This window comes from Streptomyces mexicanus (genome assembly GCF_902506575.1).
In the GTDB taxonomy this organism is placed as follows: domain Bacteria; phylum Actinomycetota; class Actinomycetes; order Streptomycetales; family Streptomycetaceae; genus Streptomyces; species Streptomyces mexicanus.
The window spans coordinates 5,861,650-5,968,415 of sequence record NZ_LR732544.1 but is presented as its reverse complement, the minus strand read 5'-3'; the positions used below and the strand labels follow the sequence as shown (position 1 = coordinate 5,968,415).

The 106,766-nt window shown below is 71.8% G+C and carries 92 protein-coding genes and 6 pseudogenes; 52 read left to right on the top strand and 46 right to left on the bottom strand.

The genetic code is table 11. From position 1 onward, the window contains the following. The coding region (locus GV126_RS26655; protein WP_159671567.1) for an ABATE domain-containing protein at window positions 1-677 on the bottom strand (677 nt) is incomplete at its 3' end. Between the two features lie 64 nt (window positions 678-741). Here GV126_RS26655 and GV126_RS26650 point away from each other — a divergent pair. The 3 genes from GV126_RS26650 (at window position 742) to GV126_RS26635 (ending at window position 2,316) form a co-directional block, all read left to right on the top strand. Continuing rightward, window positions 742-1,506 carry an AzlC family ABC transporter permease gene (locus tag GV126_RS26650; RefSeq protein ID WP_159671565.1) on the top strand — a complete coding sequence of 255 codons (765 nt, stop codon included), beginning with the start codon at window positions 742-744 and terminating at the stop codon, window positions 1,504-1,506. Continuing rightward, entirely contained in the window at window positions 1,503-1,811 is a 309-nt protein-coding gene (locus GV126_RS26645; RefSeq protein WP_159671563.1) for an AzlD domain-containing protein, read from the top strand. Before GV126_RS26650 ends, GV126_RS26645 begins: the two co-directional genes overlap by 4 nt. A gap of 133 nt (window positions 1,812-1,944) precedes the next feature. Beyond that, window positions 1,945-2,316, top strand: coding sequence for a VOC family protein (locus GV126_RS26635; RefSeq protein WP_159671561.1), 372 nt, complete (start codon window positions 1,945-1,947; stop codon window positions 2,314-2,316). A gap of 79 nt (window positions 2,317-2,395) precedes the next feature. Here the strand turns inward: GV126_RS26635 and folE are convergent, their stop codons facing one another. The 3 genes from folE to GV126_RS26620 form a co-directional block, all read right to left on the bottom strand. Continuing rightward, entirely contained in the window at window positions 2,396-3,076 is a 681-nt protein-coding gene (gene folE / locus GV126_RS26630) for a GTP cyclohydrolase I FolE (protein ID WP_159671559.1), read from the bottom strand. 1 nt (window position 3,077) lies between these two features. Then, window positions 3,078-3,533 carry a hypothetical protein gene (locus GV126_RS26625; RefSeq protein WP_159671557.1) on the bottom strand — a complete coding sequence of 152 codons (456 nt, stop codon included), beginning with the start codon at window positions 3,531-3,533 and terminating at the stop codon, window positions 3,078-3,080. Between the two features lie 70 nt (window positions 3,534-3,603). Then, on the bottom strand, window positions 3,604-4,149 hold the full coding sequence (locus tag GV126_RS26620) for a DUF2231 domain-containing protein (protein WP_159671555.1): 546 nt from the start codon (window positions 4,147-4,149) through the stop codon (window positions 3,604-3,606). Between the two features lie 119 nt (window positions 4,150-4,268). Here GV126_RS26620 and GV126_RS26615 point away from each other — a divergent pair, with 119 nt between their 5' ends. After that, a complete protein-coding gene (locus GV126_RS26615) occupies window positions 4,269-5,021 on the top strand; it encodes a helix-turn-helix transcriptional regulator (protein ID WP_159671553.1) in 753 nt (250 codons plus the stop codon). A 123-nt stretch (window positions 5,022-5,144) separates the two neighbouring features. On the opposite strand, the gene GV126_RS26610 is transcribed toward GV126_RS26615, so the two are convergent. Beyond that, window positions 5,145-5,906, bottom strand: coding sequence for a DeoR/GlpR family DNA-binding transcription regulator (locus GV126_RS26610; RefSeq protein WP_159671551.1), 762 nt, complete (start codon window positions 5,904-5,906; stop codon window positions 5,145-5,147). Window positions 5,907-6,164: 258 nt separating this feature from the next. On the opposite strand from GV126_RS26610, the gene GV126_RS26605 reads away from it, so the two are divergent. Further along, window positions 6,165-7,157 carry an LLM class flavin-dependent oxidoreductase gene (locus GV126_RS26605; protein WP_159671549.1) on the top strand — a complete coding sequence of 331 codons (993 nt, stop codon included), beginning with the start codon at window positions 6,165-6,167 and terminating at the stop codon, window positions 7,155-7,157. Between the two features lie 272 nt (window positions 7,158-7,429). Here GV126_RS26605 and GV126_RS26600 read toward each other — a convergent pair whose 3' ends face one another. Then, the gene (locus GV126_RS26600) at window positions 7,430-7,936 is read right to left on the bottom strand and encodes a GNAT family N-acetyltransferase (RefSeq protein ID WP_159671547.1); all 507 of its coding nucleotides are present in this window, start codon (window positions 7,934-7,936) and stop codon (window positions 7,430-7,432) included. Between GV126_RS26600 and GV126_RS37355 the strand changes: the two are divergent. Further along, window positions 7,931-8,797, top strand: a pseudogene (locus tag GV126_RS37355) (LuxR C-terminal-related transcriptional regulator); the annotation flags it as partial. The gene GV126_RS26600 and the pseudogene GV126_RS37355 sit on opposite strands and share 6 nt — an antisense overlap. Here GV126_RS37355 and GV126_RS37350 read toward each other — a convergent pair. The 4 genes from GV126_RS37350 to lanKC all read right to left on the bottom strand — a co-directional run bounded on the left by GV126_RS37350 (window position 8,720) and on the right by lanKC (window position 15,545). Beyond that, window positions 8,720-10,861 (bottom strand): ATP-binding cassette domain-containing protein, encoded by a 2,142-nt coding sequence (locus tag GV126_RS37350; RefSeq protein ID WP_328707350.1) that lies wholly within the window; start codon window positions 10,859-10,861, stop codon window positions 8,720-8,722. The pseudogene GV126_RS37355 and the gene GV126_RS37350 sit on opposite strands and share 78 nt — an antisense overlap. After that, window positions 10,756-12,486 carry an ABC transporter transmembrane domain-containing protein gene (locus tag GV126_RS26585; RefSeq protein ID WP_159671544.1) on the bottom strand — a complete coding sequence of 577 codons (1,731 nt, stop codon included), beginning with the start codon at window positions 12,484-12,486 and terminating at the stop codon, window positions 10,756-10,758. The genes GV126_RS37350 and GV126_RS26585 overlap by 106 nt, the downstream gene beginning before the upstream one ends. A gap of 313 nt (window positions 12,487-12,799) precedes the next feature. After that, complete coding sequence (locus tag GV126_RS26580) at window positions 12,800-12,916, bottom strand: SapB/AmfS family lanthipeptide (RefSeq protein ID WP_159671543.1); 117 nt, start codon at window positions 12,914-12,916, stop codon at window positions 12,800-12,802. Window positions 12,917-12,977: 61 nt separating this feature from the next. After that, entirely contained in the window at window positions 12,978-15,545 is a 2,568-nt protein-coding gene (gene lanKC / locus GV126_RS26575; RefSeq protein WP_159671541.1) for a class III lanthionine synthetase LanKC, read from the bottom strand. 289 nt (window positions 15,546-15,834) lie between these two features. On the opposite strand from lanKC, the gene GV126_RS26570 reads away from it, so the two are divergent. After that, complete coding sequence (locus GV126_RS26570) at window positions 15,835-16,089, top strand: hypothetical protein (protein WP_185947638.1); 255 nt, start codon at window positions 15,835-15,837, stop codon at window positions 16,087-16,089. A 422-nt stretch (window positions 16,090-16,511) separates the two neighbouring features. Here GV126_RS26570 and GV126_RS26565 read toward each other — a convergent pair whose 3' ends face one another. Together GV126_RS26565 and GV126_RS26560 are read right to left on the bottom strand one after the other, a co-directional pair. Next, entirely contained in the window at window positions 16,512-17,894 is a 1,383-nt protein-coding gene (locus GV126_RS26565; protein ID WP_159671540.1) for an APC family permease, read from the bottom strand. After that, window positions 17,891-18,826, bottom strand: a complete 936-nt coding sequence (locus GV126_RS26560) for a carbon-nitrogen hydrolase family protein (protein WP_159671538.1) — start codon at window positions 18,824-18,826, stop codon at window positions 17,891-17,893. Before GV126_RS26560 ends, GV126_RS26565 begins: the two co-directional genes overlap by 4 nt. A 121-nt stretch (window positions 18,827-18,947) precedes the next feature. On the opposite strand from GV126_RS26560, the gene GV126_RS26555 reads away from it, so the two are divergent. The 3 genes from GV126_RS26555 to GV126_RS26545 all read left to right on the top strand — a co-directional run bounded on the left by GV126_RS26555 (window position 18,948) and on the right by GV126_RS26545 (window position 22,746). Beyond that, window positions 18,948-19,559, top strand: a complete 612-nt coding sequence (locus GV126_RS26555; protein ID WP_159671537.1) for a TetR/AcrR family transcriptional regulator — start codon at window positions 18,948-18,950, stop codon at window positions 19,557-19,559. A gap of 1,122 nt (window positions 19,560-20,681) precedes the next feature. Then, complete coding sequence (locus tag GV126_RS26550) at window positions 20,682-21,245, top strand: TetR/AcrR family transcriptional regulator (protein ID WP_159671535.1); 564 nt, start codon at window positions 20,682-20,684, stop codon at window positions 21,243-21,245. 73 nt (window positions 21,246-21,318) lie between these two features. Next, window positions 21,319-22,746, top strand: a complete 1,428-nt coding sequence (locus GV126_RS26545; protein ID WP_159671534.1) for an MFS transporter — start codon at window positions 21,319-21,321, stop codon at window positions 22,744-22,746. Between the two features lie 97 nt (window positions 22,747-22,843). Here GV126_RS26545 and GV126_RS26540 read toward each other — a convergent pair whose 3' ends face one another. The 3 genes from GV126_RS26540 to GV126_RS26530 all read right to left on the bottom strand — a co-directional run bounded on the left by GV126_RS26540 (window position 22,844) and on the right by GV126_RS26530 (window position 26,758). Next, window positions 22,844-24,181 carry a DUF1254 domain-containing protein gene (locus GV126_RS26540; RefSeq protein WP_159671532.1) on the bottom strand — a complete coding sequence of 446 codons (1,338 nt, stop codon included), beginning with the start codon at window positions 24,179-24,181 and terminating at the stop codon, window positions 22,844-22,846. A gap of 107 nt (window positions 24,182-24,288) precedes the next feature. Continuing rightward, window positions 24,289-25,821 (bottom strand): carboxylesterase/lipase family protein, encoded by a 1,533-nt coding sequence (locus tag GV126_RS26535; protein WP_159671531.1) that lies wholly within the window; start codon window positions 25,819-25,821, stop codon window positions 24,289-24,291. Window positions 25,822-25,843: 22 nt separating this feature from the next. Then, window positions 25,844-26,758 carry an MBL fold metallo-hydrolase gene (locus GV126_RS26530; protein ID WP_159671529.1) on the bottom strand — a complete coding sequence of 305 codons (915 nt, stop codon included), beginning with the start codon at window positions 26,756-26,758 and terminating at the stop codon, window positions 25,844-25,846. 781 nt (window positions 26,759-27,539) lie between these two features. Between GV126_RS26530 and GV126_RS26525 the strand changes: the two genes are divergently transcribed. From GV126_RS26525 to GV126_RS26500, 6 genes and pseudogenes are all read left to right on the top strand, one after another. Beyond that, a complete protein-coding gene (locus GV126_RS26525; RefSeq protein WP_159671528.1) occupies window positions 27,540-27,935 on the top strand; it encodes a hypothetical protein in 396 nt (131 codons plus the stop codon). A gap of 42 nt (window positions 27,936-27,977) precedes the next feature. Then, entirely contained in the window at window positions 27,978-30,764 is a 2,787-nt protein-coding gene (locus GV126_RS26520) for a helix-turn-helix transcriptional regulator (RefSeq protein WP_185947633.1), read from the top strand. Between the two features lie 409 nt (window positions 30,765-31,173). Then, window positions 31,174-31,683, top strand: a pseudogene (locus tag GV126_RS26515) (zinc-binding dehydrogenase); the annotation flags it as partial. Then, complete coding sequence (locus tag GV126_RS26510; protein WP_159674123.1) at window positions 31,680-32,069, top strand: DUF5994 family protein; 390 nt, start codon at window positions 31,680-31,682, stop codon at window positions 32,067-32,069. The pseudogene GV126_RS26515 and the gene GV126_RS26510, both read left to right, overlap by 4 nt. A gap of 476 nt (window positions 32,070-32,545) precedes the next feature. Then, window positions 32,546-32,749, top strand: coding sequence for a cold-shock protein (locus GV126_RS26505; protein WP_159671524.1), 204 nt, complete (start codon window positions 32,546-32,548; stop codon window positions 32,747-32,749). 669 nt (window positions 32,750-33,418) lie between these two features. Then, on the top strand, window positions 33,419-33,760 hold the full coding sequence (locus tag GV126_RS26500) for an SCO5918 family protein (RefSeq protein ID WP_159671523.1): 342 nt from the start codon (window positions 33,419-33,421) through the stop codon (window positions 33,758-33,760). Window positions 33,761-34,098: 338 nt separating this feature from the next. Here GV126_RS26500 and GV126_RS26495 read toward each other — a convergent pair whose 3' ends face one another. Then, the gene (locus GV126_RS26495) at window positions 34,099-34,443 is read right to left on the bottom strand and encodes a MerR family transcriptional regulator (protein ID WP_159671522.1); all 345 of its coding nucleotides are present in this window, start codon (window positions 34,441-34,443) and stop codon (window positions 34,099-34,101) included. Window positions 34,444-35,400: 957 nt separating this feature from the next. On the opposite strand from GV126_RS26495, the gene GV126_RS26490 reads away from it, so the two are divergent. Further along, window positions 35,401-36,279 carry a methyltransferase domain-containing protein gene (locus GV126_RS26490; protein ID WP_185947646.1) on the top strand — a complete coding sequence of 293 codons (879 nt, stop codon included), beginning with the start codon at window positions 35,401-35,403 and terminating at the stop codon, window positions 36,277-36,279. Between the two features lie 118 nt (window positions 36,280-36,397). Here the strand turns inward: GV126_RS26490 and GV126_RS26485 are convergent, their stop codons facing one another. Further along, on the bottom strand, window positions 36,398-37,288 hold the full coding sequence (locus tag GV126_RS26485; protein ID WP_159671518.1) for a helix-turn-helix transcriptional regulator: 891 nt from the start codon (window positions 37,286-37,288) through the stop codon (window positions 36,398-36,400). Window positions 37,289-37,430: 142 nt separating this feature from the next. On the opposite strand from GV126_RS26485, the gene GV126_RS26480 reads away from it, so the two are divergent. After that, on the top strand, window positions 37,431-38,210 hold the full coding sequence (locus tag GV126_RS26480; protein WP_159671516.1) for an NAD(P)H-dependent oxidoreductase: 780 nt from the start codon (window positions 37,431-37,433) through the stop codon (window positions 38,208-38,210). Between the two features lie 381 nt (window positions 38,211-38,591). Here GV126_RS26480 and GV126_RS26475 read toward each other — a convergent pair whose 3' ends face one another. The 7 genes and pseudogenes from GV126_RS26475 to GV126_RS26445 form a co-directional block, all read right to left on the bottom strand. Further along, window positions 38,592-38,945: a cupin domain-containing protein gene (locus tag GV126_RS26475; protein ID WP_236570293.1), complete on the bottom strand. Its 354-nt coding sequence runs from the start codon at window positions 38,943-38,945 to the stop codon at window positions 38,592-38,594. Between the two features lie 222 nt (window positions 38,946-39,167). Next, window positions 39,168-39,735: pseudogene (locus GV126_RS26470) on the bottom strand (alcohol dehydrogenase catalytic domain-containing protein); the annotation flags it as partial. 585 nt (window positions 39,736-40,320) lie between these two features. Further along, window positions 40,321-40,803: an MmyB family transcriptional regulator gene (locus GV126_RS26465; protein WP_236570112.1), complete on the bottom strand. Its 483-nt coding sequence runs from the start codon at window positions 40,801-40,803 to the stop codon at window positions 40,321-40,323. 109 nt (window positions 40,804-40,912) lie between these two features. After that, on the bottom strand, window positions 40,913-41,845 hold the full coding sequence (locus tag GV126_RS26460; RefSeq protein WP_159671515.1) for an LLM class flavin-dependent oxidoreductase: 933 nt from the start codon (window positions 41,843-41,845) through the stop codon (window positions 40,913-40,915). A 391-nt stretch (window positions 41,846-42,236) separates the two neighbouring features. Continuing rightward, on the bottom strand, window positions 42,237-43,136 hold the full coding sequence (locus GV126_RS26455) for an AraC family transcriptional regulator (RefSeq protein ID WP_159671513.1): 900 nt from the start codon (window positions 43,134-43,136) through the stop codon (window positions 42,237-42,239). A gap of 187 nt (window positions 43,137-43,323) precedes the next feature. After that, a complete protein-coding gene (locus tag GV126_RS26450) occupies window positions 43,324-44,082 on the bottom strand; it encodes an SDR family NAD(P)-dependent oxidoreductase (RefSeq protein ID WP_159671512.1) in 759 nt (252 codons plus the stop codon). A 377-nt stretch (window positions 44,083-44,459) separates the two neighbouring features. Next, window positions 44,460-44,864, bottom strand: coding sequence for an STAS domain-containing protein (locus GV126_RS26445; RefSeq protein ID WP_159671510.1), 405 nt, complete (start codon window positions 44,862-44,864; stop codon window positions 44,460-44,462). A 475-nt stretch (window positions 44,865-45,339) separates the two neighbouring features. On the opposite strand from GV126_RS26445, the gene GV126_RS26440 reads away from it, so the two are divergent. Next, window positions 45,340-46,248: an alpha/beta fold hydrolase gene (locus GV126_RS26440; RefSeq protein ID WP_236570111.1), complete on the top strand. Its 909-nt coding sequence runs from the start codon at window positions 45,340-45,342 to the stop codon at window positions 46,246-46,248. A gap of 142 nt (window positions 46,249-46,390) precedes the next feature. Here GV126_RS26440 and GV126_RS26435 read toward each other — a convergent pair whose 3' ends face one another. Then, window positions 46,391-47,185 (bottom strand): SDR family oxidoreductase, encoded by a 795-nt coding sequence (locus tag GV126_RS26435; RefSeq protein ID WP_159671507.1) that lies wholly within the window; start codon window positions 47,183-47,185, stop codon window positions 46,391-46,393. An 80-nt stretch (window positions 47,186-47,265) separates the two neighbouring features. On the opposite strand from GV126_RS26435, the gene GV126_RS26430 reads away from it, so the two are divergent. The 5 genes from GV126_RS26430 (at window position 47,266) to fmdA (ending at window position 51,808) form a co-directional block, all read left to right on the top strand. Then, on the top strand, window positions 47,266-48,069 hold the full coding sequence (locus GV126_RS26430; RefSeq protein ID WP_159671505.1) for a MerR family transcriptional regulator: 804 nt from the start codon (window positions 47,266-47,268) through the stop codon (window positions 48,067-48,069). 611 nt (window positions 48,070-48,680) lie between these two features. After that, window positions 48,681-49,115, top strand: a complete 435-nt coding sequence (locus GV126_RS26425) for a hypothetical protein (protein WP_159671503.1) — start codon at window positions 48,681-48,683, stop codon at window positions 49,113-49,115. Between the two features lie 397 nt (window positions 49,116-49,512). After that, a complete protein-coding gene (locus GV126_RS37510; protein ID WP_159671501.1) occupies window positions 49,513-49,785 on the top strand; it encodes an FmdB family zinc ribbon protein in 273 nt (90 codons plus the stop codon). Between the two features lie 63 nt (window positions 49,786-49,848). Beyond that, complete coding sequence (locus GV126_RS26415; protein ID WP_159671499.1) at window positions 49,849-50,481, top strand: AmiS/UreI family transporter; 633 nt, start codon at window positions 49,849-49,851, stop codon at window positions 50,479-50,481. Between the two features lie 76 nt (window positions 50,482-50,557). Then, entirely contained in the window at window positions 50,558-51,808 is a 1,251-nt protein-coding gene (fmdA, locus tag GV126_RS26410; protein ID WP_159671497.1) for a formamidase, read from the top strand. A gap of 135 nt (window positions 51,809-51,943) precedes the next feature. Here the strand turns inward: fmdA and GV126_RS26405 are convergent. The 3 genes and pseudogenes from GV126_RS26405 to GV126_RS26395 form a co-directional block, all read right to left on the bottom strand. Further along, window positions 51,944-52,270 (bottom strand): annotated as a pseudogene (locus GV126_RS26405) (glycosyltransferase); the annotation flags it as partial. Between the two features lie 51 nt (window positions 52,271-52,321). After that, window positions 52,322-53,218 (bottom strand): SCO6745 family protein, encoded by an 897-nt coding sequence (locus GV126_RS26400; protein WP_159671495.1) that lies wholly within the window; start codon window positions 53,216-53,218, stop codon window positions 52,322-52,324. Window positions 53,219-53,250: 32 nt separating this feature from the next. Next, window positions 53,251-53,784, bottom strand: a complete 534-nt coding sequence (locus tag GV126_RS26395) for a YbhB/YbcL family Raf kinase inhibitor-like protein (protein ID WP_159671493.1) — start codon at window positions 53,782-53,784, stop codon at window positions 53,251-53,253. Between the two features lie 100 nt (window positions 53,785-53,884). Here GV126_RS26395 and GV126_RS26390 point away from each other — a divergent pair, with 100 nt between their 5' ends. Continuing rightward, a complete protein-coding gene (locus GV126_RS26390) occupies window positions 53,885-54,577 on the top strand; it encodes a GntR family transcriptional regulator (protein ID WP_159671491.1) in 693 nt (230 codons plus the stop codon). 462 nt (window positions 54,578-55,039) lie between these two features. Here GV126_RS26390 and GV126_RS26385 read toward each other — a convergent pair whose 3' ends face one another. Then, window positions 55,040-55,972, bottom strand: coding sequence for a helix-turn-helix domain-containing protein (locus tag GV126_RS26385; protein WP_159671489.1), 933 nt, complete (start codon window positions 55,970-55,972; stop codon window positions 55,040-55,042). 145 nt (window positions 55,973-56,117) lie between these two features. On the opposite strand from GV126_RS26385, the gene GV126_RS26380 reads away from it, so the two are divergent. Beyond that, complete coding sequence (locus GV126_RS26380) at window positions 56,118-57,059, top strand: alpha/beta hydrolase (RefSeq protein WP_202035833.1); 942 nt, start codon at window positions 56,118-56,120, stop codon at window positions 57,057-57,059. Window positions 57,060-57,195: 136 nt separating this feature from the next. Here GV126_RS26380 and GV126_RS26375 read toward each other — a convergent pair whose 3' ends face one another. Further along, entirely contained in the window at window positions 57,196-58,209 is a 1,014-nt protein-coding gene (locus tag GV126_RS26375) for an N-acetylglucosamine kinase (protein WP_185947653.1), read from the bottom strand. A 132-nt stretch (window positions 58,210-58,341) separates the two neighbouring features. Beyond that, a complete protein-coding gene (locus tag GV126_RS26370) occupies window positions 58,342-59,226 on the bottom strand; it encodes a MurR/RpiR family transcriptional regulator (protein ID WP_159671487.1) in 885 nt (294 codons plus the stop codon). Window positions 59,227-59,402: 176 nt separating this feature from the next. Between GV126_RS26370 and GV126_RS26365 the strand changes: the two genes are divergently transcribed. The 5 genes from GV126_RS26365 to GV126_RS26345 all read left to right on the top strand — a co-directional run bounded on the left by GV126_RS26365 (window position 59,403) and on the right by GV126_RS26345 (window position 66,325). Then, window positions 59,403-60,152, top strand: coding sequence for a sugar isomerase domain-containing protein (locus GV126_RS26365; RefSeq protein WP_159671485.1), 750 nt, complete (start codon window positions 59,403-59,405; stop codon window positions 60,150-60,152). Between the two features lie 84 nt (window positions 60,153-60,236). Continuing rightward, window positions 60,237-62,258, top strand: a complete 2,022-nt coding sequence (locus tag GV126_RS26360) for a glycoside hydrolase family 20 protein (protein WP_159671483.1) — start codon at window positions 60,237-60,239, stop codon at window positions 62,256-62,258. Beyond that, window positions 62,255-64,141 carry an alpha-L-fucosidase gene (locus GV126_RS26355; RefSeq protein ID WP_159671481.1) on the top strand — a complete coding sequence of 629 codons (1,887 nt, stop codon included), beginning with the start codon at window positions 62,255-62,257 and terminating at the stop codon, window positions 64,139-64,141. The genes GV126_RS26360 and GV126_RS26355 overlap by 4 nt, the downstream gene beginning before the upstream one ends. A gap of 373 nt (window positions 64,142-64,514) precedes the next feature. Further along, entirely contained in the window at window positions 64,515-65,786 is a 1,272-nt protein-coding gene (locus GV126_RS26350; protein ID WP_159671479.1) for an MFS transporter, read from the top strand. Between the two features lie 86 nt (window positions 65,787-65,872). Further along, a complete protein-coding gene (locus GV126_RS26345; protein ID WP_159671477.1) occupies window positions 65,873-66,325 on the top strand; it encodes a MerR family transcriptional regulator in 453 nt (150 codons plus the stop codon). 181 nt (window positions 66,326-66,506) lie between these two features. Here the strand turns inward: GV126_RS26345 and GV126_RS26340 are convergent, their stop codons facing one another. After that, on the bottom strand, window positions 66,507-67,697 hold the full coding sequence (locus tag GV126_RS26340) for a PP2C family protein-serine/threonine phosphatase (RefSeq protein WP_159671475.1): 1,191 nt from the start codon (window positions 67,695-67,697) through the stop codon (window positions 66,507-66,509). Window positions 67,698-68,033: 336 nt separating this feature from the next. Further along, window positions 68,034-68,987: a helix-turn-helix transcriptional regulator gene (locus GV126_RS26335; RefSeq protein WP_159671473.1), complete on the bottom strand. Its 954-nt coding sequence runs from the start codon at window positions 68,985-68,987 to the stop codon at window positions 68,034-68,036. A gap of 124 nt (window positions 68,988-69,111) precedes the next feature. Here GV126_RS26335 and GV126_RS26330 point away from each other — a divergent pair, with 124 nt between their 5' ends. Beyond that, window positions 69,112-71,343 (top strand): ATP-binding cassette domain-containing protein, encoded by a 2,232-nt coding sequence (locus GV126_RS26330; protein ID WP_159671471.1) that lies wholly within the window; start codon window positions 69,112-69,114, stop codon window positions 71,341-71,343. Window positions 71,344-71,450: 107 nt separating this feature from the next. Here the strand turns inward: GV126_RS26330 and GV126_RS26325 are convergent, their stop codons facing one another. Further along, window positions 71,451-72,332, bottom strand: a complete 882-nt coding sequence (locus GV126_RS26325) for a helix-turn-helix transcriptional regulator (RefSeq protein WP_159671469.1) — start codon at window positions 72,330-72,332, stop codon at window positions 71,451-71,453. Between the two features lie 258 nt (window positions 72,333-72,590). Between GV126_RS26325 and GV126_RS26320 the strand changes: the two genes are divergently transcribed. Next, on the top strand, window positions 72,591-73,349 hold the full coding sequence (locus GV126_RS26320; RefSeq protein ID WP_159671467.1) for an SDR family NAD(P)-dependent oxidoreductase: 759 nt from the start codon (window positions 72,591-72,593) through the stop codon (window positions 73,347-73,349). A gap of 169 nt (window positions 73,350-73,518) precedes the next feature. Next, window positions 73,519-74,295, top strand: a complete 777-nt coding sequence (locus tag GV126_RS26315; protein ID WP_159671465.1) for an SDR family NAD(P)-dependent oxidoreductase — start codon at window positions 73,519-73,521, stop codon at window positions 74,293-74,295. Here GV126_RS26315 and GV126_RS26310 read toward each other — a convergent pair. The 3 genes from GV126_RS26310 to GV126_RS26300 all read right to left on the bottom strand — a co-directional run bounded on the left by GV126_RS26310 (window position 74,292) and on the right by GV126_RS26300 (window position 76,471). Further along, window positions 74,292-74,504 (bottom strand): hypothetical protein, encoded by a 213-nt coding sequence (locus GV126_RS26310; protein ID WP_159671463.1) that lies wholly within the window; start codon window positions 74,502-74,504, stop codon window positions 74,292-74,294. The genes GV126_RS26315 and GV126_RS26310 overlap by 4 nt on opposite strands. 171 nt (window positions 74,505-74,675) lie before the next feature. Then, window positions 74,676-75,323 carry a dihydrofolate reductase family protein gene (locus GV126_RS26305; protein WP_159671461.1) on the bottom strand — a complete coding sequence of 216 codons (648 nt, stop codon included), beginning with the start codon at window positions 75,321-75,323 and terminating at the stop codon, window positions 74,676-74,678. A gap of 362 nt (window positions 75,324-75,685) precedes the next feature. Beyond that, a complete protein-coding gene (locus GV126_RS26300; protein ID WP_159671459.1) occupies window positions 75,686-76,471 on the bottom strand; it encodes a helix-turn-helix domain-containing protein in 786 nt (261 codons plus the stop codon). 63 nt (window positions 76,472-76,534) lie between these two features. Between GV126_RS26300 and GV126_RS26295 the strand changes: the two genes are divergently transcribed. Further along, window positions 76,535-77,341, top strand: a complete 807-nt coding sequence (locus GV126_RS26295; RefSeq protein ID WP_159671457.1) for an SDR family oxidoreductase — start codon at window positions 76,535-76,537, stop codon at window positions 77,339-77,341. Window positions 77,342-77,570: 229 nt separating this feature from the next. On the opposite strand, the gene GV126_RS26290 is transcribed toward GV126_RS26295, so the two are convergent. Then, a complete protein-coding gene (locus GV126_RS26290) occupies window positions 77,571-78,263 on the bottom strand; it encodes a restriction endonuclease (RefSeq protein WP_159674115.1) in 693 nt (230 codons plus the stop codon). A 933-nt stretch (window positions 78,264-79,196) separates the two neighbouring features. On the opposite strand from GV126_RS26290, the gene GV126_RS26285 reads away from it, so the two are divergent. Beyond that, complete coding sequence (locus tag GV126_RS26285) at window positions 79,197-80,846, top strand: SDR family oxidoreductase (protein ID WP_201299948.1); 1,650 nt, start codon at window positions 79,197-79,199, stop codon at window positions 80,844-80,846. A gap of 9 nt (window positions 80,847-80,855) precedes the next feature. Here the strand turns inward: GV126_RS26285 and GV126_RS26280 are convergent, their stop codons facing one another. After that, the gene (locus GV126_RS26280; RefSeq protein WP_159671453.1) at window positions 80,856-81,872 is read right to left on the bottom strand and encodes a LacI family DNA-binding transcriptional regulator; all 1,017 of its coding nucleotides are present in this window, start codon (window positions 81,870-81,872) and stop codon (window positions 80,856-80,858) included. Between the two features lie 125 nt (window positions 81,873-81,997). On the opposite strand from GV126_RS26280, the gene GV126_RS26275 reads away from it, so the two are divergent. Beyond that, on the top strand, window positions 81,998-82,849 hold the full coding sequence (locus tag GV126_RS26275) for a phytanoyl-CoA dioxygenase family protein (RefSeq protein ID WP_159671451.1): 852 nt from the start codon (window positions 81,998-82,000) through the stop codon (window positions 82,847-82,849). After that, the gene (locus tag GV126_RS26270; RefSeq protein WP_159671449.1) at window positions 82,842-84,254 is read left to right on the top strand and encodes a sugar porter family MFS transporter; all 1,413 of its coding nucleotides are present in this window, start codon (window positions 82,842-82,844) and stop codon (window positions 84,252-84,254) included. The genes GV126_RS26275 and GV126_RS26270 overlap by 8 nt, the downstream gene beginning before the upstream one ends. A gap of 331 nt (window positions 84,255-84,585) precedes the next feature. Here GV126_RS26270 and GV126_RS26265 read toward each other — a convergent pair whose 3' ends face one another. Beyond that, the gene (locus GV126_RS26265; RefSeq protein WP_236570110.1) at window positions 84,586-85,647 is read right to left on the bottom strand and encodes a pentapeptide repeat-containing protein; all 1,062 of its coding nucleotides are present in this window, start codon (window positions 85,645-85,647) and stop codon (window positions 84,586-84,588) included. Between the two features lie 445 nt (window positions 85,648-86,092). On the opposite strand from GV126_RS26265, the gene GV126_RS26260 reads away from it, so the two are divergent. From GV126_RS26260 to GV126_RS26250, 3 genes are all read left to right on the top strand, one after another. Continuing rightward, the gene (locus GV126_RS26260; RefSeq protein WP_159671447.1) at window positions 86,093-86,578 is read left to right on the top strand and encodes a MarR family winged helix-turn-helix transcriptional regulator; all 486 of its coding nucleotides are present in this window, start codon (window positions 86,093-86,095) and stop codon (window positions 86,576-86,578) included. 236 nt (window positions 86,579-86,814) lie between these two features. Then, complete coding sequence (locus GV126_RS26255; RefSeq protein WP_159671445.1) at window positions 86,815-87,795, top strand: quinone oxidoreductase family protein; 981 nt, start codon at window positions 86,815-86,817, stop codon at window positions 87,793-87,795. Between the two features lie 79 nt (window positions 87,796-87,874). Continuing rightward, on the top strand, window positions 87,875-88,783 hold the full coding sequence (locus GV126_RS26250) for an NmrA family NAD(P)-binding protein (protein WP_159671443.1): 909 nt from the start codon (window positions 87,875-87,877) through the stop codon (window positions 88,781-88,783). Between the two features lie 157 nt (window positions 88,784-88,940). On the opposite strand, the gene GV126_RS26245 is transcribed toward GV126_RS26250, so the two are convergent. Beyond that, complete coding sequence (locus GV126_RS26245; protein WP_438947865.1) at window positions 88,941-89,846, bottom strand: alpha/beta fold hydrolase; 906 nt, start codon at window positions 89,844-89,846, stop codon at window positions 88,941-88,943. 94 nt (window positions 89,847-89,940) lie between these two features. Between GV126_RS26245 and GV126_RS26240 the strand changes: the two genes are divergently transcribed. Next, the gene (locus GV126_RS26240; protein WP_159671439.1) at window positions 89,941-90,354 is read left to right on the top strand and encodes a winged helix-turn-helix transcriptional regulator; all 414 of its coding nucleotides are present in this window, start codon (window positions 89,941-89,943) and stop codon (window positions 90,352-90,354) included. Window positions 90,355-90,461: 107 nt separating this feature from the next. On the opposite strand, the pseudogene GV126_RS26235 reads toward GV126_RS26240, so the two are convergent. Beyond that, window positions 90,462-90,758 (bottom strand): annotated as a pseudogene (locus GV126_RS26235) (SDR family oxidoreductase); the annotation flags it as partial. A 200-nt stretch (window positions 90,759-90,958) separates the two neighbouring features. Between GV126_RS26235 and GV126_RS26230 the strand changes: the two are divergent. The 6 genes from GV126_RS26230 to GV126_RS26205 all read left to right on the top strand — a co-directional run bounded on the left by GV126_RS26230 (window position 90,959) and on the right by GV126_RS26205 (window position 95,243). Continuing rightward, complete coding sequence (locus GV126_RS26230; protein ID WP_159671437.1) at window positions 90,959-91,744, top strand: GNAT family N-acetyltransferase; 786 nt, start codon at window positions 90,959-90,961, stop codon at window positions 91,742-91,744. A 162-nt stretch (window positions 91,745-91,906) separates the two neighbouring features. Continuing rightward, window positions 91,907-92,293: a VOC family protein gene (locus tag GV126_RS26225; RefSeq protein ID WP_159671435.1), complete on the top strand. Its 387-nt coding sequence runs from the start codon at window positions 91,907-91,909 to the stop codon at window positions 92,291-92,293. A 300-nt stretch (window positions 92,294-92,593) separates the two neighbouring features. After that, the gene (locus GV126_RS26220) at window positions 92,594-92,731 is read left to right on the top strand and encodes a lasso RiPP family leader peptide-containing protein (RefSeq protein ID WP_202035837.1); all 138 of its coding nucleotides are present in this window, start codon (window positions 92,594-92,596) and stop codon (window positions 92,729-92,731) included. 1 nt (window position 92,732) lies between these two features. Continuing rightward, window positions 92,733-94,553, top strand: coding sequence for an asparagine synthase-related protein (locus GV126_RS26215; RefSeq protein ID WP_159671433.1), 1,821 nt, complete (start codon window positions 92,733-92,735; stop codon window positions 94,551-94,553). Then, complete coding sequence (locus GV126_RS26210) at window positions 94,537-94,818, top strand: lasso peptide biosynthesis PqqD family chaperone (protein ID WP_236570109.1); 282 nt, start codon at window positions 94,537-94,539, stop codon at window positions 94,816-94,818. The genes GV126_RS26215 and GV126_RS26210 overlap by 17 nt, the downstream gene beginning before the upstream one ends. Then, the gene (locus GV126_RS26205; protein WP_159671431.1) at window positions 94,815-95,243 is read left to right on the top strand and encodes a lasso peptide biosynthesis B2 protein; all 429 of its coding nucleotides are present in this window, start codon (window positions 94,815-94,817) and stop codon (window positions 95,241-95,243) included. The genes GV126_RS26210 and GV126_RS26205 overlap by 4 nt, the downstream gene beginning before the upstream one ends. Window positions 95,244-95,325: 82 nt before the next feature. Here GV126_RS26205 and GV126_RS26200 read toward each other — a convergent pair whose 3' ends face one another. Then, entirely contained in the window at window positions 95,326-95,904 is a 579-nt protein-coding gene (locus GV126_RS26200) for a TetR/AcrR family transcriptional regulator (RefSeq protein ID WP_159671429.1), read from the bottom strand. Between the two features lie 92 nt (window positions 95,905-95,996). On the opposite strand from GV126_RS26200, the gene GV126_RS26195 reads away from it, so the two are divergent. Next, entirely contained in the window at window positions 95,997-96,878 is an 882-nt protein-coding gene (locus tag GV126_RS26195; protein WP_159671427.1) for an SDR family oxidoreductase, read from the top strand. A 484-nt stretch (window positions 96,879-97,362) separates the two neighbouring features. Here GV126_RS26195 and GV126_RS26190 read toward each other — a convergent pair whose 3' ends face one another. Continuing rightward, window positions 97,363-98,016: a CatB-related O-acetyltransferase gene (locus tag GV126_RS26190; RefSeq protein WP_159674107.1), complete on the bottom strand. Its 654-nt coding sequence runs from the start codon at window positions 98,014-98,016 to the stop codon at window positions 97,363-97,365. Between the two features lie 99 nt (window positions 98,017-98,115). On the opposite strand from GV126_RS26190, the pseudogene GV126_RS36680 reads away from it, so the two are divergent. Then, window positions 98,116-98,480 (top strand): annotated as a pseudogene (locus GV126_RS36680) (TetR family transcriptional regulator C-terminal domain-containing protein). Window positions 98,481-98,706: 226 nt separating this feature from the next. Here GV126_RS36680 and GV126_RS26180 read toward each other — a convergent pair. Continuing rightward, window positions 98,707-99,300 (bottom strand): hypothetical protein, encoded by a 594-nt coding sequence (locus tag GV126_RS26180; RefSeq protein WP_159671423.1) that lies wholly within the window; start codon window positions 99,298-99,300, stop codon window positions 98,707-98,709. Between the two features lie 44 nt (window positions 99,301-99,344). Further along, complete coding sequence (locus GV126_RS26175; protein WP_159671421.1) at window positions 99,345-101,522, bottom strand: MMPL family transporter; 2,178 nt, start codon at window positions 101,520-101,522, stop codon at window positions 99,345-99,347. A gap of 559 nt (window positions 101,523-102,081) precedes the next feature. Between GV126_RS26175 and GV126_RS26170 the strand changes: the two genes are divergently transcribed. Further along, the gene (locus tag GV126_RS26170) at window positions 102,082-103,143 is read left to right on the top strand and encodes an SDR family oxidoreductase (RefSeq protein ID WP_159671419.1); all 1,062 of its coding nucleotides are present in this window, start codon (window positions 102,082-102,084) and stop codon (window positions 103,141-103,143) included. Window positions 103,144-103,211: 68 nt separating this feature from the next. After that, on the top strand, window positions 103,212-106,766 hold a 3,555-nt coding region (locus GV126_RS26165; protein WP_159671417.1), incomplete at its 3' end, for a type I polyketide synthase.

Genomic DNA, 106,766 nt, shown 5'->3' with positions numbered 1-106,766 from the left:
GGGCCGCGGGCCACGGGGCGGCACCGGGGGGGGGGCCCGCTGCGGCTGCGGTCCAGGAAGAACCATCCGCATCCCGGGCCCTCGCAGCGCCTGATCCGCTGCACGAGCGGACCGGCGAGGAGTTCGTCGGCCTGCAGCGCCAGGGCATGGGCGAGACCCTCGCACCCGGTCACCCGCACCTGCCAGCGCAGCGGCAACACCGGCGGCATCTCGGCCTCCTGCCGGGCCATCACGATCGACCGGCGCAGGATCTCCCACGGACCGGCCGGCAGCGGGCTGCGATCGGCCAACGCGTCCAGCACCTCCCAGAGGGCACTCCGCAAAGTCTCCAGCCCGGCGAGATCGCAGGAGGTGCGGGACGGATCATTCCGCTCCTCGCCGTCGGCCCGCTCGGCCCCCTCGGCCCGTTCGCTCTGCTCGCCGCTGCCGTTCCGCTCGTCCGGCACGGTGGGGTGCGGCAGCGCCGTGGCCTCCCCGGCGGACAACAGCCCGACGCGGCCGGCCCAGCGGATCCACGCCTCGACGCCCTCCACGCGGGCGACACGGCGGTGAGGGTCCGTGCGCCACGCGACGGGGTTGGCGAAGTCGAGGACGGGGTGTCCGCCGACAAGGGCCACCTCGGCATGCGTGGGACGCGCCGCGGGTTCCCTGCCGCTCGCGTCCTGGGCTCTGTTCACCTGCACCAGCCTAACCAACCCCTACCTAATGGCCATGGGCGCGTATGCCTGTTAGGTTGTGGCCATGTTCCAGCAAGTTTCCCCGCACAAAGGCGCGTTACCCCGACAAGGGCTGCGCGCGGGACTGCGCGTCGGGTTCACCCTCGGGACGGCTTCGTTCCTGCTGGCGGTGAGCTTCGGGGCGATCACGCGGTCCCAAGGGTGGGCCGCGGCCGGCGCCGTCCTCTGCTCGATGGCCGTCTTCTCCGCTTCGGCGCAGTTCGCGCTCGTTTCGACGCTCGGCGCGGGAGGCGGGGTGGCCTCGGCCGTCGTCGCCGCCGCCCTCGTCAACGCGCGTTTCCTGCCCATGGGTGTGGCGGCCTCCGGTTCCCTGCGGGGAGGGCGGTTGCGTCGGGCCGCGGAGGCCCCGGCGGTGGTGGACGGCTCGTGGGCCGCCGCGCCCCTGGGCGGCGGTCGCTTCGACCGGCGGGTGCTCTTCGCTGCCAGCGTCGTCCAATGGGGTCTGTGGGGCGCGGGCACGGCGCTAGGCGGGGGGCTGGCGCCCCGTCCTCATCTGCTGACCTCTCTCGGCCTGGGCGGGGGGGCGCCCGCCATGTTCCTGTTCCTCCTTCTCGACGCTCCCGGCGCCGGCCGTCTGTACTGGACGACCGCGATGCTGGGCGGAGTCATCGCCGCGGGACTGTCCTTCCTCCTCCCCGCCGGGCCGGCGCTGATCGGCGCTGCCTGCGCCTCCCTGCTGGCCTTGGCGCGCCCCCTGCCGAAGGAGGACCGGGACGGTCCGTGCCGGCCACAGGCGAACGATCAGCCCGGAACGGAGCCCATACAGTGACCCCCTGGCCGGCCATCGCAGCCGTCGCCGTGCTCAGCTTCGCCCTCAAGGCCGCCGGCCCGACGGCGCTCGGCGAGCGCGAACTGTCCCCTCGCACTCGGGCGGTGATCACACTCATGGCCCCCGCCCTGCTGGCAGGACTCGTCACGACCGGCGTCGCCGGCGACAGATGGCGCACGGTGGACCCCGCCCTCCTGGTGGCCCTGACGGCCGTCCCACTCCTCCGCCGATGCCGACTGCCCATGCCGGCCGTCCTTGTCGCCGTGGCCCTCCTGGCCACCGCCGTACGCGGACTGACAACCTGACCACTCGACAGGCCGACCACCCATCCGGCAAGGCCGACCGTAAGTAAGCGGTCGGCGCGATCACCGAGCCGCTGCGCGCACCGGGCCGAACCGTCACCCTGCCCGTACGCGACGCCCTCGCCCAGCTCCCGGTGTGCGCGGAGGACCGTACCGGCTGCGGCACTTCCTGGCCCGTGCGGACGAGATCCTCGGCTTCGTGAAGAAGCACGACATCCCGGTGGGGGAGAAGGACCGGTGGCTGACCGTCGTCCCGCCCGACGAGCCCGGCGGGACCGAACTCCTCCTGGAGCCCCTGGGCCACCCGGCCGCCAAGACCTACCGCGACGCACTCGTCAAGGACGGCATCCCGCTCGCCCAGTTCGCCGTCGACGACGTGCAGGCCGAGTACGAGCGTCTGCGCGGCCTCGTCCGTTTCACTCAGGAGCCCCTGGAGGGCTCCGTCACCACCGCCGTCTTCGACGACACCTGCGGCAACCCGATCCGGATCGCAGCACAGCCGCAGTAGGAGCTCGGCCGCGCGCGGGGGCTCGGCGACCTGATCCGGAACTAGCTGCCGTGTCAAGAGCGGCTGTGAGCCCTTACGGCTATGACGCCGCGCCGGTGAGGGCGAGGAATTCGCTGCGGGAGCGGGCGTCGGAGCGCAGCAGGCCGAGCAGGGTGGAGGTCATGGTGCTGGAGCCGGTGGCCTGGACGCCGCGCAGGGTCATGCAGGAGTGCTCGGCCTCGATGACCACGCCGACGCCTTTGGGTTCCAAATGGGTCTGCAGCCAGTCGGCGACCTGTTTGGTCAGGCGTTCTTGGACCTGTGGCCGACAGGCGAAGTGCTCCACGATGCGGGCCAGTTTGGACAGGCCCAGGATCCGGGCGCCGGGCAGGTAGCCGACGTGGGCGGTCCCGACGAACGGCAGCAGATGGTGTTCGCACACCGAGCGGACGGGGATGCGGCGGGCCAGGACCAGTTCGTCGTAGCCCTCGTCGTTGGGGAAGGTCGTCAGGTCGAAGGGGCGCGGGCTGAACAGTTCGGCATAAGCCCGGGCCATGCGGCCGGGTGTACCGCGCAGGCTTTCGGAGTCGGTGAAGATGCCGAGTGCGGTGAGGAACTGGCCGGCCGCGGCCTCCGCGGCGGCCAGGTCGATCGTGCCGGGCTCGTGGACGACCCGCAGGGCGGGCCGTGCGGGCACCCTTTCTCCTTCCTCTTGTTCTTCTGCCTCTTGCTCGTGGTGCAGGTCTATTCGTGCCGTGGTGCGGTGGAGGCGTTCGGTCATGTCAGCTGCCCCCGATGCCCAGGGCGGTGAGGAGGACCAGGAGCAGGGTGACCACCGCGAGCAGGCCGTGTGCCACGACCACCGCGATGGGGAAGTGCCGTTCGGCAGGGACGGTGCCGTGGGCTCCCGGGCCCGTGGCGGCCGATGCCGCCCCGGCCGTGGCACGGTCGCGGTAGACGGGGATCCAGCGGGCCAGCATCACAAAGCCCAGGAGGGCGACCGGCAGCAGCAGACCGAAGGAGGTCCAGGCCAGGGCGTCTTTGTCGGCCACGACGTAGATGATCCACACCACCAGTCCGATCGCGGCCAGGGCGAAGTGGCCGAAGACGGCGGGTGCGGGCAGGCGGCTGGTTCCGGTTTGCTGCTGGCGGATTCCGCCGCGTTGGATCCATGTGCCGAGCATGTAGAAGCCGCCCAGGGCGGTGATCACCCAGGTGATCAGTGCGGCGATGTCCATGGGGAACTCCCGAGTCGTGTGGTGCGAAGGCAGCCGGAGGGGACCGGCAGCCGGGGAGGTGGGGGGCCGGTCACACTGTGGAGCGGGTGTCCCGCGCTGCGTTGGTGGTGTATCCCTCGGCCTGGGTGTTCTCGTCGGCGACGCGGACGCCGTAGCGGTAGGCGAGCTTGCCGCCCAGGGACCCCGAGACGCCCAGGATCACCACGCTGACCGCGGACAGGATGAGCTTGCCGATGCCGACACCGGTGCCGCTGACGGCCTCGCCGTAGCGCCACAGGTAGTTGATGACGTAGGCGGCGGTGACCAGCAGGTTCAGCGTCATGTGGAGCAAGCCTGTGCGAAAGGCCGGGGTGCCGGGCGGAATCGCGAACAGGTCGAGGAATCCCACCGTGGCCGCCAGCAGGGCACCGATGACCCCGACCGCGATCAACCACTGCGAGGACTGGGTCAAGAAGCCCGGCCGGTCAACGACATGGGACGCGATGTCGAACACCAGGCTGGTCACCCAGGCGCCGATCGGCACCGTCACCAGGATCGGATGGAACGGATGCCCGTACGGGCCGGCGAGCGAGGCGCTGACCGGGCGCTTCGCCTGAAGCTGTGACTCACTGGCCATCGCGACCTCCCTAGTTTCACCAACAAATCTTGGTCTTATTGCGAGGGGGCGTCAAGACACCCAGGAGGGAGAGTCGGAAGAACGCTTGTGCCTATCTCGATGGGAGTTACCGTGGTCATGTGGCTTCTGATCCGACTGCACAGGCCGATGCGGCCGACAGCGCTATCGACTCCGTCGGCGTCCTGAGCGAGGACTCGCGGCGACGCATGTTCACCTTCATCCGGCGCGCCGGCCGAGCGGTCACCCGCGACGAGGCCGCGGCCAGCGTGGGCATCTCCCGCAAGCTCGCCGCATTCCACCTCGACAAGCTCGTCGAGGCCGGCCTGCTGCGCTCCCGGTACGAAACACCCGGCGGGATCCGCAAGGTCGGCCGGCGGCCGAAGGTGTACGAGCCCAGCGGCACGCAGATCACGGTGAACATCCCCGACCGGCGCCACGGACTCCTGGCAGACCTTCTCCTGGACGCCGTCCTGACCGAGGGCGCCGGCGAAAACGCCGCACAGGCAGCCGTGCGGACCGCCGAGCAGCGCGGCCGGCAGCTGGGCAAGGCAGCCCGGGAGGAAACCCGCCCAGGTCGCCTGGGCCCCGAGCGCGGGCTGACCGCCTGCGAGCACCTGCTGGACCGGTACGGCTACGAACCCGTCCGGGAGGCCCCCACCCGGCTCCGGCTGCGCAACTGCCCCTTCCATCCGCTGGCCGCCAAGGCCCCCGACCTCGTATGCGGCATGAACCAGGCCTTCATCTCCGGCTGCCTCGACGGCCTCCAGGTAAGCGGAGTCCAGGCTGTCCTGGCCCCCGAACCGGGGGAATGCTGCGTCCGTCTGGGCCCCAGCGAAGGCAACGGTGAGGACCGGACGGCGCCGGACAGCTGATCGGACGCTGCCCTGTCCTGGCAGCGATGCAGGCACGGGTGCGGGGTCGTCCGGCGCCACGGTTTCCATCAGCAGCTGGGCGCTTGCGGGACGGCCTGTCACTGAGGACCGCCACGGCCCCGCTCAGACGGTCTTGACGATGGTGCCGCCGCCTTCGAGGACGGCGACCTCGTCGGCGGGTGCGGTGGCGTCGGTCACGAGTGTGTGGATGAGGGTGGAGGGGCCGACGTAGGCGTGGGCGGTGCGGCCGAGTTTGCTGCCGTCCGTGGCGAGGACGACGCGGCGGGAGGAAGCGATGCTCGCCTTCTTCACCGCGGCGGCGTCGAGGGCGTAGGCCGTCCTGCCTTCTGCGGCGCTGAGGCCGCAACAGCCGACGATCGCGGGGTCGAAGCGCCGTGCCGCCAGGGGGGCGAGGGGGAGCGGCCCGGGGAGAGCCCCCTCGGCGGCGCGGGGCCGTCCGCCGGGGACCATCAGTGTGCTCGGTCCCGGGGGATCGCTGAGGACGTGGATGGCCTGCAGCGACAGGGGCATCACCGTGACCGGCCGCCGGCGCAGCAGGCGGGCGACTTCCACGCAGGTGGTGCCGCTGTCCAGCAGGACGGTCTCGCCGTCGGAGACGAGCGAGCACACCTCCGCTGCGATCCGGCGCTTGGCGTCGACGGCCTCGCGGGCGCGGAGCGCGAACGGCGGTTCCTCGCCCCGCAGGAGCAGGGTGCGCGCCCCGCCGCGGACGCGTTCGAGGACGCCTTGCGCGGCCAGTGCGTCGAGGTCGCGTCGGATGGTCATCTCGGAGGTGCCGGTCAGCTCGGCGAGTTCCTGGACCGTGAGGCTGCCAGACTCCCGGACGGCCTGCGCGATCAGCCCGTGACGGTCTGCGGTGCTCATACCGTGATTGAACACCACTCCGGAACAAACATTCAATCTGTTCATTCGGAGGTGTTTCGAACGCCTTGAATGTTCGTTACGGTGATCAGCATGGAACGCCCGGTCCGGTCCGTCCCGCCCGTGTGGCCGCCTTCGTGCACTGCTCCTCAGGGCGTGGCGGCTCCGCCCCTGCCGGCGTGCGGCACCGGCATTCCGTCCATGCCTACGCCCGTGGACACGCTCGGGCCGGAAGGGTCACCACCGACAGAAAGGGCCCCGATGCCCCACGCAGACCGCGCCCCCGACCGCAGCCAGGTCGGTGTCATGCTCCCCCGCGACCTGCCCGCGCGGGACGTGCTGTCCTACGCCCGGCGAGCCGAAGAGCTGGGCTTCGACCAGCTCTGGGTCGTGGAGGACCTCGGCTTCCGCGGCGGACTGGCGCAGGCCGGCCCCGTCCTCGCCAGCACCACCCGTATGAGCGTCGGCATCGGCATCCTGCCCGCCGGCGCCCGCAACGTGTGCTTCGCCGCCATGGAACTGGCCACCCTCGCCCAGCTCTACCCCGGCCGGCTGATGGCCGGCATCGGCCACGGCATGCCCGACTGGATGCGTCAGGCCGGCGCCTGGCCCTCCAGCCCGCTGACCTTGCTCAAGGAGTACACGACCGCGCTGCGCCTGCTCCTGCGCGGCGAGCCCGGTCCGGCAGACGGCCGGTACGTGCACTGCGAAGGTGTCGTCCTCACCGAGACCCCCGACATCGTCCCGCCCGTCATCCTCGGCGTGCGCGGCCCGAAATCGCAGGCAGCCGCGGGTGAAGTGGCCGACGGGCTTCTCCTGGCCGAGCCCGCGGCCCCCGCCTACATCACCTCCTCACTCCGGAATCTGGGCAGTGTCGCCGCCGCGAACGGCCCGGAAGTCGTCACCTACGACGTCGCCGCCGTGGACGACGACGAGGATGCCGCACTCGCCCGCGTCCGTGACGGCCTCACAGCGGTCGGCGAGCCCGGCTGGGCCGCGCACATCGACCCTCTGCCGTTCGCCACCGAGCTGCGCGAACATCGCGCCGCCTGCGCCGACGCCCGGCAGTTCGCCCAGACCATGCCCGCCGACTGGGTCCGTGATCTGAGCATTGCCGGCAGACCCGACCAGGCACGTGAAGCGATCAAGGCCCGCCACGCAGCAGGCGCGACCAGCGTCGTCCTCACCCCCGCAGGCCCCGATGCCCCGGCGGCTCTCGAATCCCTCGCCCGCGCCCTCGATCCCCGCCCCTGACCGAAACGGACCGGGAGGCGGAGGGACTACCTCACCATGTCCACCCACAGGCGCGCCGTGTTGTTCGACTTGTTCGATCTTCGGGGCGGCGGGCGCGCGCGGCCCCGGTCCGGGTGCTGTCCGACTGCAACAGCGGGAGTGTCACCAGCAGCGACGTAGTGCGCTCGCCGGGTTCTACGCACGAGCAACAGCGCACCGGCGCCGTGGCCACCGAGGACGTCGCCGCACTCAGGACGACGGGTGCTCCCCTCCCGATCGACGGCGCCGGCGTGTCACAGCTCCCGGCGCATGCAGGTCCGCGGCCACCGGTCCAGCCCGTGGGCCGCCTCGCGCTCGCGGATCTCGCGCAGACCGGGAGTGAGCCTGCTGTCGTCCATGAGCTGGAAACCGCAGCGGGCGTAGTAGGGAGCGTTCCACGGGACCTGGGTGAACGTGGTGAGGGTCAAGGCGGACGCGCCCTCGCTCGGGGCGTGGGCCGCCAGATGGTCCAGCAGCAGCCGGCCGAGGCCGCGCCGCGCGCTGCCCGGGTGCACCGAGACCTGCTCGACGTGGAGGTTGCCGTCGACGCGGTCGGCGATCAGGTAGGCCACCGGGGTGTCGGCGTCGTCCGCCACGACCCAGGCCAGCCCGGCGCGGTGGTAGCGGGCGAGTTCGCCGAGGGGGAGCGGCTCGTCCTCCGCGATCTCCGGCATGCCGATGTCTAGGAAGCGCTGCCCGGCGGCCCTCTCGATGTCCTGCAGGACGGGTAGTTCGTCCAGGCGCACGGCTCGTACATGCATGCACACATCCTCTCCGACCGCCGGACGGCGCCACCGATCGGGGGCCTGCCGCGGCGAGCGCGCGCCGCCGGCGGCGGGCTGCGGTTGCCGGGCCGGTGGTCGCTGGTCCTGCGGTGGACGTGGTGGACGTGGTGGACGTGGTGGACCGGTCCGGCTACCCCGCCTGGTGGTGGTCATGTTCAAGCAGTCGGAGCGCGAGGGGGCGCGCGGGGCGTGTGTGTGCGCCCCTGTGCCCCGTGTTGGCCGGTTCTGCGCCAGCGGGGGGCTGTCACCGACGCCAACAATGGGGCACGCGTTCACCGCCACGTTCTTGTCGCGCGAGTCGAAGGGGCAGTGTTGATCCGGGTGCTTTTGGTCCACGATGCGTCGTTGGTGCGGTCGGTCCTCGCTGACTGGCTGCGTCGGGAGGACGACCTGCGTGTCTATGACACTTCATGGCGGGCCGCGCCGGGCCGGGTCGCCTCGGTACGGCCTGATGTGTGTGCGGTGGACCTGGCCTCCTCCGGCACGCCCGGTGTCCCGTTGCTCGGAGAGCTGTGCCGGTGCACTACCGGCACAGGGCAACCGCGGTTGCTGGTGCTGGCGGACGCGCACCGGCCGGGGCTGCTGCGAAAAGCCCGGGAGGCGGGGGCGCCCGGTTACGTCGGCAAGGAGGGCGCGCCGGGGTGTCTGGTGGAGGGGATCCGCCGTGTCGCCGAGGGGGAACGTTTCGTCGACGCCTCTCTGGGGTCCGGTTTTCTGGAGGCTGCGGAGATGCCGCTGACCCGGCGGGAGCTGAGCGTGTTATCCCTGGCCGCCGGGGGCGCTTCCGTCGCGGAGATCGCCGGGAGCCTGCACCTGTCCCACGGGACGGTGCGCAACTACATGGCGGCCATCACCCGGAAGACCGGTGCCCGTAACCGCGTCGACGCCATCCGGATATCGCAGGGCCGGGGCTGGGTCTGAGGGCGTGGACCAGTGGCCCACCAGGTCGCGGTACAGCGGTGAGCGGGCCGGCAGCTCGTCGTGTGTGCCGTAGGCCGTGCGGGGGCCGTCGAGCACCAGCACATGACCGGCCCGGCGGGCCGAGCTGATGCGGTGGGCGACGACGATCAGGGTCCGGCCCGCCCGTTCGGCGAAGGCCTGTTCGGCCCGCTCCTCGGCCGCGGGATCCAGATGGCAGGTCGCCTCGTCCAGCAGGACGAGCGGTGCGCGGGACAGGTGGGCCCGGGCCAGTGCGATCAGCTGGCGTTCGCCCGCGGACAGCGCCGCTGGATCCACCGGCGCGTCCGGACCGCCGAGCCGTTCCAACAGCGGCGTGAGCCCGACCGCGTCGGCGGAGGCGAGCAGTTCGGGCTCGGGGACGGGATCCGGTCGCAGCAGGGCGAGGTTCTCGGCGAGGGTGGCGCTGGTGACGTACGCCTCCTGCGGGAGCAGTACGCGCAGGGCGGCCGCCCGCGCCGACGGCACGGGTTCGCCGTAGACCCGGATGACCCCGCGCCCGGGCTCCAGCAGGCCCGCGACGAGCGCGGTGAGCGTCGACTTCCCGGCACCGCTGGGGCCCACGACGGCCACGTGGGCACCGGACGGCAGCACGAGGTCGAGGTCGTCGATCACGGGGGCCGCCGCGGGGCCGTAGGAGAAGGTGACGCCCCACAGGCGCAGCGCCGGTGCGCCGGGCGCCGGGGTCGACCGGGGCGGCGGATCCGGGCGCGGGCCGGCGGTCTCGGGAGAGTCCGCCGGGGTCGGCGGGGTTGCTGGAACTGGTCGGAGACCGGCCGCTCGGGGCAGGCCCGCCGGGGTGGGCAAGGCTGCCGGATCCGGCCGGGGACCGGCCGCCTCGGGGGAACGGGGCGTGCGTGTCCCGGCGTTTCCCGCCGCGCCCGGCGGCGACCCCGCCTGGCTCTCCTCCGGCAGGAGCCTGCGCAGGACAACGGTCAGGCGTGCTCCGCTCGTGCCGAGGCCGTGGATGAGTGCGCGCAGTGCGGGGAGCAGTGACTGGGCGATGTAGGCGAGTGCGCCGAGCAGGGCGCCGGGGGTGACTCCCTGGGTGAGCAACCAGGGCGTTGTTGCGGCCAGCAGGACGGCCGGGAGGTGACCGCCGACCGCGAGGGCGGCGGTCCGCAGGACGGAGAAACGGGCCAGGGAGCGCGCTGCCCGCAGTTCCGCGTCGATGTCCTGCCCGACGTCCGCGGCGATCCGTTCCTCCGCGCCCGATGCGGTGATGTCCCGCAGTCCCGGGCACAGGGCGCCCAGGCGGGCGGCGAGTGCTTCGTCGGCGGTGAGGTAGGCCGCCTGGCGGCGGGCCAGTGGCCGCAGCGTCACCGCGAACAGGGCCACCCCGGCGGCCAGCGGCAGGCCGACGACGGGGAGCAGGGGCGGCGCGAGGGACAGCAGGCCGGCGAGCGCGCCGACGGCTGTGAACACGAACGACCGCGCCACCATCACCAGTCCGGCGAAGGTGTCCCGTGCGATCTCCACCTGCTGGGTCAGTCCGGACAGCGCGCCGTCGTCGGCCTCGCGCACCCCGCGCGTCACCACATGGGTCACCAGACGGTCCCGCAACGGCTCCACCAGTGCGGCGACGGCGCCGTACACCCGCCCGGTGCCGTAGGCGCCGGCCAGCACGCCGACTGCGGCCACCGCCAGCCAGGCCAGGCCGGTCCCCGCCCGGCCGGCCAGGAACCCGTCGTCCAGGGCGCGCGCGAGGGCGTACCCGAGGAGGAAGGTCTGTCCCGTCTCCAGCACCGACCAGGCGGCCAGCCGCAGCAGCACCGGCCACCGCCGGCGCAGGAACCGCAACCCCCGTACGTAGGGACCGGCGGCCGAGGGGAGAGCTGTCACTGCCGTGTCCCTTCCCCGTCGGCGAAGACCGCTCGGTGGCCGGGGTCCTGCCAGAGTTCGGCGTGGCGGCCCACCGCGCGGATGCGTCCGCCGTCCAGCCATGCGACGGCGTCGGCGCGGGCGGCCGTGGCGGCGCGGTGGGCGACCAGCAGGCGCGTGCCGTGCGCGCGCGGGGCGGTCAGAGCCTGGGTGACGCGGTGCTCGGTGACCGTGTCGAGGCTGGACAGCGCGTCGTCCAGGACGAGGAGGCGCCCGCCTTGGGCGAAGGCCCGGGCGAGGCCGAGGCGCTGCGCCTCGCCACCGGAGCGCGGGGCAGCGGCGCAGACGGTGGCGTACCCGGCGGGCAGGCGGCGTACGAAGTCGTCGGCGTGCGCGGCGCGGGCCGCGGCCCGGATCCGGTCGGGGCAGGGCCGCGGCAGGCCGAGGGCGAGGGCGTCCTGCACGGTGGTGCCCAGCAGGACCGGCCGGTCGAAGGCGCAGGCCACCGCTGCCCGCAGCTCCGTGCGGGACAACTCGCGCAGGGGCACCCCGTCCAGCAGGACCTCGCCGGTGTCCGGATCGGCGAGGTAGGCGGCGAGCGAGGCCAGCAGCGACTTGCCCGCTCCCGAGCGGGCGACGACGGCGAGCGTGGTCCCGCCCGGCACGACGAGATCCACCCCGTCCAGCCCCGTGCGCCCGCCGCGGCGCGCGCTCACCCCGCGCAGCTCCAGCCGGCCCGGGCCGCCTTCGGGCAGCCGGCGTGCGCCGTGCCGCGGCGCGGGCACGGCGTGCAGTTCGCCCAGCCGTACGGCCGCGGCCCGGGCCCGGGCGAGGGAGGTGAGCTGCCCGACGAGCGCGCCGATGCCGGTGGCGAGCACCGCGTACCGGGACGCCGCGAGCAGGTCGCCGGCCGTCAGCCGGTGCCGCGCCAGCAGCAGGCCCGCGACCGCCACCACCGCCAGCTGCAGCAGGGGAGCGATCGCGACCGCCTGCGCGGCGGCCCGGCCCTGCACCCGCCACATGCGGTGCCCGGCGCGGGACAACTCGGGCAGGGGCCGCAGGATGCGGGCGGTCTCCCGCTCCTGGAGCCCGGCCGCGCGGATGGTGCGCCGACCGGCGATCGCCTCGGTCAGCGCCGCCGCCATCCGCCCCTGCACCCGCTGGTAGTCGGTGACGCAGGCGGAGGTGTTCCGGGCCAGCGCGCGCAGCAGCAGCACGAGCGGGGGCGCCCCGGCGAGCAGGACGAGCGCCAGCCAGGGGTCGATCACGGCCAGCGCGACGACGGCCCCGAGCGGCCCGACGACCGCGGCGGGCAGCCCGGCTCGTGCGGCGGGGGCCGTGCCGGCCGCCGCGGCGTTGCCGACCAGCCGGGCGACCAGCTCGCCCGCCGGGAATCGGTCCTGCGCCCGGGGGCCGAGTGCGAGCACATGCCGGGTCGTACGGCGGCGCAGCCAGGCGGTGGCGCGGGCGTCGACCGTGCCGTGGAGCACGGTCTGGGCCGCGTCGAGCACGGCCGTCAGCACGACCAGCCCGGCGCAGGCCGACACCCAGCGCGTCGCCGGCTGGCGTGCTAGCAGCAGGTCCAGCGCGCGGCCCAGGGCGGCGGGCAGCAGCAGCCCGGTACCGGCCGCCGCGACGCCCGCCACCGCCAGGGCGGTGCGGCGCGCCGCGCTGTGCCGGCCGGCGGTGCGCAGCAGCACCCGGCTCTCGCCGGTCGCCGTGTCGCCTCGCTGGTGCGGATCTGCCATGGGTGCCTGCTCCCGGGGTGCGCCGAGGTGGGAAGCTCTGATGCCCGCAGCTGTGTTGTGGCATAGGGCTCTGGTGTTCCGGGGACGTCGACCCCTCATGGCTCGACGCCCCGCGGCTCCACTGTTCGTGGCTCCGCGTCTCCGTGGCGCTGCGCTAGGTGTGGCCCCACGGCTCCGGATCCCCACGGCTCCGGATCCCCGGATCCCCGGGACTCCGGGACCGTCTCCGGAACTCCGGAACTCCGGAGATGGGTGAGGCCCCGGGCGGCCCTTGTGGGAGCGGCCGCCCGAAGCCGTAGTCACGCCGCGTGCGTCACAGACAGAGCAGGACGCTCGCCGCGCTGATGCACGACAGCAGGCTCACCGTGCTGGCGCCGCCGCCGTCGTGCTGCTCCTCGGACTCCAGCGTCTGCAGGTCGAGCAGGGCCATGATCGTGTGCTTTCGTCATGGGGACAGGGGTGGTGCTACGGCCGCGGGAGGCGGCCGCGTCTCAGGGCCGCGTGAGCGGCGGAAGGAACGGCAGGTGGGCCGGGCCGGGGCCGTCGAGGGCCGCGCCGAGCGCCAGCAGACAGCCTGCCGTTCCGGTGGCGAGGTCCATGGAGAGCCGCATCATCTGATGGCCGGGGAAGGCGAGTTGGCCCTGGTAGGCCATCGCATACCAGCCGAGCCCGGCGATCTGGTCGGCCAGATGCTCCGTCGGCGCCCCGGTGCGGCTCAGGTGCAGGATCATTCCGGCGCGGCCCTGGAACAGTCCGGGCTGCGCGTAGAAGCGGGAGGTCGCGGCGGTCACCACGCCGGCCCGGACCGGGGCGAACTCCTCGGCGGTGTCAGGGACATGGGCGAGGTAGTCGTCCAGGACCATGCCGATCCCGGCGCTGCCGTCACCGACGTACGGCAGTGTCCGCCAGCCCTCGTCGACCTCCAGAGAGCCGCCGGGCCGTATCAGGCAGCGCTCCAGGTCCCGGCGCAGCGCCGCACCGGCCGCCTCGAGCAACTCCCGTTGCCCGGTGCGTTCGTACTGCCGCAGCAGGAACAGCGCCACTCCGCTCGCGCCCCGCAGCAGCCCGGCCCGGCGCTTGGCCGCGGGCGGTTCGCCGAGGCGGCTCACCAGGATCCGCGCGGCCTGTGCGGCCGCCTCGCCCAGTTCACTCTCGCCGGTGGCGTCCGCGAGCGCACCGAGGACCAGGCCGAGGCCGGCCAGGCCGCCGTGCAGGTCGGACGACAGGTGCTGCCAGCGCTCGCGCAGGATGCCGTCGACCAGGTCCAGGGCGCGCTGCCGGTGGCCCAGCAGCTCCAGCACATGGGCGACGCCCGCCAGACCGTCGTACAAGCCGAGCGGGGTGCCGGCCGGCGCCGGGTCGGTGTGGCGCAGCAGCCAGCGCTCGCCCTCGTCGTAGCGTTCGGCGCCGGACGCGGCCAGCGCGTAGAGCACGCCGGCCGCCCCGTGGGCCAGACCGAGACCGCCACCGTCGGAGAACTGTGCGATGTCGCCCGGAAAGAGCCGGTCGTCGCGTTCCGGGGTCGCCGAGGCGAGGATCGCCTTGACCATCGAGTCGCGGCTGTGGGGCCAGTCGGCGGGGTCCACGAGCGGGACGGACCGGGCCGGCCGGCCGGTGGTGCCCCGGGTGATCTCGGCGACCGCCTCCGCGAGGAACTCCCTGGGCACCGCCGGGAACTGCGCGGCTATCACCTCGGCAAGGTGGGCCGCCTTGCCCCGGTCCACCACGAAGAGCGTGGTCACCGGGAGGAAGAGGGCCAGCCGCAGACAGGCCAGCGCGTACCGGTCCACCTCGACGCCCCGCCGGTCCGGCGGCGCGAAGAAGCCGGGGTGGGCGACGACCTGGCGGCCGTGTTCCTCGGCCGGGGCGGCCGCCTCGAAGTCGATCAGGCACACCGACTCCTCGTCGGGCGCCACCATGATGTTGAACACGTGCAGGTCGTTGAAGACGATCCCGCGCGCGTGCACCTTCTCCACCGCCTCCTCCACGGCCCGGTGGATGCGTACGGCCCACGCCGTATAGGCGGCGACCTCGTCCGGGTCCGGGTCCGGCACGAGCAGCGGATGCCGTTCGGCGAAGAACGCGTTCAGCGGGCGCCCCTCGACGAAGTCCGTCACCAGGAACCGGTGGTCGCCCAGCGTGAACCAGTCCCGCACCTCCGGAACCACCCCGGTGCCGGACAGGCGCTCGAGCGCCTCCTTCTCCCGCTCCAGCCGCGCGATCGCGTCGGCCCCGTCGGAGGCCAGCCCCGCGTGCGGCCGCCCCTCCTTCAGGACCACCTTGCGACCGTCCCGGGTGTCGGTGCCCGCGTACACCCCGCCACCGTTGGAGAAGTGCAGCGCCTTGTCGATGCGGTACGGCAGCTCGCCCACCGTCGTGGTGTTGCGCGCCGCCAGATGCGGCTGGAGGAACTCCGGCAGCGTCACCCACTCGGGCACCTGGAAGGAGGGCGAGCGCCGGTCCGGCACCAGCCGGCCCTCCCCGTCGCGCACCGCCGGCACCAGCGCGCCGCGCTCGTCGACGACGTACGTGCGGGCGAAAGCGCCGTAGCGGACGTACAGCGGGCCCTCGCCCCAGCGCAGGTCGGTCAGGATGTACGGACCCTCGAACCCGTCCAGCAGGGCGCCCAGCTCCCGCAGCACCGTGTGCAGTTGCCCCTCGCCGTCCGGGTAGACGGTTACGAACTTGCCGCTGGTGTCGCGCCCGGCGTACTTGGCGTTGCGCAGGTGCAGCAGGTGCGGGCCGGGAACGAACTTGAAGGGGATGCGGCGCGGCACGCAGTAGTCCCACACGATCGCCGCGATCCTCTCGGCATTCGCCCGGGTGGCCGAGGCGTGGATCTTCCAGCCCTGGGCCGGCCCGGCGTGCGGCCGGCCGTCCGCGGCGAGCGGGGTCAGCGTCAGCCAGTCGCCGACACGCGCCGCGCTCCAGCCCGCGGGCACCTCCCGCCGCGCCGCCTCGAACAGTGGCGCGGCCTGTTCACCCCCGTCCGACAGCCGGTCCGGCGTGTCGTAGAAGTGACGGTCCGCCAGGGCGTACACCTCGTACCGCTTGTCCATGCGTCCCCCTGTCGCTCTCCGCCCCAGAGACTTCCAGCGAGCATGCGGCCACCGACAGTCACGCCTGTCATGAAGTCACCGTGCGGAACTCACGCGTCAACAGATGTTCGGCCCCCTTTTCGAACGCACTGGCCCGCGGCGGCCCGCAGCGGTCTGACGTGAGTCGGATGTGCGTGGGAACGGGGCGCCGCCTGCTGCCCCGGTCGGCCCGAGGCGGCTCAGCAGTCGTCTTCGGCGTCCGGTCCGTGACCACGAAAGGGCGTTCTTCGGCGACCCTGCGGCCGAGCTGGTGTCTCTGGAGCTCGGCGGCGCCGCGGGCGAGGGAAGCGAGGTGGTCACCGGCTACCGCGAAGCGGGCGGCGAGCTGGAATTCACCCCAGGCCGGGCCCACCGGCTCGCGCTCTACCGCGTCTACCTGGGCCTCATCCTGGTCATCGAGAGCGAACCCCGGGGCTTTCGGACGTCCGATCCCGAGCACTACGCATGGAGCCGTGCGCACCTGGCCACCCATCTGGATGCCCTACGGCAGCACTGCGCCGCGTGATCACACGGAACAACGCTGCCCGGACCAGCGGTGCGACATTTCTGTTGCTGCCCGGACCGAGCCCGGAGCCAGCGACACGGATGACCGCACGGCCGCGGGGACTCCATCAGCTCGACGTCCAGCTCCCACAGCCGGCACACCGAACACCGCCCGCCGCGGACCCCGCACGCGCTGGTCGCCCACAGCCGAGTGGCAGCAGTACCCGGGCAGGGCCGTCGCCGCGGACGTCAGGAGGAAGCGTCATCCTGCGGACGGCAGACTGCCGGATGCCCGGACGAACTCCGGCGCACCGAGGCACCCGGCGCCTGCGCCGGGCCGTTGCCGGGTGCCGGGTGCCGGGTGCCGGGTGCCCTTGGTGTGCCGGCGGCAGTACGCACCGAGGCTCCTGACCGCCCTCGGCGGCCAGGAGCCTCGGGCATGGGTCATGCCGTCGGAAGGAGGGGACCGGAGGATTCCGGCTCCGCAGGGCCATCGCTGTCGGACTGGAGTCGCAGTTCGGGTGCGGGGCGGCGGAAGCCCTTGGTGATCACTGCGAGCCAGACGATGCCGATGACCAGCCAGCCGAGGCCGAGTCTGACAGCGGTGCCGCCGAGTTGGGTGATCAGGTAGACGTCGACCGCGGCACCGGCGGCGGGTAGGAGAAGGTACCGCACGGGCGAGTGGCGGGTTCCGGAGCGCCACTGCCGCACGGCATAGGCGATCACGCAGACGTTGACGAGCGTGAAGCCGAGGAACGCGCCGAAGTTGATGAAGGAGGTGGCGTCGGCGAGGGAGAGAGTCATGGCCAGCAGGCCGACGGCGCCGATGATCAGCACATTGACGATCGGGGTGAGCAGCTTGCGGTGCAGGCGCCCGAAGATCTGCCGGGGCAGGGCGCCGTCGCGGCCCATGACGAACATCAAGCGGCTGGTGCTGGCCTGGATGGCGACGCAGGAGGCGAACCCGCCGAGCATACTGACGATGTTGGCGACGTCCGCGAAGGTCTTTCCGCCGACGGTGGTGGACAGGAGGTACCCGGCGGAGTCCTCGTCGGGGAAGGAGCCGCCCGGGTGGGCCCACTGCATCAGGAAGGAGATCACGATGAAGATGCCGCCGCCGGTCAGCACGGTCAGGATGATGCTGCGCGGGATGGTGCGCTGCGGGTCGCGCACCTCCTCGCTGAGGGTGCTCACCGCGTCGAAGCCGAGGAAGGCGTAGGCGGCGACGGCGGCGGCAGCGGTGACGGCGGAGATGCTGGTCGCGCTGTTCCAGAAGGCATGGCCGGCCGCGGGGGCGCCGCCGTGGCCGATGCCGTAGTGGACGCAGAGCGCCGCGAGCACGACGAGGACGGCGGTGACGCCGAGCAGCAGCACTCGGTTGATCCGGTCGGCGACCTTGAGGCCGACGACGTTGATGGCGGTGGCGAGAGCGACGTTGATGACCAACCAGGCCCACTCCGGGACGGCCGGGAACTGGGCGTGCAGGTAGATGGCCTGCAGCAGCCACGCGACCATCGGCAGGAAGAGGTAGTCGAGCAGCAGTGCCCAGCCGGCCAGGAAGCCGATGCGGGAGTCGAGCTCCTTGCGGGCGTAGGTGTACACGGACCCGGAGCTCGGGTGGACCTTGGCCATCTTGGCGTAGCTGAGGCCGGTCAGCAGCATGGCGCCGGTGGCGATCATGTAGGCGGTGGGCGCCGCTCCCTTGCTGGTGGCGGCGGTCACGCCGAAGATCGACGTGACGACGGCGGGGGCCATGTAGGCGACGCCGAAGGCGACCACGGAGAGGAGTCCGAGGTTTCCCCGCATGCGGGTGGGCTGATCTGTCACGAAACTCTCTCTTCCCCGAGTGCGCGGCGGGTCCCGGCGCGGTCGCCTGGGAAGGGGGCCGGGGCGGTGGCACCGGCCCATGTGGCAGGGTCGATCCGACCCTGGTAGAGCGGCAGGGCGAGGGGGCGGTCGTCGGGGCGGAACTGCCGCCAGGGCCGGTTGAGCGCTGCGGTGCCGAGGCGGCGGACGTTGGCGGCCTCGTCCAGGTCGATCACGTCGGTGAGGGTGGTGTCGCTGTCGGCCGCGGCCTCGGAGCGTACATTGCCCTGCGGGTCCACGAGCAGGCTGCGGCCGGTGCCGACGGGTGCGGCGCAGTTGACGCTGGCCACGAAGAGCTGGTTGACGATGGCGTTGGCGCGGGCCAGCACGAGTTCCTGGGCCCGGTCGCTGCCGGAGGTCTGCACGAAGTTCAGTACCAGCTCAGCGCCCATCCAGGCCAGATGACGAGTGGTCTCGGGGAACCATGCGTCGTAGCAGATCGACAGTCCCACGCGGCCGATGCCGTCGAGGTCGAAGACGGTGAACTCGGCGCCGGGGAAGACGGTCTCGTAGGGCCGCCACGGGAAGATCTTCCGGTAGGCCGCGACCCGTTCGCCGCGCGGGGAGTAGACGGGGGCGGTGTTGTAGACGCGTCCGTCGGCGTCACGCTCGTAGACGCTGCCCGGGGCGAGCCAGACCCCGAGGTCGCCGGCGAGTTCCGCGAGGGCGCGGTCACGGGGGCCGTCCAGGGGTTCGGCCAGGGCTTCGGGAAGCTGGGCGGGTGCGAGCGCGGCTCCGCCGACCGGGCCGCCCAGGTGCAGCTCGGGGTAGACGACCAGCGGTGCGGCGGGGAGCCCCGCCGTGCGCTTGCGTACGTCGGCGGCCAGGCCGTCCAGGTCGTCGGCGGCGCGCTGGGCCGCCTGGGCCAGCACTAGAGGGAGGGGACGGGACATGGGTCACCAGACCGGGCTCGGGGATTCGTTAAACGAAATTTAGTTAACGAACGGGGGTGGGTCAATGGATTGCCGCAGGTGAGATACGACCGGCATGCAACGGTGTGCGAGCATGTCGTCCATGGCCCGACCCAGAAACCAGGCGGAACGCCGCGCCCAGCTGATCGACGCGACCGCCAGGACCGTGGTGGAGCTCGGGGCCACAGCCACCAAGCTGCGGGACGTCGCCAGGGCCGCCGGCGTCACCCCCGCATCGGTGCTCTACTACTACAGCGACATCCAAGAGCTGTTCGCCGCCGTGTTCGAGCGCAGTGCCGCCACGTACTTCGTCAGCCGTGAGGAGGCCATCGCGGCAGCGGACGGTCCGGTGTCGCGGTTGCGCGCCTGTATCCGCTCCGGCGTGCCCTGGCCCGGAGAAGGCGAGGAGAGCACCCGGCTGCTCTTCGAGCTGTTCCCGGTGGCACTGCGCAACGAGGGGGCCGCCGACCGGCAGCGCGCCTTCGCGAACCAGCAGACCGAGCTCTACCGTCAGGTGCTCGAACTCGGGCAGAAGAGCGGCGATTTCACGCTGGCCGGCGACCCCTGGGCCCTGGGGCGCTCCTTCGTGGCACTGGAGGACGGCTACGCGATGGACCTGCTGGTCGGCAGTGCGACCGCCCAGGACATCGAGGACCGCCTGCTCGACCACGCCCGCATCGTCACGGGCAACCCGGCCTTCGGCTGCGGAGACTGACCGGCCGTCACATCGAGGGGTGCCCTGCGGACAGGCCGGTCCGCCGCCGTTCGGCACACCCCGCGCCCGGCCGGGCCACGGCACTCCACCGCGGTGAGCGGGCTCTGCCTGGCCGCGCGGTCGCGGTGCTCCACCGGGCCGACTGCCGTGGCCGGGACCGGTTCCCGGACCGCACGCCCCGCCGGGCCGGCGCATCAGCGAGTCTTCGGCCGCGGCTGTGTCGGAGAGGTCGGCGAGTATCAGGTGAGGTCCTGCACGGCCTAGTGGGTGGCGGCCAGGGCCTTGTCGAGTCTGTGCGCGGGCAGGTGGTGACCTCGTAGGGGTGGGCGCAGGAATTGCGGGCCCGGCGGGCTTCGTGGAGGCGCTGCTCGGAGACGCGGGTGTGCCGCGCCAGGTACTCGACCGCATACGCGGGGTCGGGCACTGCCGGACGAGCCAGTTTCACCGGTAGATCAGCTCGGTGGATCGTGGGACAAGACCGTGGGGCGGACCACTGGGGCGGGTCTGCGAGGTGCGGACAAGTTCGGGGGAGCGCCCTGGACAACCCGGGAAACGCCCACGCCGCCCGGGTCCGGCGGGGTGGAACGGTGATCCCGGCTTCCGGGCAGGTGGGCGAGCCGCCTCCGGGCCCGCTGCCGTGGGCGTTCTCGGCGACGGCGGCCGGGGCGCCCCGCCCGGCGGGGTGGGCCAGGACGAGCAGGGGCTCACCCCGCCGCTGATGCGTCTTCCTCGCGCTGGAAAGAGGAGGACCCGGCGGTGCGCGATGTGTGCCTCCCCGCGGGCCTGGACGGGTGAGTCGCGCGCCGTCGCCGTGGTGGTGTGGGCGGGCGCCTGGCCACCGAACTGCGTCGGCGCGCTCTGGCGCGGGCCGGTGAGACCCTCTGGCGGGCCACCGAGCCACCGGGCCACCGGGCCATCGGGCCACCGGGGCCACCGGCGTCGCCGAGGTCGGCCGCATCCCGTACAGCAGCGTCGGCAAGGTGTCACTGCCGACGTTGCGCAAGGAGCTGACCGGGTAACGCGACGCCGCCTGACGGACAGAGCGCGTCCTTTCGGAGCCCGCCGAAGGCTTGGCGGGAGCTCCGATTGATTCTGTACCAACTAGTAGGTACAGTCGAGTGTATGAAAACGAAGGACGCACTCGTCGAGGCCGCGGCCGAACTGCTGTGGGAGCGCGGTTACGCGGCGACCAGCCCGGCGATGATCCAGAAGCGCTCCCATGCTGGGCAGGGCAGCATGTACCACCATTTCTCCGGCAAGGCAGAGCTGGCCACCGCCGCCATGCGGCACTCCGCGCAGCAGCTGCAGACCGCAGTCGAGGCAGCGCTCGGCAGCGGCGGCTCGGCGGTGGAACGCATCAGCGCCGACTTGGACATGGAACGCAGCCCGCTCGCCGGCTGCCGCGTCGGCCGGCTCGTCCAGGATCCCGACGTGGTCGCCGACGACGAGCTGCGCGCCCCCGTCGCGGAGTCCTTCGAATGGCTCGAACGACGCATCGCCGACGTGCTCGCCGAGGGCGTGCGCAGCGGGGAACTGCGCCAGGACACCGACGTCGCGGCCACGGCCGCGCTCGTCATCGCCACCGTCCAAGGCGGCTACGTCCTCGCCCGCGCCCAGCAGGACGAGGAGGCATTCCGCCGTGCCGCCAAGGCCGCCAAGGCAGCCCTGGTCGGCCTCACCGTCTGAACGACCCCGCCAGGACCGCACCCCCTTTTGCTCGCCGGCCCCTCCGCACCGCGACCGAAAGAAGGTTCACGCCATGACCGCCGTCCCCGAAACGTCGACGAGCGCGGCGTACCGGAGCACAGGGGTGCCCGCACCCCCGGCCGCGCCGGTGCGCTCCCCGCGCCACACCGCCTTCGCCCTCGCAGCCGTCTGCCTGGGCTTCTTCATGATCCTTCTGGACGGCAGTGCGCTGAACATAGCCCTGCCCGCCATCGAGCGGGACGTCCACGGCTCTATGGCGGCCCTCCAGTGGGTCGTCACCATCTACACCATCCCGCTGGCCAGCGTCCTGCTGACCGCCGGCAGCATCAGCGACCGGTGGGGCGCCCGCCGCCTGTTCGTCTTCTCCCTCGCCGGCTTCACCGCGGCATCCCTGCTGTGCGCGGTCAGCCCGAACCTGAGCGTCCTGGTGGTGGCCCGCTTCCTCCAGGGCATCGCCGCCGGCGGCCTGCTGCCCACCACCCTGACGATCATCGCGCGCACCTACCCCGATCCCATCGAGCGCGCCAAGGCCATCACCGTATGGGGCGCCACCGGCGGGCTGGCCCTGGTCGCCGGCCCGATCGGCGGCGGTGTTCTGACCGAACTGCTGGGCTGGCGCTCGATCTTCCTCATCAACGTGCCCGTCGGCCTGATCACCCTCTACCTGGCCCAGCGCTACGCCGCCGAGACCCTGCGCCGGGCCTCCCGCCCCGACCTGCCCGGCCAGCTGACCGGCATTGCCGCGCTCTCCGCCATCGTCGCCTACCTCATCGAAGGCGGATCGCTGGGCTGGGCCTCGCCGCTCCCGCTCAGCCTGCTGGCCCTCGCGGCGGTCGCCGCAGCCGTGTTCCTCGTCGTCGAGGCCCGCACCTCGCACCCGATGCTGCCGCTGGCCGTCTTCCGCCGCGCCGCGTTTTCCGCGTCCATCATCAATGGCTTCGCCTTCCAGTTCGGTGGCTACGGCATGCAGTTCATGCTCGCCATCTACCTCCAGCAGCAGTGGGGGCTCAGCGCCGGGCGGACCGGCCTCTATTTCCTGCCCTTCTCCGTGGCCTGGGTTTTCGGCACCATCGTCCTCAACCGCCGGCTGGTCCACCGTGGACCACGGTTCCTGCTGTGGACCGGCGCGCTGTCCTCCTTCATCGGCGCCGTCCTGCTCCTGGGCGTCGACGACCAGGGCACCTGGCCGCTGTTCGTCCTCGGTACCGCGCTGGCCGGCCTGGGCTGCGGAGTGTTCTCCCCGAGCCTGAACGCCGCCGCCCTCCTGGCCATCGACCCCGCCTACGCCGGTCTCGGCTCCGGCGTCCTCAACACCGCCCGCCAGGTCGGCATGGCGATGGGCGTGGCATTGCTCGGCTCCCTGATCGGCATGCACGACACGCTGCTCGGCCTGCGGGTGAGTGTCGTGCTGGTGGCGCTGTGCTTCTTCGCCATCATCGGGCTCAGCGTGGCCTACGTACCGCGCAAGGAAACCGCCTGAGCCTTGCCCCCGGCAGCGGGAGCCGTGCGGGCAAGGACGTCCCCGGCCCGGTGCGCCGGCGGGGTGCCCGGCCCGGCGGCGCACCGGGCCGGGAGCGTCAGCTGGTGCGCCTGAGGGGTGGCGGGGTCCAGGCGCGGGTGAGTGCGGCCTGTTCGGGCCAGTACAGGCGCAGGAAGACGTTGAAGCTGCCTTCGGGTGCGGGCAGCCAGTTGCTCTCGCGGTCGGGCCCGGGGCTCCGGTGCTGGAGGTAGATGTCCAGGGAGCCGTCGGGGTTGGTGGCCATGCCGCTGCGGTCGCCGATCGCGTAGCGGCCCAGCGGGTTGTCGACGAACAGCTGGCGGTCGTTCATCATGGTCAGTGACCAAAAGCCCCGCACCGGCGGGGTCTGCCCGGCGTCGAAGTGCAGGACGTAGGTGTGGGCGCCGTGCAGGGGCCGGCCGTCGGCGTCGGCGGTGGCGTGGGGGTAGAGGGCGTCGGCGTCGAGGTTGGCTCCGTACCCGAACCGGGTGATGACGGCGCGCTTGGCGTACTCCGTTCCGTACGCGCCCAGACCACGGTGAACGGTCCAGCCGTTGACCTGGTCGCCGGCGGACTCGGCGCGGGACATGAGCGTGCGCAGCATGTCAGGGCCCTGGGCAGCGCCGGCGTCCAGCGCGGCGAGCACGTGCGGTGGCTGACCTTCCAGGCTCGCGCCCGGCGCGATGCCCAGCGGGGCGATGCGGTCCAGGAACGCGGCGTCGGCCGGGTAGGGCGGGTTGTCGACCATGAGCCGGTTGAGGCGCAAGAAGTACTCGCGCCCGAAGAGGGCCTCGACCTGGTCGACCGGAGCTGTGGCGGTGTCGATGCCGGTGGAGACGGGGACGTCGGAGGGCGGGGTGTGGTCGTCGGGGTCACCGGTCCACGCCGACAGCGGGATCAGGCGCGTGCGGTCCTGCAGCTGGTTCACGGCGGGAAAATCCCGCGGACCGCTGGTCGCATACCGCGCGACGATCCAGTTCACGACGGTGGGGGACTGCAGCAGGGTCAGGCCCGGCGGGGTGTCTTCCGCCCAGGACGGACCGGCGAGAAGGAACGGCCCGGCGGTGGAGCCGTTCAGGCGCCGACCGGGAACGGCGAAGACATCCGACCAGGCGGTGAGGATCGGCACCAGCCAGAACCGGTCACCGAAGTCCGGCAGAGTCATCACCAGCGGCTGTTCCGACAGATCGAGCCAGGCGCTGGAGTACAGCGTGTCGGCGTTCGGGGAGACGACTTCGGTGAACGAGGCGTCCGGGGTCCGGCGCATGCAGCAGAACTGGTTGACCGGAGCCTTGCGCCGCTCGTCGTCGCGGGCCGGGACGGCCGTCATCACGGCCTTGGTCACCTCCGCCGTCAGCAGGGGGTACCCGTACAACCAGGCCTCGGTGGCCAGCTGCTCCAGTGATGCATCCGTCATCGACGTCTCCCAGGCACGCGCGCGCCCCCTTGTTCGACGGTACGAGGCTGCCTCACCTCCCGCACGGCGGACCCGCCCGACACGCGCCGATGTCATCCCGGCCTCGCTCATGGTGTGTCCTTGAAGGCTGCGGACAGCTGGGCAGGGGGGCAGCACCAGGCCTGTCGTTCCTGGCCGCGGGGGTCGTCGGCCTGGGTCCATTCGGTGTCGATGCGCATGGTGGCCCTGCGTCCGGTGTCGTACGGGTCCCAGCCGGGGTCGCCGGTCCTGGCGAACCGGATCCAGGTCTCGTGCACGCGGGTCGCGAGGTCCGCCGGGGGCTTGTCGGGGCCGAGCAGGGCGTTGGGGCCGTTCAGCTCGGGCCGGTCCGTGAGGTCGAAGACGAAGGGCAGCTCGACCGCGTGGGTGGCGCCCAGCTCTCCGTCCAGGGCCTGGGAGCGCCAGGCGAACTCGTAGGCGTAGGTGGCGGCTTTCGGGTGGGCGGCGTGGGCGTCGGCCAGAGCGCGGCTGCCCGCGCCGAACAGTGCGTCGGCCATGATGGCGGACCGCAGTTCCGCGAAGGACGCCTCAGGGCGGGACGTGCGGTAGGTCTCGACGAGCCGCGCCGGGTTCGGGTGTGAGCGCGCCGCCGCCTCGTCGACGTCGGCGGCGGTCGAGGTGGCGTACTGGCCCACCGGGACCAGGTAGAGGTTCCCTTCTTCGGTGTTGGTGCCGATGAGCAGGTCGACGTCGGCGCTCAGGCCGGCGGCGACGGATGCGGCGGGCTGGGTGTCGAGGACGAGGCTGAAGGGGCTCAGTCCGATCAGCGGGTCGCCGTGGGTCTCGGTGCGCAGGTCGATGCCCACGAGCTGGGAGGCGGCTTCGACCAGGCGCTCGTCGGAGATGTCCGCGAAGGCGTCGACGTGGGGCTGGATGCCCAGGGCCTCGGCCGCTGCCTTGGTGACGCGGGCGGCCTGCTCGGCGGTGAACGCGCCGAGGTCGCTGCCGCTTTGGACGATGGCGCGGTGGAACAGGCCGGCGGCCTCGGGGGCGGCGAGGACGCCGCCGACGATGGTCGCCCCGGCCGACTGGCCGAAGAGGGTGACGTTGTGCGGGTCCCCGCCGAAGGCGGCGATGTTCTCCCGGACCCAGCGCAGTGCGGCGACGACGTCGAGCAGGCCGCGGTTGGCGGGTGCGCCGGGAATGTCGAGGAATCCGGCGATGCCGAGCCGGTAGTTGAGGGTGACGAGGACGACGCCGTCGCGGGCGAAGGCGCAGCCGTCGTACATCGCGGACCGTGTCGATCCGGCGACGAATCCGCCGCCGTGGACGAACACCATGACGGGCAGTTCGTCACCGCCGGCGGCGGGCGTGAAGACGTTGACGGTGAGGTAGTCCTCGCCGCGGCTCCAGCCGGTGCCGAAGTAGGGGGTCATGTCTATGGTGCCGAGCTTGCGTTCGGACTGGGGCGCGTTGGGGCCGGGCACGGTGGCGTCCCGTACGCCGTCCCACGGCTCGTGCGGCTGCGGCGGGGCGAAGCGGCCGGCGCCGCGAGGCGGGGCGGCGTAGGGGATGTTCAGGAAGGTGAGGCCGGCGCCCTGGCGCAGACCGCGGACGGCTCCCTGGGGGGTGGTGACGACGGGGTCGGGGCGGTGGTTCACGGTGGTGCCTTTCCGCAGGTTCTCAGGCCTGCTCGGTGTACGGGGCGAAGGGCGCCCAGCCCTTGATGGCGAACGTGTCTCCCGCGCGGACGACTTCCGCGGCGCCGTGGCCGCCCAGGTGCGCGGGGAAGACGAGGGCGTTGTCGTCGACCGCCGAGCCCAGGAGCCTGCGGCGGGTGGCGCGGGCTTCGGCGGGGGCCTCGCAGAAGCAGCTGTTGGCGTCGGGCTCGTGGATCTGGATCGGACTGTGCACCAGGTCGCCGACGAAGAGGGCCCGGTCCGATCCGGAGTCCAGCCGCAGCACCGACGAGCCGGGGGTGTGGCCGGGGGCGAGGTCGAGGCGCAGGTTGCCGTCGATCCGGTAGCTGCCTTCCCAGAGGTGGGTCAGGCCGGCCTCGTGCACGGGGGCGACGCTGTCCTCGAAGACGTTCTGGTTGCCGCGGCCGAGCAGGGTCTTGATCTCGTTGGCGGGGTTCCAGTAGTCGAAGTCCGCCTTGGCCATGAGGTAGGTGGCGTTGGGGAACGTCGGCGTCCAGGTCCGGCCGTCGAGGTAGGTGTTCCAGCCGACGTGGTCGACGTGCAGGTGCGTGTTGATCACGATGTCGACGTCTTCGGGGCGGACCCCGGCGCGTGCCAGGTTGCCCAGGAAGTCGGTGTTCAGCCGGCTCCACACCGGCGCGTACGGGCGGTCCTTGTGATTGCCGACGCCGGTGTCGACGAGGATGGTCCTGCCCTCGCTGCGCAGCACCCAGGTCTGGATGGCGGAATGCACGATGTTGGTCTCGGCGTCCAGGAAGTGCGGAACCAGCCAGGAACGGTGGTTCTCCCACGCCTGTGCCGGGCTTTCCGGGACGAACGCCTCGGGCGTCAGGTCAACAGGACCGTAGTACTCCCGGACACGGGCCACGGTGACATCGCCCAGGGTGATGGTGTCCACGGTTCTCTCCAGTTCGATCGGTTCCGCGTGCTCAGGCCGCAGGCGCGGGCGAGACACGGATGAGCGGTTGCTCATGTCGGCCATGGGGTGCCGCGCCTCCAAGGGGCAGTGCACCGGTGGCGCCGCGACCGCGGCCGCGGGGTCTTTCGGCCGCCGGCGGTCCTGCCGCCGAGGTCGGATGCGGGCATCGGACCGTCGGGTGTTCGCCGGTGCAGCAGGTTCGCTCCGTACGCGTCCGTTGCGTGGGCGGCCCTGCTCAGCCATGGTGCGCCGACCGGGACGTGCTGAGGTATGCGTCAGGTGACTGCACCTGGAGAAGACGGTGCCCGGGCTGGGCCGACGCCCGCTTGTCCGAAGGAGCGGGCACGGACCGGGATCCGGCCTGCCCTCGGCGTGGCGTCCCGCTCACGAGCAGTGGGTCCCGGGGCGACCCGTTGGCCACGGAACGGGGCCGGCCGCCGCGCCACAGTCCTGCGCGAGCGTCAGGACGCCGCCGGCTTGTCGCCACCGGCCGGCGCCGACCCGCTCGGATGGCGGCCGGCCCCGGGCCGGTCGCCGGGTTCGCGGAGCCCGCGGGATCACGGACGAGCCGGGCGTGTGCCCGGCGGCGAGGCCCAGCTTCAGCCTGGAGTCGAGGGTGCACGAGCCCTCCCGCAGCTTCACCAGGCCCGCGTCGTGCACCGGAACGGCATCCAGTGCACAGAGCTGCAGGAGCACCGCCCCGCGGAGCGGCGGCTGCCGTGGTGCAGTCACCTGACGGATACCGCCCCCCCCGTTCGGCATGACAGATTTCTGGAACGCGACGAGGGGCGATCAAGCCGGCACGTCGAGCCGCACAAGGAATCCGCAGGAGGTGTTGACTCTGCCGACCGCGCTCTCGGCCGGTGCGTGCAAGCAGTTCAGCACCGACCTGACCTTCACACCCCACACCACCAAGACAAGTGCGTGTACGACCGGGATCGATTTCCTGACTGGTCACGCATACCGGAATTCCGTCGTGGAGCGCCTGACGGATCAGTGGATGCCAGAAAAACATGCGCTGACCGCCCTCGACGAGCATCCCGGCAGCCATCCGCCCTCTGGAGATCATGCCAGGAGCGCTTCGAACAGTGCGTGCGGTGGAGCCAAGCTCACAGTGCAGGACCGGTTTCCCTGCCCCCATAGGGGACCGAAGTGACTGCGCTTATCATTTGGGGAAATCTCAAGTCCTGGAGTATCCGTGGGCAATGGTGGAAGGGCTCGAGGGAATCGACGCCCGACACGCGATCCCGGTCTGCTGGTGGTGGGCCGGGAAACCGAGACCGCGGACATCGTGCGGCGGGTCGCCACTGACCGTTCCCACAGCGAGGTGTTGATCGTCACGGGCGAACCCGGTGTCGGCAAGAGCGTGCTGCTCCGCCTCGCGGCGGACCGGGTGCGGCGCGAGGGCGGCCGGGTGCTGCGAGCGGTCGGTAGCGAGTCCGAGGCACACCTCGCATTTGCGGGCCTGCATCAGATGCTCCGCCCGGTGCTCGGCGAGTTGGACGGCCTGCCGCCGCGGCAGCGCTCCGCGCTCCGGGCGGTCCTGGGGCTGGACGAATGCACCGATGCCCCTGATGCCATGCTCGTCGGTCTGGCGGTTCTCACCTTGGTCTCGGACCTGGCCGAGCCGGCGCCGCTGCTCGTGGTGGTCGATGACGCGCAGTGGATCGACCGCGCCTCGCTGGACGTTCTCTCCTTCGTGGCCCGGCGCATGGACAGCGAACCCGTCACGCTGCTGGTGGGTGTGCGCGCCGGGGCCGCGCTGCCCGGGTTCGACAAGGGTTACGAGCGCCTCGAAATCGGTCCGTTGAGCGGTGAGGCGGCGAACCGGTTGCTCGACCAGCAGCCGACGCCACCCACCGGCCGAACCCGTGGGCGCATCGTGCAGGAGGCGGCCGGCAATCCGTTGGCGCTGATCGAACTCGCCCGCGCCGGCGCGGCCCGGCAGCCCGATGGCAGCAGCGTGGAGGGCCCGCTGCCCGTCACCGACCGATTGGAGCGGATCTTCGCGGAGCACGCCGAGTCCCTGCCGGAGGCGACCCGCCGCTCCCTGATGCTGCTTGCGGCCGCTGGTGCGGCGGACGTACCGACGGCTTCTCGTGGACTCCCCGAGGCCGACGACAAGGCGTGGGTGCCCGCGCAACGGGCCGGTCTCGTACGCCAGGACGGCCCCCGGATCGCCTTCCGCCACCCGCTCATCCGCTCCGCCCTCTACCATGCCGCGTCCTTCGAGGAACGCCGGGAAGCACATCTCGCGCTCGCGGAGCTGTTGAGCGAGGAGCCCGACCGCCGCGCCTGGCATCTCGCCGCCGCGACCACGCGTCCCGACGAGGACGTGTCGGCCGTCCTGCAGCAGACGGCCGACCGGGCCCGGATCCGGGGTGGCTATGCGGCCGCCGCCGCTGCCCTGCAGCGCGCCGCGGAGCTGAGCCCGCACAGCGCCGACCGGGCGCGGTTGCTGACCGAGGCCGCCGTCATGGCTGTCTTCACCGGTCAGCTCGGCTGGGTGCAGCAGCTGGCCGCCGAGGTCCGAGGGTGCAGCGACGACCCGGCATTGATCAGCAGGGCCTCGCTGGCCACTGGGCAGCTCATGTCCCTGCGTCGGCATCATGCGGCGGCCTTCGCTCTGCTCACGCGCATCGCCGACGAGGCGGCGGCCGCCCACTCGCCCCGCGTGCTGGACGCGCTCGCCGCGGCCGCGGTCGTCCGCTACTACTCGGGCGAGGAGTCTCAGCTGCACAGGATCGAGGGCCTGCTCTGTGCCATGCCGGACTCCACCGTCGGCAGCGCCCTGGGCGCCTGGGTGCTGGCCGTCTCCGACCCCAACGGCGCGGGAGCCTTGCTCGCCCCGGCGCTGCCCGGGCTCATCGCGGAGGCCAAGGACGACGCCGGGAGTCTGACGGCGCTCGCCATCGTGGCCTGGATCCTGGACCAGACCGCCCTCGCCGCCAGGACCTTCGACGAGGCGTTCGACCGGTGGCAGGCCCGTGGCGCGCTGCCGGACGGCCTGGGATGCGCCGTCGGCTGGACCTATCTGGAACAGAGCCGGTGGATCGAGGCCCGATCGGTGGCCGCCGAGATCGCGGCGATGGCGTCAGCGGCCGGGCTGGATCATGCCGAGGCGTGTGCGCATGTGCTCGACGCGACAGTGCTCGCGCTGCTCGGCGAGCCGGCCGACGCGCGACAGGGTGCCGAGCAGGCGCTGATCCTCGTCGACCCGCTGGAAAGCCGCTCCGTCGCGGTCTTCGCGCGTCGGGCCCTGGGCCTGGCGGCAGTGGCCGAGGGCGACTACGACACCGCGTACGCGCAGTTCCGCTCCGCCTTCACCGACGACGGCGACCCGGTTCATTACCACGTCTCCTACACCGTCCTGGCCGAGCTTGCCGCGGCGGCCGTCCGCCGAGGGCGACAGCAGGACGCTGCCGAGCTGCTGCAGCGGTCGGCGCGGCGCCTGGGGACGCGTATGTCGCCACGGATCAGGGCACTGGTCAACCGCGGCCGCGCCCTGCTCGCTGATTCGGACCACGCGGAACGGTACTTCCAGGAGGCGCTGACAGGCGACACGGGCGAGCAGTGGCCGTTCGAACGGGCACAGACACTACTGGACTACGGTGAGTGGCTCAGGAGGCAACGTCGCATCACCGAGGCCCGCCCGCTGCTGACCATGGCACTCGACACCTTCCAGCGGCTTGGCGCGCGGCCATGGATCGAGCGGGCGAAGGCAGAACTGCGAGCCGCCGGCATCGAGACCGCCAGCAGCGTGGTGCCCAGTGCCTTCGATGAACTCAGTCCCCAGCAGCAGCAGATCGTCCGGCTCGCGGCCCGCGGCCTGACGAACCGTGCGATCGGAGAGAAGCTTTTCCTCTCGCCGCGTACGGTCGGCTCCCACCTCTACCGGGTGTTTCCCAAACTGGGCATCACCGCCCGGTCACAGCTCCGCGACGTGGTCGAAGGCACCCTGTCGGGCGCCGGTGCTCAGATCTGAGTGGGCGGTTGGTGAGGTGCTGTCCGACGGCATATCGCATCGGGTAGCCCAGCTGGGCATTCGGCTTGTCTCGCTGGTGTGGCGTGTCCGATAGCTCGTTCATCTCCCGGGTGGCGGTGTGTGGGTGTGGTCACTGCTGGGTGCGGGCGGGGGTGGTGAGGATGTTTTCGATGAATGGTTGCCAGGTGCCGCAGCCGGTTGTTGCTTTGGTGGCTGCGGCGATGGCTGCGAGGGTTCGGGCGCCGGCGTTGTGGTGTCGGCCCCCCGCGTGACATCCCGGCGGGCGGCCCGGGCGGGCCCGTGAGTTGACGAACCATCCCCGAGACGGCGGCGCCGCCGCGACCTGCGGTGGAAGACTTGGCGGCCATGCGCGCAGCCTTCATCGAGACCATCGGAGCACCGGGTCGGCGCGATGGTCACGCTCGCCGTCGAGGCCGGCGCCAGGGTCATCGCCACCGCCTCCGCGTCGGACGCCGAGTACTGCCGCGCGCTGGGCGCGGCCGAGGTCCTCGACTACAAGGACCCCGACCTGGCCGCGCGCATCCGGGACGCCGCCCCGCACGGCGTCGACGCCCACCTGGACACCTCCGGTCACAACGACCTGACCACCGCCGTCGACCTGCTCGCTCCGCGCGGCCGGATCGTCCTGCTGGCCGGCGCCCGCACCCAGCCGGTGCTCCCGGCGGGAGCGCTGTACATGAAGGACGGCTCGATCACCGGATTCGTGATCTCCCACGCCCCCACCGCCGAACTCGCCGAGGCCGCCGTCACCATCAACCGCCTGCTGGCCGCCGGCCGGCTGCGCCCCCGGGCCACCGAGACGCTCCCGCTGAGCGCCACCGCGGACGTCCACCGCCGCATGGAGCAGGGCGAACTGCACGGCAGGCGGGTGGTTCTCCGCCCCGACCTCGACACCTGAGGCGACAGGCCCCCGTCCCGCCGACCGGCGCCACCCGCACCCCCGCCCGACGCATCGACGGAGCCTGGTGGCCTCGGTCGTACGACCTGACCACCGAACTCCCCGGGCTGCTCGCCGCGCTGCCGCTGCGCTGGGGACACATCACCAGCGTCCTCGTGAACGGAGCGATGTGGTCACTGTCCGGTGACGGCGTGCCCGTCGAGGACCAGCAGGTGCACCTGCGTCGGACCGGCCCGTCGCGGGCCGAGGACACCGTGTGCCTGCTCACTCCCGGACAGGGCCGCTGGGACCTGCTCGTCGTGCCACCCTCCGCCACGGTGGAGGAGGCCGAACGGCTCATGGAGACGGCCACGGCGCAGACTCCGGCCGCGGGGCGCCCCGCCTGACCCGGCCGGGTCGGCCGGTCCCGGACGGGTCCGGCCCGCGACGGCGGATGGCGGCGTCGCGGGGTGATTCACGGGCGATGCTCTGCAGTGTCATGAGGGGGCGTGTGGGCTTCGTCTCGCACCTGGAGTCTCGACGTTTCGTCGGCAACTTGCTCGCACGGTGATGACAGCGGCCGTGGACGAGCCGTTGGTGGAGGTCACAGCGCTGTGAGCGAAGACAGTCGGGCGGCTGCGCCACGGCCCGGAAGACAATATCTGTGTCGGCTACGGCAGAAATCGGTGCGGCGCACGAGAAACATTTCTGAGGCGACAGGCGGCGAACGATTCTTTACCACGCAAGGACGAAGTCGACGTGCTACTGTCGTCAGCAGTTGCAGGTGTGGTTGCCAGGCGGTTTTTCCGACGGCCGATCATCACGGCGACACGGAATACGCACAGGGCGTTTTCCTGACACCGTCCCCCGAAGGAGAAACAAAATGGCTACTGGCACTGTGAAGTGGTTCAACGCGGAAAAGGGCTTCGGCTTCATCGCGCAGGACGGCGGCGGCGCCGACGTCTTCGCCCACTACTCCAACATCGCCACCCAGGGCTTCCGCGAGCTGCTGGAGGGCCAGAAGGTGACGTTCGACATCGCGCAGGGCCAGAAGGGCCCGACGGCTGAGAACATCGTTCCTGCGTGACGCGCCGGCACTGACTCATACTTCGCAGCTGGGGCCCGCACCTTGGGGTGCGGGCCCCAGCTCGCATCATTCCCGGGGTGATTCGGCCCTGCTTTTCCGCCCCGTTGCTGTGATTCTTGGCGCTGCTTGTTCTGCTGCGGAATTCATTGATATGCGCCTGCGTCGAGGAAAGTTCCGCAATGAACCCCACACGTAGGTCAGCGTGTCTTCCCGGGACCGCAATGGACACCGAACCGAACAGCTTCACCGCAGGAGGCACCCTTGACGTCAATCCAGAGGCAGTACCGCATGGAGGACCCCGCCGCCGTGATCGTGCCCGGCGACATCGAAACGGACAGGCCTCGGGTATGCGACGACATGACCGTCGAGGTGGCTCTGGCCGTCATGGCCGGCGCTCGTGTCGACTGCCTGACTGTGTGCGACGGGGATGACCAGAGCACGGACTCGATCAGTCTCGCTCGGCTCGCTGTCCTGCGTAAGAGTCCCACGTACACGGACCGGGTCCGCCTGCGGGACGTCCTCGACGGATCGTCGCCCCGGCCCGACTCCCGCCCCGGCGGCGTCGGCGAGTACGGCCGAAGCACGGGCGCCCTCCCTCTCCCCCGCTGATCCGCCTCGCCCCGGACAGCCCGGTTTCCTTCCCCCTCGACTTCTCCCCTGGGAGGCATCATGCGCTGCGTCATCGCCCGGTACCCGTTCGAGCTGACCAAGACCGGGGTGCTGGCCTCGATGAAGGGCGTCACGCCCGAACTCGTCACGGGTGCGTCCGTGACCATCGGCCGCCGCCGCTACCCCGTCAAGCAGGTGGGCCAGGTGATCACGCGGCAAGACCCCCGTGACTTCACCGCCCTCGAAGTCACCCGGGCCATGACACGCCTGGGATTCACCTGTCACGACCGTCCCGAGGCCGCAGAGGACGCGGGCGGTGCCGCTTCACTCCGGACTCCCTCGACCACGCCGGCCGACACCGACCCCATGGCCCTGTGGGGAGGGGCCGGAGAGCGCCCTTGAGGATCCCGGTGGGGCCCTGCCGACGCGCGTCGGCAGGGCCCCACCGTTGTGTCGCCGTCCACTCGAAAACGCCGGCCGGGCAACGGGCGGCCAGAGCGTCTCACCGGTCGACACAGCTGGAATCACCACGGTCCGGGCGCTGATTGTCCTTGATGGCAGCTCGGTCCATGCCGCCCGTCTCCAGGATCCACCGACGGTGAGTGGCAGAGGACCCCGGCGGATGCTTCCGGGGTCCTCGGTGTGGTGCAGCGCGTGCCGGCTGCACCAGGGCGGCGGCGCAGGCCTGAAGACTGCCGTCCGGTTCTGCCGGCAGTCGGTGTTCGGCTTGCGCGGCGAGGTCAAGGCGAGGTTTGGGCCTGCGATTCGGCGCCTTGTGCGCGCAGTTGTTCGTTGATGCGCTGGGCTTCCTCGAGTTGGTCTTCGAGGACGATGATGCGGCAGGCGGCTTCGATGGGGGTGCCCTGGTCGACGAGTTCCCGGGCGCGGGCGGCGATGCGCAGCTGGTAGCGGGAGTAGCGGCGGTGGCCGCCTTCGGAGCGCAGGGGGGTGATCAGGCGGTGTTCACCGAGAGCACGAAGGAAGGCGGGGGTGGTTCCGAGCATCTCCGCGGCGCGGCCCATGGTGTAGGCGGGATAGTCGTCATCGTCGAGGTTGTCGATGGGGCGGGTACTGCGAGGGGGCATAGACCTCTTCTTCCGGGGGACGCGTCGGGGGGCCCGGGTGCCGTACGGCACCCGGGCCCCGAGCTTTCAACACCATCTACCGGCCGACTGCGTCGGCCCTCTTTGTCCGCAGGGTCCACCCCGGAGGGCGGGGCTGCGGGGATCGCGGATGCGTGACCGGGGACCACCTTCCAATCCGGGGTCTGCGGTACCCGGGCTGACTGCTTCCTCGCCCGGGCGATCCTGATGGCGCTTCTGCTCCTTACCTCGGTTACTCGGTTGTACTGCTGGATACCGCGGGTACTGCTCGCGACCCTTCGGGTCGCATCCTGCTCGCACGGCAGTCCATTTCTGCCGTGCCCACTTTGACCTTCCTGGGTACGTAGGAAACCGTAACCCTGCGACAGCTCAATGTCTACTCTCGCCGTGACAGATTTTCTTCCTGATCGATGTTCACAGGTCTGGCGTCAGCACGCCCCGGAGGGCGCTGTCACTGGTTGAATCCTGTCCTGGCGATCCTGGCAGCGCGTTGCCAACGGCGACAAGCGGCACGCCCAGGCACACGGCGCCGAAGCCGGCCCCGAGGCGGGCATACCGGTGCAGCGGTGCTCATACGCTCTCCCCTTGCGCGGACGATCCGGAGTCGGGCAGCACGGTATGCCAGGGCCCGGCACACAGGGATCAGCCCGGAGCGCAGACGGGCCTCGGCCTTGGACGTAGGTCTTGCCTTCCGACTCCGGTGAAGCACGGGGCCTCGCCGATGCTCGTACACTTCTGACGTGGCATTCATGAGCACCCCGCACTGCTGCTTCCTGTGAGCGGAAGGCGCTGAGGGCGATGCCGGACGGCGTCGCCCTCCTTGGTGTGCCTGCTGCGTGCACAACTGCCCAATGCTGCACGTTCCTTCGTGAAGCAATGACGCTCTGAGCGCGGTGCAGGCACGGTCCCTTCCCTTTACCCCCTTGCCAGGAGTGCCTCGTGCCCGTGTCGCTTCCCCCTGCCCTCGAACTGTCCCTCGACCTGCTGCGCTGCCCAACGTGCCGCACGCCTCGCCTGAACCCCGGCCGCGGCGCGCTGCGTTGCCCGGTGGGCCATACCTTCGACGTCGCCCGCCACGGCTACGCCAGTCTGCTGACGGGCACCCGCGCCACCAGCGGCGACGACGCACCCATGGTCCAGGCCCGGGACCGGTTCCTGTCCACCGGCGCCTACGCGCCCATCCGCGAAGTCGGGGCCCGCCTGGTGGCCGGCGCCGCGACCGAGCAGGCCACGGTCGTGGACGTGGGATGCGGCACGGGCTACTACCTGGCCGGTGTACTCGACCAAGTGCCCGGCTCCCGCGGTCTGGGTCTGGACACATCGGTGCGCGCGCTGCGTTCGGCAGCCCGTGCCCATCATCGAGCCGCCGCCGTGTCCTGGGACGTTTTCCGTCCCTTCCCGCTCGCCGACGGGGTGGCCGACGTCGTGCTGAACGTGTTCGCACCACGCAACCCGGCCGAGTTCCACCGCGTGCTGCGCCCGACCGGGCGGCTGATCGTGGTCCGTCCCACCGGGCGACACCTGGCCGAGCTGCGCGAACGGGTGCCTGCGATGGTCACGGTCGACCCGGCCAAGGAGCAGCGCCTGCACCAGGCGTTGAGCCCCTTCTTCGAGGCCGCCGTCACCGAACAGGTGGAGTATTCCGCGCCCCTGTCCAGGCTGGATGTCCTGGACCTGCTGGCGATGACGCCGAGCGCCCGTCACGTCAGCCGTGGGGACCTCGGCCATCACGGCTTTCTGCCCGATCAGGTCACCGTCTCCGTACTGGCCACTGCCTATCGGCCTCGGTGGCCACGAGCGGGCGCATGCTCCGGCTGACCGACCAGCAGTGGACGCGCCCGGCGCCCTGCCTTCCCCGCAACGCCGGGAAGGCAGGGCCTCCGTTCGCCGACCTCCGCCCGCATCATCCGGGCCGCGTTCGGCGAGCGGAAAGCCGTCAGCGGTGCGGCGTTCCGGACGATGGACGGGCGTCGTCGAGTTGCTCACGGACGTGAGCGTTCACTGGGGAACGCGCGTCACCGTCGGGCTCGCCCAGGCCCGCGAGCAGGCGCAGCCCGTCCTCGGCGGGGCTGCCGGGGGCCGCGGACAGCACCACCAGCTCCATGCCCGGTTCGCTCGGCAGGACGAAGTTCTCCTGGTGCAGTTCCAACAGTCCGACCAGCGGATGCCGATACGCCTTGCGTCCGTAGGTGCGGGCGCGCACGTCCGCGCGGGCCCACAGGCGGCGGAAGCGCTCGCTGCCCATCGCCAGTTCACCGATGAGTGAGGCCAGACGGGGATCCTCGGGGTACTTGCCGGCGGCCAGGCGCAGGTGCCCGACCACGTCCAGCGTGCAGCTCTCCCAGTCCGCGTAGAGGCCGCGCTCGGCCTCCTCGAGGAAGAGGTGCCGTGCGGTGTTCAGGCCCGGCAGGGGCCGGCCGTAGAGGAGCCCGGCGAGGCGGTTCCCGGCGAGCACGTCCAGGCGGTGGGTCATGATCAGCGCGGGACCGTCGGCGACCAGGGCGAGGACGCGCAGCAGCTCGGGCCGGACTCGTCCGCCCCGTGCCTTCGCGCGGCGGCGGCGCTGCCGGGCGGGCCGGGACAGGGGCCCCCGTTCGGTCTCGTCGAGGCCGAGGACGCGGGCGAGGGCATCGAGCACCTGCTCGGAGGGCTGGGTCGCGCGGCCCTGCTCCAGGCGCACGTAGTAGTCGACGCTGACCCCGGACAGGTGCGCGACCTCCTCGCGGCGCAGCCCTTCGACCCGGCGGCGGCTGTCGGTGGGGATGCCGACGGCCGCCGGGTCGACTCGGGAACGCCGGGTCCGCAGGAAACCCGCTAGATCGTCCATGCCTTCAGTATGGCCTCGGCGAAGCCCGTGAGGGTGGTCCTGCCGGTACCAGGAAGTCCCGTCCGACGGAACCGGAGCCCCTGAACGCCGAGCTCCGCGGCGTCCAGGATCGAAGGCATCCGATCCGAAGGAGTTCCTTCCCATGAAGACGCTGATCGTCTATGCCCACCCGGAGCCGAAGTCGCTCAACGGCTCGCTGAAGGACCTCGCGGTGTCCACGTTGAGGAGTGCCGGACACGAGGTGCGGGTGAGCGATCTGTACGCGATGAACTGGAAGGCGGTCGTGGACGCCGCGGACTACGGCCCCCACGCCTCACACCCGCTGAAGGTCGTCCGGGACTCGGGCCGGGCCTTCGACACCGGGACGCTCACCCCGGACGTCCTCGCCGAGCAGGAGAAGCTGCTGTGGGCCGACACGATCATCTTCCAGTTCCCCCTGTGGTGGTACTCGATGCCCGCGATCCTCAAGGGCTGGGTGGACCGCGTCTTCACCTCCCACTTCGCGTACGGCGTCGGCGAGCACAGCGACACCAAATACGGCGAGCGCTTCGGCGAAGGCACCCTCGCGGGCAGGAGGGCTCTGCTGTCGGTGACGGTCGGCGGGCCGGAGTCGCACTACGCCGCTCGCGGGATCAACGGCCCCATCGACGATCTGCTGTTCCCCATCCACCATGGCATCCTCTACTACCCGGGCATCGAGGTGCTGCCGCCGTTCGTGCTGTACGGCGCCGACCGGATGACCAGCGAGGATTACCCGGACGTCGCCAAGGCCTGGGAGCAGCGTCTGCTCACCCTGGAGACGACCGAGCCGATCGCATTCCGGCGGCAGAACTTCGGCGACTACGAGATCCCCTCGTTGCAGCTGAAGGAGGGACTGGAGCCCGCGGGCCGCACGGGTTTCGGGCTGCACGTCCGCAGCTGACCGGCCGCCGTGGACAGGGCGAGCCGGGGGTGCGAAACCGAGGAGCGGAGCGGAGACCGTGGCAATGGTGGCGGCCGGCGCGGCCGACTGCTTGTTCTCGGTCCTGGGCACCTGACCTGTGCTTCCCGTGGGAACAGGTCATGAGCCGATTCGTCGAGGAACGCGGTGCGGGCCATGTTGCTCACCGTGCCGGGCGGCAGGCCGGCCTCCGGCGCCGCCGTCCACCACGCGCATGCGCGCCGGTCGCCGTCGGGCCGGGCGGCGGTCAGGGCGGCGATTTCCGCCGCCCGCGTCCGCACGGCCTTCCCCGTCCCGGGCAGCCGGCCGACCTCGCTGCCGATGAACGTTGGGCAGGGCGGCGCGGCCGGCTGCGTGCCCGGGCTATGACGCCTGGTCGTCGATCTTGAGCTTGTCTCCGGTGTTGGAAACGAAGACGACCAGGAGCCTGGCCCGTTCGGTCGGGCTGGTGTTCTCCGTGAGGAGATGGTGGGCGCCCGGCGGCTCGACCCAGTTGTCGCCCTGGTGGTAGGTGGTCACGGGCCGGCCGGCGAGCTGGCTGCGCACGGTGCCTTCCAGGACGTAGGCGTAGACGAACGCCTGGCCGTGCCGGTGAGGCACCGCGCGGGCTTTGGGCGGGAAGTCGACGATCTCCGAGGTGAACGTCTTGCCCTTCACGTTCGGAAGGGCCTGCTGGAGCAGCTGCGTGACGGTCTCGGTGGGGCGGTTCGATGCCATGGCCGCAGGCGATGCCACGACTGCGGTCGTCCCCCTGGCGTGGGTGGGCCGGCCGGAGGTCGAGCAGGCCGTGGCCGCGGTCAGCGTGGCGACGGCCAGCAAGCCACCGGTGATGCGGATTCCCATCATGAGCGGTCTCCTGTTCAGTCTTTCGTGCGGCGGATGATCGTTTTGTCCGGGGTGCGCTTGCCGGGAACGAAGGCGGAGGGTGCTTCGGCGGGCGGCCGCGGTGTCGATGCCGAGGGCGCGTGCCCGGCCCCGGCCGGCACCGACGACGCGGGCGTCGGCCTTGCGGGCGCGCTGTACCGCGATCGAGCCGACGCCGCCCGCGGCGCCATGGAGCAGGAGGGTCTGGCCCCTGGCGAGACGACCGTGGTCGAAGGCGCCCTGCCGGGCGGTCAGGCCCGGTGATCGGTGGTGCGGGCGGCCGCAGTGTGGTCGATGGCCGCCGGTGGCGGAGCGAGGCCGCGTGCCTCCACTGCGGTGTACTCGGCGAGCGTGTCGTTACGGGTCCGGTCGGCGAGGCCGAACACCGGCTGTCCGGGGCGCAGGCCGGTGGTGGCGTACCCCGGTTCTACGACGACACCGGACAGCTCGTGTCCGGCGCCCGGCGTCCGGCCGCGGCCGGCGCGATCGGTCCACGTGGCGGCCCAGTCCAGCTCGCCGCGGGTGAAAGCGGCGGCCTGCACGCGCACGACGACGTCGTGCTCGGCCGTACGAGGGCAGGACATGCCTGTCATGGACGTCCCTGCGAGACGGCGTTACGGTCTCGCACCGTGATGGCGTGCATGAGGTCCTTACTGCAGAAGGCGACCCGAGCGGACAGCCCGCTCGCGCACAGGCCTCAGGGCGGCTGCAGGTGGATGTATGCCGTGCCGCATGATCGATCTCACCTGTTACAGCGTCTTCCTGCATCGCCCGTTCCGCGTACTCGACGGGGAGACGAGGTGGCCCCTGCGTGTGTGACAGCTCGGACGCGCGCCAGTTCTTCAGGACGAGGATCCTGGCGGTAGGCGGTAATCAGGCCGCCGCCTGTGTTCTGGAGGTGCCGACGGAGCAGCCCCGTAGACCCGGCCTTCCCTGGGGAACAGGAAGCGGGCACCGTCCGGGCCGGCCCCCGCATGTCCTCCAACACCGTCTGCGGTCCACGTGCGACGCGCTCGATCGGCGGATGTCTCTCCGGCTTGAATGCGGCAGGGGCCGAAGTCCCGCGCATGGCGGACGTACCGGGCCGCGAGTCCTGGTCGGCCGGGATGTGGAGTCGCCCCGGGTTAGCCGGGCCCGCTCGCCGTACGGGAGTCCGCCGCCCCTCCCCTTCCAGGCGGCCGACGGGCGAACGGCGGTCGGCTCGTCGACGCGGTCGCCGACGTAACGCTCAGACCGCGCGAACGGCCCCGGAGCGGCGGCCGGTGAGGCGGTCCAGCGCGGCGGCGCTCGCGTCGTCGGCCGGGAGGTGGACGACGAGATGCTGGTCGTCGTCGGCGGGCAGCTCGCGCGCCTCGTACGCCAGCCGCACCTCGCCCACGTGTGGGTGGACCATGCGCACCACCCCGTTCGCCCGCGGCAGCCCCGGCAGCGTGCGCAGCCGGCCGGCGAAGGGTTCCCCGCAGGACACCGTCAATTCGTCCATCAGCTCGCCGACATGCACATCGGTCCGCCCCGGTCCCTGTTTGAGGGCCGCGGCCTGCTGGTCGGCGACGGTGTCCCAGTCCGGGTACACCGACCGCCCGCACATCGCCGACCGGTGACCCAGGGCCCCGGCCGACGTCGCCGTGGGAGGCGGGCGGGCGCCGTCGACGAGCGCACAGCCGTCGTCCACGGGCCCGCTGATCCGAGCGTGCGGAGTCGGCAGCAGCATCACCTCGTGTGACACATAAAGCTCACACGTAGTGTGTGTCGGCAGGGCAGACACCAAGGTGGCCTGGGCAGCAAGCAGTCGGATTGCCGGGTGGTGGAGGGCCCTGTCATCAGCATGCTCCGGTTGCGCTGCGCACCGGCGTGATGATCTGGTCGACGAGCCATCGCGCGGCCTGTGGAGGATAGGGGCTCCGCAGGCTCAGCACGACGTGCGTCACGCCTGCGGCGATGAGCTCCGTGATGGCCTTGCGGTCGGCGGCCGGGTCGTCGTAGGAGACGATGTACTGGACGGAGCGGGTGAGCGTCCGCGGATCACGGCCGACGGCTGCGCAGTGGCCGTCCAGAACGGCACTGCGCTCGGTGATGTAGTCCAGCGTGTTGTGCGGCGGTCCGGGGATGTTCCAGATGTCGGCATGCTCGGCGACCAGGCGGAGCGTCCTGTTCCCCCAGCCGCCGATCAGCAGGGGCGGGCCTGGCCGCTGGACAGGTTTCGGCTCGTTGCGGTTGCCGGTCAGGGTGTAGTAGCGCCCGTGGCAGTCGAAGACGTCCTGCGTCCACATGCCGCGGAGGATGGTGAGGGTCTCCTCCAGGCGGGCGATGCCCTCGGCGGGCGGGACGAGCGCGAGGCCGTAGGCCGCGTACTCCGCGACGGCCGGGTTCTCGCCGGCGATGCCGCCCGCGTCGGGTGGCTGGACGGTGCCGCCCACGCCGAGGCCCATGATCAGGCGGCCTCCGGAGATCACGTCGACTGTTGTGGCGATTTTGCCGAGGACGGCGGGCGGCCGGATCCGATTGCTCGTCACGAGCAGGCCCAGGCGCAGCCGCCGGGGCCTGGCGGCCAGGGCGCTCAACAGCGTCCACCCTTCGAGGATCTGCCCGTCCTTCGGGCCGGCGATCGGCATGAGGTGGTCCCAGAGCCAGGCGTCCGCGATTTCGGGCAGGTCGTCGGCTTCCTGCCACACGCGGAGGATGTCCTCGTAGCGGACCCGCATCGGGGTGGTCTTGATCCCGAATGCTACGGAGGGGAGGTCCTGGTCAGACATGGTTGCCACGCGCCCTTCGAGTCGACGCGCCGCCGTGGACGGCGGCACCACCATCACCGTAGCGGATCATCAGTATTGCTGACTATCAGCTCGACATACGCACTGGCCATGACGCGTGACGCATCGCCCGTTCTCACCGTCCTCGGCGGGCATGACAGGCCGTCTCGACTGAAAGCGGCGGGCGAGTTGGGCATCGACCGCACGACGATGGGCGTCGGCCAGGCGTCTGCGTCGGCACGACAGAGGGTGACGTCGGTCCACCTCCGCAGACCTCCGTGATCAGCGAGACGGAGTCGGTGCCACGCAGATGCGGCGGCCGGCTGCCGACGCCCTCGGTAGGCGTCGCGTCCCTGAGGAGAAGCCGAGCGACGTCGAACAGGACCGCCGGCCCTCAGGGCAGGGCCGCGGCGGATACAGATGGTTCGGCCCGCAGACGGGCCACGTCCTTGCTGGGTGATGTGCCGAACATTCGGCGGTACTCGCGGCTGAACTGTGAGGCGCTTGCGTAGCCGACGGTGTGTCCGACGCCGGTGACGTCGGACGGGTGGCGGGCCAGGAGCAGCCGGGCTTCCTGGAGGCGGATGCGCTTGAGGAACTGGACGGGGCTCATACCGGTCACGGCGTGGAAGTTGCGGTGGAACGCGGACACGCTCATGCCCGCTGTCCGTGCGAGGTCTTCGACTCGGAACGACTCCGCGTAGTGCTCCCGGATCTGCCGGACCGCCCGGCGGATGTGGGCCAGTCCGCTGTCCGCCAGGCCGAGCTGCCGGATGGCGGGGCCCTGCTCGCCGCGCAGCAGGTGCCAGAGGATCTCCCGCTTGACCAGCGGGGCGAGGATCTTGCGGTCAGCGGGCCGGTCCAGCAGGCGCAGCAGCCGGACGATGGCATCCAGCATCTCCGGGGAGGCCTGGCTGACCGCGATGCCGGCGGGCGCGGTGAGTGCCGGAGCAGGCAGGTCGCGCGGGTCGGCGTCCAGGAGCAACTGAGCGATGTCGGCGGGGTCGAGGGTCATACCGAAGCCGAGGGTGGGTTGCCCGGTGTCGATGACGTGGCCGGTGACGGGGAGATCGACCGAGGTCACCAGGTACTGACCGGCCCGGTACTCGTACAGGCGTTCACCCAGGGCGAGACGCTTGCCGCCCTGGGCGATGACCGCCAGCACGGTGCCGGACATGCCCGCCCCAGGTGCGCTGCGCTGGTCGAATCTGCAGGCCTGAACGCCGTCGATCGCTGTGGACAGATCGGGGCGTGCATGCCGGTCCAGCAGCGCACACATCTCGTCCAACGGCATGCCTTTCAGTCTTGCACCGTCCAACCTCGGCCTGTCCTGTCTCAGCAGGATCAGGCAGGGGCGCCACGGCGTACGTGACAGCAAGTGGCGCGGCCCCGACCGGTGGCACGCGAGGGCCCACCAGGCGGCGGCAGCGTCCTTCGGCGCCCGGGCAGCCGCGCCCGCACGTGTGCGTCGCGGGTGCTTGTCAGAGGTTCTGGCCACCCGAGACTTCGATGTCCTGGCCGGTGATCCAACGCCCCTCCTCGGAGAGGAGCATCGCGATGACCATGCCGATGTCGTCGGGTTCGCCGACCCGCCCGAGCGCGAACGTCTTCGCCAGGTCCGGAATGATCTCCGGGTTCTTCGCGAACGCGTCGTCGGCGAAACGGGTGCGGGTGGCGCCGGGGGCGACGGAGTTGACCCGGATGCCGCGGGTGCTGAACTCCTTGGCCATGTACCGGGTCAGGACCACCATGGCGCCCTTGAGTGCCGCGTAGACGGAGTAGCCGGACACGGTCACCTGCGGCAGAGTCGAGTTGCTGGTCACGTTGACGACGGCACCGCCGTCGGCCAGCAGCGGCAGCAGGGTCTGCGTGAGGAAGAACGGCCCCTTGAACAGGCCTGCGGCGAGCTTGTCGAATTCCTGCTCCGTGGTCTCCTCGATCAACGCCATCCCGGCGAAACCCGCGTTGTTGACCAGATGGTCGAAGGAGTCCCGCCGGAAGGTCTCGTGCAGGGTCTCGGCCACGGCCTCGCGGAAGGCGGGAAAGCCGGCCGTGTCACCGATGTCCAGGCGCAGCGCCGCGGCGGTGCCGCCCGACTCCTCGATCTCGCGGACGGTGTCCTTGGCGCCCTGCTCGTTGGAACTGTAGGTCAGGATGACGCCGGACCCCCGCTTGGCGATCTGGACGGCCGCACTCTGGCCGATGCCGGAACTGGCGCCGGTGACGACGGCTACCTTCATCTGTTGTGCCTCCTGGCTCCACGGAGCCCTGAAGGCTCCGTGCGGGAACGTGACACCTCAAGGCAACCGCGCCGCCGTCCTCACGAACAGAAAGATCCTCCCGATCTCTTGCCCGATCCTGCTGCCCTCCCGCCCTTCCCTACCGGGGGCCGTCCGGCGGGCCCTCGAACCGCCTCGTGTCCCGGTCCGCACCGACTTGGCGTGTCCTGACCTCGAACCGCGGGGCCACCGGTGTGGACGCCGTCGCGCACGAGGCAGACGTGTCGAAACCGACGCCGTACGCCCACTTCTGCTCATCGACGGCGTGGCCGGGCGCGTGGTCGTCGAGGGGCACAGGCCGCCGCACGCCTCGTCCTGGTGCCCGGGTGCGTCTCCGTTCAGCGGATGGGCCCGGGCCAATAGGCCAGGCCGTCGACCGTCGGCGCCTGCTCGGTGGCCTCCTGGGGCGAGTCGTAGAACTCGTAAGCGTTGCTCAGGCCGCCGTGGACGAAGACCCGGGCCATCCGGGCCGAGGGACAGGTGATGCGCAGCGAGCCTTCGCGCGCCTTGATGCGTTTGGTGATCGCGACGATGGTGCCCAGGCCCATGGAGTCCAGGAAGGGCACGAAGCACAGATCGAGGACGAAGTTGCGGTGTCCTTCGCCGAGCAGCCGGATGACCGCCTGGCGGAGCGTGGCGTGGGTGTGGACATCGACGTCGCCGTCGACCTCGACGACGGTCCAGCCGTTGGCCGTGTCGCAGCTGACGGCGATCTGGTCGGTACGGGCGATGGTCCAGCGCATGGCCCATCCCTCCTCGGCTCTGGACGGTGCCAGGCCCCCTGCGACGCGTTGCACACCCGCCGATGTCTGTGCTGGGTGCAGATGCCGCCTGTCTCCATCATGACGCGCACCGGACGGACACGCTGAGCAAAGGGCGTGCGGCCACACCGTCCGCCGGGCCGTGTCCCCGAGGGAGCGCCGACCGTACCGGCGGGCGGCGAGATCGTGCTCGAGTCGCTCGCCGATCTCCTCGCAGAGCAGAGCAGAGCAGGGCAGAGCAGGGCGGAGACGGCGGCGGCGTCGCTGCCGCTGTCGGAGAGGTAGGCCGACGTCACCCGGTCGGACGCCACCGGTGGGCCGGCGGGGCCGGTCGCGTGAACGCTGGGGTTCCGCGGACCCTCCCCAGAAGCGAAGCGAGGCCGACATGACGGGACCTGCGATACGCGGCTCACTGAACCGAAGCAGAGTGTTGCGCGCGGTGACGGCAGGGAGCGCGGTGACCGCTCTGTGCGCCGTGACCACGGCGCCGGTGACGGCGGACGGTGCTCCGCGTGCCGCCCAGCCGACCGTCGTCCTGGTGCACGGCGCCTTCGCCGACGGCTCCAGCTGGAACGGTGTGATCGAGCGCCTGCAGCACCGTGGCTACACGGTGATGGCGCCGGCCAATCCGCTGCGCGGCCTGTACAGCGACTCCGCGTACATCGCCTCCGTCCTGAAGACGGTCAAGGGCCCGATCGTGCTGGTGGGCCACTCCTACGGCGGTGCCGTCATCAGCACGGCCGCGGCGGGAAACCCGCAGGTGAAATCGCTGGTGTACATCAACGCGCTGATGCCCGACGTCGGTGAGAGCGGCATGTCGCTGTCCGCTCGCTTCCCCAGTGCTCTGGCCACGGCCACGACCTCCGTGCCCTACCGGACCACCGGCGGCAGCGGCACCGATCTGTACCTCAAGCGGGACAGGGTCCACCCGGTGTTCGCCAACTGCCTGTCCGCGGACCAGGCGAACCTGTTGTCCGTCACCCAACGCCCCGCCGCCACGGCCGCGTTCAGCGAGACGGCCAAGGTCGCGGCCTGGAAGGAGATACCGTCCTGGGCCCTGGTGGGACGGCAGGACAGGACCATCAGCCCTCAGCCGGAGCGCTTCGAGGCCCAACGGGCCCACTCCCACACGAAGGAGATCGACTCCTGCCACGTGTCCCTCATCGCCCGCCCTGATGCCGTGGCCGACCTGATCGTCCAGGGTGCCACCGCGGCCGCGGGCGGCTCCGTTCCGAAGCTGGCGAACACCGGCACCGGTCTGCCGAAGGGGCACACCCTGGCGCTCGGCGCCCTCGCCGCCGCTCTCCTCCCCGCCGGCGGCGCGGTCCTCCTTCTCGGCCGACGGCCGCAGCCCGCCCGGCGCTGACGGACCGCCCCGCCGACGGGACGGTCGCCCATGTCACCTTGCGTGCGCCCCTTCGCCACCTGCGGCACGTCCCGGAACACACCACGGCGCGCCGGGGTGCGCAGTGAGGAGGACACCGTTTTCCTCGCCGGGCCGGGTGTGCCTAGAGGGTGGGTACGGTGCCGCCGTCGATGGTGTGTTCGGCGCCGGTGATGGCACCGGCCCGATCGGAGACGAGGAAGGCGACGAGTTCGGCCACCTCTTCGGGGCGTGCCGGACGGCCGAGGGGGATCCCGCCGAGCGACGCCAGGACCTGGTCCCAGGCCGCGGCGTGGTCGATGCCCTGCGACCGGGCGATGCGGGTGACGAGGGCCGTAGCCGCCTCCGTCTCGATCGCGCCCGGGGAGACGACGTTGACGCGCACTGCGTGCGGGGCCAGTTCGCGGGCGAGGCCCTTGCTGTAGGTGGTCAACGCGGCCTTGGCGGCGGCGTAGCCGAGCGTGGCCTCGGGGAGGGGCATCCGGCGCTGGATGGACGAGACGTGGACGACGGCGCCGCGGCCCGCGTCGCGCATCGTCGGCAGCAGCGCACGGTCCAGCCGTACCGCGGCCAGCAGGTTCAGGGCGCGCTCGTCCTGCCAGTGCTCGTCGGTGAGGGCGGCGAACCCCCCGGCCGGCGCGTGGGACCCGCCGAGGGTGTGCACGAGGACGTCCAGTGTGCCGAGCCGCTCACGCACGGCCGAGACGACGGTGTCGATGCCCTCGGGCGACGTCATGTCGGCGGTGACGAACCACCGCTCGTGGGTGCCGGACCGGGGGGCTGTGCGCGCCGTGGCGAGCACGGTGGCGCCGGCCGCGCGCAGACGTGCCGTGATGGCGGCGCCGGTGCCTCGGCCGGCGCCGGTGACGAGGGCGCGGCGCCCCTGGAGTTCCCGGGAAACAGATGTCGTGCTGGTCATGCCCGTGACGCTGCGGTCTCCCGCCGCGACCGGGTCAAGCCCTCGACCCTCCCCCTGGGGGAGAGTGCACACTGAATGGCGTGCTGACGATCGGCGAGTTCGCGCAGATGACCCACCTGAGCATCCGTACCCTGCGCCGCTACCACGAGGCGGGGTTGCTGGAGCCTGCCCACGTCGACCCGTCGAGCGGCTACCGGTACTACGACGCGGCCCAGATCCCGGCCGCACAGGTGATCGCCAGGCTCCGGGAGCTCGACGTGCCGCTCGCGGACGTCCGGGACATCCTCCGCACTGCGGACCCGGCCGCGCGTGCGGCCCTCGTGGCCGCACACCTGCGGCGGCTGGAGGACCGGTTGGCGCGTACCCAGGCGGCCGTGGCGTCGTTGCGGCGGCTGCTGCGCCCCGAGCCGGCCGGTGTCACCGTCGAGCTGCGCCGGGTGCCCGTACAGCATGTGGCCGCGGTGCAGGACACCGTGGCCCACGCGGACGTGCTCGACTGGTACGCGGGGGCGATGGCCGAGCTCGACGCGGTCGTCCGCGAGCCGTCGGGCCCCGCGGGCGGGCTCTACGACAACGCCTTGTTCAGCGAAGGGCGGGGGCACGTGCTCGTTCACGTGCCGGTGGACGCGCCGGTGCCGGCCGTGGGACGGATCCGGACCGTGGAACTGCCGGCGGCGGAACTCGCGGTCGCCGTGCACGTGGGCCCGCACGACACGATCGACGTGACCTACGGCGAGCTCGGCAGGTGGGTGGCGGACCATGCCCTCGCCGTGGCCGGGCCGGTCCGCGAGACCTACCTCACCGGCCCGCGCGACACCCCGGCTGCCGCCGAGTGGCGCACGGAGATCGGCTGGCCGGTGTTCCGCGTCGCCGGCGCGGCCTGAGCACCCCGCTCGGCGGGCGGGTCCGGGAATGCGGCGGGGTGGCGCACCCCTGCCGTTCTTGCCTATGCCGAAACCGACCGTACGGGCCCTGTCGGCATGGCCGGGGGCAGGACGCCCGCCCGGTCCCCGGCCGTCGCGACTGGGGACGGGCCAAGGGCAGGAATGAAGCCGGTGAATGCGCTGCCTTCTGTTTCTCGCCCGCATGGCTTTCCGCGTCGACACGGCCGACAGCACGAGCAATTCTGTGACGCCCATCACGCTCATCCAAGGTCGTTCTGCCGCGTTTCCCTCAGCGTTTCCGGCCAGCCCGTGGGGCGCGGTCGGCTGTGAATCGGGTCTCAAGCGCCACCGGGCGAACTGCACCCGAGACTCGCCGCACCGGGCAGGATGCAGCCGGCCGAAACACCCGCGAGCGGTGGTTCGTTCACGCTCCACCACGGGGTGTCGACATCGGTGGCCGCGGGCGCCTGCCGAGCCTCGGGGGTAGTGCAGGTGGGGAAGGACACATAGATATCGCCCTTTATCGACCCATATTCTCTATAAATCCAGTCATCCATGTTTTGACGCGACGACCTTGCCTTCACGAGGGTCTGGTCACGGAAGGTGGGACGATGAGTGAGGATGCCGTCTACGTCCGCGGTGTCACGGGAATCCAGCTGCACCACGTCACGGATATCCAGGACGCGGGGCGCTTTTTGGGCAACGCGGTGATGGCCCTCCGGGCCGCCTTCGTGCGGACGGGTGACGAGCGGTACTCCGGCCTGAGCGCCGAGGTGAGCGACCTGCTCGCGAAGGTGCGTGGCCTCGAGAACGCGGCACGTGGGAACCTGCACGCGCTCCACTCCCGTGACCCCGAGCGGTTCGTGCGCTGCCGCGAGGGCGACGAGCCGTGGCCCGACGAGATCGAGGCGGGCTTCATTCCCCGGCACACCTGCCGCGACACCTGCCTGTACCACGATCATGACGTCCTGGACGCGATCACCCAGTGCATCTGCGGCCGGCCGCCGTGCCGGGCGTGCGTCATCGGCGGCGAACCGGCGGCGTAGACCCGCCGACCCTCCGGCAGCCGTCGCGGTCCGGCGCCGTCGGCCCGCCGGCACTGCGGCAGCCGTCACGGTCCGGCGGCGTGGGACCCGCCGGTCCTGTGGCAGGCATGGCGGTACGGCCGGACGGCACCGCACGGTCGAGGGTGCACGTACGGGTCACCGGTGCGCTTCCCCGGTTGCCGTGGGGCTCCAGTTGCGGAAGCGGCCGTTGAGGCGTTCCTTCGAAGGAGGGGAGTTTTCACGTCGCACGCGTGCCGCGGCAACGAGCCGGGGCGGACGTCGAAGCGGTGACTCCTCAGACCCGAGGGACTCCTCGGACCGGGTCGTTCCACCGTCGAGATCACTTCCGCGGTGAGCACTGGTCGGCCCGAGCGCGGCGGCGGACCGGAGGTGGCCGATGCCCATGTACGAATACGCCTGCCCCTGTTGCGGCCGGTTCGAGAAACGGCTCGCGATGGGAAGCGCCCCCCACACACACGCCTGCCCCACCTGCGGCGGCAGCGCGAAACGTGTCTACTCGCCGCCCGGCCTGGCGTTCACGCCGGCGTCCGTGGCCGCGTTGCGCGAGCGGGACGAGCGAAGCCGCGAGGTGCCGGACGTGGTCCGAAGGCAGGCACCGCCCCCACCCGCGTCGCGGCCTTCTCACCTGGCACGTCTGCCGCGGTCCTGAGACGTCCGCGATGCCGGACGCCAGGGCCGTCGCCCGCCGCACCGCAGGGAGGTGTGCATCACCATGGGCAATGCGGGGCTGCTGTACGTGGGGGCCGTTCTCTTCCTGAACGGACTGCTCCTTCTCGGCAAGGTCGAGGCCAAGGCCGGGGCGGTGTTCAACCTCTTCGTCGGAACACTTCAGGTGATCACCCCGACCTACCTGATCATGACCGCTCAGGGTGACACCCATCAGATCCTGTCGGCCTCGGGACTCTACCTGTTCGGGTTCACCTACCTGTATGTGGGGATCGGCCTGCTCGCCGGCCTCGACACCACCGGCGTCGGCTACTTCTCACTGTTCGTGGCCATCGCCGCGCTGGGCTACTCGTTCGCGAACTTCCACCTGCTGGGAGACCCGTCCTTCGGGGTCATCTGGCTCTACTGGGCCTTCCTCTGGTTCCTGTTCTACCTGCTGCTCGGGCTCAAACGCGAAGCGCTGACCTCGTACACGGGCTGGGTGACCGCCATCCAGGGCTGGGTCACCGGCGCGATCCCCGCGTTCCTGCTGCTCTGCGGCTACTGGACGCACCCCACCGAGGCAGCCGTCGCACTGGGGGTCTTCGCCGTGGTCGTCTTCGGATGCCTGTGGCCGATCACTCGTCGGGGCGGCCCATCCCCGGACGCCGCGAACACCGCGGACGCACAGGGCGGCTGAACGCCGCTCAGGCCGTGTCCACCACCGCACTTGTCCGACACAGCCAAGCCGCGCGCCGTCACGAAAGGTATCTGCCATGCCAGAAGTCATCTTCAGCGTCGACCAGTCCAAGTCCATGCGCGACCAGAGCGTTCCCGGGCACAACCGGTGGCACCCCGACGTGCCCACCGCCGCCACGGTGCGGCCCGGCGACGAGTTCCGTGTCGAGACCCGGGACTGGACCGACGCGCAGATCGGCAACAACGACTCCGCCAACGACGTGCGCGACGTCGACCTCACCCACGCCCACATGCTCAGCGGACCCATAGGCGTGGAAGGCGCGGAGCCCGGCGACCTCCTCGTCGTGGACATCCTCGACATCGGCCCGGTCCCCCAGCAGAAGGGCGACGCTCCGGGACAAGGCTGGGGCTACACCGGGATCTTCGCGAAGAACAACGCCGGCGGTTTCCTCACCGACTACTTCCCGGACGCCTACAAGGCGGTCTGGGACATGCACGGCCAGCAGGTCACCTCACGGCACCTTCCCGGTATCCGCTACACCGGCATCACCCATCCCGGGCTCATCGGCACCGCTCCGTCCGCGGACATGCTCGCGCGGTGGAACCGCCGCGAGCAGGCACTGATCGACACCGACCCCGAGCGCGTCCCGCCGCTGGGCCTGCCGCCGACGGCCGACCATGCGCTGGCCGGCACCGCCGGCGGAGAGGACGCCCAGCGCATCTGCGCGGAAGGCGCGCGCACCGTGCCCGGGCGGGAGAACGGCGGCAACCAGGACATCAAGAACTTCACCCGCGGAGGCAGGGTCTTCTTCCCCGTCTACGTGCCGGGCGCCAAGCTGTCGATGGGCGACCTCCATTTCAGCCAGGGCGACGGAGAGATCACTTTCTGCGGCGCCATCGAGATGGGCGGCTTCATCGACCTTCACGTCGACCTGATCAAGGGGGGCATGGAGAAGTACGGCATCTCCACCAACCCTGTGTTCATGCCGGGCAACGTCGAGCCGCGGTACACGGAGTTCATGAGCTTCGTGGGCGTATCCGTCGACCACGACACCGACACGAACTACTACATGGACGCGACGCTGGCCTATCGCCGGGCCTGCCTCAATGCCATCGAGTACTTCAAGAGGTTCGGCTACTCCGGCGAACAGGCCTACCTGCTCCTCGGTTCCGCCCCCGTGGAGGGACGCATCAGCGGCATCGTGGACATCCCCAACGCCTGCTGCACCCTCTACGTGCCCACCGGGATCTTCGACTTCGACGTCCGTCCCACGGCCGAAGGCCCGAAGAGCGCCGACCGGGGCAAGTGCGCTGTGACCTCGGGATGACCTCGCACCGGGAGCGCCGTGCGGTGAGAGGCGTGCGGTGAGCCGTGAACGGCGAGCGGCGCGGACGGGGCGCAGTCGGACGACACCGTGGTATCCGGCGAGGGCACTGTTCAGCAGGAGCAGTCCGGGTCGGCGTCATCCACCGGGCAGCCGCTGGACCGCCTTGAGTGCCTGACCCGCTCCGTCCTCGCTCCGCAGGTGCTGCGCCGCTCGTCCGGCGGCACGGCTGTACCCCTGCTGCTTCACCACGCGGTCCAGTGAGTCGGCAAGCCGTTCGGCGGTCAGGGACCGGAAGGGTATCGGGTCGGTGACGGCGCCCAGAGCGGCCAGTCGCCGCGCCCGGAACGGCTGGTCCGCGGTCACCGGCACGGGGACCGCGGGCACGCCGGCGCGCAGCGCGGCGGCCGAGGTCCCCGCCCCGCCGTGGTGGACCACCGCAGCCGGCCGTGGAAAGAGCAGGGCGAGTCGAGTTCCTGCCCGAGCGTCGAGCAACTTGCTCGCGCAACAGACCGTTCATGCGAGATCAGACTGTCCGCGGACGGCCTGGAACGTCCCTGCCGCGGTGAACGCGTCGGTGATCGGCGCGATGAGCGAGGCGAAGCGGCGGGCGCCTGCGTTGCCGATCGGTGCCCATAGCGCGGCGCAGTGCTCGTCTGTCTCCACTTCGATGCGCTCGCGTGCCGCCCTGCCGGCGTCGGTGACAACGCCGTGGGAGTCGAGCCAGCCGCGCGCGGCGAGGCGTCCCGTCGCCGCGCTCCACTCCTCGTCGTCCCACTGGCGGGTCGCTCGCGCGAGAGCTGCGGGGAGGCGGCCGGTTGCGGGGTGCAGGACGAGGCAGTCGCACGGCCCCAGGCCGTTGTCGGCGGGTACGACGAGATGGGCGGCGCCGCGCCACTCGCGTGCCACGGTGATCTGCTGCCACAGTGCGACAAGGGGATCGGACGGAAGCGGGACCGATGCGTTCGCGGCAGCCAGCACCTTGCCGGCACAGTCGGCAGCGGCGACGACCGCGTCGATCAGCGAGCGCGCCTCGGCAAGGTGGTCATCGCTGAGCTGGACGTTGACGCGCCGCATCGCCCGGCCGGCGGCCAGGAAGCGGGCGGCCTGCCACCGCTCCGGCGGCGCGGCGTCCCATACGCCCGCCATGGCCCGCACTGCCCGCGGGCTGAAGTTGTAAAAGGCCGCGAGCGTGACCTGCCACGGAACCGCGCCCATCGCGGCCGACCGGAAGGCCAGATACGCCGGCCCGCGGTCGGTCACGCCGAGCTCGGCCGCCTCCTCGGCGGTCTCGGGGACAAGATAGATGAACAGGTGGGCGGCGCTGACGGCGTCGCTGACGTCGCGGACGGCGTTCAGGTCCATGGGGCTGCCGCCGGTACGGGCGGAGCCGGGAATGGCGTCGAGGTGCATGGCGGTGGTGTCTCCGGGAGTCGGGGGCGCTGTCAGGCGGGTGTTTCGGCAGTGGCGATCAGCACTGCGCGTCCGAGGGTGTGACCGGACATGGTGAAGCCGAGGACGGCCGGGGTGGCGTCGGCCGGGACGCCTGCCGAGGGGATGTCGAGGGCGTGCACCACGACGAAGTAGCGGTGCGGGCCGTGGCCGGCCGGCGGGGCGGCGCCGATGTAGCGGGCCGCGCGGGCGTCGTTGGGCAACTGGTAGGCACCCTCGGGCAGGCCCGAGCCGGTGTCGTCGCCGGCGCCCTCGGGCAGCTCGGTGACCGTGGCGGGGATGTCGGCGACCGCCCAGTGCCAGAACCCGGACCCGGTGGGGGCGTCGGGGTCGTAGACGGTGACGGCATAGCTCTTGGTGCCGTTCGGGGCGCCGCTCCAGGACAGCTGCGGGGATATGTCCTTCCCGCCGGGCAGCCCGGAGGAGTGCTGCTCGGGCGGCCAGGCGGCACCGTTTCTGACGGTGGTGCTGGTGACGGTGAACGAGGCCGCCTCGGGGAGGCGGGCGAAGGGGTCGTTGGCAGGCACAGCGGTCGTTCCTTTCCGGACGAGGGGGGCCCTCATCGGCTACTGAATCGACAGTAACACGAATAATCGATTATCTAGGGGATCAGTCTAGGATGGGCTCATGACTCAGACGGCGCACTCCCCGACCCGGCCGGGGAAACAGATGCTTTCCGAGCAGGTCTACGCACACCTGCGGGACGCGATCATGCGCGGGGACTACTCCCCCGGCGCCCCTCTCAAGCCGCAGGAGCTTGCCAGGGAGCAGGGCGTGAGCCTGGCTGTGGTGCGCGAGGCGCTCGTGCGGGTGGTCGGCGAGGGGCTCGCCGACCGGCTGCCCAACCGCGGTTTCGCGGTCCCGTCCTTCTCCGACCGCCGCTGGCAGGAGATCGCGGAAGCCCGTCGGACCATCGAACCGGTCGTCCTGCGCATGTCCATCGAGCGCGGCGACGTCGACTGGGAGGCCCGCGTGCGGGCCGCCCACCATCGCCTCGTGCGCACTCCGGCGTACGTGCCGGAGGAGGGCGAGTACTACACCGGCACCTGGGCCGAGGCGCACCGGGTCTTTCACCGCACGTTGCTGGAGGGGTGTGGCAACCGCGCGTTGCTGGAGACCTTCGACCGGTTGTGGACCGCGAGTGAGCTGGCCCGCCGTTGGTCGGCGCGCCGCAACCCCGACCGGGACGGCGCCGAGGAACACCGCAGGCTGGAGGAGGCGGTGCTGGCCCGCGACGCGGACACCGCAGCCGCGGTCCTGGTCCAGCACCTCACCTTGACCGCGGCTGCTCTGACCGACGATGCAGGCCAGGCCACCTAGAGCCTGTCCGGCGGATCATGCCGCGGACTCGGGGCCTGGCACGGCCCAGCCGGCGGATCAGGTCCCAGTCGATCGTCCCGGTCGACAGCACCGGCGCCAGGTTCGGCCACTTCTCGTCCTGTCCGGCTGCCGGCCGGTACAGCCGCGCGGAGCCGACAGCGACCACGCCTGCCAGATGCCCGCGCTCCGGGTGGCCGCCACCTGGGGAGCGGACACCTTCGTGTACGGGTTCGCCCGCCCCTCCCCCGCTGCCGGCGGAGCCCTCGGCGCCTGCCGCACCGGCCTTCGTACGACGGGCATCGGTCCGTCATGCGCTCGGGCGACGGTGCGCCCCGGGTGCTCGCAAAGGCCGGGCGGCCGCCAGCCGCGGGGAGCACCCGGGAAGAACGCGGCCTCTGAAAGGAAGAAGCCGCCTCCTGACGGGGTGCGCCCCCGGCGGGGGCGCGCGCGACGCGACGTTCTTCAGCCGCTGCGCCTCGCGGGCCTCTCCTTGGCGCCGTACGGGTGCGCCGACTGCGCGGCGGCGTGCGCCGCGGCGACGTCCTGTCCGGTCGCGGCCCAGCTGGAGAGCAGCATCAGCGCCTCGTGCGAGGCGGAGCCGGGCTCGGCGGTGTAGCCGATGACCGTGAGTCCCGAGGCGCTGGTGACGTCGAGGGCCTCGAAGCGCAGGGTCAGGTCGCCGACCACGGGGTGGCGGAAGTTCTTGGTGCCGCTGCGGTGAGCCCGTACGTCGTGGGCCGCCCAGCGAGTCCGGAACTCGGTGCTGCGGGTCGCCAGCTCTCCGACGAGGGTCGTCACCGCCTTGGAGTAGGGCGACCGGGTGGCTTCGACCCGCAGCAGGGCGACGGCGTCGTCGGCGGCCTTCTCCCAGTCGGGGAAGGTCTGGTCGGCCCGGTCGTCCAGGAAGATGAACCGGGCGAGGTTCGGCGGTGCGGGCTGCCGCTCGTGGACGGCTCCGTACAGGGCCCGGCCCAGGGCGTTGGCCGCGACGATGTCGAGCTGCCCGTTCTGGATGATGGCCGGTGCGCTCACCATGGAGTCGATGAGCGCCTGGAGGCTCTCGGAGACCTGTGGGCGCGGGCTGCGCGTGCGCGACGGCTTCCGTCCCGCCTTGGCCGTGGCGGCCCGCGCCAGGTCGAACAGGTGGGCGGTCTCCACCTCGTCCAGTCGCAGGGCCGCGGCGATCGCGTGGAGGACCTCCTCGGAGACCCCGGAGACATGGCCGCGTTCGATCTGCACGTAGTATTCGGCGCTCACCCCGGCCAGGAACGCCACTTCCTCGCGCCGCAGTCCCGGCACCCGGCGGCGACCCGACGACGGAAGCCCCACCTGGTCGGGGGTGATCTTCGCGCGGCGGGTCATCAGGAAGTCCTTGATCTCCTTGGCGGTCTCCATGGTTCGAGGCTAGGTCCCTCGCGGCCGGCTATGGAGGGGCTGCCGGTACCCCCGAAAAGCGGAGTCTCCCACGGGGGCGTGGACAGGCGCAGTGTGGATGCAGTCGCTCGACCGACCGGCCGAGCACCTCAGCACAGCACAGCACATGGAGTCATCAGTGGAAGCGATCACCTTCCCCAACGGCCCGATCACCATGGCGGGCAACCTCTGCCTGCCGGCGGACTTCGACCCGAAGGGCAGCTACGCCGCGATCGTCACCGTCCACCCCGGTGGTGGTGTCAAGGAGCAGACCGCGGGCCTGTACGCCGAGAAGCTGGCCGAGCAGGGATTCGTGGCGCTCGCCTTCGACGCCTCCTACCAAGGTGACAGCGGCGGTGAGCCGCACTTCCTGGAGGATCCGTACGCCCGCGTGGAGGATGTGCGCGCCGCCGTCGACCACTTGCAGTCCCTCGACTACGTCGACGCCGAGCGCATCGGCGTCCTGGGTGTCTGCGCCGGCGGCGGCTACGCCGTGAACGCCGCGATGACCGACTACCGGATCAAGGCCCTCACCACCGTCAGCGCTGTCAACATCGGCAGCGGCTACCGCAAGGGCTGGTACGGCGCGGACCCGGACGCCGCAGCGGTGCCGACGCTGCAGGCGGCCGCCCGGCAGCGCACCGCCGAGGCCGAGGGCGCCGACACCGCCTACATCCCCTACGTTCCGGTCGAGCCGGACGAGAACACTCCGCGCGACATGGTCGAGGCCCGCGACTACTACCTGACGCCGCGCGCCCAGCACCCCAATGCCCAGAACAAGAAGATCTTCACCCGGAGCATCTCGCGGATCTTCACCTTCGACGCCTTCCACCTGGCCGAGGACCTGCTCACCCAGCCGGTGCTGATGGTGGCCGGCAGCGATGCGGGATCGCTGTGGCACACCACCGAGCTGCACGCCAAGGTGCGCGGCCCGAAGAAGCTGGTGATCGTCGACGGCGGCACGCACATGGACTTCTACGACGTGCCGAAGTACGTCGACCGCGCCGTCGAGGAGGCCGCTCCCTTCTTCCGGGAGCACCTCGCCGGCTCAGCCGCCGATGAGAGCTGATCGCCTCTCCCCGGGCCGTCGGCCGCGCCCACGCGTGTCGGCCGGCGCCCCCGGGTGCGCCGCACCCCGCGGCCGGGGACGTGACGAGTGACGAGCGCGGCCGGCTCAGAGGGGACTGGCGGGAGCCCCTGCCAGCTCATCCCGTCCGTGCGAGTGCCTTCCGGGCCACGGCCACCGCTCCCGCCAGGCCGTCCGGCACGGGTACCGGCTGCAGGCCTCGCGGGGCGAGCCGGCGCTTCAGGGGACCGAGCAGCACTCCGCCGGGACCGAGGAGGCCCCCGGTGGTCACGAGGGTGTCCTCGGGGCGGGGCGACAGCGCGTCCAGCGTCTTGACCAGCCGCTTCGCCGCGCCCGACAGCAGTCGCCGCGCCACCCGGTCGCCGTTCGCGGCTGCCCGCGCCACCAGCGGCGCGAGCAGGGCCAGTTCGAGGACGGGCCGTTCGTGGACCGCCTGTACGAGCCGGTCGCGCAGGTCCTGTGCGGCGGTCGGCGTCGCGGGCGCCTGCGGCGCCGCCTCGCCGAGGTAGTGCGCGAGGACCGCCGTGGTCAAAAGGGTCGGCCTGCCGCGGCCGTCGAGGGCGGCGAGCGCGCTCCGTACCGCTCTGCGCCCGATCCAGAACCCGCTGCCGTTGTCGCCGAGCAGCCAGCCGTTGCCGTCGGCGGTGGCCACCGTGAATCCGCCCGCGAGCCGGGCGGCCACGGCGCCGGTGCCCGCGATCAGGACGAGACCGTCACAGGGGGTGCCGGGCGCACCGGCGAGGGCGATCTCGGTGTCGCTGGAGACGGCGGTGACGTCGGGCCGTATGCCGAGGTCCGCCAGGGCCGTGCGCAGCGCCGCGCTCGCGTGCGCGGCACCCGCGTTGCCGGGCAGCGCGGAACAACCCGCGAGCCCGGCGGCCACCGCGCGTACGCGGGGCCGCAGCGTGGGCGGCACCGCGGCGGCGACCGCCTCCCGCAGGTGCGCGGTCAGCACGTCGATCGGGACGGACAGAGCGTTGCCCGGCCCCGACACGCCGGTGTGCAGGGGCGGCCCGCCGTCCGCCGCCGCCCATGCCACCGCGGCCCGCGTGCGGGTGCCGCCCGCGTCGATGCCGATCACGACGGGCCGTGCCGCCGTGTCCGCCGCCCGTTCGTCGCCGCTCGTCGGCACCGTATTTCCCTCCCCGGTGGTCGTCGGATGACCTCGGCACGGGAGCGTGGCCGCCGGCCCTGACCGATGCTCCCCGATCTGCTCGGCGCGGGGGCCGGGGCGCCGCTCCCGGCGTGGTGCTCCTCGCGCGTGCTAGTCGTGTTTGTACGGGCGGACGGCCTCGCTGGTGGCGGCCATCGCCTCCGTGCTCTGGTCGTAGGTGCGCTGAGCCACGGCGATGTAGAGCAGGTCGAGGACCGCCATCTGCGCGTGCCTGCTCAGGACGGTGTGGTGGCCGGGGCCGTCGTCCGGCACGGTCGTCGCGAGCACGAGGTCCACGCGGCGGGCCAGCGGTGAGTCGAGGTCCCCGACGACGGCGACGGTCGTGGCGCCCCGCGACGCTGCCTCCGCCGCCAGATCCGTCACCTCCCGCGTGCGGCCGCTGTGGGACAGCGCGAGGAGCACGTCGTCCGGCCCGAGCAGTGCGGCCCCCGTGAGCGCCACCTGAGTGTCGCTCCAGGACCAGGCGGGAACTCCGATCCGGTAGACGCGCTGCTGGAACTCTGCTCCCATGCTTGCGCTGCCGCCCGTTCCGCAGATCTCCACCCGGCGGGCCCGCGCGATCGCGGACGCCGCCTGCTCCACGGCGTCCAGGTCGATCGCGGCCAGGGTCGCGCCCACCGCGTGCCGCACCCCGGCGGAGATCGCGGAGGCGACCAGGCGGATGTCGTCCTTCTCCGAGATGTCCCGGCCGATGTTGGCCTGCCAGGTCTCCTGCCCGGACCGGCCGGTGTCGGACGCGAGGGCGAGCCGGAGCGCGGAGTAGCCGGGCAGCCCGAGCGTGCGGCACAAGCGGGTGATGCTCCCGGTGGACACCCCGCACGCGTCCGCCAGGTCGAGGATGGTCATCCGTGCGGCGGCCGCCGGGTCGTCGAGGATCGACTCGGCCGTCGTGCGCTGCGCTTCGGGCAGCTCCGGGAGCAGTTCGCGGATCCGGCCGACGATGCCGCCGTCGCCGGCCCCAACGGTGGTGTGCATGGCTCTGCTTCTCCCAGCCTCTCCTCGGCCCACTCCTCGGCGATGAAGAATTCTTCTTCACGCTGCCTCGCCGAGTTCCCGATTATGACGCGGATCCATTGACTTGTCCCACGCGCTGCGCGCAAAGTCATGCGGCGAAGGAGAAAACTTCTTCATCGGCTTCCAGAGGAGTGGGTGTGCCGGACAGTCAGGAGTTCCTCGCCGCGGCCAAGGACGTCGTCGACCGAGTGGTCACCACACACACGGACGCCGTGCTCGCGGCGGCCGGTCTGATCGCCACCGCGCTCAAGGGGGACGGTGTGGTGCAGGCGTTCGGAACCGGGCATTCGGAGTCACTGGCCACCGAGGTCGCCGGCCGCGCCGGCGGGCTCGTCCCCACCAACAAGATCGCGATCAGGGACCTCGTCCTGTACGGCGGCGCGCCCGCCGACACGCTCAGCGACCCCCTGCTGGAGCGGGACCCGGCGATCGCGCACCGACTGTACGAGCTCGCCGCCCCGCACCCGGAAGACGTGTTCGTGATCGCCTCCAACTCCGGCATCAACGGCTGCATCGTGGAGATGGCCCGGCTGGTCAAGGAGCACGGCCACGCCCTGATCGCCGTCACCAGCGTCGAGCACACCTCCCGCGCCACCCCGCGTCACCCCTCGGGCAAGCGCCTCGGCGACTTCGCGGACGTCGTCCTCGACAACGGCGCGCCCTTCGGCGACGCGCTGCTGCCGCTGCCCTCCGGCGGCTCCGTGTGCGCCGTCTCCACGATCACCGCGGCCTACCTGGCCCAGATGGTCAACGCCGAGGCGGTACGCCTGCTGATCGAGGCGGGAGTCACCCCGCCGGTGTACCTCTCGGCCAATGTGCCCGGCGGCGACGAGCACAACAAAGCCCTCGAAGACCGCTACGCGGGACGTATCCGCCGCGGCGCCTGACCACGAGGCGGGCTCCCCCGGACCCCGCCCACCAAGCGAGTTCTGCCACGTCCGTTCATTTCCGCCTGCCCTTGGAGCGTGCACATGAACAGCCGGGACGTCACAGGCCGGCCGCGCCCGCCGGCGCACAGACCACTGCCGAAGCGCCTCGCACGACCCGTCGCCGCGGTCCTCGCGAGCGGTGGCCTGCTCGCCGCCGCCCTCGTGGGCGCGGGCGGCGCCGCAGCCGAACCCGCGGCCCGGGCCGTCCCGGCCCCTGCGGCGACGCCCGCGCTGCTCCCCTCCCTGCACAACTGGGCACCGGGCGGGGGAACCCTGCGTCTGGGCGCGCGGACGCGGATCGACACCGACGCCGCAGGCGAGCCCACCGCGCGGCACCTGGCCGACGAACTGCGCGACGCTCTCGGCCGCCGGGTCCCCGTCGTGCGCGGCGCGCCCGGCTCCGGCGACATCGTGCTGCGCACCGACGGCACGCGCGGCGACCTGGGCCTTCAGGGCTATTCGCTCCGGATCGACGACCGGGTACGTATCACCGGCCGCACCGCGACCGGCGTCTTCTACGGCACACGCACCCTGCTGCAACTGCTCGCCGAGAACGCGGCGCTGCCCAAGGGCATGACGACCGACGTGCCGTCCTCGGAAGAGCGCGGTGTCGGCGTGTGCGCCTGCTACACCTACAACACCGAGGCCTGGCTGACCCGCCTGATCAAGGACATGGCGTACCTCAAGCTCAACACGCTTCACCTCGAACTGAAGGTGAAGAGCAGCCAGTACCCGGCGATCAACACGTTCTCCTACTACACGCCGCAGGAGGTGCGGCGCATCGTCGCCACCGCGGCCCGCTACCACATCACGGTCATACCGGAGATCAACTCGCCCGGGCACATGGACCCCTACCTCACGCCGTACCCGGACCTCCAGCTCACCGACACCAGCGGCAAGCCGGACCCGACGCGACTGGACATCACCGACCCCGACGCGTTCACCTTCTTCACCCACCTCGTGGACGCGGACCTGAAGCTGTTCCCCGGGCCCTACTTCCACATGGGCGCGGACGAGTACATGCTCCGCTCGGCCTACTCGAACTACCCACAGCTGCAGGCGTACGCGCGCGACAAGTTCGGCCCCGACGCCACCCCGCAGGACGCCTACGTCGACTTCGTCAACCGCGTGGACGCCTACGTGCGGTCCAAGGGGCGCACGCTGCGCATCTGGAACGACGGCCTGACCGGTGAGAACACCGTCCCGCTCAACCGGGACATCGTCGTCGAGCACTGGCTTCCTGAGAAGGAGACCTCGCAGCAACTCCTCGACGAGGGCTACCGGGTGATGAACGCCACCGACGCCCTGTACTACGTGCGCGGCAGTTACAAGCCGGACGCGAAGAAGCTGTACGACACCGACTGGTCTCCCGTCGACTTCGCCGACGGCACGGTGACGGGCCACCTGGAGAACCTCACCGGAGCCGAGTACAACCTCTGGCCCGACAACTACGGCAAGGAGACCGAGAACCAGACGCAGCAGGGCATGTTCCCCTCACTGAGGGTCTTCGCGCAGGCCGTCTGGGGAGGTCCCAAGCCCGCGCCCGACTACGCGTCCTTCAGCGAACTCGCCGACACGCTCGGACACGCCCCCGGCTACGGCCCCGCATGGGTGCAGCCGCTGAAGGCCGGCACCTACCGGCTGCGCGCCGACGGCGGCGCGCTGGGCGAGAGCACCTCGCCGGCCACACCCGGCACGCCCCTCACGGCCCACGACTCCACGGCGGCTCCCACGTGGGAGCTGCGGCCCACCGACGACGGCTACTACCGGCTCGTCGCCCGGGACAGCGGACTGTGCGCCGACGTCTCGCGCGGCGCCGTCAACAACATGCACGTGGTCGAGGAGGCGGGCGCGGCGGCGACCGCGGAGATGTGCACCAGCGCGCCTTCCCAGAAGTGGCAGCTCGAACCCGTCTCCGGCGGCTACCGCCTGGTGGACGCCATCACCCAGCAGACCCTGGTCACCGGCCCGGACGGCTCCGTCGTCCAGCAGCCGCGCGACGTGGCACGGCACGACGTATGGAACATCACCCCGGTCCCCGCACACCACGGGAGTGACTCATGATCAGCCGCAGAGGACTGCTCGTCGCGGGGACCGCCGTCGCCGCCGCGGGCGCCTCCACCGCCGTGTCGGCCGCTCCCGCGAAGGCCGCGGCGGCGCGGGGTCGCGCCGGCGGCCGGACGGGACCGGTGTCGGTGGTGGCCGTCGATCCCGCCGACACGGCCGAGGAGATCATCGCCAAGGCGGCCGCGATCGTCCCCAGACCGTCCCAAGTGGCCTGGCAGAAGCGCGAGGTCACCGGCTTCACCCACTTCGGGATGAACACCTTCACCGACCGCGAGTGGGGTTCCGGCTGCGAGGACGAGGCCACGTTCGCGCCGTCGGAGGTCGACATCGACCAGTGGATGCGGGCCTACCGCGCCGCGGGCATGAAGCAGGTCATGCTCACCGCGAAGCACCACGACGGCTTCGTCGTCTACCCCACCCGCTACACCAACCACTCGGTGATCGCCTCCCCCTGGTGGTACCGGGGCACGCCGGACACCGAGGCACGCGCCGCCAGGGCACGGGCCGCCGCACAGCGGGCCACGGACCCGTGGGCGTACTGGCGCATCCGCGCCATCGGCAACGTCAACCCGGACGGCGACATTCTCGGCACCTACCTCCGTGCCGCCCGCAAGGCGGGGCTGAAGGTCGGCGTGTACCTGTCGCCGGCCGACGGCGCGGAACTGCCGCACGCCTGGCACAAGACGTTCGTCGCGGACATCGTCGCCAAGCACGACGCCGGCGGCTCCCTGAGCATCGAGGAGCAGGCCACCTACGACGACCGCGACCGCGGTCCCGCCGGGATGGGCCGGTACGGCAGCGGCAGCCCGGTCACCGCGCGGACGATCCCGACCCTCGTACCCGGCGACGACCGCGCGGACGCCGTGCGCTCCGGGCGGCTGCCCAGCTTCCGCGTCATGGCGGACGACTACAACGCCTACTACATGAACCAGCTGTACGAGCTGTTCACCCAGTACGGGCCCATCGACGAACTCTGGCTCGACGGCGCCGACCCGTGGACGTCGAGCGGCATCAGCGAGACCTACGACTTCACGTCCTGGTTCGGGCTCATCCACGCGCTGTCGCCCGACACCGTCACCTTCGCGGGGCCGCAGGGCACCCGCTGGGTGGGCAACGAGGGCGGCAGGGCGCGGCTCACTGAGTGGAGCGTCACCCCGGCGACCGCCGACCCGGCCACCGCGCACGGCGAGACGCTGCTGCCCGGCGGACCCGAGGCCGCCGACATCGGCTCCGACACGGTGATCACCGGCCCCGGCGTGAAGTTCCTCCAGTGGTTCCCCGCCGAGGCGGACGTCTCGATCCGGCCGGGATGGTTCTGGCATGCGGACGAACGCCCCAAGACCGCCGAGCAGTTGGTCGACCTGTACCACTCGTCCGTGGGCCGCAACGCGGTGCTGCTGCTGAACGTGCCGCCGAACACCTCGGGGCGGATCGACGACGCGGACGTGGCCTGTCTGACCGGTTTCGGCCGGGCGATCGAGGACCTGTACCGGCACAACCTGCTGCGCGGGGCACGCCCCTCCCGCGTCGCGGAGGCCCTGACCGACCCCCGTCTCGGCTCCTGCTGGTCTCCCGCGGCAGGAGCCCGCACCGCAACCCTGGAGCTGACCCTCGGGAGGACCACCGTCTTCGACCGGATCAGACTGGGCGAGGACATCACCCGCGGGCAGCACGTCCAGCAGTTCGCCGTCGACGCCCGGACAGGCACGGCCTGGAGCACCGTGGCCACCGGCACCACCATCGGCTACGCGCGCATCCTCGTCCTGCCCGCGCCCGTGACCGCGGAGCGGATCAGGGTCCGCGTGATCCGGTCCCGTGCCACCCCCCACCTGTCCACGCTGGGCCTGTACCTGAAGGATCCGGCCGCCGCAGACCGGTGACCCCGGGGCACCCCACCCCACCCCGGCCGGGTGCCTTCCGGCCGGGGCACTCCCAGCGCCTCGACCCGGCGGGCCCCCGTATTCCAGGGCGCCGGTTATCTGACGATGCCGCGCGGTCAGGTCACACATCCGGAACCGGCCGTGTCAGAGGCCGGGCACGTGAAAACCGGCCCGACGGCTCGATCGTCGCCACCCGCCACGCCGGCAAGGAGCGCCGGCCCACAGCCGTCGCGAGGATCGGGAGAGGCCGCACCGGTCAGCCGCATCCCGCGAGAAACGACCGTGACCGACGGTTCCGGTTGCGGTGGGTCACCGGACCCGGAACGGCGCCGACTTGACCTTGACCCCGGCGTCCAGGTCGACCCTCTACGCCATGCAGACTTCCGACAACCGCACCGACGTGCGCCCCGGCCGCGGGTCCGGCTGGGCGCTGACCGTCTTGACCCTGTGCTCCTTCACTCTCGGCACGGGCGAGATCATGATCGCCGGCCTGCTGCCCGGCATCGCGTCGGACGCCGATGTGTCCTTGTCCACCGCCGGCCTGCTGGTCAGCTCCTTCGCCCTGACCGTCGTGCTGGGCGGCCCGGTGCTGGCGCTGACCACCGGGCGCGCCCGGCGCAGGCGGCTGCTCGTCACGCTGATGGCCTGCTACGCCGTGGGCAACGTCCTGTCCGCCCTCGCACCGTCGTTCCTGCCGCTGGCCGCGGGCCGGATCGCCGCCGCGCTCGCCCACTCGGCCCTGATGCCGCTGTTCTTCGCCACCGCCGCGGACATCGTCCCGCCGGAGCGGCGCGGTTCGGCCGTCGCCCGGGTCTCCCTCGGCTTCAGCCTGGCCATGATCGCCGGCCTGCCGATGGGCACCGCCCTGGGCCAATGGCTCGGCTGGCGCGCCACCTTCTGGGCCGTCGTCCTGCTGACCCTCGCGGCCACGCTCCCGGTGGCCGCGCTCGCCCCGGACAGCCCCGCCATCTCTGCCGAGGAGGACCGCGGGCGCCTGGGCGAGCTGCGCGTCCTGGGCGACCGCAGGGTGCGGGCCGTCACCGGGATCACCGCGCTCGCCGCGGCTGCCTCCTTCACCGCCTACACCTACGTCACCCCGTTGCTCACCGACACCGTCGGCTTCGACGCCTCCACGGTGACCGTGCTGCTGCTCCTGTTCGGTGTGGGCGGCACCCTCGGCAACCTCGTCGGCGGCAGGCTCACCGACCGCTCGGTGCTCGGCGCGGTGTCCGCGACCGTGGCGGCACTGGCCGCCGCACTGCTGCTGCTCGGCGTCACGGCGCCCCTGAAGGTGCCGGCCGTGGCATTCCTCTTCCTGTTCGGTGCCGCCTACTACGCCGTCATCCCGGCGGTGAACACCCGACTGCTCGACGTCGCCTCCCACCAGGCCCGGACCCTGGCGCTGACCGTCCAGAGCTCGGCGTTCAACCTCGGCACCGCGCTCGGCGGCTGGCTCGGCGGGCGGATCATCGCGGCCGGCGCCGGGCTGCGGTGGCTGCCTGTGGCGGGCGCGGCCGTCGCAGCCCTCGCCCTGGTCCTCGCGCTCGTCGAGACCGCCGGCGAGCGGCGCCGGACCGCGCCGGCAGCCCCGGCTGCCGGCCCGGCAAGCGCCCCCCGGGCTGCCGAGCAGGCGGTCGGCCGGTGACGGCCTCGCCCGCCGAAACCGCGCCCCGCCCCCGCACGTATGCTGCGGCACAGCCCGCCGTCCTTCTTCGTGACAGGAGTCGTCGCATGCGCATCGGAGAACTCGCGCGCGCCACCGGCACCACCACGCGGGCCTTGCGGTACTACGAAGAGCACGGCCTGCTCCCCCCCGAGCGCTCGCCCAACGGCTACCGGACCTACCCGCCCGACGCCGTGAAGGTCGTCGAGAACATCCGCCTGCTCCTGGCCGCCGGCCTGACGACCGAGGACCTGCGCCTTCTCGGCACTTGCCTGCGCGACGAGGTCATCGGTGGCCACCGCTGCGACGACCCGACCGCCAAGGTGGAGGTCTTCGAGCAGCGCCTGGCCGTGATCCAGCACCGCATCGACGAACTCACGGCCGTGCGCGCACAGCTCCTCGCCCGGCTGGAGGACCTGCACGGCCGGCAGGCTGTCACCCGCAGCAACGGCTGCGCACGGCAGGTGTCAGAGAGAAAGCGCGTCAAGGGCGCGAAAGATGATCAGAAAACCTTCTCCTGACGCCGGCGTGCCTAGATCCAAGCACTCGGACACACCGCAGCGTGGAGGGCGATGGTCTCCGGGCGCCGGCCTTGCGTGGAAGCGGGCGGGTGATGCTCCGCTTCAGGCGCGACATCGGGCATGAGGCCGGCGTTCCCGAACGACCGTCGCCGAGGCCGCGGCCGACCGGAAGGGCGGGGTTCTACGCGTTGGAGCCGGCATCAGTAGTCCGTGCACAGGAGTCGGTGCCGTGCCAGTCGAGCACCAGCGTGGTCGCGTCATCGGGCAGATGCCCTCGGTAGGCGTCATGGACCGCCTCGGTCAGGGTCCGCACCACTTCACGGGGATGTTCCTCACAGGTGGCCCGGACGAGAGCCGACAGGTCCACGGCGTCGGCGCCGCGCTCCTGCATGCCATCGGTCACCAGCACCAGGCGGTCACCGGGCAGCAGTCCCAGCTCCTGTGCCTCATAGGTGACCGGAAAGGGGATACCGAACGGAAAGTCGATCTTCAGTGGCACTTCTTCCACCCGGCCCTGCCGCAACCGCAGCGGCCAGGGATGGCCCGCGTTGACCAGCCGGCAGGCGCCCGAGTCCAGGCTGATGCTCAGCAGCTGGCCGGTGGTCATCCCCCGGCCATGGTCGTGGACGGCCTCGTGTGCGGCTCGGGCCTGCTCGGTGATCCCGCATCCGGCCCGGCGCGCACCGCGCAGTGCGTTGACCGTGAGGGTGGCCAGCAGCGCGGAGTCGGTGTCGTGCCCCATGGCGTCGGTGACCGACAGATGCAGAGTGTTGCGGTTGACGGCGTAGTCGTAGGTGTCACCACCGATGTCGTCAGCCGGTACCAGGCCACCGGCCAGGGTGAACTGTGCCGCCTCGCAGCAGGAGGCCGACGGCAGCAACTGATACTGGATTTCCGCGGCCAGGCTGGTCCGGGTCGTCCGTCTGCCCCAGTGATACAGGTCGGTGAAGCGGCGGTCGGTGACCACGATGTACGCCAGCGCGTGGGCAGCCTGCGCAATCTGGTCGCGGACGTCGTCATCGGCCGAGGGCAGTGACAGCTCCAGCACGCCGATGCAGTCGCCTCGGTTCGTCACCGGTGCGACCATGCGCACGCCCTCCTCGTCCCTCTCCTCATGGAGACGCTGGCTGCGCAGGACCCGCTCGTACACGCTGCCACACAAGTCCACTCGCTCCAGTCCACCCTTGTCAGGCTCGTCGGCATGCGGCAGCCGGACCATCTCCTCCCCGATCAGATCGGCGAGCAGGAGGGAGACCACCTGCGCCCCGAACCTCTTCTTCAGGTTCTCGGCGACCACGTCGACCGAGTCCACCGGCGCGGCGTCCTCCGCCGCGCGCAACACCTCATCCAGTTCCAAACGCCCACCGTCCACCGCACACCTCCCCGGTCGCTTCTCCCCTGTGTTCCCTGACCCGCCACCGCCACTCTGCTCCCCCTGACCACGTCGTCCGACCACGTTGTCAGGGGACTGGTCACGGAGGCCGACGTCGACATCACGTGTGACGCCTCCGGCGCCGGCGGCATGCTGCGCGTCGGTACCCGCCCGGGCCGACCTCTCCCCCGGCCGATGTCTGCCTCCCGGTGTTGCCGCGCTGACACGGCAGGGGCAACGGCCCCGCCCGGTGTCCCCTCGGAGGTGACCGCGGTGGCCATGGTGCCCGACGGAGGGCTGGTCGTGGGGTGCGGCGGCACCATCGCGGTCCCGGCCCTACGTACCGCGCAGGAGACGCTCCCCGAAGGAGCGGAGGGCGGTCCGGAAACCGGGTGGTTCCTCGACGATGAACTCAGCGTCCAGGAAGGCAAGATCAAGCAGCAGCCACTGCCAGGTGTCGAGCATCAGCACCACCCTCGTCCGCCGGTCGTCCAGGGCCACGATCTCGGCATCCTGATGGGTGAAGGCCCCGAGCACGGTGGACAGGGGCGCCTGAACGGTGAGCACGACACGCGTGCGGTTCTTGTGCAGCCCTTGGCGGAGGTAGTCGAGCGCGGTGTCCGCGGGCAGCGGCCGCGGTAGGTAGGTGCTGGTGGAGCTCTCCAGGCGGCTCATCCGGTCGATGCGGAAGACACGCCAGTCGCCCTTGTCGACGTCCCAGGCCAGCAGGTACCAGCGCATGTGGTGGTGGACGTGCCGGTAGGGATCGACGCGGCGGGACGTGACCGCGCCGTCCTTGCCGGTGTAGTCGAAGGTGATGACGCGGCGGTGCTGGATGGCCTCGGCCAGGGTCGCCAGGGCCTCGGCGCTCGTGCTCGGGGCCGGAGCCGTGCCGGTCTCCAGGCTCGCGCGGAGCTGGGCCGCACGGTGGCGCAGCCGCTTGGGGAGGTACTGGTCGACCTTGCCGTAGGCCCGAGTGGCGGCTTCGTCCACGCTGCCGTGGGCGGCGCTGCCGGTCGCGGCGAGGGTGGCCAGCCCGAGGAGGGTCGCGATGGCCTCGTCGTCGTCGAACGACAGGGGCGGCAGGACGGTGCCCGTGGCGAGGCGGTAGTGGCCACCGGGGCCGGGCTGGGCGCTGACCGGGTATCCATAGCCGCGCAGGCGGTCGATGTCGCGGCGCAGGGTCCGAGGGCTGACCTCGAGCCGTGCGGCGAGTTCGTCGCCGCTGAACGACCGCCCGGTCTGCAGGGTCGCCAGCAGGGCGAGGATGCGCTGGGTGACATCCGGCATGGGTCCCCGTCACTCCGTCTCACTCATGGTCCCGGTGAAGGTCACGGTCGCTGTCGCTGTCACTGTGCTGGTGCTGTCGCTTTTGCGGTCAGAACCTGGCCGCATCTCTTCGTAGCCTCGTCGCATGCTAGAGCGCGTGATGCGGATCCGAGGGGCCCGGACCAACAATCTGAAGAGCCTGGACGTGGACATCCCGCGCGGTCGGCTGGTCGTGTTCGTGGGGGTGTCGGGGTCGGGCAAGTCGTCGTTGGTGTTCGAGACGATCGCGGCGGAGGCCCGGCATCAGCTCAACGAGACCCATCCGCCGTTCGTCCGCAACCGGCTGCCGAAGTGGACGCGGCCCGAGACGGAAGGGATCGAGGGGCTCTCCCCGGTGGTGGTGATCGACCAGCGCAGGATCGGCGGGAACGCCCGGTCCACGGTGGGGACGGTCACCGACACCTGGACCTACCTGCGGCTGCTGTTCTCCCGTATCGGCTCGCCGCACGTGGGCGAGTCGAACCGTTTCTCGTTCAACGACCCGGCCGGTATGTGCCCGGCCTGCTCCGGGATCGGCGAGGTGGTGGTGAGCGCCGTGGACCGGTTCCTCGACCTGGACCTGTCCCTGGCCCAGGGCGCGATCCTGCTGCCCGGGTTCGGTGCGGGCGGCTACTGGTACAACAAGTACGCCGACGTCGGCGGCTTCGACGTGGACACCCCGCTGCGTGACTGGCCGGAGGCCGAGCGCCACGCCCTGCTGTACGGCGGCGAGCACGCCGCCCGCCTGGGCACCCGGCTGCCGAAGGACTACCAGGGCATCGTCGAGCGGTTCGAACGGATCTACCTGCGCACCAGGGACCACCTCTCCGATCGCAAGAGGCGGGTCATCGACCGGTTCACCCGCTCCGCCACCTGTCCCGAGTGCCACGGGGACCGTCTCCACGAGGCGGCCCGCACCGCCACCGTGCTCGGGTACACCATCGGCGAGATGGCCCGTATGGAGATCACCGAGCTCATCGGCGTCGTGGAGCAGGTGACCGACCCCGCCGTCGCGCCGGTCGTGGCCGCCCTCACCGAGCGGCTGCGGGCCATGGTCACCATCGGGCTCGGATACCTCCATCTCGGCCGCGCCACCACCAGCCTGTCCGGCGGAGAGTCGCAGCGGATCAAGACGGTGAAGCACCTCGGCAGCAGTCTCATCGAGATGCTCTACGTCTTCGACGAGCCCACCGTCGGCCTCCACCCGCACGACGTCGCCTCCATGACCGCCTTGCTGCGGCAGTTGCGGGACAAGGGCAACACCGTCCTCGTCGTCGAGCACGACCCCGCCGTGATGGAGGTCGCCGACCAGATCGTCGAGATCGGGCCCGGCGCCGGCGCGGAAGGAGGACAACTGGTCTTCCAGGGAACCTTCGAGGAGCTCCGGGCGGCGCGGACCGCGACCGCCGCGGCCCTGGACCGGCGCACCCGGATTGCCGACGACCCGCGGGCCGCCACCGGTGCCATCACGGTGACCGGTGCCACCCGCAACAACCTCAAGAACCTCACCGTGACCATCCCCGCAGGAGTGCTCACCGTCCTGACCGGGGTCGCCGGTTCGGGCAAGTCCAGCCTCGCGGCGGAACTGGTCGCCCAGCACGACGCGGTCGTCATCGACCAGAAACCGGTCAGCACCAACCGCCGTTCCACCCCCGTCACCTACACCGGGATCGCCGCCGGCATCCGCAAGCTCTTCGCCCGGCACAGCGGGCTGCCCGCCGGCCTGTTCAGCGCCAACTCCGAAGGCGCCTGCCCCGACTGCAAAGGACTCGGCGTCATCCACACCGACCTCGCCTTCATGGACGACCAGGAGACCGTCTGCGAGACCTGCCAGGGACGGCGGTTCACCGACGAGGTGCTGCGCCACCGGGTGAACGGGCTGTCCGTCGCGGACATCGACGACCTCACCATCACCGACGCCATCTCCCGACTGCCGGACCGGCAGATCCGCGAGGCGCTCCGCCACTTGGAGCAGGTCGGACTCGGCTACCTCCGCCTCGGCCAGCCGCTCACCACGCTGTCCGGTGGCGAATGCCAGCGCGTCAAGATCGCCAAGGAGCTGCGCGCGGCCACCGAACCGACCCTCTACGTCCTCGACGAACCCACCACCGGGCTGCACCTGCGCGACATCGGCGTCCTGCTCGACGTCCTCGACCGGCTCCTCGACCGACGCCACACCGTGGTCGTCATCGAGCACCACCTCGATGTCGTCCGGCGCGCCGACTGGCTCATCGACCTGGGCCCGGGCCCCGGCCGGCACGGCGGCCGGATCCTCTACGAAGGACCCGTCGCCACCATCGAGGGAACCGTCACCGCTGCCGCCCTGAGGGACGGATGAACCATTGCTGGGATCGGTGATCCACTGCTGGTGTCGATATGACCGAATGAGGCCGCGACGACGGAGCGGCTGCCGGCACCTGCGAAACACGCGGAGGCGAAGCCGACCTACCGTCGCCGATCTCCACGTTCCGTCGGTTGGTCGGCGGTAGGGCCGGAACCGAACCGGCGCCGGGTGGCATGGATGGAACCGAGCAGATCGAGCGACTGGGCGCTGGGGCTGCCTGGTTCGGCATGGTAGATGACGAGCTGCTGGCCGGGTGTCTCGCGCACGTCGAACGCTTGATAGGTGAGGGTGAGCGGGCCGACGTCCGGGTGGAGGAGGTGTTTGGCGTCCCGTGCTTTGCCCCGTACGGTGTGGGCCCGCCAGAGGCGGGCGAAGTCCGCGCTGCGTTCGGTGAGGGTGGTGACGAGTTCGCGCAGCCGGGGGTTGTCCGGGTCGAATCCGGTCGCCTCGCGAAGGTTGGCGACAGTGGCCTGTGCCGCCCGGTCCCAGTCCGTGTAGAAGGTGCGGCCCGCCGGGTCGAGGAAGGTCATGCGGGCCAGGTTGTCCGCCGGCTCGAACGGGGCGTAGAGGGCGTCGGCCAAGGCGTTGACGGCGAGGAGGTCCAGGGTCCGGCTCATGACGAACGCCGGCGTGTTCGGGTAGCCGTCCATCAGCTGCCGAAGCGCCCGGCCGACCCGCTCGGCGGCGTGGGCGCAGGGCCGTTCGCCGGGCGTGGCCCCGGCCAGCCGGTACAAGTGCGCGCGGGCGTCCGCGTCGAGGCGCAGCGCGCGGCTGAGCGCGTCGACCACCTGGGGTGAGGGGTTGCGTTCGCGGCCTTGTTCGAGGCGGGTGTAGTAGTCGGCGTTCACTCCGGTCAGGACGGCGACCTCCTCGCGGCGCAGCCCGGCGACCCTGCGGGCTCCGTAGCTGGTCATGCCGACGTCCTGCGGTTGCAGGCCGGCGCGGCGTGCGCGCAGGAAGTCTCCCAGGTGGTTGTCGTCCATGCGGTCAAGGCTAGGCGGTGGTCCGGTGTGCTGCCTGGGTGTGGCACACCCAGGCAGCACACGTCCTGGTGGGTGGTCGCTGACCTGCTCAGACTCGGTGGAGCGGGAAGGACGGCACCAGCAGAAGCCGTCGTAGCGGAGGTCGGGCCGCGGCCGCCCTGGTCACCGGGAGGGGCGGCGGATCCGCCGTCGGCGGACCCCGAAGTCCGACACAGCAGTCAGCCAGTCGGCATCGACGAGAGCCAAGGGACCATATTCATGACAGGACAACGACTTGACGGCAAGGTCGCGCTCATCACGGGCGCGACCGGCGGCCTCGGCACCGCGACCGCCGAACTCTTCGCCCGCGAAGGCGCCCGGTTGGTGATCACCGATGTCGCCGAAGGCCCCCTGCGGGACCTGTCCCAGCGGATCGGGGCACGCGGTGCGGAGGTCGTCGCTGCCCGCCTCGACGTCTCCTCCGCGCGGGAGTGGGAGGAAGCGATCACCGTCGTACGCGACCGGTTCGGCACGCTGGACGTGCTCGTGAACCTCGCCGGCATTCTGGACTGGCCAGGTATCGAGGACACGCGGGAAGAGGAGTGGGACCGCGTCATCGACGTGAACCAGAAAGGCACCTGGCTCGGCATGAAGGCCGCGATGCCGCTCCTGCGTGCGAGCGGCAACGCCTCGGTGATCAATACCTCGTCCGTACTCGGCCTGGTGGGAAGCGGCGCGGCCGCGGCCTACCAGGCGTCCAAGGGGGCCGTGCGCCTGCTGAGCAAGACCGCCGCGGTCGAGTACGCCCGGCAGGGAGTGCGGGTCAACTCGGTGCATCCCGGGGTGATCGCCACACCGATGATCCAGGACCTCCTGGACGACCAGGGCGACCAGCAGCCGGACATCCGGCGCACCCCCATGCGCCGGGCCGGCCGCGCCGACGAGGTGGCATCCGCGATCCTCTTCCTGGCCTGCGACGACTCCTCGTTCGTCACCGGCTCGGAGCTGGTGGGCGACGGCGGCCTCACCGCGCCCTGACGGTCCCGGCCGTACGACGGCCAGGACGGCCCGCCGTGAACGACGCACCCCCGTGAGCGCGTGGACGTCCTGGCCCACCTGGGCCGCTCACCGCACCCCTGCACAGCACTTCTTCAGGTAGCCCGCAGCGGCGCCTGCACTCACCCTCACCTTCTCCAGGGACCGCACCATGACACCTGCAACTGCGCCCACTCAGGCGCCCCAATCCGCCGAGTTCGCTGGGAAGACCGCTCTGGTCACCGGGGCCGCGCGCGGCGTGGGCAAGGAGACCGTGGCGCTTCTCCACGCCCGCGGCGCCCACGTCGTAGCCGTGGACCTACGCCCCGACCTCACGACTCTGCCGGACGAGTTTCCCGGCGTACGCGCGCTACGCGGCGACATCACACGGGAAGAGACCGCCGCCCACGCGGTGCGATCGGCCCTGGACACCTTCGGAGGACTGGACATCCTGGTCAACAACGCCGGACGCACCTTGAACAAACCCATCACCGAAACCACCGCCGAGGACTGGGACGCTGTGCTGGCGGTCAACGCCCGCGGCTCGTTCTTCTGCGCCCGCGAAGCCTTCCGGGTCATGAAGAGCCGCGGCGGCGGCGCCATCGTCAGCACCGGGTCCTACGCCGGCACCGTCGCCCTGCCCGAGGGCGTCGCCTACAGCGCGTCGAAGGGCGCTCTGGCCCAACTGACCAAGGTGCTCGCCGTCGAGGGCGGGCCACTGGGCATTCGTGCCAATCTCGTTGCCGCAGGCGTCATCGAGACCGATTTCCTCGACACGATCCGCCCCGACAGCCGCTCATACCTGGCGTCCTTCGCCGAGGCGCAGCCCCTGGGCCGAGTCGCGCAGCCAGAAGAGATCGCCGAGGTCCTGTGCTTCCTGGCTTCACCACGCTCCAGCTTCGTCACAGGAGCCGTGATCGCCGCTGACGGCGGCTTCACCGCGGTCTAGCGCCGCATCAAGGCGGCCAAGAAGATCACTACCGATCCGGACAGCTCCTGCGGCGGCCCGACCGCGAGCAGGACCGCCCGGGCCCTGCGGCGGCCCAGCGTCGACACCGCCGCGAAGGCGAGCGACAGGGACGAGCCGCAGAGCAGCGCCACCAGCTGTCCGCTCGCCACCGACTCGGCCGCCCGGCCGGCCCGCCGCTCAGCCGCCATGCGACGCCGCGCCTGCGCAGACAGGCGCTGTTGGCCCGGGAGCAGAACGCCTGGCGGCGACCGCCTCGGGTGCGTGGGGTGGGGCCGGCCGCCCGAGGCCGGACTCCGCAGCTCACCTCAGGGCGGCCCCGCCGAACGAAACAGCGGGCCGGGGCCTGCCCCGAGGCACGATCACTTTCGCCAGAACAGGTGGTGGGTCACGCCGCTCGGGCTGGGCACGACCTCCAGGTGGAACCGGTCGAGCAGCTCATCGGGTGACTCCCACAGTCGCAGTCCGGACCCGAGCTTCACCGGCGAGACCACCACGTGCAGGGTGTCGACGAGATCGGCGTCCAGGAACTCCCGGAGGGTCGTCACCCCGCCGCCGAGCCGGACGTCCTTGCCCTGCGCCGCCTCCCGCGCCTGTTCGAGGACCGTGGCCGGATCGCCGTCGACGAAGTGGAACGTGGTGTCCGAGAGCGTGAACGACGGACGCTTGTGATGCGTCATGACGAACACCGGGGTGTGGAACGGGGGTTCTTCACCCCACCAACCGCGCCACTCGTGGTCCTGCCAGGGTCCGCGCTGGGGACCGAACTTGTTGCGGCCCATGATCTCGGCGCCGATGTTGCGGGCGTAGTCCCTCGTGAAATAGTCGTCGAGACCCCGGCTCCCGCCGGGATCGGTGCGCATCGGCCAGCTCGCCGTGGCGCCGGCCCATGCGAACAGTGCCGCCGGGTCGACGGCGTGGCCGAACGGACTCTCGAGGCTCTGGTCCTCACCGGCACCGATGCCGTCACTCGAGACAGTGAAGTTCTGGACTCTCAGCAGCTGCACCACGTGCTCCTCTTCTGTCGTCAACAACGGTGGTGAGACTCTCGAAGCCCTGAAAACTCATCGCTGCGTCCGTGACCGGCAGGTGCCGGCAGCCGTTGTGTTCGTGGCCACGGCGCGATGTACGTGGCGCCAGCCGCCGTCGGGCTTCGGCCCGTCCGGGCCCCCCGCCAAGCTTTACGCGGACCAGGGGTGCACCAGCGACTGCCGGCGACGGTGGCTCCGCAGCCGAACCGTCGTCCCGCGGATCGCACGCACGGGGATCGAGTGGCCCAACTCGTTCACCGCACCCGGCTGCCGCTGACCCGCCGTCGGCGTCGACCCGCCGCTTCTTCCTTGGACCCCGAACGCATCGCCCGCGCCGCACGTCACAGAAGACGCGCCAGGGCCGCTTCGGACGGGCTCCCGGCCGTCGGCTGGTACACGATGATCACCTGTTGCTCGGCGCCGCCGACGGTGAGCGCCTGTCGTCGCAGGGCGAGGCTGCCGACGACCGGGTGCGTGAAGCGCTTGAGTTCGTCCCGGGCGGGCCGCGTCTCGTGCCGCATCCACAGACGACGGAACTCCTCGTCCGTCTCCAGCTCGGTGATCAGGCCGGCGGTTCTGGGGTCGCGTGGGTCGGCTTCGGCGCGCAGGGCCGCCGCGGTCTGCGCGGCCACCTCCGCCCAGTCGGGGAAGAGCCGCCGGGACGCCGGATCGAGGAACACCGCTCGGACCAGGTTGCTCCCGGGCTCGTACATCGGGGCGAGCGCGCGGGCCTGCTTGTTCGCCGCGAGCACGTCGAAGTATCGGTCCCGCACGTACGCGGGGCGGTCCGTCCACGCGTCGAGCAGCCGGTGCACCTCCGCGGAGACCTCGGTCCGCGGCGGCGGCACGGGGCCGGGATGGGCAAGGGCGTGCAGGTGGGCGGAGGCGTCGGCGTCCAGCCTCAGCGCCCGCGCGAGGGAGTCCAGCACCTGGGGCGAGGGGTGCCGGTCGACACCCTGTTCGAGCCGGACCAGGTACGGCTCACTGATGCCGGCGAGCCGGGCCAGTTCCTCCCGGCGCAGTCCGGCAACCCGGCGACGTCCGCCGACGGGCACCGCCACGTCCGCCGGAGCGACCCGTGCGCGCCGGGCCTTGAGGAAATCTCCCAGAAGATTGTCGACGGCCATGCCGCGAGGGTAACCCTGCGGGGGTGCTGGCTGCCGAGGGGCGAGGGACGCAGGCTCGATGTCATGAAGACCTGGTTCATCACCGGCGCGTCCCGCGGCTCCGGCCGTATCTGGGCCGAAGCCGCTCTCGACCGCGGCGACCGCGTCGCCGCCACCGCACGTGACCCCAAGACGCTGAGGCCTCTCCTGGACGCCCACGGAGACAATGTCCTCCCCATGCAACTCGACGTGACCGACCGCACCGCCGTCACCGCTGCGGTGCGGCAGGCCGCGGAGACCTTCGGCCGCCTGGACGTGGTCGTCAACAACGCGGGCTACGGCCTGTTCGGCATGATCGAGGAAACCACCGAGGAACAGGCTCGTGCCCAGCTCGACACCAACCTGTTCGGCCCGCTGTGGGTGACACAGGCGGCCCTGCCGTACCTGCGGGCCCAGGGCAGCGGTCACATCCTGCAGGTCTCCAGCCTCGGTGGCCTCGCCGCCTTCCCCACGCTCGGGCTGTACAACGCCTCCAAGTGGGCCCTGGAGGGGATGAGCGAGGCCCTGGCACAGGAGGTCGCCCCCTTCGGGATCCACGTGACCCTCGTGGAACCCGGCCCTTACGGCACCGACTGGTCGGGGGCCTCCGCCGTGCACACCGACCCGCTGCCCGCCTATGAACCCGTCCGCGCCGCGCGCCGGGCCGGCGCGTCCGCCCGCACTCCCCAGGACCCGCGGAGTACCGCCGCCGTCGTTCTCGAACTCGTGGACACCGACACACCACCCCTGCGCCTGTTCCTCGGCACCTACCCCTATCCGATCGTCGAGGCCGCCTATCGGAAGCGGCTCGACACGTGGAACGAAGGGCGGCAGCTCGCCTCCCGTGCGTGACCGGTACGGAGCACCCTGCCGCGCCCAGGCTCTCCGCGCGTCACCTGCTGCAGTGTCGTCGTCGCCTGGGCCACACGTCGGAAGCGGGCGGCCTCGCTGGACCGGTCGCCCCAGCCGTCGCCCCACCGCACGTGCTCCGTCGGCGTACAGGGCGCGGGACGGACGTGGCCGTCACTGGCGACGACCCGCACTGTGTCGTGCGGCACGACCGCAGGGGCGGCGGCTGGTGTCAGGCAGAAGGACGCCGCCTTCTGCCTGCGCCCCTGCCGTTCAGCGGGATCAGCGTCTCGAGAGAAGCGCCCTTGACCCAGGCGCCCAGCAGGTCGCGATGCATGGCCACGATGTCCTGGCGCAGCGCCAGGCCCAGCGCGTCCCTGGTGAACGAGCGGCAGGTGGTGACGAACAACGCGACGTCCGCGCCGTGCTCGAGGCGGGCGGTGCCGACGAACTTCTGCATGTCCTGCGAAGACACGCTCCGGTGCGGCGCGTACTTCTTGCACTGGCCCCCCAGCTTGCGGCCGTCGGCCAAGTAACCGACGACACCCGCGCCCAGGTCTCCGCTCTTGCCGCTGACGACGACCTTCGTGCAGCCGGCCCGCCGGCACAGCTGCGCGATGTACTTTTCGAACTCCTGCCACGACAGAGCGTCGACCTCGGCCATCGACAATTCGCGCGCTCTCGCCTCCTCCTGCGCCCGCCACGCCCGGTCCTGGCCGACTGCGTGGTGGTGTGCCCGCCACAGCACCCAACCGGCCCCACCCACCACGGCTGCGGCGAGCACGGCCACCAGGGCCGGCCACACCACCGACCAGTGCCCGGCCACCCACACCACGGCGACCAAGGCCGCCACCGCACCCCAAATCTGCAGCTGCCTGCGCGTCCGCTTCTTCAAGAAGCGTCGGCGCCGCCGACGTGCCGCCATCACTCCCCCGCTGCCCAGGGCAGTGCCGCGCCGGGCGCGCCGGCGGGTGTCATCCGGTCCGTGCGGGGGCGGGGGTTCATCGGCCGGCCTCGGTGATACCGCCGGCGAGCCGGCCCAGGACGTTAGAGATCCTCTGGTCGACCGGGTGGGCGTGATCAGGACGCCCGGAGCCAGGGCGATGACGCCGGTCAGCTTCTCGTCGAAGCGGCTGCGGGCTTCCGTACGCCGTCGCAGCCGGTGGAACACGACGACTGCGAGCAGCGGCGTCACATTGGATGATGGTCAGCAATCGTTCCGAACCTCCCCACCGACCGGCCACCACGGCAGCGGGACGGCAGCACACCGCCCCTGCCTTCTTGTGTAGCGGTGCATCGGTGATGTCGGGGTCGGGTTCCCTGCGAATGGCACAAAGCCATCGACCTGGCCGAATACCGCTCAACCGAATATCGCTCAGGAGCCATGGCGGAGCGGCGGGAGTTCACTGGTCTGCGTCCGCTGGTCACTCTCTCAGGACCGGTCCTCGCCAGGGGAGACGCAGTCTGCCACCGACCGACCGCGTGTGCGCATCGCGGGCGCCTGGGGCAGGGCCGTCGGCGGCGCGTCAGAGGAGGACCCGGGAGGCTTTCGCAGCCGGCAGGCGCAAACCCGGCAGACCGGGGATCACGTGATCGAGGACTCCGCGAAAGGGGGTTGCACGAAAGTGGGGGCGGCACACCTCGCAGTTCCCGTCGGGCGCCCGTGGGGCTCCGGGAAGGCGGCATTCTCGTTCCGGCGCCGCCCGCGTGCCGGGCACGGGGTGACCCGATCGCCGCGCGCACGAGGCGCATCCGAGGCGGCGGAGGGCAAGGTGGAGGAAGCCGGATCCGCGGTTCGGCGCGGCCGCACGCGCGAGGACGGGAGAGAGTGCTCGTGGCGGACGAGACGCAGACGACGGTGAGCGCGGACGAGGCGGCTTACCGCACGGGGGCGACCTGTCTCGTCACCGGTGCCAGCGGCTACATCGGCGGCCGACTGGTGCCGGAACTGCTGGACGCCGGGTACCGGGTGCGCTGCCTGGTCCGCACTCCGCGCAAGGTGCGGGACCATCCTTGGGCGGGCCGCGTGGAGATCGTCCGGGGCGACGTCACCGACGCCGCGTCCGTGGCACGGGCCCTGGGGGACGTGGACGTGGCCTACTACCTGGTGCACGCGCTCGGCACCGGCCGCGACTTCGAACGCACCGACCGGGAGGCGGCTCGTGTCTTCGGCGAGCAGGCCCGCCGGGCCGGGACACGGCGCCTGGTCTACCTCGGCGGCCTGACCCCCGTGGGAGTTCCCGAACACGGGCTGTCGCCGCACCTGCGCTCGCGGGCCGAGGTCGGCCGGATCCTGCTCGACTCGGGCGTGCCGACCGCCGTACTGCGGGCCGCCGTCATCATCGGCTCCGGTTCGGCCGGTTTCGAGATGCTGCGCTACCTCACCGAGCGGCTGCCGGTGATGGTCACCCCCCGCTGGGTGCACACCCGCATCCAGCCCATCGCCGTGCGGGACGTGCTGCGCTTGCTGGTGGGCTGCGCACGGCTGCCGGCCGAGGTCAGCCGCACCTTCGACATCGGGGGTCCGGAGGTCCTCACCTATCGGGAGATGATGCAGCGGTACGCGGCCGTCGCCGGGCTGCCACGCAGGCTGGTCGTGCCGGTACCGGTGCTCACACCCGGCCTGTCGAGCCACTGGGTCGGACTGGTGACCCCGGTGCCCGCATCCATCGCGCGCCCGCTGACGGAGTCACTGCGCCACGAGGTGGTCTGCCGCGAGAACGACATCGAGCGATACCTGCCCAGCCCACCCGGCCACCCTTTCGACTTCGACCGGGCCGTGGCCCTGGCACTCCAGCGGGTGCGGGAGGCTCAGGTCGCCACACGCTGGTCGTCGGCGTCCGTCCCGGGCGCGCCCAGCGATCCGCTGCCCACCGACCCGGACTGGGCGGGCGGCAGCCTCTACACGGACGTGCGCGAGCGCGCCGCGGACGTGACCCCTCAGGCGCTGTGGCAGGTGATCGAGGGCATCGGCGGCGAGAACGGCTGGTACTCCTTCCCGCTCGCCTGGGCCGTGCGCGGCCGGCTCGACCGTCTCGTCGGTGGTGTCGGGCTGCGCCGGGGCCGGCGGGACGCGCGACGGCTGCGCGTGGGCGACTCTCTGGACTTCTGGCGCGTGGAGGAGATCGAGCGCGGGCGGCTGCTGCGACTGCGCGCGGAGATGCGGCTGCCCGGCCTGGCATGGCTGGAGATGCGCGTGGACGACGAGGGGGACGGCGGCGTCCGGTACCGGCAGCGTGCGCTGTTCCACCCGCACGGCCTGCTCGGCCATCTGTACTGGTGGGGCGTCTCGCCCTTCCACGCCGTCGTCTTCGGCGGCATGGCCCGCAACATCGTTCGCGCCGCCGCCCGTAACGCCCTCGGCGACCTCCGCACGAGGGGGCCGCAGCCGCCCGGCCGGAGCGCATCCGGACCCGCGCCGCCGGCGGAAGGCGGGGATGTGCGCACCGGCCGCCGCCGGTCACGGGGAAGAAGATCACGGGGAAGAAGATCACGGGGAAGAAGCTGAGCCATTGGCTCACCCGGCCGGGCGGCTGCTGTCGCGGATCTCGAGCCGGTGCGGCACCACGACGTCCAGGGGCGGCACCGACGCGGCGGGGCTGTAGACGCGGTCCGCCAGGCACTGCAGGGCGCGTTCGGCGATCTGCTTCTTGTCGGGCACCACGGTGGTCAGCGGCGGACACGCGTACCGGGCGTCCTCGATGCCGTCGAAGCCGACCACGGCGAGATCGTCGGGGACGCGCAGCCCGCGTCGGTGTGCCACGTGCAGCGCTCCGAGGGCGAGTTCGTCGCTGAAGGCGAAGACGGCGTCGGGTCGTGTCCCGGAGTCCAGCAGCTCGGTCATCGCCCGCGCTCCGTCCTCGCGGTGCAGCGCTCGGACCGGCCGCTGCAGCGTCACGTCGGGCGAGAGGCCGGCACGCCGCAGGGCGCGGTGGTATCCCTCCAGCCGCTGGCGGGCCGTCTCGTTGTGCAGATGGGGCTGCAGGCCGATCGCCGCGATGCGCCTGCGCCCGGTCTCCAGCAGGTGGGTGGTCGCCTCGTCGGCCGCGAGGACGCTGTCGACGGCCACCCGGTCCGCCAGCCCCGGCGCGCGCTGCTCGCCCAGGAGGACCACCGGGACGTCGCGGGCGCGGGCGGTCAGCTCCTCCGGGCGCAGTGACCACGGGCTGATGATGAGCCCGTCGACCACCCGTCCCCCGGTGCCTTCCAACAGCCGCCGCTCCGCCTCGCCGTCGCCGAAGGTCTGATCGATGACGACCGTCCACGAGCGCTGCTGGGCGGCCTGCACGATCAGGCCGGCGAGTTCGCCGAAGTACGGCGAGTGCAGCTCGGGGATGACCAGACCGATCAGACCGGTGCGGCCGCCCCGCAGGTTGCGCGCGGCCAGGTTCGGGCGGTAGCCCAGCTCGTCCAGGGCCGCCTGCACGCGTGCGCGTGTCTCCTCGGCGACGGACCCCGTACCGCTGACGACGTTGGACACGGTGCGTATCGATACCCCGGCCCGGGCTGCCACATCCTTCAGGCGACTGCTCACGGTGGTCATCTTGGCACGTCACGCAGCGGCGGACAAAGAACGCCGGAAAGTCGCCCCGAGGTATTGCAACGCTGAATGCAACGTTGCAGCATGGCTCCGACAGAGAACGGCGCAAGGAGGCGCACATGACCACGCACGCCTGTCCCGGTGTTTCGATGGACCAGCTGGACATCGATGTGTCCGCCGACGTGGAGGCCCTGTACACCGACGGCATCACGGCCCGGAAGGGCGCGTTCACACCCGAGTGGGCGGACCGGCTCCGCGAGGACATCGAGAAGGCCTTCGCCGAGGCCATGGCCCGCCCGGGCGGCGCCGTGGGACGCGGCCCGAACCGCTACTACGTCGAGATCCATCCCGAACAGCTCAGGGGCTTCGTGGACCTGGTCGACCATCCGTGGGTGCGTTCGCTGTGCACCGCGGTGCTCGGGCCGGACTACCGCATCGTGGAGCTGGGTTTCGACGTCCCCCTTAAGGGCGCGGTCAACCAGCCCTGGCACCGTGACTTCCCGATGCCCGAGGAGACCCGGCGCGAGCGCCGCCTGACGTCGCTGGCCTTCAACGTCACCGGTGTGGACACCGAGAAGGACATGGGTCCCTTCGAGATCGCGCCGGGCACCCAGTGGGACGACAGCCCGGAGTTCGCGCACGACATGTTCCCGCCGAAGTCGCACTACCGCCGGTACGAGGAGCTCGCCGTGCGCAAGTACCCGCGGCGCGGAGACATCTCCTGCCGCACCGCACTGGCCATCCACCGCGGCACGAAGAACGAGTCCGCCAAGTCCCGCCCCGTTCTGGTCCTCGGTGTCGACGGCCCGGAGGCGCACAACGGCGACCGGCACGACACGGCGGTCACCCGCGCCTTCTGGGAGTCGCTGCCCGAGCGCGTGCGCCGACACCTGGACTGCCCGGTGGTGGACGAGCTGGAGCCCGTCACGCAGAAGCACACCATCGAGGGTCTGGTCATGGGCGATGCCTGAGAGCACCGCGGTCGCGCCTGCTCCCGAGCGCGGCCGCGTCCGCACGCCGGCCCAGGTCTACGCGGTGGCCGCCGTGTCCGCCCTGGGCGGCCTGCTGTTCGGCTACGACACCGGCATCATCTCCGGCGCACTGCTGTACCTCCGCCAGGACCTGCACCTGTCCTCCCGTGGGCAGGAGATCGTCGTCAGCGTCATCCTCGTGGGAGCGATGATCGGCGCCCTGGTCTCCGGGCGGCTCGCCGGGCGCCTCGGCAGGCGCCGGGTGGTGTTCTGGGTGGCGGTGATTTTCGCCGTGGGCGCGCTCGGCGCCGCCGCGGCCCCCGACACCGGCACGCTGATCGCGGCACGCCTGGTGCTGGGCCTGGCCGTGGGCGGGGCGTCGAACATGGTGCCGGTGTACATCGCCGAGGTGGCGCCGCCCGGCATCCGCGGCCGGCTCATGGTGCTCTTCCAGCTGATGGTGGCCATCGGTCAGCTGATCGCCTACCTGGTGGGCTGGCTGCTGGTCGGCAGCGGCGGGTGGCGTGTGATGTTCGGCCTGGCCGTCGTTCCCGCCGCCGTCCTGGCGATCGGCATGACCAGACTGCCGGAGAGCCCGCGCTGGCTGGTCGGGCGCGGGGAGACCTCCGAGGCCCACGCGGTGCTGCGCCGGCTGCGCCCCCAGGGCGCCGACATCGCCGGCGAGATCGCCGCCATCCGCGACGTCGCCGTGTCGCCCCCGCGGCAGGACAGCCGCGCGCTGCTGCAGCCCTGGCTGCGTGCCGCCCTGGTCGTCGCCCTCGGTATGGCCGCGTTCTCCCAGCTGACCGGCATCAACGCGATCGTCTACTACGCCCCGACGATCCTGTCCGATGCGGGCTTCGGGGAGTCGGTCGCGCTGGTCACGGGCATCGGCATCGGGGCGATGCTCGTCGTCGCGGGCATCACCGGGGCCATCGCGGTGGACGCCATCGGCCGCCGCAGGACCATGCTGTGGTTCATGCCGCTGTCGGGCCTGGCCATGGCCGTGCTGGGCCTGGCCTTCCTCATGGACGGCTCACCCGCACAGCACTGGATCGTGATCATCTCGCTGTTCGTGTACATCCTGTGCAACGGCATCGGCATGCAGTCCGTGGTCTGGCTGATCGCCCCGGAGATCCTCCCCCTCGGCGTGCGCGGTCCCGCGACCAGCCTCGCCACGCTGTGCGTCTGGGGATTCGACCTCCTGATCGCCGTGACCGCACTCAGCACGATCAACGCGATCGGCCGGGCGGGAACCTTCTTCCTCTACGCGGCCCTCAACGTGCTCTGCATCGTCTTCGTGGCACTGAAGGTGCCCGAGACCCGCAACCGGTCGCTGGAGGACATCGAACGCGCACTGCGCACACCGGGCTCACTGCGTCACAACCTCGCCACGACACCCTGACCGATCGCACGGTCCTACGGGCCGGCCCCGTGTCTTGCGAGGACGGAGGCCGGCCCGCACGCGTCCCGGTTTCGGCCCGGGCCGCCCTGCGGAGGACCGGCGGCGGCGGTGGCCGCCCGGGTGTGCCGGCATGGACGCCGTCGGGCCGCCCCACCGGACCGGACAGACCCTGCTCGGTCACGGCCGCGGCACCCTCGCCCGCTGCCGATGGCCCGGCTGCCGCGTCGGGTGGGCGCCGGATTCCACCGCCCGGAGCGCGTGATGCCGTCGTCGGGACGGTGGAGAGTCTTCACATTGACGGAGCTCACCGACAGCCAGGTGTCCCTCTCACTCAATCCTTCGGTTCTCCCGGTCCTTCACGACAGAGTTTCTTGTCACAGCGCGCCTTCTCTATAGCCCTGATTCGGGCCAGCAATCGGGCGTCCTTGTTCATCTGCTTCGGAAGTCTCATGGTCAAGTGCAGCTGTGCACTCAGCACCTGTTTCACCGTCAGCCCTTTGCACGTCCGCAGATCTGTTGCCCAAAGGTCTGCGCCGGTGAAATCCGCGCCGGTGCAGTCCGCGTCGTCGAATTGCGCCCCGTACAGGTTCGCGCCGCGGAGGTTGGCGCCACGGACATCCGCGTCGAACAGGTTCGTGCCGGCGAGGTCGGCGTTGGTGAGATCCGCATCGTCGAGACGGGCGAACATCAGATCCACGCCCTCGAAGTCGGCGTCGGCGAGATCCGCTGTGCGGAAATCCGCCCAGGCCAGGGGCCTCTTCTGACCGGAACCGGTAAGGTCCGCGCCCCGCAGGTCTGTCCGTCGAAGGTCCACGCGGGCACCGCCGTCCCGATCGCCCAATGCGTCTCGGCCGGTCAGGGTCTCCAGAGCGGCGGCAATGTCTGGTGGCGGTCCGTCAGGCCGAGCCTCCTTGCGGGTGACGGCAGTACTCGGAGCATGGACGCGTACGAAGGCGGTCAGGATGCGGACGACAGCGGGCTGGTCCCGGGCGGAGTCAGTCATGATGCGCTGCAGCGCATAGATTCCGCCCAGGCGTATGTCGATACTGTCCGCGCCGAGGTTGGTGACCGCATCGTTGTACCGGTCGGTGATCTGGCCCTGCTCACTCATCCTCAGATTGTCCTGACCCTGCTGAACGCTGACGTAGGTGAAGACCAAGGCGATGACGGCGGCCAGACCGGGCAGCGTGGTCGCGACCACCATGGCCCACTGGGTGCGCAGCAGCCGCCGCTCCCGCGCCTCTTCGCGCTCTCGTTCCGTGGTCGCGCCGGCGGTGGGGGCCGGCAGAGTCGACGGCGGCGCGCCGGCGGGTACCGGTGTCTCGTTGTCGTCCTCCGCCGACGTATGACCGTCGTCCTCCGCCGGCACGTTGTCAGGTGGTGGTGTGGTCATCGGCCCCCCGCCCGGTCGGTCACTGTGTGTCCGACCCGTACGATCCGCGAACTCAGCCATGGCAACGTACCGGAGATCGGGCGGCCGACGCGATGGGAGGCCGGGGCGGCCGTGCACGGCATTCCGCGGCCGGCACACCCGAACACGGCCCTTGGTCTCGCCGGGCATCATCCGGCACGGTCACACACAGCGCAGCGGTCGGCCCCGCCACAGCGGCTCATCGTGGAAGTGCCGCGCCATGCAGTCCGCCGGGGACCTCGCCGCGGGTGATCGACCCCTCTCGAGGAGCAGAACGGCCGGCCGACACCGCGTCGCCAGAACCCGCGACCCTTGGCCGGGACCGGCGAGTCGGAGGGCGGACCGAGACAACGTACTTGCCGGAGACCGGACCACCGGGTAATAGTTGGTTGGGTCAAACCAATCAAGTGAGGTCGTGGTGTCGGACATGGGACGCACGTCAGGCAATCCCTCAGGCGGACCGGACGAACAGCGCGAGGCTTCCGGCGAGGTGGCCGCGGCCCTTGCCGTGGTGGGGAACTGGATGTTCTCCACCACGGCGAGGCGCCGCATCATGGCCGCCTCGGGGCTCGACCTGTCCCTGGGTGACTACACGTTGCTCGCCCAGATCTCCCAGCACGCCCCCGTGCGCCTCTCGGTCCTCGCGGACCTCATGGAGGTCGACAAGTCCACGCTCACCCCGCCCGCCAAGCGTCTGGAGGCCCGCGGGTTCATCGTCCGCGAGCCCGACCCGGGGGACGCCCGCGCCCAGCTGGTCAGCGTCAGCCGAGCCGGAAAGCTCGCCATCCGCAGGCTCTGGCAGGCGCGGGCCGCCATCGTGGCCGAGCTGATGGAGGACTGGAGCACCGCCGAGATCAAGAGCCTGGCCAAGAATCTGACCGCCTTCGCCGAAGCCATCGAGAAGAAGAAGTAGGTCCCCCGACACCGACCTGCGTCTTGCACGCGTCGAGGGGCCTCGAGCCGGGTGAAGGCTCGGACTCGTTGTCCAGGCGGCCGATGGCGTGGCCGATGTGCTGCCTGGATATCTCGCGCCACCCGCAACGCCGGCGACCACATCATCCGTACCGGCGGCCGGTTCGCCAGCCATCCGTTCGTCCCCGCCGTCGGGGACGAACGAACCGTTCATTTTCCACCAAGGAGTGAGGACAGGTGCGCGCAGTCGTACTGAAAGACTTCGGCCCCCCGGACCGGCTGACCGTCGCCGAGCTACCGGACCCGCATCCTGCGCCGGGCGAAGTGGCGATCCGAGTGGCTGCCGTGGGCATCCAGTTCCTGGAGACCCAGATCCGCTCCGGCATGATGCGTGGAGCCCTGGGTGGCGCGCCGCTGCCCGTGGTCCTCGGCAAGGAGATCGCGGGCGAGGTCATCGAGACCGGGGCAGGCGTGGACACGGCGCTCCTCGGCAGCCGGGTGCTCGCCACCACCGGCGGCACCGGCGGTTATGCCGAACTCGCCGTCGCGCCCGCCGAAGCGCTCGTCCCCGTGCCCGACGGGCTGGACTTCCCGGACGCCGTCGCGCTCTACCGCTACGGAGCCACTGCCCGCGGCCTGATCGACACCGCACGCGTCACCGCGGGCGACCGGGTCCTGGTGCAGGCCGCCGCCGGCGCCGTCGGCACGATCCTCGTACAACTGCTGAAGCGGGCCGGTGCGACGGTGATCGGCACGGCTCGCGGCGCCGACAAGCTCGCTCTCGTCAAGGAGCTGGGCGCCGACCACGTCGTCGACTACTCGCTGCCCGGCTGGACCGAGCAGGTGCGCGAGGTCGCTCAGGGCGCCGTCGATGTCGTCTACGACCACATCGGCGGCGAGCTGGGGCGCGAGTCGTTCTCGCTGCTGGCCGTGGGCTCCGGCCGCCAGATCGTGTTCGGCTTCTCCAGCGGGCAGCCGCTCGACGTGCAGCCCATGGAGCTGTTCGCTCGCGGCTCGACCCTGACCGGCTTCAGCGCGGGCCTCATCTGGAACCGGCCCGCGTTCGCCCGTGAGCTGGTCACCGACGTCCTGGGCCTGGCGGTCACCGGCGAGATCAAGCCGGTCGTCGGCCAGAGCTTCCCGCTGGAGCGGGCGGCCGACGCGCATGCCGCCGTGGAGTCGCGCAGCACCGTCGGCAAGACCCTGCTCGTCCCGTGAACCGCCCCTCCCCTCACGCACCGTGCTCATCTGCGTCCGGGCCGGTCGAGGCCCGGACCTTACCGAGGAGAACCACACCATGACCACCGCTTCCAAGACCTTCGTGGTCGGCGCCACCGGCCTGCTGGGCAGCCAGATCGCCAGCGCCCTGCTCGACCAGGGCGCCCCCGTGCGCGCTCTTGTCCGGCCGGGCACCAAGGGGGACAAGAGGGCCGCACTCGCGGCCCTGGAAGCCCGCGGCCTGGAGCTCGTCGAGGGCGACATCACCGACCCGCCTCAGAAGCTGGCCGCCGCGATCGGCGACGCCACCACCGTGATCTCGGCGGTGCAGGGCGGCCCGGAGCTGATCGTGGACGGGCAGGGGAACCTGGGGCGCGCCGCGGAACGGAGCGGTGCCCGCCGCTTCATCCCGTCCGACTTCGCCATCGACATCACCAAGCTGGAGGACGGCGACAACTTCATGATCGACTGGCGTCGGCAGGCCGCGACCGCGTACGGCGACACGAGCCTCGATGTGATCTCGGTGCTCAACGGTGCGTTCTACGAGGTCATGATCGGTTTCATGGGGATCGTCGACTGGGAGGCGGGCACCGTCGCCCATTGGGGCGATGCCGACCAGCCGCTCGACATGACCTCGGTCGCCGACCCCGCCGCCTTCACCGCCGCGGTCGCCCTCGACCCGCAGGCCAAGGGCACCCAGCGGTTCGCCGGTGAGGTGCTGTCGATGCGCCGGTTCCACCAGGCCCTGGAGCGGGCCACCGGCCGCAGCCTCGCCCTGAAGAGGCTCGGCACCGCTGATGAGCTGCGCGCCGAGATCACCCGCCGGGCCGGCCTCACCCAGAACCCGTTCGAGTACGTGGGCCTGCAGTACCAATGGTGCATGGTCACGGGCAAGGCGAAGTTCGACAGCCTGGACAACGACAAGTACCCCCAGGTCAAGCCCGGTTCGCTGGAGGACTTCGCCCGCGAGGCCGCGCCGGGGGCGTGACGCAGGCACCGCCGGTACGACGGAATCGGTACGGCGGTCGCCGTGCCGGCGGTCACTGCTGCATGGTGGTTCCTCGGGCCGGCGGGCCGGGCAGCGCACAGGCCTCACCATTCGGCCCCTGGTTGTGGTGAGCCCGCACGGAGAGGCCGGCGGGCGATCACGGACAACGGCGCCCGGTCGGGCGACGGGTCCGCCTGCCGGCCGTCCGGATCGGGCAGCGGCCGACGGCCGGGAAGGGCCGCGGCAGGGCGAGCAGCCGCTCGGGGCGGTGCAGGGGGATGATGTGGCCGCACTCCTCGATGATGTGTCCGGTGAGATCGTCGGCGATCGGACGCAGTTGGTGCTCCAGCGCCCTGCCGACCGGGTGGGCGCCGATCGCCAACGTCGGCACGGTCAGCCGCGCGGAGGCGACCGCCTGCTCGATCTGGGCCGCGCTCTGCGGCAGGGCCCGGTAGTAGGAGAACGCGCAGCGCAGTGCCGCCCTCCCGGTGTAGGCGCGGATGAACGCCCGCCGTATCGGCTCCGCCACGCCGTCGCCGAGTGTGCCGGTGGTGAGGAACCAGTCGATGTAGTCGGCCTCGTGGCCCTGGAGCACTCGTTCCGCCAGTCCCTCCACTGCGTGGAAACCGAACCACCACGGAGCACCACCGACGAGGAACTCCTCGGCTCCGGGCAGCCGGCCGATCAGCGACTCCATGACGACGAGCCGTTCCACGAGGTCGGGACGGCGCATCGCCAGCAGGAACGCCACAGGAGTGCCCGCGTCGATCCCCACCACGGCCGCGGACGCCACCCCCAGCGCCTCCAGCAGAGCCTCGGCGTCCTGGGCCAGGCTCACCGCGTCGTACCCCGTCTCGGCGCGGGTGCTCGCACCGAAGCCGCGCAGGTCCGGTGCGATGACCCGGTAGTGGGCGGACAGGTCCGCCATGACCTCGCCCCATACCTCCCAGGTGTGCGGGAAGCCGTGCAGGAGCAGGACAGCGGGTCCGGATCCGGCCGAGGCGACGTTCACGTCGATGCCGTTGATCTGGACACGGCTCGGTTCGGGCATGGGAAGCTCCATGGAGGCGCGCGGTAACGAATGGTGACCAGAAAACGGTAAGGAACTAGGCTCGGGGGCCCAAGACGGCACTTTTCCCACAGGTGGTGAGCTCCAGGTGACCAGCTCTCGGCAGGGCGACCTCTTCGATCCCCTGTGTCCGACCCGGCAGGTGCTGGACCGGATCGGCACCAAATGGACCTCCATGGTCATCAAAGTGCTTGCCGAGGCGGCCCCGGAAGAGGTCCGCTTCGGCGAGCTGCGGCGCCGCATACCGGGCATCTCGCAGAAGATGCTCTCCTCGACCCTGCAAAGCCTGGTCCGCGACGGCCTGATCGCCCGGCGCGTGGAACCCACGGTGCCGCCCCGCGTCCACTACCGGCTCACCGAACTGGGTCTCTCCCTGGAGACACCGCTCGCCGCTCTGCGTGCCTGGGCCGAGACGCACGTCTCCACCCTCCTGCGCAACAACCGCCTCGCCGAGCAACTCGCCCCGCACACGCAAGGCGAGGAGAGTCCGGCCCGCAGCTGAGAACGGAGGGCGTGGCCCCGGGCCGTGGCGCGCCCGCTACGCTGCGCCCGGCCGGGTGTGCGCCCCATCCCGCCGGGGAGGAACCGGATGCGCACACCGGCCCTCGTTCAGGCTCGGGTGTAGCCGCCGTCCGCGAAGAGTTCGGCTCCGGTGACGAACGACGAGGCGTCCGAAGCCAGGAAGAGCGCGGCCTCGGCGATTTCGTCCGCGTCGGCCAGCCGCCCCAGTGGCACGACCTCGGCGAACCGGTCGGCGTCCGGCCCGGCGGCGCCCAGCAGGCCAGGGGTCCGCGTGGGCCCCGGGCTGAGCACGTTGATCCGGAACCGGCGCTCCCGCGACTGCCGGGCCCAGTTGTGCACGAGGTTGCTCACCGCCGCCTTCGAGGCGCTGTAGACCTGCAGTTGCTGACCGACGGCACTGCGTGGATGCGAACGCCGGGAGGGGCAACCGCCCGAAGAGTAGCTGGCCCTCGAGGCAGGAGGTGGCAGCGGGCAGCACCTGATTCTTTCTGCACTCCGGTGGCCGGCCGAAAGAGTGCAGCCCCTGGTGCTCGCGCGGTTTCGACCGGTGGTTGCTCACTTGACCCGGTCCGTACGGTGTTCGGGTGAAGGACATTCTGATCGACGAACTCCGCACCGCGTATGACGCCCAACTCCGCGGTGTCACCTCGCCCGGCGGCAGTGTCCGCATCGAGAAGGACGGCCCCCTGACCCGCGTCGTCGGGTGGCACCGCGGCTTCGTCACGGGCCCACGCGACCTTGGTCTGTACGGGGAAGAGCTCGACGCACTCATAGCGCGGCAGCGTGACTTCTACGCTGCCCGTGGTGAGCCGGTCGAATGGAAGACTCGCGCTCACGATCTCCCCGCCGACCTCACTGACCGACTCGCTGCGGCCGGCTTCGTCGCCGAGGACAGCGAAACCGTGCTCATCGGGCGGTCCGCGGAGCTTGCCGCCGACCCCGTTCTGCCCGCCGGTGTGACCCTCCGCCGTGTCACCGCCAGGTCGGACCTCCAGCGCATCGCGGCTTTGGAGACCACCATCTGGGGCGAGGACCGGAGTTGGCTGGCCGACGACCTGGCCGCACGGATCGAGAACGCCCCGGAAAGCACCGTCGTCCTCGTCGCCGAGGCACGCACTGAAGTCGTCTGCGCCGCCTGGCTGGTGTTCAACGACGGTGTCGACTTCGGCGGTCTGTGGGGCGGCTCGACGCTCAAGGAGTGGCGCGGACGGGGCATCTACCGGGCCATGGTCGCCCACCGGGCCCAGCTCGCTGCTGCCCGCGACATCCCCTACGTCTACGTCGACGCCTCAGCCGACAGCGCCCCGATCCTCACCCGGCTCGGCCTGCACGCGGTCACCACGACGACACCGTATGTCTGGTCGCCGTGAGCTGAGAAGCCGGCAGGGCTCTCGGAGGCGGTCGGGCGGGGGTTCCTCGCCGGGTTTCGACATCGACGTGCCGGCTGGGTTTCCGTGCCGTGTCGAGACCGGCCGACCTGCGGGAGACCCGACAGCAGGCAGCGGTGCCGGGCCCTCCTAGACTTCTCCGCCATGACTCAACGATGGCCTTTCATCCACCACCTGACCTTCATCGCCTCGGACCTCGAGGTGAGCACTCGTTTCTACAAGGCTGCGCTCAAACCCCTCGGTGTCATCGGTGAGGCGGCGGACGGTGGAGCGGAGTTCTGGGAAGCCGAGTTGGACACCCCCTCCTTCGGCCTGTACCCCGCGAACGGTGCCACGGTGACACAAGGCGCGCATATCGCGTTCACCGCCCGGGACCGAGCCGCGGTCGACTCCTTCTACGCGGCCGCACTGGCAGCCGGCGGCACGTCGCGGCACGAGCCTCGGCTGTGGCCCGAGTACGGCGCCTACTGCGCGTTCGTGGATGACCCGGACGGCAACAACGTCGAGGCGGTGTACAAGGAGCAGGCGTAGCACGAGCGCTCGGCGGTGAGCGCGGCGGTGGCGCGGTCGAGCGAAACCGACGCGACTGGATCATGTCGCTCATGTGCCGCGACGGCCGAGGGCGTGCCTGGCGCACAGGGGTCGCCCGGTTCGACCGCTGCCGGCGGCGCGACCGGCACCGGCGCAGCGCCGGGGCGTGCACCGGTCAGTGGCACAACGGCGGGGAGACACTCACAGGAGTGATCTGCCGCTTGGCCACTGACCGGCGGGGAAACTGCCCTGACACAGACCCGGTTTCACCTGACTGATTCGGAAAAGGGGTGGTCTGCCATGAACGCGGAGACTGTGCAGAACGAGGTGGAGGTCTACGAGCCTCCGATCCTGGTAGAGGTGGGCACCTTCACGGAAGAGACCCGCGGCCAAGGCTGGTGGGCTCCCGAGGGATGGGGCAGCGGGACGTGGGGCTGACATGCCCTCCGCGTGCGGCCGGCGCTGGTTCGTGGTCCTCCCGGACCGGGAACCGGCGCCGGCCGTCGCCGCGTCCCTGGCGTCGTACGCCTGCCACACACTGACCCATGCTTCGGGGCGCCCCTGGCTGGTCGGCTGCTGGCCGGCGGATCAGGAGGTGACGACGCGGGCGGGGGCCGTGCGGCTGGCGGCCCTGGGCCCCAGTGACCTGACGCCGGAGACTCTGGCCGCGCACGGCACCGCGGTGGACGGCGCCGCAGGGAGCTTCCACCTGCTGGCCTCCGACGGCGGCGAGGTGTACGCCCGAGGCACGGCCACCGGGACCCGCCGGTTGTTCACCGCTGCCGGGGGGCAGGTCACGGTGGCCGCCGACCGGGCCAGCACCCTGGCGTGGCTGACCGGGGCGGAGATCGACCGGTCACGGCTGGCGCTGCGCATGCTGCTGCCCGCCTTTCCCTTCCCGTACGAGACGGTGTCGATGTGGCGCGGCGTGGTCCCGGTACCGCCGCACCAGGCGCTGCGGCTGGGGTCGGACGGCAGGGTGCGCAGCGAACGGTGGTGGTGTCCCCCGGCATCCGACCTGCCCCTGGACGAGGCCGCGCCGCTGCTGCGCACGGCGCTGCGCGCGGCGATCGCCTCCCGGGTGCGTCCGGGACAGGTGTGGGGCGCGGACCTGTCCGGCGGCATGGACTCCACCAGCGTGTGCTTCCTGGCCCACCAGGCGGGGGCGGAGCTGGTGGCGGTCACCCTGCAGTGGTCCGCGCCCGCCAACGAAGACGCCCGCTACGCACGCCTCGCGGCCGGTCACCTGCCCGGCCTGACACACCTGGTCTGCCCGTCGGCGCAGCTACCGCAGCCGTTCACCGGCGCCTCCGACCGGCGGCCCGCGGGTGAGGAGCCGACGCCGGTACTGCGCTACCGGGCCCAACAGGAGCGCCTGGCCCAGGTACTGGCCGGACACGGTGCCCGCCGGCGGCTGTCCGGCCACGGTGGGGACCACGTGGTGACGCCTCCTGCCGCCTACGTGCACCCGCTGCTGCGCCGCAGCCCGCGCACGGGTGTGGCCCATGCCATGGCTCACCGGGCCCTGCGCCGCCGGCCCCTGTCGGCCACCGCCCGCGCCCTGTTGTCCGACCGGTCGCTGCCGCGCTGGCTGCGGCAGCAGGCCGCCGCTTTGGAGGCCGTCCGGCGTGACCGGGCACCCGATTTCGGCTGGGGCCCGCCGCCGGCGCTGCCGTCCTGGGCGACCGGCCGGGCGCGGGAACCGGCCGCCGCCGCCCTGCGTGCAGCGGCCGAGAGCACCGAGCCGTTGGGGTCCGACCGCGGGACGCACGCCTGGGTCCACCAGGCGCGCCTGGCCGGCATCGACGCCGCCCACCGCGCGGACGCCGGCATGCAGGCCCGACTGCCCGTCGAAGCCCCCTTCTGCGACGACGCCGTGCTCGCCGCCTGCCTGCGCGTACGACCCGAGGAGGCGGGCCACCCGGCTTCCTACAAGCCCCTGCTCGCCGCCGCGCTGCGCGGCATCGTTCCCCCGGCGCTGCTGCAGCGCACCACCAAGGACCACAGCAGTCAGGAGTGGTACGCGGGGCGGGCCGCCCAGCGGCCCGCGCTTGCGGCCTGGGCGGAGGACGCCCGCCTGGTCGCCGCCGGCCTGGCCGAGCCCGGCGCCCTGCGCCGCGCCTTCCTGGCACCGGCCCTGCTCCGCGGCGGCTGCGCCGAACTGGAGCACACCCTGGGACTCGAACAGTGGCTCCGCGACCTGGAGAGCCACCCGCACCCCGGCCACCTGAAGGAACACGCCTGTGAACCCGACACCTGACCCGGTACGGCTGCGCCGCGACGTGACCGCCTGCGACACCGAGGACGGAACAGTCCTGCTGGACGAACGCACCGGCCGCTACTGGCAGCTCAACACCACTGGGGCCCACATCCTGCGCCGCCTGCTGGACGGCGCCACGCCCGCGCAGATCAGCGAGGAGCTGGCGGCCACCACGGACGCCTCCCGGCAGCGAGTCGCCACCGACGTCACCACGCTGCTGAACCGGCTGACCGCTGCCCGGCTGACCGAGGGAGCGGGGCGGTGAGCCAGATCCTCGCATCCGGCGGCAGGCGGCCTGCGCTGCGCCGACGCGTGCCCGCCCGCATCGCCGTCCTGGCCGCCTGCCTGCTCGCCCGGCTCCCGCCCCGCCGTATCCGGCTGGTGCTGCGCCTGCTGCGACGCGGCGCCGCGCCGGCCACCCACGCCCAGGCCCTGGCCGCCCGCCAGGACATCACGGCGACCTCCACCCTGTGCGCCGGCACGTACTGCCTGCAACGCTCCCTGGCCACCACCTTGCTCTGCCGGATGCGGGGCAACTGGCCCACCTGGTGCACCGGCGTGAGAACGCCTCCGTTCACGGCGCATGCCTGGGTGGAGGCAGACGGCCGGCCCGTCGGCGAACCGGCGGACATCACCGCCTACCGCACGATCATCAGCGTCCGGCCTCCCCGCCGGCGTCGGGCGTGCTGATCACCGCGGGCGGCCGGCCGGCAGCATAGTGGTGGTGGTTCGCGCCGCGCCGCTGCGGCCGACGGCAGCCGAACGGCATCGATCAGCCCAGCGATGCGGTTGCCGCGCGCAGGTCTTCCAGGGCTGCCAGTGCATGCGGCGCGAGCCCTTCTGCATCGTCACGATCGCTTTCGGACCACTGGGCGTATCCCCGCTTGAACGCGAGGACTCCCAGCTCGGCAGCGAGATGCGCGGTCGGGTCCGGGACGCCGCGGGCGATGAGCGCGGCTGTCATGGCGGCCGCGAGACCGACGCTCTTCAGGGCGTCGCGCTCTTGGAGTTCGGTGCTGGCTGCCACGGCTGCTTTGAGGCGGGCGCCGAGTTCGCGGTTCGCCGGGCCCATGACGCTCGATGCGCGCTCGAGACCGGCTGCCACCGCCTGGAGCGGGGTGGCGCTCGCAGGGGCCTCGGCGATGCCCTCGGCGAGCAGCCTGCTGAGCGTCTCCTGACCGGCGACCAGTACCTCGCGCTTGTCGGCGAAGTGCCGGAAGAAGGTGCTCTTGGTGACGCCGGCACGCTCGGCGATCTGCGTGACCGTCGTTGCGTCGTATCCCTGCTCGGTGAACAGGTCGACGGCCGCAGCGACGAGTCGCTCGGTCGCTCCTGGTTGCCATCTACCCATGCGCACAGGATAAGCGATGGGACTCTTGTCCCGTCACCGTGTAGGGTGGTCAGTGATGGGACAAGAGTCCCATCACTTTCAAGGGAGGGCCCATGCACGTCTTCATCACCGGCGGCACCGGCACCATCGGCTCCGCCGTCGTCGCCGAGCTGCTCGGCAACGGCCACACCGTTCTCGCGCTGGCTCGCTCGGACGGCTCCGCACAGGCCCTGGAGAGCGCGGGTGCCGACGTACTGCGAGGAGACCTGGCGGACCTCGACGTCCTGCGGGCCGGCGCAGCGCAGTGCGACGGCGTGATCAGTCTGGCGTTCGGACGCGATTACGCCAGTCCGGACGCGCTCGCCCGGTCCATCGCCGAGGAGAGTGCCGCTCTCGCCACACTGGGACAGGAACTCATCGGCAGCGACCGCCCGATCGTCGCGGTTTCGGGTACGCCCTGGGTACCGGGACGCGCCTCGACCGAGGCCGATCCGCTGCCGACCGACGGGCCGGTGGGCGGTCGGGGCCGTTCGGTCGACGCGCTGCTGGATCTCGCCTCGCGCGGTGTGCGCAGCACGGCCGTCCGCATGCCGCGCACGGTCCACAACCAGGGCAAGGGCGGATTCGCCGGCCTGATGACCGATCAGGCGCGTCGCACCGGGGTGGCCGGGTATCCGGGCGACGGAAGCCAGCGCTGGCCGGCCGTGCACGCGCTCGACGCGGCGGTCCTGTTCCGTCTGGCCCTGGAGTCCGCACCGGCCGGGACGGCCTGGCACGCCGTGGCCGATGAGGGCGACAGGGTACGGGACATCGCGACGGTCATCGGCCGGCGGCTGGGCCTGCCGGTGAAGGAGGTCCCGCAGGAGGACTTCGGCCCGTTCGGCCCGATCTTCGCGCTGGACCAGCCGGCGTCCAGCGCCCACACCCGCGATGTCCTCGGGTGGCACCCGACCCACCCCAGCCTCCTTGAGGACCTGGAGAACATCCAGCCCTGACGGAGAACGTGCAGGAGGCAGGCGGCGGCTCGGGGAGGGTCGGGTGCGGGCCTTGGTGAGGATCCGTCAGTTCCCGAGGTGGGCGAAGCCGTGCTCGACCGGCGCCCGTCCGACAGCGATGACGCGGTGATCATCGCTGCTCTCGGGTGAATCAGGGGTCGGCACCCCGCCGCGGCCCACGCCGCCATCCCCTTCGCCTCCCCTGCCTGGACCGTGCGTCAGTCCTGGCGGGCCTGGACCAGGACTCCGAGATGGCGATGCCACCAGCTCCGCGTCCGGGCGGATTCGATCCGGTCGGCCACGAACGGCGTCGGCGCAGGTGGCCGGTGCTCGCGGGCCACCAGCTCACGGATGAGCGCGAGGCCGGGCAGGACATGACTGCGAGGGGGGCTCCGGCCGTCGCGCTGTGGGCGCGGCGGCGGGACATGGGGATCGCTCGTTGCTGGCGGGGGACGGATGCGGGCGGTGCGACGAGGAAATGGTGTCAGGGCTGGTCGATCTGCGCGGCGGCCTCCTCCAACTCGGCGACGGACCCGGCCATGATCGTCCGCACATGCCTGGTGATGTGCTGCACGGGCCAGTCCCACCACGCCACGGCGAGGAGCCGGGCGATGTCCGCGGCGTCGTAGCGGGTGCGGATGAGCCGGGCCGGGTTGCCGCCGACGATGCCGTAGTCGGGGACGTCTCCGGTGACCACGGCGCCGGCGGCGACGATCGCACCGTGTCCGATGCGTACACCGGGCATGACCGTGGCGCCGTGGCCGAACCACACGTCGTTGCCGACGACCGTGTCGCCCCGGCCGGGCAGGTCGGTGATCAGGTCGAAGTGCTCCGCCCAGGAGCCCCCCATGGTGGGGAACGGGAAGGTGGAAGGACCGTCCATGCGGTGGTTGGCGCCGTTCATGATGAACCGGGTGCCCGTCCCCACCGCGCAGTACTTGCCGATGACAAGCCGCTCGGGACCGTAGTGGTAGAGAACGTTGCGCGTCTCGAAGGCGGTCGGGTCGTCCGGATCGTCGTAGTACGAGAAGTCACCGACCTCGATCAGCGGCGACGTCACCAACGGCTTCAGCAGAACCATGCGCGAATGCTCGGGCATCGGGTGCAGCACAGTGGGATCAGCGGGAACGGGCGGCATCACGGGAACGGTTCCTCTCTGCTGAACCTGGAGCGACAACTGTCGCATGAAGACGCTGGCACAGCCCTGCCCCCTTGATCAACCGGATACTGATGGCCGATGACGGAACCGTTGTGCACCACGTCGGACCACCGTCCGGGCGGTCGCACCGCCCGCATCCGCGCCCGGATCCTCGATGCGGTGTGCGCCGAACTCGCTGAAGGCGGTCAGGAAGGACTCACGACGGAGGGTGTCGCGACCGGGAAAGAGAGATACGCGTCGAACGCGCCATCGAGCGCGGTGAATTCCTTGCACGACAGACCGACGCGCGGGGCCTGTTGATCGCCGCCACGGCACCGCTCTTCCACCAGCTGGTGCTCCTGCGCGCCGATCCGGACCCGCAACTCCCGGAAGGCGCCGCACAGGCGGCAGTCCTGGCGGCTGCCGCGGGTGCCTTCTCCCTCGGTCGGGAAGGGAGCATGTGATCGAGGAGGCAGAACGAACCCGAGCGCAGCCCGGAACGCGACAAGCCTCGCGCAGGACGGCAGCGGCCCCGGCGCCGCGGTTCGTCTCGCGCCCACCGGGCACATCACAGCACACCCGCGAACGATCTCCCGAGGACTATCAACCGCCGCCACCCCGCATCGGTCGTCCCACCGATACCCCGCGATCGGAAGCGGCGGGTGTCCCCTGCTCGGCCCCGGGTGGGCTTCAGCGGTGGAGGGAGACCTTGCCCGAACCGGCCAGCGTCCGCAGGCCCTTGTCCGCGCAGTGGGTGATGGAGCTGGTGGGAATGAGGCTGCCGCTGACCTTGGTGCCCGCCATCGGGCCGCGGGTGACCTTCCCGGCGAGGAGGCCGTCGGCGACGTTGGAGCTGTCATGGGTGCGGCGCACCGCCTGGACGGTGGAGGTTCCGACGCGGCGCCCGGAGCCGTTGCGCCAGGTGACGGTGGCCTTCCCGGTCAGGGGCGTGACCCTGCTGCAGTCGGCGCGTACCCGTGCGTCGATCTGCACGGTTGCCGAGCGCAGCTGCCGCCCGGCCCGCGTGGTCGCCCGGCAGTCGCTGAGCTGCAGGGTCGCGCGGGCGTGGATGGTCCGGGTGAGCGTGGTGACGGCCGGAGTCAGGGTGATCGGGCGGCCGGGTGCGGTGCGGGCGGCGCACGTGAGCAGGGCGGAGCCGGAGGCGCGGGCGGCTGGGACGAGGGCGGGGGTCTGTGCACGCGGGAGAGCCGGAGCGGCCAGCAGGAGCGCGGCCGCGGCGGGAACGAGGCGGCGTACCAGTCGGCTTGCGGTCGGACGGAACACGGGAACTCCTTGGATCGGTGGGTTCACGGGCAGGGCGGCGTGCGTCACACCCGTGGGGGTTCGGTCGCGCGGGCGGGGGTGCCGGCGGTGTCGCCGGCGCGGTGCTGCTGTGCGGGCAGGCGAGCCTCGCCGGCCCGGTGCGGCAGGAGGCGGCCGCACCAGGCCGGCAGCCACCAGTTGGCGCGGCCCATCAGCCGCATCAGGGCCGGGGCGAGCACCATCCGGACGACGGTGGCGTCCAGCACGACAGCGGTCATCACCGCGAAGCCGATCTGCCGCAGGTCCTGCCGGTGGGTGGTGAGCAGGCCCGTGAGGGTGACCACGAGCACCCCGGCCGCCAGGCTGATGGGCACCGCGGTGCGGCGCAGCCCGTGCAGGACCGCTGCCGGGTTGTCGCCGTGCGTCCGGTAGTGCTCGGCGATGCGGTGGACGAGGAAGACCTCGTAGTCCATGGACAGGCCGAAGACCAGGGTGAGGGTGATCAACGGCAGCAACGGGTTGACCGCGGGGTATCCGAGGACCGGGGTCGTCACGGCCAGCAGGCCGAAGGCGGCGGCGACGCAGAGCAGGTTCATCACGATCGCCTTCAGCGGGACGAGTACCGACCGGAACACCAGGAAGGTCAGCACGAAGGTGGCGCAGCAGATCACCGCGAGCACGCGCCAGATCCGGCCGCCGGCCTGCGTGGACAGGTCGTGCAGGGCGGCGGACGGACCGGCCGGCCCCACGGCCTGCCCGCCGGGCAGCAGCTCCGGCAGGAGGTCCTCGCGCAGGTGCTGCTGGAGGGCGTGCGCGGCGGCGGTGTCCGGTGCCTGGCCCTCGCCGGCCAGCAGGAGCGTCAGGTCACGGCCGTTGTCCAGGGTGGTGACCGCGGCGACCCGGTGGTCGGCGGCGAGCGCCGTGGACAGGGGCTCGGTGTCGACGGGGCCGGCGCCCACCGGGTGGGGCAGGGCGACCAGGGTGACGCTCGCGATCCGGTCCGCCTCCATCCTGGCCAGTCCGCCGCCGGTGGGCGTGCCGGCCAGCACGGACCGGTCGAAGTGCACCGCCGTACGCAGGCCGGCCACGGGGGCCGCCGCCAGCAGGAGCAGCGCCGTCGCGGCCGTCGCGTACCGCACGGGATGCCGCAGCAGATGGGCGGTCCACCGCTCCCAGGCGGTGGGGCCCGGCTTGCGGCGGCGCCGTCCCGGCCGGGCCCAGGGCATCGGGCCCCAGGCCAGCAGGCGGTCACAGGTGGCGAGCAGGGCCGGCATCAAGGTGAGCGCGGCGAGCGTCGCGGCCGACGCGGCCAGTACGGCGGCGAACGCGAGGGTGCGCAGGGAGCCGATGTCCGTCAGCAGCAGTCCGGTGGCGGTCGCCACGACGGCCGTGCCGGCCAGGGCGACCGTGGCGCCCGCGGTGGCGGCGGCCTCCACGGCCGCCCGGCCGGGCGGCAGACCCGCGGATCGCCGACTGCGGTGACGCAGCGTCAGCAACAGCCCGTAGTCCAGGCCCACGCCGAGACCTACGGTGGCCACCACGGTCACCGCGGTGGCATCGACGCCCTGGGACAGGCCGGTGACCGTCAGGACGCCGAGGGCGAGCGCGATCGCGCTGCCGGCCAGCAGCAGGACCAGCGCGGCGGCCCCCAGGGAGCCCAGCCCCACAGCCAGCAGCAGGGCCGCGGCGGGCACGGCGAAGGTCTCCGCCGACCGCACGTCCTGTGTCGTGGCGCGGGCCATCCGGGCCAGGACCGGGTCGAGACCGACGAGGGCGACCGACACAGCGCCCCGCGAACGGTCGTGCGCGACGCGCCGGGCTCGCTCGTCCAGGTCCGGCAGCGCACGGCGGGCGGTGTGCGTGTCACCGCGGATGCCGAGCATCACGTAGGTGTGACGGCTGTCCTGTCCCTTCACCCGGGGCACCGGCATGACGGCGCCGACCTGGGGGTCGGCGGCCATCGCCGTGGTGACGGCCTGGGTGGTGCGCTGGTACGCCGGGTCGGTGGCGGGCAGGGCGGAGGAGGTGAAGGCGAGCATGACCTGCTGCCGGCCGATGTCGGGGAACCGCCGGGCGATCAGGTCGGACGCGGCGGAGGAGGCCGAGCCTCCGACGGTGATGTCCGGTGGCTGCAGGGCCCGGGGCAGCGCGCAGAGCACGGTGACACTCGCCACGACCAGGACCAGCCACACGGCCGTCACCGCGAACCGGTACCGCACCACGACCGTCCCGATCCGGCGCACCGCCACCTCCCGACCCAGTTGTCGAAGGCGTTCTGGGTATCACGGACCGGCGGAGCACAGCGGCCACCGCGAACACTCCCGGGTCGCGCCGGACGCCCCGGTCCGCCCTGCGGGGCAAGGGCTCCCGTTGCCCCTCGTCACCCGGCGGCCATGACTCGAACGAGTGAGAAGCGGAGGACGGCCGAGTGGGAGACGAGGGACCGCTGGATCGGACGCGGCGGCATCGGACGCGCCGGACGGCCGGCTCCCATGAGCGCCGCACCGTCGGCCCGGAAGCGCCCTCGGGCCCGGGTGCGCAGGGCGCCACCCACAGCTTGTCTGCCGGTGACACGGGCCCGCTCCGGCTCCGGTGATACGGGCCGCTCCGGCCCCGGCGCGAGGGTCCCACGCCGCCACCCCACCGGACGAGTCCGCTCACCGTCTGCTCCCATTGGGCTACTGTCCGCCACGTGATCCGCACGACATCGTCCCTCGCGCCCCTTCCTCCGCAGGTCGGTGCCCGCCGGAGCGGTCCCGGTCCCGTGTCCGTCCCGCCGGGCGCCGGAGCCCGGGGGCGTATGTGCTGACCGCGGTCACCGGTGCCACCGGCTTCCTCGGCCTGCACCTGGTGCGTGAGCTGCTGGCGCGGGGGCGGCGGCTGCTGCTGCTCGCCCGCCCGCATCCGCTGCCGGCGCCCGTGCGGGTCGAGCGGTTCCTGCGGGCCTGCGGTGCCGACGAGGACGAACTCCGCGCGGCGCGCACCCACATGGAGACGGTCGAGATCGTGCTGGAGGACGGTTTCCTGGGGTTGGGCCGCGTGGCGTTCCAGCGCCTGGCGGACCGCGTCGACGTGCTGTGGCACTGCGCCGGGCACATCTCCTTCGCCGCGACCCTGCGGCAGGCACGGCGGACGAACGTCGACGGCACCCGGCACGTGCTGCGGCTGCTGTCGGCCGGCGAGCGCACCCCCTTGCTGTGCCACGTCAGCTCGGTCGCCGTGGCGGGTGCACGGACCCGCGGGGTCGTCGAGGAGACCGTGCTCGACGACTCCTTCGGGTTCAACACCCCCTACGAGCAGTCGAAGTTCGAGGCCGAGGCGCTCGTCCACCGCTGGGTGGCGCAGCACGGGGGCCGGGCCGTCGTCTTCCGGCCCAGCGGCCTGGTCACCCACCACCCCGCGCATCCCGCCCGGCCCCGCCATCCCCTGCAGGTGCTCGCCCGGCAGGTCGACACCGTGCTGCGGCACGACCCCGGGATGCTCACTTCACCGGGCACCATGACCCTGCCGGTTCCCCCGGGGGCGAGCACGAACATCCTGCCGGTGGAGCACGCCGCCTACGCGATGGTGGAGGCTGCCGAGCGGCACACCTCTCGTACGCCGCCCGTCCACCACGTGGTCAACCCCCGCAACGTACCCCTGACCGAGCTGATCGCCACCCTCGGCCGGCACTTCGGTGTCCGCGTGGACACGGCCGAGCACCTGCCGGCCGGGCAGCCCGACGTGCGGCGGGCGCTGCCCGCGTACGCCTACTGGCTGTCCGTCTCCCGTACCTACGAGGACGGCAACCTCGCCCGGCTCGGCCTGGCCTACCCGGGGCGACCGGCGATCGACCGGCACTATCTCGCCTCGGCCCTGCGCTGACCGGCCCCGGCCGGTCCGACCGGCCGTCCCGGCCCTCCCGCACCCACCACGACAGCAAGGAGCACGTGTTGCCCACCCAGCCATCCCACCGGCACGACATGCCCATCGCACTCGTCGGAGCCTCCTGCCGCCTGCCCGGCGGCATCACCTCGCTGGACGAGCTGTGGACGGCCCTGAGCGAAGGCCGGGACATGGTGACCGAGGCGCCCCCGGACCGCTTCGACACCTCCCGTTTCCTCGACCCCGACCCCCGGCGACCGGGCAAGACCTACACCGTCGCCGGAGGGTTCCTGGAGGACTACGACCACTTCGACGCCGACCACTTCGGGATCTCCCCGCGCGAGGCCGCCGGCATGGACCCGCAGCAGCGGCTGCTGCTGGAGATGGCGGTCGAGGCACTGGACGACGCCGGCATGGACCCCGACCGGATCGCGGGCTCGGACACCGCGGTGTTCATCGGCTGCGCCGGCTCGTCCGCGCTGGCGCTCAGGGGCACACTGCCGGAGGAGACCGACGCCTACACCATGACCGGAGGGGCGGCCTCCATCGTCTCCAACCGGCTGTCCCACGTGTTCGACCTGCGCGGCCCGAGCATGACCGTGGACACCGCATGCTCCTCGGCGCTGAGCGCGGTGCACCAGGCCTGCGAGGCGCTGCGCAGCGGCCGCAGCCGCACGGCGTTCGCCGGCGGCATCGGACTGCTGCTCGACCCGCACCCGTACATCGGGTTCGCCAAGGCGTCGATGCTGTCCCCGACCGGCCGCTGCCGTGCCTTCTCCGCCGCCGCCGACGGCTACGTACGGGCCGAGGGCGGCGCACTGGTCGTCCTCAAACCGCTCGCCGACGCCCTCGCCGACGGCGACCGGGTGCACGCCGTGATCCGGGCCAGCGGGGTCAACAGCGACGGACGCACCCAGGGCCTCGCCCTGCCCCGCAGCGAGGTGCAGGAGGACCTGCTGCGCACGCTGTACCGAAACGCCGGGATCTCACCCGACGAACTGGTCTACTTCGAGGCCCACGGCACCGGCACCCAGGCCGGCGACCGCGCCGAGTGCCAGGCCGTCGGCCGGGCTCTGGGCTCGGCACGCACCCGGGGGCCGCTGCCCATCGGGTCGGTCAAGAGCAACCTGGGACACCTGGAGGCGGCCTCGGGCATGCCCGCCCTGCTCAAGGCCTGCCTGGTGCTGCGCCACCGCCGGATCCCCGCCACCCTGCACGCCGAACCGCTCGCCACGGCCATCGACTTCGCCGCGCTCGGGCTGGAACCGGCGGTCACCGCCAGGCCGTTGCCGCCCTGCCAGGGGCGCGGCGTGGTCGGGGTCGGCTCCGCCGGTTTCGGCGGGGCCAACGCCCACGTCGTGCTCGCACCCGCGCCCGTCGACGCGATGGCGCAGGGCACCGGCGGACGGCCCGCGGGCACGGCGCTGCCCGTGCTGGTCTCGGCCCGCTCCGAGGACGTCCTCACGGTCGCCGTCCAGCGGATGGCCGACCACCTGGAGACGGTCGCAGCGGACGACTTCTACGACACCGCCTACACCGCGTGCCGCCGCCGGCACGTCCCCCCGCACCGCGCCGTGGTCCTGGCGCGCAGCCCTCAGCAGGCCGCCGACCGGCTGCGGCAGCGGGCCGCCTCCCTGACGATGCCGCCCCCGCCCGTCACCGACCGGGCCGCGCACGGCACCGTCGTGTTCGCCTTCTCCGGCAACGGCTCCCAATGGCACGGCATGGGAGCCGACCTCATGGCCCAGGTGCCCGCGTTCCGGGCCGCCGTCGAGGAGGCCGACGCGGCGCTGACACCGCTGCTCGGCTGGTCGGTGGCGCGGGAACTCGCCGAGCCGGGCGAGCCCGCGCGCATGGACCGCACCGAGATCGCCCAACCCGCCTTGTTCGCGCTCCAGCTGGGACTGGTCGCCGCGCTCGACGCGCACGGGGTGCGCCCCGACACGGTCCTCGGACACAGCGTCGGGGAGCTCGCCGCCGCCTGCGTCGCCGGTGCCCTGGACGTGCCGGCCGCCGCCCGGGTGGTGGCCGAACGCAGCAGGTTGCAGGCCACCACCATCGGCAGCGGCCGCATGGCGGCCGTCGGCCTGCCGGAGCGGGAGGCCCGCGCGCTGCTCCTGCCGTTCGGCGGGCAGCTGGAGATCGCGGCCGTCAACAGCGTCCGGGACGTCACCGTCAGCGGTGAGGAGGGCGCGCTGAAGGAGCTGGGCGGCCAACTGGCGGGCCAGGACGTCTTCTTCCGCCTGCTGGATCTCGACTACGCCTTCCACAGCCGGAAGATGGACCCCCTCGCCCCTGCGCTGAAGGAGGCACTGGCCGATCTGCGCCCCGGCGCGCTGCGCCTGCCGTTCGCCTCCACCGTGACCGGCACGCTGTGGCAGGGCGATCAGGGCACGGGGCTGGACGCCGGGTACTGGTGGCGCAACCTGCGGCGCCCCGTGCTGTTCGCCGAGGCCGCCGCCGCGGCACTGGCGGCGGGATGCGGCGCGCTCGTCGAGATCGGCCCGCACCCGGTGCTCGCCTCCTACCTGCGCAGGGCCGCCCAGACGGCGAAGGTGCCGGCCGCGGTCCTGCCCACCCTCCACCGCCACCGCGCGGGCGTCGACGCGCTGGAGGAGACCGTCGGCGGGACCCTGGCCGCGGGTGCCGGAGACTGGTCGGTCTTCTTCCCCGTGCCCGGGAAGGTCACCGGCCTGCCGGCACACGCCTGGCAGCGCCGGTCCTACCCGCTTCCGCCCGGCCGGACCTGGACCCGCACCTGCGGGGACGGCAGCCTCGACCACCCGCTGCTCGGCGAGCGTGCCGCCGCCCTGGAACCGAGCTGGCACCAGCGCCTCGACCCCGCCCGGCTGGACTGGCTGGCCGACCACAGGGTGAACGGGGCGGTGCTGATGCCGGCCGCCGGATACATCGAGGCGCTCCTGGCGGCCGGCAGCATCGCCCACGACACGCCGGTGGAGGTCACCGCGCTCGCCTTCAAGCCGCTGACTCTGCCGTGGGACGAGCCGGACATGAACGTGTGGCTGCACACCTTGCTGTCCGACGAGGACGGGGTGGCGCGCGTGGCCGGCCGCACCGGAGGCCCGGGAGAACCCTGGCGTCCCCACGCCCGCGGCCGGGTGCGGCGCCTGCTCGGCCGGGCCCCGGGCCGACTCGACGAGCAGGTCCTCCACCGGGACTTCCCCCGCGCCATCGAGGCGGATCAGATCTACACCCGGGCCCGCCGCAGCGGGCTCGACTACGGTCCGTGCTTCCGCGTCCTGGAGCACGTCCGCACCGACGGCCACGAGGCCGTGGCCCGCTACCGTGCCGATCACCTCCGGACCGCGGGTTTCCTGACGCATCCGGCGATCCTCGACGGCGCGCTGCAGGCCGGCGCGGTCCTGCTCCAGGAGGACGACGGTGCCGCCTACCTGCCCGCCGCCGTGGACACGGTCCGCGCCTGGCGGCCGGCCGCCGGCACCGGATACGTGAGGGTGACCGGGCGCTCCGCCGACGCCGCCGAGGCCGTCTGGGACGTCACCGTCGTCGACGACCACGGAGAGGTCTGTGTGGAACTCCTCGGCTGCCGGCTGCGGCGCTTCGAGGCCGGCGCCAGGCCACCGGTCAGTGCCTGCGTCGCC

Bases quoted from the DNA above. Each gene is read 5' to 3' on its own strand.
- GV126_RS26650 (WP_159671565.1), top strand. From the start codon at position 742: ATGTTCCAGCAAGTTTCCCCGCACAAAGGCGCGTTACCCCGACAAGGG.
- folE (WP_159671559.1), bottom strand. From the start codon at position 3,076: ATGACCGAACGCCTCCACCGCACCACGGCACGAATAGACCTGCACCAC.
- GV126_RS26625 (WP_159671557.1), bottom strand. From the start codon at position 3,533: ATGGACATCGCCGCACTGATCACCTGGGTGATCACCGCCCTGGGCGGC.
- GV126_RS26620 (WP_159671555.1), bottom strand. From the start codon at position 4,149: ATGGCCAGTGAGTCACAGCTTCAGGCGAAGCGCCCGGTCAGCGCCTCG.
- GV126_RS26610 (WP_159671551.1), bottom strand. From the start codon at position 5,906: ATGAGCACCGCAGACCGTCACGGGCTGATCGCGCAGGCCGTCCGGGAG.
- GV126_RS26605 (WP_159671549.1), top strand. From the start codon at position 6,165: ATGCCCCACGCAGACCGCGCCCCCGACCGCAGCCAGGTCGGTGTCATG.
- GV126_RS26600 (WP_159671547.1), bottom strand. From the start codon at position 7,936: ATGCATGTACGAGCCGTGCGCCTGGACGAACTACCCGTCCTGCAGGAC.
- GV126_RS37350 (WP_328707350.1), bottom strand. From the start codon at position 10,861: ATGGCTGGACGGCGGACGCATCCGCGCGGTGGGCCGCCACGCCGAACT.
- GV126_RS26585 (WP_159671544.1), bottom strand. From the start codon at position 12,486: ATGGCAGATCCGCACCAGCGAGGCGACACGGCGACCGGCGAGAGCCGG.
- GV126_RS26580 (WP_159671543.1), bottom strand. From the start codon at position 12,916: ATGGCCCTGCTCGACCTGCAGACGCTGGAGTCCGAGGAGCAGCACGAC.
- lanKC (WP_159671541.1), bottom strand. From the start codon at position 15,545: ATGGACAAGCGGTACGAGGTGTACGCCCTGGCGGACCGTCACTTCTAC.
- GV126_RS26560 (WP_159671538.1), bottom strand. From the start codon at position 18,826: ATGTCCCGTCCCCTCCCTCTAGTGCTGGCCCAGGCGGCCCAGCGCGCC.
- GV126_RS26555 (WP_159671537.1), top strand. From the start codon at position 18,948: ATGGCCCGACCCAGAAACCAGGCGGAACGCCGCGCCCAGCTGATCGAC.
- GV126_RS26550 (WP_159671535.1), top strand. From the start codon at position 20,682: ATGAAAACGAAGGACGCACTCGTCGAGGCCGCGGCCGAACTGCTGTGG.
- GV126_RS26545 (WP_159671534.1), top strand. From the start codon at position 21,319: ATGACCGCCGTCCCCGAAACGTCGACGAGCGCGGCGTACCGGAGCACA.
- GV126_RS26540 (WP_159671532.1), bottom strand. From the start codon at position 24,181: ATGACGGATGCATCACTGGAGCAGCTGGCCACCGAGGCCTGGTTGTAC.
- GV126_RS26525 (WP_159671528.1), top strand. From the start codon at position 27,540: ATGACAGATTTCTGGAACGCGACGAGGGGCGATCAAGCCGGCACGTCG.
- GV126_RS26505 (WP_159671524.1), top strand. From the start codon at position 32,546: ATGGCTACTGGCACTGTGAAGTGGTTCAACGCGGAAAAGGGCTTCGGC.
- GV126_RS26500 (WP_159671523.1), top strand. From the start codon at position 33,419: ATGCGCTGCGTCATCGCCCGGTACCCGTTCGAGCTGACCAAGACCGGG.
- GV126_RS26495 (WP_159671522.1), bottom strand. From the start codon at position 34,443: ATGCCCCCTCGCAGTACCCGCCCCATCGACAACCTCGACGATGACGAC.
- GV126_RS26485 (WP_159671518.1), bottom strand. From the start codon at position 37,288: ATGGACGATCTAGCGGGTTTCCTGCGGACCCGGCGTTCCCGAGTCGAC.
- GV126_RS26480 (WP_159671516.1), top strand. From the start codon at position 37,431: ATGAAGACGCTGATCGTCTATGCCCACCCGGAGCCGAAGTCGCTCAAC.
- GV126_RS26475 (WP_236570293.1), bottom strand. From the start codon at position 38,945: ATGGCATCGAACCGCCCCACCGAGACCGTCACGCAGCTGCTCCAGCAG.
- GV126_RS26465 (WP_236570112.1), bottom strand. From the start codon at position 40,803: ATGCTGCTGCCGACTCCGCACGCTCGGATCAGCGGGCCCGTGGACGAC.
- GV126_RS26460 (WP_159671515.1), bottom strand. From the start codon at position 41,845: ATGTCTGACCAGGACCTCCCCTCCGTAGCATTCGGGATCAAGACCACC.
- GV126_RS26455 (WP_159671513.1), bottom strand. From the start codon at position 43,136: ATGCCGTTGGACGAGATGTGTGCGCTGCTGGACCGGCATGCACGCCCC.
- GV126_RS26450 (WP_159671512.1), bottom strand. From the start codon at position 44,082: ATGAAGGTAGCCGTCGTCACCGGCGCCAGTTCCGGCATCGGCCAGAGT.
- GV126_RS26445 (WP_159671510.1), bottom strand. From the start codon at position 44,864: ATGCGCTGGACCATCGCCCGTACCGACCAGATCGCCGTCAGCTGCGAC.
- GV126_RS26435 (WP_159671507.1), bottom strand. From the start codon at position 47,185: ATGACCAGCACGACATCTGTTTCCCGGGAACTCCAGGGGCGCCGCGCC.
- GV126_RS26425 (WP_159671503.1), top strand. From the start codon at position 48,681: ATGAGTGAGGATGCCGTCTACGTCCGCGGTGTCACGGGAATCCAGCTG.
- GV126_RS37510 (WP_159671501.1), top strand. From the start codon at position 49,513: ATGCCCATGTACGAATACGCCTGCCCCTGTTGCGGCCGGTTCGAGAAA.
- GV126_RS26415 (WP_159671499.1), top strand. From the start codon at position 49,849: ATGGGCAATGCGGGGCTGCTGTACGTGGGGGCCGTTCTCTTCCTGAAC.
- fmdA (WP_159671497.1), top strand. From the start codon at position 50,558: ATGCCAGAAGTCATCTTCAGCGTCGACCAGTCCAAGTCCATGCGCGAC.
- GV126_RS26400 (WP_159671495.1), bottom strand. From the start codon at position 53,218: ATGCACCTCGACGCCATTCCCGGCTCCGCCCGTACCGGCGGCAGCCCC.
- GV126_RS26390 (WP_159671491.1), top strand. From the start codon at position 53,885: ATGACTCAGACGGCGCACTCCCCGACCCGGCCGGGGAAACAGATGCTT.
- GV126_RS26385 (WP_159671489.1), bottom strand. From the start codon at position 55,972: ATGGAGACCGCCAAGGAGATCAAGGACTTCCTGATGACCCGCCGCGCG.
- GV126_RS26380 (WP_202035833.1), top strand. From the start codon at position 56,118: ATGGAGTCATCAGTGGAAGCGATCACCTTCCCCAACGGCCCGATCACC.
- GV126_RS26370 (WP_159671487.1), bottom strand. From the start codon at position 59,226: ATGCACACCACCGTTGGGGCCGGCGACGGCGGCATCGTCGGCCGGATC.
- GV126_RS26360 (WP_159671483.1), top strand. From the start codon at position 60,237: ATGAACAGCCGGGACGTCACAGGCCGGCCGCGCCCGCCGGCGCACAGA.
- GV126_RS26355 (WP_159671481.1), top strand. From the start codon at position 62,255: ATGATCAGCCGCAGAGGACTGCTCGTCGCGGGGACCGCCGTCGCCGCC.
- GV126_RS26350 (WP_159671479.1), top strand. From the start codon at position 64,515: ATGCAGACTTCCGACAACCGCACCGACGTGCGCCCCGGCCGCGGGTCC.
- GV126_RS26345 (WP_159671477.1), top strand. From the start codon at position 65,873: ATGCGCATCGGAGAACTCGCGCGCGCCACCGGCACCACCACGCGGGCC.
- GV126_RS26335 (WP_159671473.1), bottom strand. From the start codon at position 68,987: ATGCCGGATGTCACCCAGCGCATCCTCGCCCTGCTGGCGACCCTGCAG.
- GV126_RS26330 (WP_159671471.1), top strand. From the start codon at position 69,112: ATGCTAGAGCGCGTGATGCGGATCCGAGGGGCCCGGACCAACAATCTG.
- GV126_RS26325 (WP_159671469.1), bottom strand. From the start codon at position 72,332: ATGGACGACAACCACCTGGGAGACTTCCTGCGCGCACGCCGCGCCGGC.
- GV126_RS26320 (WP_159671467.1), top strand. From the start codon at position 72,591: ATGACAGGACAACGACTTGACGGCAAGGTCGCGCTCATCACGGGCGCG.
- GV126_RS26315 (WP_159671465.1), top strand. From the start codon at position 73,519: ATGACACCTGCAACTGCGCCCACTCAGGCGCCCCAATCCGCCGAGTTC.
- GV126_RS26310 (WP_159671463.1), bottom strand. From the start codon at position 74,504: ATGGCGGCTGAGCGGCGGGCCGGCCGGGCGGCCGAGTCGGTGGCGAGC.
- GV126_RS26300 (WP_159671459.1), bottom strand. From the start codon at position 76,471: ATGGCCGTCGACAATCTTCTGGGAGATTTCCTCAAGGCCCGGCGCGCA.
- GV126_RS26295 (WP_159671457.1), top strand. From the start codon at position 76,535: ATGAAGACCTGGTTCATCACCGGCGCGTCCCGCGGCTCCGGCCGTATC.
- GV126_RS26290 (WP_159674115.1), bottom strand. From the start codon at position 78,263: ATGGCGGCACGTCGGCGGCGCCGACGCTTCTTGAAGAAGCGGACGCGC.
- GV126_RS26275 (WP_159671451.1), top strand. From the start codon at position 81,998: ATGACCACGCACGCCTGTCCCGGTGTTTCGATGGACCAGCTGGACATC.
- GV126_RS26270 (WP_159671449.1), top strand. From the start codon at position 82,842: ATGCCTGAGAGCACCGCGGTCGCGCCTGCTCCCGAGCGCGGCCGCGTC.
- GV126_RS26265 (WP_236570110.1), bottom strand. From the start codon at position 85,647: ATGACCACACCACCACCTGACAACGTGCCGGCGGAGGACGACGGTCAT.
- GV126_RS26260 (WP_159671447.1), top strand. From the start codon at position 86,093: ATGGGACGCACGTCAGGCAATCCCTCAGGCGGACCGGACGAACAGCGC.
- GV126_RS26250 (WP_159671443.1), top strand. From the start codon at position 87,875: ATGACCACCGCTTCCAAGACCTTCGTGGTCGGCGCCACCGGCCTGCTG.
- GV126_RS26245 (WP_438947865.1), bottom strand. From the start codon at position 89,846: ATGGAGCTTCCCATGCCCGAACCGAGCCGTGTCCAGATCAACGGCATC.
- GV126_RS26225 (WP_159671435.1), top strand. From the start codon at position 91,907: ATGACTCAACGATGGCCTTTCATCCACCACCTGACCTTCATCGCCTCG.
- GV126_RS26220 (WP_202035837.1), top strand. From the start codon at position 92,594: ATGAACGCGGAGACTGTGCAGAACGAGGTGGAGGTCTACGAGCCTCCG.
- GV126_RS26215 (WP_159671433.1), top strand. From the start codon at position 92,733: ATGCCCTCCGCGTGCGGCCGGCGCTGGTTCGTGGTCCTCCCGGACCGG.
- GV126_RS26200 (WP_159671429.1), bottom strand. From the start codon at position 95,904: ATGGGTAGATGGCAACCAGGAGCGACCGAGCGACTCGTCGCTGCGGCC.
- GV126_RS26195 (WP_159671427.1), top strand. From the start codon at position 95,997: ATGCACGTCTTCATCACCGGCGGCACCGGCACCATCGGCTCCGCCGTC.
- GV126_RS26190 (WP_159674107.1), bottom strand. From the start codon at position 98,016: ATGCCGCCCGTTCCCGCTGATCCCACTGTGCTGCACCCGATGCCCGAG.